The organism is Escherichia sp. KS167_9B (assembly GCF_030295215.1).
Taxonomy (GTDB): Bacteria; Pseudomonadota; Gammaproteobacteria; order Enterobacterales; family Enterobacteriaceae; genus Escherichia; species Escherichia coli_F.
Genome location: NZ_AP025754.1, coordinates 2,694,323 through 2,809,665 on the forward strand (window position 1 = coordinate 2,694,323; position 115,343 = coordinate 2,809,665).

The 115,343-nt window shown below is 51.3% G+C and carries 104 protein-coding genes and 6 pseudogenes (2 of these 110 running past the window's edge); 34 read left to right on the plus strand and 76 right to left on the minus strand.

All coding sequences use genetic code 11. The annotated features are described in order from the left end of the window. The 3 genes from nrdA to yfaE form a co-directional block, all read left to right on the plus strand. Window positions 1-1,124 carry the 3' end of a class 1a ribonucleoside-diphosphate reductase subunit alpha gene (gene nrdA, locus QUE34_RS13405; protein WP_001075170.1) on the plus strand. It extends 1,162 nt beyond the left edge of the window, so 1,124 of the gene's 2,286 nt are visible here — the last part of the coding sequence; its start codon lies off the left edge, out of view; it ends in the stop codon at window positions 1,122-1,124. A 146-nt stretch (window positions 1,125-1,270) separates the two neighbouring features. After that, on the plus strand, window positions 1,271-2,401 hold the full coding sequence (gene nrdB / locus QUE34_RS13415; protein WP_000332037.1) for a class Ia ribonucleoside-diphosphate reductase subunit beta: 1,131 nt from the start codon (window positions 1,271-1,273) through the stop codon (window positions 2,399-2,401). Then, on the plus strand, window positions 2,401-2,655 hold the full coding sequence (gene yfaE / locus QUE34_RS13420) for a ferredoxin-like diferric-tyrosyl radical cofactor maintenance protein YfaE (RefSeq protein WP_000135039.1): 255 nt from the start codon (window positions 2,401-2,403) through the stop codon (window positions 2,653-2,655). The genes nrdB and yfaE overlap by 1 nt, the downstream gene beginning before the upstream one ends. A 52-nt stretch (window positions 2,656-2,707) precedes the next feature. On the opposite strand, the gene inaA is transcribed toward yfaE, so the two are convergent. Then, window positions 2,708-3,358: a lipopolysaccharide kinase InaA gene (inaA, locus tag QUE34_RS13425; protein WP_000301053.1), complete on the minus strand. Its 651-nt coding sequence runs from the start codon at window positions 3,356-3,358 to the stop codon at window positions 2,708-2,710. A gap of 80 nt (window positions 3,359-3,438) precedes the next feature. After that, window positions 3,439-3,549, minus strand: a pseudogene (locus QUE34_RS13430) (hypothetical protein); the annotation flags it as partial. Here QUE34_RS13430 and QUE34_RS13435 point away from each other — a divergent pair. Next, window positions 3,532-3,780, plus strand: a pseudogene (locus tag QUE34_RS13435) (LysR substrate-binding domain-containing protein); the annotation flags it as partial. The pseudogenes QUE34_RS13430 and QUE34_RS13435 overlap by 18 nt on opposite strands. A gap of 465 nt (window positions 3,781-4,245) precedes the next feature. Next, a pseudogene (locus tag QUE34_RS13440) lies at window positions 4,246-5,316 on the plus strand (hypothetical protein). A 219-nt stretch (window positions 5,317-5,535) separates the two neighbouring features. Here the strand turns inward: QUE34_RS13440 and glpQ are convergent. Both glpQ and glpT read right to left on the minus strand, forming a co-directional pair. Then, complete coding sequence (gene glpQ / locus QUE34_RS13445) at window positions 5,536-6,612, minus strand: glycerophosphodiester phosphodiesterase (RefSeq protein WP_032303540.1); 1,077 nt, start codon at window positions 6,610-6,612, stop codon at window positions 5,536-5,538. 4 nt (window positions 6,613-6,616) lie between these two features. Further along, on the minus strand, window positions 6,617-7,975 hold the full coding sequence (glpT, locus tag QUE34_RS13450; RefSeq protein WP_000948724.1) for a glycerol-3-phosphate transporter: 1,359 nt from the start codon (window positions 7,973-7,975) through the stop codon (window positions 6,617-6,619). A 273-nt stretch (window positions 7,976-8,248) separates the two neighbouring features. Here glpT and glpA point away from each other — a divergent pair, with 273 nt between their 5' ends. From glpA to QUE34_RS13470, 4 genes are all read left to right on the plus strand, one after another. Beyond that, window positions 8,249-9,877 carry an anaerobic glycerol-3-phosphate dehydrogenase subunit A gene (glpA, locus tag QUE34_RS13455; RefSeq protein ID WP_105268392.1) on the plus strand — a complete coding sequence of 543 codons (1,629 nt, stop codon included), beginning with the start codon at window positions 8,249-8,251 and terminating at the stop codon, window positions 9,875-9,877. Then, window positions 9,867-11,126, plus strand: a complete 1,260-nt coding sequence (glpB, locus tag QUE34_RS13460; RefSeq protein WP_032303426.1) for a glycerol-3-phosphate dehydrogenase subunit GlpB — start codon at window positions 9,867-9,869, stop codon at window positions 11,124-11,126. Before glpA ends, glpB begins: the two co-directional genes overlap by 11 nt. Further along, a complete protein-coding gene (gene glpC / locus QUE34_RS13465; protein WP_032303427.1) occupies window positions 11,123-12,313 on the plus strand; it encodes an anaerobic glycerol-3-phosphate dehydrogenase subunit GlpC in 1,191 nt (396 codons plus the stop codon). Before glpB ends, glpC begins: the two co-directional genes overlap by 4 nt. A 193-nt stretch (window positions 12,314-12,506) precedes the next feature. Continuing rightward, window positions 12,507-13,409 carry an ISNCY family transposase gene (locus tag QUE34_RS13470; protein ID WP_032303428.1) on the plus strand — a complete coding sequence of 301 codons (903 nt, stop codon included), beginning with the start codon at window positions 12,507-12,509 and terminating at the stop codon, window positions 13,407-13,409. 40 nt (window positions 13,410-13,449) lie between these two features. Here the strand turns inward: QUE34_RS13470 and yfaU are convergent, their stop codons facing one another. The 6 genes from yfaU to QUE34_RS13500 form a co-directional block, all read right to left on the minus strand. After that, on the minus strand, window positions 13,450-14,253 hold the full coding sequence (yfaU, locus tag QUE34_RS13475; protein WP_000992985.1) for a 2-keto-3-deoxy-L-rhamnonate aldolase: 804 nt from the start codon (window positions 14,251-14,253) through the stop codon (window positions 13,450-13,452). 16 nt (window positions 14,254-14,269) lie between these two features. Then, on the minus strand, window positions 14,270-15,559 hold the full coding sequence (locus tag QUE34_RS13480; RefSeq protein ID WP_103253507.1) for an MFS transporter: 1,290 nt from the start codon (window positions 15,557-15,559) through the stop codon (window positions 14,270-14,272). A gap of 56 nt (window positions 15,560-15,615) precedes the next feature. Next, window positions 15,616-16,821, minus strand: a complete 1,206-nt coding sequence (gene rhmD, locus QUE34_RS13485) for an L-rhamnonate dehydratase (protein WP_001389850.1) — start codon at window positions 16,819-16,821, stop codon at window positions 15,616-15,618. A gap of 14 nt (window positions 16,822-16,835) precedes the next feature. Continuing rightward, window positions 16,836-17,618: an IclR family transcriptional regulator gene (locus tag QUE34_RS13490; RefSeq protein WP_000894180.1), complete on the minus strand. Its 783-nt coding sequence runs from the start codon at window positions 17,616-17,618 to the stop codon at window positions 16,836-16,838. Window positions 17,619-17,837: 219 nt separating this feature from the next. Beyond that, entirely contained in the window at window positions 17,838-19,040 is a 1,203-nt protein-coding gene (locus tag QUE34_RS13495) for a nicotinamide mononucleotide deamidase-related protein YfaY (protein ID WP_105268391.1), read from the minus strand. Window positions 19,041-19,139: 99 nt separating this feature from the next. Further along, window positions 19,140-19,682 carry a YfaZ family outer membrane protein gene (locus tag QUE34_RS13500; RefSeq protein ID WP_032303432.1) on the minus strand — a complete coding sequence of 181 codons (543 nt, stop codon included), beginning with the start codon at window positions 19,680-19,682 and terminating at the stop codon, window positions 19,140-19,142. Window positions 19,683-19,960: 278 nt separating this feature from the next. Between QUE34_RS13500 and nudI the strand changes: the two genes are divergently transcribed. Then, window positions 19,961-20,386, plus strand: coding sequence for a nucleoside triphosphatase NudI (gene nudI, locus QUE34_RS13505; protein ID WP_103253505.1), 426 nt, complete (start codon window positions 19,961-19,963; stop codon window positions 20,384-20,386). Window positions 20,387-20,424: 38 nt separating this feature from the next. Here nudI and ais read toward each other — a convergent pair whose 3' ends face one another. Continuing rightward, on the minus strand, window positions 20,425-21,027 hold the full coding sequence (gene ais, locus QUE34_RS13510; protein ID WP_001360820.1) for a lipopolysaccharide core heptose(II)-phosphate phosphatase Ais: 603 nt from the start codon (window positions 21,025-21,027) through the stop codon (window positions 20,425-20,427). A 307-nt stretch (window positions 21,028-21,334) separates the two neighbouring features. Between ais and arnB the strand changes: the two genes are divergently transcribed. Genes arnB through arnF form a run of 7 tightly spaced genes read left to right on the plus strand, consistent with a single transcriptional unit; the run spans window position 21,335 to window position 28,685 of the window. After that, the gene (gene arnB, locus QUE34_RS13515) at window positions 21,335-22,474 is read left to right on the plus strand and encodes a UDP-4-amino-4-deoxy-L-arabinose aminotransferase (protein WP_103253504.1); all 1,140 of its coding nucleotides are present in this window, start codon (window positions 21,335-21,337) and stop codon (window positions 22,472-22,474) included. Between the two features lie 3 nt (window positions 22,475-22,477). Continuing rightward, complete coding sequence (gene arnC / locus QUE34_RS13520) at window positions 22,478-23,446, plus strand: undecaprenyl-phosphate 4-deoxy-4-formamido-L-arabinose transferase (RefSeq protein ID WP_000461649.1); 969 nt, start codon at window positions 22,478-22,480, stop codon at window positions 23,444-23,446. Next, the gene (gene arnA / locus QUE34_RS13525; RefSeq protein WP_103253503.1) at window positions 23,446-25,428 is read left to right on the plus strand and encodes a bifunctional UDP-4-amino-4-deoxy-L-arabinose formyltransferase/UDP-glucuronic acid oxidase ArnA; all 1,983 of its coding nucleotides are present in this window, start codon (window positions 23,446-23,448) and stop codon (window positions 25,426-25,428) included. Before arnC ends, arnA begins: the two co-directional genes overlap by 1 nt. Continuing rightward, window positions 25,425-26,315 (plus strand): 4-deoxy-4-formamido-L-arabinose-phosphoundecaprenol deformylase, encoded by an 891-nt coding sequence (gene arnD, locus QUE34_RS13530; RefSeq protein ID WP_286338838.1) that lies wholly within the window; start codon window positions 25,425-25,427, stop codon window positions 26,313-26,315. The genes arnA and arnD overlap by 4 nt, the downstream gene beginning before the upstream one ends. After that, window positions 26,315-27,967, plus strand: a complete 1,653-nt coding sequence (arnT, locus tag QUE34_RS13535; protein WP_103253501.1) for a lipid IV(A) 4-amino-4-deoxy-L-arabinosyltransferase — start codon at window positions 26,315-26,317, stop codon at window positions 27,965-27,967. The genes arnD and arnT overlap by 1 nt, the downstream gene beginning before the upstream one ends. Then, window positions 27,964-28,299: a 4-amino-4-deoxy-L-arabinose-phosphoundecaprenol flippase subunit ArnE gene (gene arnE, locus QUE34_RS13540; protein WP_000638030.1), complete on the plus strand. Its 336-nt coding sequence runs from the start codon at window positions 27,964-27,966 to the stop codon at window positions 28,297-28,299. The genes arnT and arnE overlap by 4 nt, the downstream gene beginning before the upstream one ends. Beyond that, window positions 28,299-28,685, plus strand: a complete 387-nt coding sequence (arnF, locus tag QUE34_RS13545; RefSeq protein ID WP_000523867.1) for a 4-amino-4-deoxy-L-arabinose-phosphoundecaprenol flippase subunit ArnF — start codon at window positions 28,299-28,301, stop codon at window positions 28,683-28,685. The genes arnE and arnF overlap by 1 nt, the downstream gene beginning before the upstream one ends. On the opposite strand, the gene pmrD is transcribed toward arnF, so the two are convergent. The 9 genes from pmrD to QUE34_RS13590 all read right to left on the minus strand — a co-directional run bounded on the left by pmrD (window position 28,679) and on the right by QUE34_RS13590 (window position 36,950). Further along, a complete protein-coding gene (gene pmrD / locus QUE34_RS13550; protein WP_024212043.1) occupies window positions 28,679-28,945 on the minus strand; it encodes a signal transduction protein PmrD in 267 nt (88 codons plus the stop codon). The two genes, arnF and pmrD, sit on opposite strands and share 7 nt — an antisense overlap. Window positions 28,946-29,054: 109 nt before the next feature. Next, a complete protein-coding gene (gene menE, locus QUE34_RS13555) occupies window positions 29,055-30,410 on the minus strand; it encodes an o-succinylbenzoate--CoA ligase (protein ID WP_103253500.1) in 1,356 nt (451 codons plus the stop codon). After that, on the minus strand, window positions 30,407-31,369 hold the full coding sequence (gene menC, locus QUE34_RS13560) for an o-succinylbenzoate synthase (RefSeq protein ID WP_103253499.1): 963 nt from the start codon (window positions 31,367-31,369) through the stop codon (window positions 30,407-30,409). The genes menE and menC overlap by 4 nt, the downstream gene beginning before the upstream one ends. Further along, window positions 31,369-32,226 carry a 1,4-dihydroxy-2-naphthoyl-CoA synthase gene (menB, locus tag QUE34_RS13565; protein ID WP_000640000.1) on the minus strand — a complete coding sequence of 286 codons (858 nt, stop codon included), beginning with the start codon at window positions 32,224-32,226 and terminating at the stop codon, window positions 31,369-31,371. The genes menC and menB overlap by 1 nt, the downstream gene beginning before the upstream one ends. Window positions 32,227-32,240: 14 nt before the next feature. Next, complete coding sequence (gene menH, locus QUE34_RS13570) at window positions 32,241-32,999, minus strand: 2-succinyl-6-hydroxy-2,4-cyclohexadiene-1-carboxylate synthase (RefSeq protein WP_103253498.1); 759 nt, start codon at window positions 32,997-32,999, stop codon at window positions 32,241-32,243. Beyond that, window positions 32,996-34,666, minus strand: a complete 1,671-nt coding sequence (gene menD / locus QUE34_RS13575) for a 2-succinyl-5-enolpyruvyl-6-hydroxy-3-cyclohexene-1-carboxylic-acid synthase (protein WP_103253497.1) — start codon at window positions 34,664-34,666, stop codon at window positions 32,996-32,998. Before menD ends, menH begins: the two co-directional genes overlap by 4 nt. Window positions 34,667-34,754: 88 nt before the next feature. Continuing rightward, entirely contained in the window at window positions 34,755-36,050 is a 1,296-nt protein-coding gene (gene menF, locus QUE34_RS13580; protein WP_105268390.1) for an isochorismate synthase MenF, read from the minus strand. A gap of 78 nt (window positions 36,051-36,128) precedes the next feature. After that, a complete protein-coding gene (elaB, locus tag QUE34_RS13585) occupies window positions 36,129-36,434 on the minus strand; it encodes a stress response protein ElaB (RefSeq protein ID WP_000070621.1) in 306 nt (101 codons plus the stop codon). A gap of 54 nt (window positions 36,435-36,488) precedes the next feature. Then, the gene (locus QUE34_RS13590) at window positions 36,489-36,950 is read right to left on the minus strand and encodes a GNAT family N-acetyltransferase (RefSeq protein ID WP_000574094.1); all 462 of its coding nucleotides are present in this window, start codon (window positions 36,948-36,950) and stop codon (window positions 36,489-36,491) included. Window positions 36,951-37,014: 64 nt separating this feature from the next. Here QUE34_RS13590 and rbn point away from each other — a divergent pair, with 64 nt between their 5' ends. The 4 genes and pseudogenes from rbn to QUE34_RS13610 all read left to right on the plus strand — a co-directional run bounded on the left by rbn (window position 37,015) and on the right by QUE34_RS13610 (window position 41,300). Continuing rightward, window positions 37,015-37,932, plus strand: coding sequence for a ribonuclease BN (gene rbn / locus QUE34_RS13595; protein ID WP_032184809.1), 918 nt, complete (start codon window positions 37,015-37,017; stop codon window positions 37,930-37,932). Between the two features lie 187 nt (window positions 37,933-38,119). Next, window positions 38,120-39,333: pseudogene (locus tag QUE34_RS13600) on the plus strand (ElaD/SseL family deubiquitinase). Window positions 39,334-39,731: 398 nt separating this feature from the next. Beyond that, window positions 39,732-40,694, plus strand: a pseudogene (locus QUE34_RS13605) (M28 family metallopeptidase). A 102-nt stretch (window positions 40,695-40,796) separates the two neighbouring features. Then, the gene (locus QUE34_RS13610) at window positions 40,797-41,300 is read left to right on the plus strand and encodes a YfbM family protein (protein ID WP_000525377.1); all 504 of its coding nucleotides are present in this window, start codon (window positions 40,797-40,799) and stop codon (window positions 41,298-41,300) included. A 66-nt stretch (window positions 41,301-41,366) separates the two neighbouring features. Here the strand turns inward: QUE34_RS13610 and nuoN are convergent, their stop codons facing one another. From nuoN to lrhA, 14 genes are all read right to left on the minus strand, one after another. Continuing rightward, on the minus strand, window positions 41,367-42,824 hold the full coding sequence (gene nuoN / locus QUE34_RS13615; RefSeq protein ID WP_001548626.1) for an NADH-quinone oxidoreductase subunit NuoN: 1,458 nt from the start codon (window positions 42,822-42,824) through the stop codon (window positions 41,367-41,369). A 6-nt stretch (window positions 42,825-42,830) separates the two neighbouring features. Continuing rightward, window positions 42,831-44,360, minus strand: coding sequence for an NADH-quinone oxidoreductase subunit M (gene nuoM / locus QUE34_RS13620; protein ID WP_000926437.1), 1,530 nt, complete (start codon window positions 44,358-44,360; stop codon window positions 42,831-42,833). A gap of 165 nt (window positions 44,361-44,525) precedes the next feature. Beyond that, window positions 44,526-46,367 carry an NADH-quinone oxidoreductase subunit L gene (nuoL, locus tag QUE34_RS13625; protein ID WP_001056608.1) on the minus strand — a complete coding sequence of 614 codons (1,842 nt, stop codon included), beginning with the start codon at window positions 46,365-46,367 and terminating at the stop codon, window positions 44,526-44,528. Then, entirely contained in the window at window positions 46,364-46,666 is a 303-nt protein-coding gene (gene nuoK, locus QUE34_RS13630; protein WP_000612644.1) for an NADH-quinone oxidoreductase subunit NuoK, read from the minus strand. Before nuoK ends, nuoL begins: the two co-directional genes overlap by 4 nt. Beyond that, on the minus strand, window positions 46,663-47,217 hold the full coding sequence (nuoJ, locus tag QUE34_RS13635; RefSeq protein WP_000393511.1) for an NADH-quinone oxidoreductase subunit J: 555 nt from the start codon (window positions 47,215-47,217) through the stop codon (window positions 46,663-46,665). Before nuoJ ends, nuoK begins: the two co-directional genes overlap by 4 nt. An 11-nt stretch (window positions 47,218-47,228) precedes the next feature. Continuing rightward, window positions 47,229-47,771 carry an NADH-quinone oxidoreductase subunit NuoI gene (gene nuoI / locus QUE34_RS13640; protein WP_000172749.1) on the minus strand — a complete coding sequence of 181 codons (543 nt, stop codon included), beginning with the start codon at window positions 47,769-47,771 and terminating at the stop codon, window positions 47,229-47,231. 14 nt (window positions 47,772-47,785) lie between these two features. Then, the gene (gene nuoH / locus QUE34_RS13645) at window positions 47,786-48,763 is read right to left on the minus strand and encodes an NADH-quinone oxidoreductase subunit NuoH (RefSeq protein WP_000118503.1); all 978 of its coding nucleotides are present in this window, start codon (window positions 48,761-48,763) and stop codon (window positions 47,786-47,788) included. Further along, complete coding sequence (nuoG, locus tag QUE34_RS13650) at window positions 48,760-51,486, minus strand: NADH-quinone oxidoreductase subunit NuoG (protein ID WP_032303442.1); 2,727 nt, start codon at window positions 51,484-51,486, stop codon at window positions 48,760-48,762. The genes nuoH and nuoG overlap by 4 nt, the downstream gene beginning before the upstream one ends. Before the next feature lie 52 nt (window positions 51,487-51,538). Continuing rightward, entirely contained in the window at window positions 51,539-52,876 is a 1,338-nt protein-coding gene (gene nuoF, locus QUE34_RS13655; RefSeq protein WP_000789502.1) for an NADH-quinone oxidoreductase subunit NuoF, read from the minus strand. Beyond that, window positions 52,873-53,373, minus strand: coding sequence for an NADH-quinone oxidoreductase subunit NuoE (gene nuoE / locus QUE34_RS13660; protein WP_000545042.1), 501 nt, complete (start codon window positions 53,371-53,373; stop codon window positions 52,873-52,875). Before nuoE ends, nuoF begins: the two co-directional genes overlap by 4 nt. 2 nt (window positions 53,374-53,375) lie before the next feature. Beyond that, window positions 53,376-55,178 carry an NADH-quinone oxidoreductase subunit C/D gene (gene nuoC, locus QUE34_RS13665; protein ID WP_000247878.1) on the minus strand — a complete coding sequence of 601 codons (1,803 nt, stop codon included), beginning with the start codon at window positions 55,176-55,178 and terminating at the stop codon, window positions 53,376-53,378. Window positions 55,179-55,271: 93 nt separating this feature from the next. Next, complete coding sequence (nuoB, locus tag QUE34_RS13670) at window positions 55,272-55,934, minus strand: NADH-quinone oxidoreductase subunit NuoB (protein ID WP_000386733.1); 663 nt, start codon at window positions 55,932-55,934, stop codon at window positions 55,272-55,274. Between the two features lie 15 nt (window positions 55,935-55,949). Beyond that, entirely contained in the window at window positions 55,950-56,393 is a 444-nt protein-coding gene (gene nuoA / locus QUE34_RS13675; RefSeq protein WP_000062997.1) for an NADH-quinone oxidoreductase subunit NuoA, read from the minus strand. 629 nt (window positions 56,394-57,022) lie between these two features. Beyond that, the gene (lrhA, locus tag QUE34_RS13680; protein ID WP_000622290.1) at window positions 57,023-57,961 is read right to left on the minus strand and encodes a transcriptional regulator LrhA; all 939 of its coding nucleotides are present in this window, start codon (window positions 57,959-57,961) and stop codon (window positions 57,023-57,025) included. A 919-nt stretch (window positions 57,962-58,880) separates the two neighbouring features. On the opposite strand from lrhA, the gene alaA reads away from it, so the two are divergent. Together alaA and yfbR are read left to right on the plus strand one after the other, a co-directional pair. Beyond that, window positions 58,881-60,098, plus strand: a complete 1,218-nt coding sequence (gene alaA, locus QUE34_RS13685; RefSeq protein ID WP_000074527.1) for an alanine transaminase AlaA — start codon at window positions 58,881-58,883, stop codon at window positions 60,096-60,098. A gap of 83 nt (window positions 60,099-60,181) precedes the next feature. After that, entirely contained in the window at window positions 60,182-60,781 is a 600-nt protein-coding gene (gene yfbR, locus QUE34_RS13690) for a 5'-deoxynucleotidase (RefSeq protein WP_000813854.1), read from the plus strand. Window positions 60,782-60,839: 58 nt separating this feature from the next. On the opposite strand, the gene QUE34_RS13695 is transcribed toward yfbR, so the two are convergent. The 4 genes from QUE34_RS13695 to yfbV form a co-directional block, all read right to left on the minus strand. Then, complete coding sequence (locus QUE34_RS13695) at window positions 60,840-62,672, minus strand: SLC13 family permease (RefSeq protein WP_001012889.1); 1,833 nt, start codon at window positions 62,670-62,672, stop codon at window positions 60,840-60,842. Between the two features lie 86 nt (window positions 62,673-62,758). Then, on the minus strand, window positions 62,759-63,409 hold the full coding sequence (gene hxpA, locus QUE34_RS13700; RefSeq protein ID WP_103253494.1) for a hexitol phosphatase HxpA: 651 nt from the start codon (window positions 63,407-63,409) through the stop codon (window positions 62,759-62,761). A 10-nt stretch (window positions 63,410-63,419) separates the two neighbouring features. Then, the gene (locus QUE34_RS13705; protein WP_000426124.1) at window positions 63,420-63,914 is read right to left on the minus strand and encodes a YfbU family protein; all 495 of its coding nucleotides are present in this window, start codon (window positions 63,912-63,914) and stop codon (window positions 63,420-63,422) included. Window positions 63,915-63,996: 82 nt separating this feature from the next. Beyond that, window positions 63,997-64,452, minus strand: a complete 456-nt coding sequence (gene yfbV, locus QUE34_RS13710; protein WP_000106627.1) for a terminus macrodomain insulation protein YfbV — start codon at window positions 64,450-64,452, stop codon at window positions 63,997-63,999. A 337-nt stretch (window positions 64,453-64,789) separates the two neighbouring features. On the opposite strand from yfbV, the gene ackA reads away from it, so the two are divergent. From ackA to yfcC, 3 genes are all read left to right on the plus strand, one after another. Then, a complete protein-coding gene (ackA, locus tag QUE34_RS13715; protein ID WP_000095712.1) occupies window positions 64,790-65,992 on the plus strand; it encodes an acetate kinase in 1,203 nt (400 codons plus the stop codon). A gap of 74 nt (window positions 65,993-66,066) precedes the next feature. Next, the gene (gene pta / locus QUE34_RS13720) at window positions 66,067-68,211 is read left to right on the plus strand and encodes a phosphate acetyltransferase (RefSeq protein ID WP_000086716.1); all 2,145 of its coding nucleotides are present in this window, start codon (window positions 66,067-66,069) and stop codon (window positions 68,209-68,211) included. 189 nt (window positions 68,212-68,400) lie between these two features. Beyond that, entirely contained in the window at window positions 68,401-69,921 is a 1,521-nt protein-coding gene (yfcC, locus tag QUE34_RS13725; RefSeq protein WP_001274485.1) for a putative basic amino acid antiporter YfcC, read from the plus strand. A 32-nt stretch (window positions 69,922-69,953) separates the two neighbouring features. Here the strand turns inward: yfcC and yfcD are convergent, their stop codons facing one another. From yfcD to yfcF, 3 genes are read right to left on the minus strand one after another with little or no spacing between them, the layout of a single operon-like run. Then, window positions 69,954-70,496 (minus strand): NUDIX hydrolase YfcD, encoded by a 543-nt coding sequence (gene yfcD / locus QUE34_RS13730; protein ID WP_000437935.1) that lies wholly within the window; start codon window positions 70,494-70,496, stop codon window positions 69,954-69,956. 57 nt (window positions 70,497-70,553) lie between these two features. Beyond that, the gene (yfcE, locus tag QUE34_RS13735; protein WP_000772452.1) at window positions 70,554-71,105 is read right to left on the minus strand and encodes a phosphodiesterase; all 552 of its coding nucleotides are present in this window, start codon (window positions 71,103-71,105) and stop codon (window positions 70,554-70,556) included. A 55-nt stretch (window positions 71,106-71,160) separates the two neighbouring features. Further along, window positions 71,161-71,805, minus strand: a complete 645-nt coding sequence (gene yfcF / locus QUE34_RS13740; RefSeq protein ID WP_032303444.1) for a glutathione transferase — start codon at window positions 71,803-71,805, stop codon at window positions 71,161-71,163. A 138-nt stretch (window positions 71,806-71,943) separates the two neighbouring features. On the opposite strand from yfcF, the gene yfcG reads away from it, so the two are divergent. The 3 genes from yfcG to QUE34_RS13755 are packed head-to-tail and all read left to right on the plus strand — an operon-like array spanning window position 71,944 to window position 73,924. Beyond that, window positions 71,944-72,591 carry a GSH-dependent disulfide bond oxidoreductase gene (gene yfcG, locus QUE34_RS13745; RefSeq protein ID WP_032303445.1) on the plus strand — a complete coding sequence of 216 codons (648 nt, stop codon included), beginning with the start codon at window positions 71,944-71,946 and terminating at the stop codon, window positions 72,589-72,591. 56 nt (window positions 72,592-72,647) lie between these two features. Next, on the plus strand, window positions 72,648-73,010 hold the full coding sequence (gene folX, locus QUE34_RS13750; RefSeq protein ID WP_000068457.1) for a dihydroneopterin triphosphate 2'-epimerase: 363 nt from the start codon (window positions 72,648-72,650) through the stop codon (window positions 73,008-73,010). 20 nt (window positions 73,011-73,030) lie between these two features. Next, window positions 73,031-73,924: a TIGR01777 family oxidoreductase gene (locus QUE34_RS13755; RefSeq protein ID WP_032303446.1), complete on the plus strand. Its 894-nt coding sequence runs from the start codon at window positions 73,031-73,033 to the stop codon at window positions 73,922-73,924. A 47-nt stretch (window positions 73,925-73,971) separates the two neighbouring features. Here the strand turns inward: QUE34_RS13755 and rpnB are convergent, their stop codons facing one another. The 16 genes from rpnB to pdxB form a co-directional block, all read right to left on the minus strand. Next, window positions 73,972-74,862: a recombination-promoting nuclease RpnB gene (rpnB, locus tag QUE34_RS13760; RefSeq protein ID WP_000156134.1), complete on the minus strand. Its 891-nt coding sequence runs from the start codon at window positions 74,860-74,862 to the stop codon at window positions 73,972-73,974. Between the two features lie 195 nt (window positions 74,863-75,057). Next, window positions 75,058-75,831, minus strand: coding sequence for a histidine ABC transporter ATP-binding protein HisP (hisP, locus tag QUE34_RS13765; RefSeq protein ID WP_001293612.1), 774 nt, complete (start codon window positions 75,829-75,831; stop codon window positions 75,058-75,060). 7 nt (window positions 75,832-75,838) lie between these two features. Further along, complete coding sequence (locus tag QUE34_RS13770; protein ID WP_000569957.1) at window positions 75,839-76,555, minus strand: ABC transporter permease; 717 nt, start codon at window positions 76,553-76,555, stop codon at window positions 75,839-75,841. Then, window positions 76,552-77,238, minus strand: coding sequence for a histidine ABC transporter permease HisQ (hisQ, locus tag QUE34_RS13775; protein ID WP_000965518.1), 687 nt, complete (start codon window positions 77,236-77,238; stop codon window positions 76,552-76,554). Before hisQ ends, QUE34_RS13770 begins: the two co-directional genes overlap by 4 nt. Before the next feature lie 89 nt (window positions 77,239-77,327). After that, window positions 77,328-78,110, minus strand: a complete 783-nt coding sequence (gene hisJ / locus QUE34_RS13780) for a histidine ABC transporter substrate-binding protein HisJ (protein ID WP_000737621.1) — start codon at window positions 78,108-78,110, stop codon at window positions 77,328-77,330. 217 nt (window positions 78,111-78,327) lie between these two features. Beyond that, window positions 78,328-79,110, minus strand: coding sequence for a lysine/arginine/ornithine ABC transporter substrate-binding protein ArgT (gene argT, locus QUE34_RS13785; protein WP_000748235.1), 783 nt, complete (start codon window positions 79,108-79,110; stop codon window positions 78,328-78,330). A gap of 264 nt (window positions 79,111-79,374) precedes the next feature. Then, window positions 79,375-79,944: a flavin prenyltransferase UbiX gene (gene ubiX, locus QUE34_RS13790; RefSeq protein ID WP_000825690.1), complete on the minus strand. Its 570-nt coding sequence runs from the start codon at window positions 79,942-79,944 to the stop codon at window positions 79,375-79,377. A 94-nt stretch (window positions 79,945-80,038) separates the two neighbouring features. Beyond that, entirely contained in the window at window positions 80,039-81,556 is a 1,518-nt protein-coding gene (gene purF / locus QUE34_RS13795) for an amidophosphoribosyltransferase (RefSeq protein ID WP_000334213.1), read from the minus strand. A gap of 36 nt (window positions 81,557-81,592) precedes the next feature. Next, window positions 81,593-82,081: a colicin V production protein gene (gene cvpA, locus QUE34_RS13800; protein WP_032184707.1), complete on the minus strand. Its 489-nt coding sequence runs from the start codon at window positions 82,079-82,081 to the stop codon at window positions 81,593-81,595. A gap of 243 nt (window positions 82,082-82,324) precedes the next feature. Beyond that, entirely contained in the window at window positions 82,325-82,987 is a 663-nt protein-coding gene (gene dedD / locus QUE34_RS13805; RefSeq protein WP_000146990.1) for a cell division protein DedD, read from the minus strand. Next, the gene (gene folC / locus QUE34_RS13810) at window positions 82,977-84,245 is read right to left on the minus strand and encodes a bifunctional tetrahydrofolate synthase/dihydrofolate synthase (RefSeq protein WP_032303449.1); all 1,269 of its coding nucleotides are present in this window, start codon (window positions 84,243-84,245) and stop codon (window positions 82,977-82,979) included. The genes dedD and folC overlap by 11 nt, the downstream gene beginning before the upstream one ends. 69 nt (window positions 84,246-84,314) lie before the next feature. Beyond that, window positions 84,315-85,229: an acetyl-CoA carboxylase, carboxyltransferase subunit beta gene (gene accD, locus QUE34_RS13815; RefSeq protein WP_000118404.1), complete on the minus strand. Its 915-nt coding sequence runs from the start codon at window positions 85,227-85,229 to the stop codon at window positions 84,315-84,317. A 155-nt stretch (window positions 85,230-85,384) separates the two neighbouring features. Next, a complete protein-coding gene (locus tag QUE34_RS13820; RefSeq protein ID WP_000364335.1) occupies window positions 85,385-86,044 on the minus strand; it encodes a DedA family protein in 660 nt (219 codons plus the stop codon). Between the two features lie 82 nt (window positions 86,045-86,126). After that, window positions 86,127-86,939 (minus strand): tRNA pseudouridine(38-40) synthase TruA, encoded by an 813-nt coding sequence (gene truA, locus QUE34_RS13825; protein ID WP_001283592.1) that lies wholly within the window; start codon window positions 86,937-86,939, stop codon window positions 86,127-86,129. Then, the gene (locus tag QUE34_RS13830; protein ID WP_001289165.1) at window positions 86,939-87,952 is read right to left on the minus strand and encodes an aspartate-semialdehyde dehydrogenase; all 1,014 of its coding nucleotides are present in this window, start codon (window positions 87,950-87,952) and stop codon (window positions 86,939-86,941) included. Before QUE34_RS13830 ends, truA begins: the two co-directional genes overlap by 1 nt. A gap of 65 nt (window positions 87,953-88,017) precedes the next feature. Continuing rightward, window positions 88,018-89,154: a 4-phosphoerythronate dehydrogenase PdxB gene (pdxB, locus tag QUE34_RS13835; RefSeq protein ID WP_000699133.1), complete on the minus strand. Its 1,137-nt coding sequence runs from the start codon at window positions 89,152-89,154 to the stop codon at window positions 88,018-88,020. 98 nt (window positions 89,155-89,252) lie between these two features. Between pdxB and flk the strand changes: the two genes are divergently transcribed. Further along, a complete protein-coding gene (gene flk / locus QUE34_RS13840) occupies window positions 89,253-90,248 on the plus strand; it encodes a flagella biosynthesis regulator Flk (RefSeq protein WP_000615830.1) in 996 nt (331 codons plus the stop codon). On the opposite strand, the gene QUE34_RS13845 is transcribed toward flk, so the two are convergent. Continuing rightward, window positions 90,245-91,423, minus strand: a complete 1,179-nt coding sequence (locus QUE34_RS13845) for an arabinose transporter (protein ID WP_032184713.1) — start codon at window positions 91,421-91,423, stop codon at window positions 90,245-90,247. The two genes, flk and QUE34_RS13845, sit on opposite strands and share 4 nt — an antisense overlap. Window positions 91,424-91,689: 266 nt before the next feature. Further along, a complete protein-coding gene (gene fabB / locus QUE34_RS13850) occupies window positions 91,690-92,910 on the minus strand; it encodes a beta-ketoacyl-ACP synthase I (RefSeq protein WP_000817187.1) in 1,221 nt (406 codons plus the stop codon). Between the two features lie 158 nt (window positions 92,911-93,068). Between fabB and mnmC the strand changes: the two genes are divergently transcribed. Beyond that, a complete protein-coding gene (mnmC, locus tag QUE34_RS13855; protein WP_032303462.1) occupies window positions 93,069-95,075 on the plus strand; it encodes a bifunctional tRNA (5-methylaminomethyl-2-thiouridine)(34)-methyltransferase MnmC2/FAD-dependent 5-carboxymethylaminomethyl-2-thiouridine(34) oxidoreductase MnmC1 in 2,007 nt (668 codons plus the stop codon). Between the two features lie 309 nt (window positions 95,076-95,384). On the opposite strand, the gene QUE34_RS13860 is transcribed toward mnmC, so the two are convergent. From QUE34_RS13860 to prmB, 6 genes are read right to left on the minus strand one after another with little or no spacing between them, the layout of a single operon-like run. Continuing rightward, the gene (locus QUE34_RS13860) at window positions 95,385-95,663 is read right to left on the minus strand and encodes a YfcL family protein (RefSeq protein WP_000559764.1); all 279 of its coding nucleotides are present in this window, start codon (window positions 95,661-95,663) and stop codon (window positions 95,385-95,387) included. Between the two features lie 33 nt (window positions 95,664-95,696). After that, window positions 95,697-96,245, minus strand: a complete 549-nt coding sequence (gene epmC, locus QUE34_RS13865; RefSeq protein ID WP_032302179.1) for an elongation factor P hydroxylase — start codon at window positions 96,243-96,245, stop codon at window positions 95,697-95,699. After that, complete coding sequence (locus tag QUE34_RS13870) at window positions 96,245-97,054, minus strand: sulfite exporter TauE/SafE family protein (RefSeq protein ID WP_000447348.1); 810 nt, start codon at window positions 97,052-97,054, stop codon at window positions 96,245-96,247. The genes epmC and QUE34_RS13870 overlap by 1 nt, the downstream gene beginning before the upstream one ends. Continuing rightward, on the minus strand, window positions 97,054-97,878 hold the full coding sequence (gene mepA / locus QUE34_RS13875; protein ID WP_032303463.1) for a penicillin-insensitive murein endopeptidase: 825 nt from the start codon (window positions 97,876-97,878) through the stop codon (window positions 97,054-97,056). Before mepA ends, QUE34_RS13870 begins: the two co-directional genes overlap by 1 nt. Before the next feature lie 2 nt (window positions 97,879-97,880). Beyond that, on the minus strand, window positions 97,881-98,966 hold the full coding sequence (gene aroC / locus QUE34_RS13880) for a chorismate synthase (RefSeq protein WP_001353064.1): 1,086 nt from the start codon (window positions 98,964-98,966) through the stop codon (window positions 97,881-97,883). Window positions 98,967-99,000: 34 nt separating this feature from the next. Then, window positions 99,001-99,933 (minus strand): 50S ribosomal protein L3 N(5)-glutamine methyltransferase, encoded by a 933-nt coding sequence (gene prmB, locus QUE34_RS13885; protein WP_001298774.1) that lies wholly within the window; start codon window positions 99,931-99,933, stop codon window positions 99,001-99,003. Between the two features lie 164 nt (window positions 99,934-100,097). Between prmB and smrB the strand changes: the two genes are divergently transcribed. Continuing rightward, the gene (gene smrB, locus QUE34_RS13890; RefSeq protein ID WP_000730533.1) at window positions 100,098-100,649 is read left to right on the plus strand and encodes an endonuclease SmrB; all 552 of its coding nucleotides are present in this window, start codon (window positions 100,098-100,100) and stop codon (window positions 100,647-100,649) included. A gap of 54 nt (window positions 100,650-100,703) precedes the next feature. Here smrB and QUE34_RS13895 read toward each other — a convergent pair whose 3' ends face one another. The 11 genes and pseudogenes from QUE34_RS13895 to QUE34_RS13945 all read right to left on the minus strand — a co-directional run bounded on the left by QUE34_RS13895 (window position 100,704) and on the right by QUE34_RS13945 (window position 112,325). After that, a complete protein-coding gene (locus QUE34_RS13895) occupies window positions 100,704-101,564 on the minus strand; it encodes a StfH/YfcO family fimbrial adhesin (RefSeq protein ID WP_032303464.1) in 861 nt (286 codons plus the stop codon). Window position 101,565: 1 nt separating this feature from the next. Then, window positions 101,566-102,105: a fimbrial protein gene (locus QUE34_RS13900; protein ID WP_103253491.1), complete on the minus strand. Its 540-nt coding sequence runs from the start codon at window positions 102,103-102,105 to the stop codon at window positions 101,566-101,568. Then, window positions 102,102-102,590 (minus strand): fimbrial protein, encoded by a 489-nt coding sequence (locus QUE34_RS13905; protein ID WP_103253490.1) that lies wholly within the window; start codon window positions 102,588-102,590, stop codon window positions 102,102-102,104. Before QUE34_RS13905 ends, QUE34_RS13900 begins: the two co-directional genes overlap by 4 nt. Then, the gene (locus tag QUE34_RS13910; RefSeq protein WP_032303467.1) at window positions 102,587-103,102 is read right to left on the minus strand and encodes a fimbrial protein; all 516 of its coding nucleotides are present in this window, start codon (window positions 103,100-103,102) and stop codon (window positions 102,587-102,589) included. The genes QUE34_RS13905 and QUE34_RS13910 overlap by 4 nt, the downstream gene beginning before the upstream one ends. Window positions 103,103-103,117: 15 nt before the next feature. After that, window positions 103,118-103,870, minus strand: coding sequence for a fimbria/pilus periplasmic chaperone (locus QUE34_RS13915; protein WP_286338839.1), 753 nt, complete (start codon window positions 103,868-103,870; stop codon window positions 103,118-103,120). A 19-nt stretch (window positions 103,871-103,889) separates the two neighbouring features. Next, window positions 103,890-106,526: pseudogene (locus QUE34_RS13920) on the minus strand (fimbrial biogenesis outer membrane usher protein). An 84-nt stretch (window positions 106,527-106,610) separates the two neighbouring features. After that, window positions 106,611-107,171: a fimbrial protein gene (locus QUE34_RS13925; RefSeq protein ID WP_032184725.1), complete on the minus strand. Its 561-nt coding sequence runs from the start codon at window positions 107,169-107,171 to the stop codon at window positions 106,611-106,613. 545 nt (window positions 107,172-107,716) lie between these two features. Further along, window positions 107,717-108,202 carry a phosphohistidine phosphatase SixA gene (sixA, locus tag QUE34_RS13930; protein WP_001195813.1) on the minus strand — a complete coding sequence of 162 codons (486 nt, stop codon included), beginning with the start codon at window positions 108,200-108,202 and terminating at the stop codon, window positions 107,717-107,719. 202 nt (window positions 108,203-108,404) lie between these two features. Further along, on the minus strand, window positions 108,405-110,549 hold the full coding sequence (gene fadJ / locus QUE34_RS13935) for a fatty acid oxidation complex subunit alpha FadJ (protein WP_032303469.1): 2,145 nt from the start codon (window positions 110,547-110,549) through the stop codon (window positions 108,405-108,407). Then, entirely contained in the window at window positions 110,549-111,859 is a 1,311-nt protein-coding gene (gene fadI, locus QUE34_RS13940) for an acetyl-CoA C-acyltransferase FadI (protein ID WP_032303470.1), read from the minus strand. The genes fadJ and fadI overlap by 1 nt, the downstream gene beginning before the upstream one ends. 181 nt (window positions 111,860-112,040) lie before the next feature. Continuing rightward, window positions 112,041-112,325, minus strand: coding sequence for a YfcZ/YiiS family protein (locus QUE34_RS13945; RefSeq protein WP_001296261.1), 285 nt, complete (start codon window positions 112,323-112,325; stop codon window positions 112,041-112,043). Between the two features lie 371 nt (window positions 112,326-112,696). Between QUE34_RS13945 and fadL the strand changes: the two genes are divergently transcribed. Both fadL and QUE34_RS13955 read left to right on the plus strand, forming a co-directional pair. Beyond that, window positions 112,697-114,037: a long-chain fatty acid transporter FadL gene (fadL, locus tag QUE34_RS13950; protein WP_004017164.1), complete on the plus strand. Its 1,341-nt coding sequence runs from the start codon at window positions 112,697-112,699 to the stop codon at window positions 114,035-114,037. A 375-nt stretch (window positions 114,038-114,412) separates the two neighbouring features. Continuing rightward, window positions 114,413-115,343 carry the 5' portion of a hypothetical protein gene (locus QUE34_RS13955; protein ID WP_032303471.1) on the plus strand. Its footprint extends 269 nt past the window's final position, so the window shows 931 of its 1,200 coding nt (coding positions 1-931); it begins with the start codon at window positions 114,413-114,415; its stop codon lies off the right edge, out of view.

Genomic DNA, 115,343 nt, shown 5'->3' on the forward strand with positions numbered 1-115,343 from the left:
TCCGCAAACAGCGTGTGAAAGCCGTTGAGCTGTTCTCGCTGATGATGCAGGAACGTGCGTCTACCGGTCGTATCTATATTCAGAACGTAGACCACTGCAACACCCACAGCCCGTTTGATCCGGCTATTGCACCAGTGCGCCAGTCTAACCTATGCCTGGAAATCGCCCTGCCGACCAAACCACTGAACGACGTCAACGACGAGAACGGTGAAATCGCGCTGTGTACGCTTTCTGCTTTCAACCTGGGCGCAATTAATAGCCTGGATGAACTGGAAGAGCTGGCGATTCTGGCAGTACGCGCACTCGACGCGCTGCTGGATTATCAGGATTACCCGATCCCGGCCGCCAAACGTGGAGCGATGGGTCGTCGTACGCTGGGTATTGGTGTGATCAACTTCGCTTACTACCTGGCGAAGCACGGTAAACGCTACTCCGACGGCAGCGCCAACAACCTGACGCATAAAACCTTCGAAGCCATTCAGTATTACCTGCTGAAAGCGTCTAATGAGCTGGCGAAAGAGCAAGGCGCGTGCCCGTGGTTTAACGAAACCACTTACGCGAAAGGGATCCTGCCGATCGATACCTATAAGAAAGATCTGGATGCCATCGCTAATGAGCCGCTGCATTACGACTGGGAAGCACTGCGTGAGTCAATCAAAACGCACGGCCTGCGTAACTCCACGCTTTCTGCTCTGATGCCGTCAGAGACTTCTTCGCAGATCTCTAACGCCACTAACGGTATTGAACCGCCGCGTGGTTACGTCAGCATCAAAGCGTCGAAAGACGGTATTCTGCGCCAGGTGGTGCCGGACTACGAGCATCTGCACGACGCCTATGAGCTGCTGTGGGAAATGCCGGGTAACGATGGCTACCTGCAACTGGTGGGTATCATGCAGAAATTTATCGATCAGTCCATCTCTGCTAACACCAACTACGATCCGTCACGTTTCCCGTCAGGAAAAGTGCCGATGCAGCAACTGCTGAAAGACCTGCTCACCGCCTACAAATTCGGGGTCAAAACGCTGTATTATCAGAACACCCGTGACGGTGCTGAAGACGCACAAGACGATCTGGTGCCGTCAATCCAGGACGATGGCTGCGAAAGCGGCGCATGTAAGATCTGATATTGAGATGCCGGATGCGGCGTGAAGGCCTTATCCGGCCTACGGCTCGGTTTTGTAGGCCTGATAAGACGCGCCAGCGTCGCATCAGGCACAGGACGCGGCGTAAAATGCCTTATCCGGCATTAAACTCCCAACAGGACACATTCATGGCATATACCACCTTTTCACAGACGAAAAATGATCAGCTCAAAGAACCGATGTTCTTTGGTCAGCCGGTCAACGTGGCTCGCTACGATCAGCAAAAATATGACATCTTCGAAAAGCTGATCGAAAAGCAGCTCTCTTTCTTCTGGCGTCCGGAAGAAGTTGACGTTTCTCGTGACCGTATCGATTACCAGGCACTGCCTGAACACGAAAAACACATCTTTATCAGCAACCTGAAATATCAGACGCTGCTGGACTCCATTCAGGGTCGCAGCCCGAACGTGGCACTGCTGCCGCTGATCTCGATCCCGGAACTGGAGACCTGGGTAGAAACCTGGGCATTCTCAGAAACAATTCATTCCCGTTCCTATACTCATATCATTCGTAATATCGTTAACGATCCGTCTGTTGTGTTTGACGATATCGTCACCAACGAGCAGATCCAGAAACGTGCGGAAGGGATCTCCAGCTATTACGATGAACTGATCGAAATGACCAGCTACTGGCATCTGCTGGGCGAAGGCACCCACACCGTTAACGGTAAAACCGTAACCGTTAGCCTGCGCGAGCTGAAGAAAAAACTGTATCTCTGCCTGATGAGCGTTAACGCGCTGGAAGCGATCCGCTTCTACGTCAGCTTTGCTTGTTCCTTTGCCTTTGCAGAACGCGAACTGATGGAAGGTAACGCCAAGATTATTCGCCTGATTGCCCGCGATGAAGCCCTGCACCTGACCGGTACGCAGCATATGCTGAATCTGCTGCGCAGCGGCGCGGATGATCCGGAGATGGCGGAAATTGCCGAAGAATGTAAGCAGGAGTGCTATGACCTGTTCGTCCAGGCGGCACAGCAAGAGAAAGACTGGGCGGATTATCTGTTCCGTGACGGTTCGATGATTGGTCTGAATAAAGACATTCTCTGCCAGTACGTTGAATACATCACCAATATCCGCATGCAGGCAGTCGGTTTGGATCTGCCGTTCCAGACACGCTCCAACCCGATCCCGTGGATCAACACCTGGCTGGTGTCTGATAACGTACAGGTTGCTCCGCAGGAAGTGGAAGTCAGTTCTTATCTGGTCGGGCAGATTGACTCGGAAGTGGACACCGACGATTTGAGTAACTTCCAGCTCTGATGGCTCGCGTTACCCTGCGCATCACTGGCACACAACTGCTGTGCCAGGATGAACACCCTTCCCTTCTGGCGGCGCTGGAATCCCACAATGTGGCGGTTGAGTACCAGTGCCGCGAAGGTTACTGCGGTTCCTGTCGCACACGCCTTGTTGCAGGCCAGGTGGACTGGATTGCCGAACCGTTAGCCTTTATTCAGCCGGGGGAAATTTTGCCCTGTTGTTGCCGGGCAAAAGGCGATATTGAAATCGAGTTGTGATCGGGTACTTGTGCCAGATGCGACGCTTACGCGTCTTATCTGGCCTACGTGATTACATGGCGTAGTAATACGCTTTAACCTGCTCCCAGTCCGCTTTAGGGATCGGCTCCAGATATTTTTCCAGCTGGCGGAAATCATGATTAATCGCTTTATGCCGACGTAAGCGGCGACGACTTTTCTCCAGATCAAGAAAACCAGCTTCTACCATACCTTCTGTTTTCACATAGATGTGGCGAACGTAACAACAGCCATGCTGACGATTAACGCTATGCATTTTCTTAAACGCCATCGCCACAGCTTTCAACATGGCTTGCCGAACATCGTCAGAATAAGGTGTTACTGCATGCTGGGCATACCAGTCAGCAATACTTATGAACCCCGCCATATCTTCCGTCACCAGCAACGCGCGCCATTCACCCTCAATTTTCACCGCTTCACCAAAAACGATTTTCGGCACAATGACACCAGCCCGTTCCAGTTCTTTAATTACCGCAACCTCACGGACAATCGTCGGTCGACCGAACGGATAACGTACGGAATGAAACAGATGATGCGTCATGCGCTTCACATACAGCTTTTTGCCATTGCGCTCGACGCATTGCACCCCGCTCATCCCATTACGGCGATAGTTAGGCTCTTCAACCCAGTCGCCCTCTGTTGCCCACCAGTGATTAAATTCGTCGTACTTTGCTGAAACTGCCATACCCTATCGCCTGTCATTTTTTATTAACGACAATGACTATAGGTGGTTACCTGCGAAAAATCTTAATGAAACGTGTCGTATTAATGAATTTCTTTTGCCACTACTAGCGCGACACCGCTTTTACCCTTCATTTGCAGCGCATAGACTCCACCAGCCACTACCACTAATAGTGCACCCAGCAGATAAAATATGAATTTAATCACCCGGATACAGCGATCAGTTTTATTCGACAGGGATTAGGCATCGCCTTATTACCAGAGTTAACGCTGAAAACCATTGCAGGTGAATTGTGTTCCGTTCCTCTCGAACCAACCTTCTATCGACAGATTTCGTTGCTGGCTAAAGAAAAGTCGGTAGAAGGCAGTCCACTGTTTTTACTACAAACGTGTACGGAACAACTCGTGGTGAGTGGAAAAATTTGATGTAAGACATGAGATTGATGACAAATGCAAGACTGCCTGATTCGCCACACTTAGTTGTACTATAGCCTTTACCAGGCGTAATAATTCGTTTTCACCTGATTTTGGCCCACTTTGTGAATTGGCGATATATATTTATTCAGTTGGGAGAAGTGACAATGACTCCAGGTAGAAACCGGTATGAAGCGCCCGACTCACTGTCAAAACCGATTGTTGAGAGTAATGACACTCCGGCGAACAGTACACAGTTTACTCTGGAGCCATTCTCAATCTTCAAGTGGGATACCTAATAACTAGTCAGGGAAGTTATCAATATCTGTTTGTTACTTATTACCGTATTTATTAACAATAATGATACTTTCTAACATGCGTAAAGGTCTTCGTAATAAAATGAGCTAAATTTGATAGTGAATATATTCTGCAAAGATTAAATTGTATCTTGTTAACTCACAATACAAGGAATCATTTATGCCAAATACATCTATTCAATTATCTCGCTGTAATATTTTACAAAATAATAAATTGCAAACAGCAGAAATTTACAAAGAATCACAACAAACCGCGAAACTTGAGATTTTTTGCAATGAGTTTCTAAAAATATCTCAAAGTAGATTCGGGTTATCAACCTCAGCAGACAACATAGCTAATTTATTGGCTTTTTTCACGAAAGCCTCAGATGAAATTGATAGTGTCAAGACCAAAAAAATTGACGTTCACAGTTATGGTTTCGTACCAATAAGACATTTTGTCGAGCATGTCATAACGTATAAAAATGAATTTGCAGAAGATTATGAACCCTATATCCTTACCTTTACCCGAGGTGAAAACAACGAAGGTGTTTTGAGTATCGAAAGCAAAGAAGGGTTTCTTTCACAAAGAACAATAAATTTAAATGAATATGAAACTGCAATTAACATCATCAATGAGCATGTTGCAAAAGAAAATATCAATAACAAGATCCAAACATTGACAGACAAAGACACACCAAAAATAACCAACTCTGACAAAATTTATAAATTTATCCACGAGTTAAATATAAGAACTCAACTTTACAGCAAGCAAAAAGAATATACAGACCTGCTACAACATTCTGAGAAAAATACAGAATGGTACAAATACACATCCTCCGAGGAACGCTATGATGTATTTAAGAATTCTTCTAAAAAAATTGAAAATACCTACAAGCAAATTGTGCAAGCGCAGAAAAAATTGAAGCAAATGAAATACATCAATAAATTAAGTGGTGAGCTTATCGATATCGCCGACAAAAAGTTAGCACCATTAATAAATGATAGTTTCAGCTATACACGAGATTTCTTTGCTTACTCAAAACAGGAAAAAAATATCTTCACATATGATAATTCTAATTTTGTAGATCCAAAGGAAAAAGAAGGTTTAATGGTACAACACAGCAATGGACAACTGGTTATTACTGGTAAATATTGCCCTGAAGGTGTGCAAACAGCATTCACCCAAGAACAATATGATAAATTAATAAGATACATTAATATTTTCTTTACCTTTCCGAAATTCGAATAATACTTTACAGTATAAACTGCATTACAATTTATTATTGAGACCTATTCATACTGTTTAAAGAATAACAATGCCCAGTGTTAGCTTTTTTAACGAATGAGTTTTACGAAAATTATGTTGGCATCTTTTTACAGGATGCACCCGTTAATGAAAAGAATAACCGGTAGTAGCATTATTTCGCTTTAGCAGAGGATGGCGCATGAACGCCATCCTGCAGTAGCATTACTCTTTATTAAGGAATTTTACTGCCTTATCAGGGAAATCAGTAAACAGCCCATTTACACCCGCTTTGTTATACAGAGCATCATATAACTGATTCACATCAGTAGTGTATTCAGGCAGCTTATCTGACCGCACGGTATAAGGATGCACCACCAGCTTATTCTGCTGTGCATCTTTTACCATTCCGGTAAGCTTGATATTACCCGGCTGCGATGTCTCCTCAATCACCATATGGTAATCCGGACCAATGCCATCAGCATATTCCGCTACCTGTTTCATGGCGCCCGGCTTGAACATCCAGTCATAGCTGTAATTAACCCAGCTTCCGTCCGGCTGTTTCTGCTGCGTTTCGTTCCAGTCGGTATAGGCAATCAGCTGTACAAGATTGAGGTCCATGCCCATTTTCGGTTCCAGCTCATTTTTAATGCGTTTCAGCTCATCAGCATCAAAACATTGCAAATAAACTTTGTCGTCCTTACCGAGGTAACCATATTTCTTCAGCACTTCCAGCGTTTTTGCCGCAATATCCTTCCCTTCCTGATGGTGGAACCACGGCGCTTTAATTTCTGGATAGATACCAATATTTTTCCCGGTCGAATGGTTTAGCCCCTGAACAAATTCAATCTCTTCTTCAAAGGTGTGCACCCGGAAGTCAGATTTACCCATCGGGAAACGTCCGGGGAAAGTCTGCACTTTTTTACCGTTTTCAATATCGAAGCCTTCCGTAAATTTCAAAGACTTAATTTCATCCAGCGTAAAATCTATCGCGTAGTAACGGCCATCTTTACGCGCCCGATCCGGGAAACGATCGGCGACATCGGTTACCCGGTCAAGATAGTGGTCATGCAGAACGACCAGATGATCATCCTTCGTCATCACCAAATCCTGTTCCAGATAATCCGCTCCCTGCGCATAAGCCATCGCTTTTGCTGGCAGCGTATGCTCCGGTAAATATCCACTGGCACCGCGATGGGCGATGACTATTTTTTCGTTGCTATCCGCCGCCATTGCACTGCTTCCCATGATCATTCCACTCATCATGATCGCCATGCTAAGGTTTTTCAGCGTCAATTTCATGCCATTAGCCTCCATTGCGTTTTTGCAGTAATTCCTGATGGCGACGTTTTTCGCCAATCATCACAACTATCAACAGGATAACCGCCAGGATGCTGCCGCCAATCATTACCATAAAACCGCCATCCCAGCCGAAGAAGTCCACGGTGTAACCAACAATCGCGCTCGCCGCCACCGAACCGCCCAGGTAACCAAACAGACCAGTAAAGCCCGCTGCCGTACCTGCCGCTTTTTTCGGTGCCAGTTCCAGCGCATGCAGACCGATCAACATAACAGGACCGTAGATCAGGAAGCCGATAACAATCATACAAATCATATCTACGGTTGGGTTGCCTGCCGGGTTCATCCAGTAAACGATAGTTGCGATGGTCACCAGTGTCATAAAGAAGACTCCGGTGGCCCCACGGTTACCGCGGAAGACTTTGTCCGACATCCAGCCGCACAGCAGGGTGCCCGGAATGCCCGCATACTCATAGAAGAAGTAGGCCCAGGAGGATTTATCCAGCGCGAAATGCTTAACTTCTTTCAGGTAGGTCGGTGACCAGTCGAGGATGCCGTAACGCAGCAGATAAACGAACACGTTGGCGATGGCGATGTACCACAGCAGTTTGTTCGGCAGCACGTACTGCATGAAAATTTGCTTCGCGGTCAGCTCCTGCTCCGCTTTTTCGTTATAGTCGTCCGGATAATCGTTTTTGTACTCTTCGATCGGCGGCAAGCCACAGGATTGTGGGGTATCGCGCATCATCGCAAAGGCGAATAGTGCCACCAGAATGGCGCAGAAAGCGGGCATATAGAGGGCCGCGTGCCAGTCATTGAACCAGGCCATCCCCAGCAGGAACAGCAGCGGCGGAATACCACCACCGACGTTGTGCGCACAGTTCCACACCGACACAATGCCGCCACGTTCTTTCTGCGACCACCAGTGCACCATAGTACGACCACACGGCGGCCACCCCATCCCCTGGAACCAGCCGCAGAGGAACAACAGTACAAACATTACCGCAATGCTCGATGTCGCCCATGGCACAAAGCCCATAAACAGCATCACTGCCGCCGCCAGAATCAAACCTGCGGGGAGGAAAACGCGCGGATTCGAGCGATCCGACACCGAACCCATGATGAATTTCGAAAATCCATAGGCGATCGAGATCCCAGAAAGCGCGAAACCTAAATCACCGCGTGAGAATCCCTGCTCCACCAGGTAAGGCATCGCGAGAGCAAAGTTCTTACGAACCAAATAGTAAGCAGCATAGCCAAAGAATATCCCCAGGAAAATTTGCCAGCGCAATCGACGATAAGTCGGATCGATCTCCGCGGCAGGTAAGCGCGCTTTGTGTGGCGCCGGTTTAAAAATACTCAACATTGAAAGCCTCCGTGGCCCGTGGTCTTATTTATGATTAACAGCCTGATTCAGTGGGAGAACCTGCCGTTTCTTGAGTTGCCGCGATGTTAAGAAAACATTCAGAAATTAAATGTGAATTGCCGCACACATTATTAAATAACATTTACAGAATGTTCAAAATAACGCATGAAATCACGTTTCACTTTCGATTTATGAGCGAATATGCGCGAAATCAAACAATTCATGTTTTTACTATGGCTAAATGGTAAAAAAACGAACTTCAGAGGGATAACAATGAAAACTCGCGACTCGCAATCAAGTGACGTGATTATCATTGGCGGCGGCGCAACGGGAGTCGGGATTGCCCGCGACTGTGCCCTGCGCGGGCTGCGCGTGATTTTGGTTGAGCGCCACGACATCGCAACGGGAGCCACCGGGCGTAACCACGGTCTGCTGCACAGCGGCGCACGCTATGCGGTTACCGATGCGGAATCGGCCCGCGAATGTATTAGTGAAAACCAGTTTTTAAAACGCATTGCGCGTCACTGTGTCGAACCAACCAACGGCCTGTTTATCACCCTGCCGGAAGATGATCTCTCCTTCCAGGCGACTTTTATTCGTGCTTGCGAAGAGGCTGGAATCAGTGCTGAAGCCATTGATCCGCAGCAAGCACGCATTATCGAACCTTCCGTTAACCCGGCACTGATTGGCGCGGTAAAAGTTCCGGATGGCACTGTTGACCCATTTCGCCTGACCGCAGCGAACATGCTCGATGCGAAAGAACACGGTGCCATTATCCTCACCGCGCACGAAGTGACAGGTCTGATTCGTGAAGGCGCGACGGTGTGTGGCGTTCGTGTACGTAACCATCTCACTGGCGAAATTCAGGCACTTCATGCGCCTGTAGTGGTGAACGCCGCCGGGATCTGGGGGCAACATATTGCCGAATATGCCGATCTGCGCATTCGTATGTTCCCGGCCAAAGGATCACTGCTGATCATGGATCATCGCATTAACCAGCATGTGATCAACCGTTGCCGTAAACCTTCCGACGCCGATATCCTGGTGCCAGGCGATACCATTTCGCTGATTGGCACCACCTCTTTACGTATTGATTACAACGAGATTGACGATAATCGAGTGACGGCAGAAGAAGTGGATATTCTGCTGCGTGAAGGGGAAAAACTGGCCCCCGTGATGGCGAAAACGCGTATTTTACGGGCCTACTCTGGCGTGCGTCCGCTGGTTGCCAGCGATGATGACCCGAGCGGGCGTAACGTCAGTCGCGGTATCGTGCTGCTCGATCATGCTGAACGCGATGGTCTGGACGGATTTATCACCATCACCGGTGGCAAACTGATGACCTATCGGCTGATGGCGGAATGGGCTACCGACGCGGTATGTCGCAAGCTGGGCAATACGCGCCCCTGTACGACCGCCGATCTGGCACTTCCAGGTTCACAGGAACCCGCTGAAGTTACCTTGCGTAAAGTCATCTCCCTGCCTGCCCCGCTGCGCGGTTCTGCGGTTTATCGTCATGGCGATCGCACGCCTGCCTGGCTTAGCGAAGGCCGTCTGCACCGCAGCCTGGTATGTGAGTGCGAAGCGGTAACTGCGGGTGAAGTGCAGTACGCAGTAGAAAATTTAAACGTTAACAGCCTGTTGGATTTACGTCGTCGCACCCGTGTGGGGATGGGAACCTGCCAGGGCGAGCTCTGCGCCTGCCGCGCTGCCGGACTGCTACAGCGTTTTAACGTCACGACGTCCGCGCAATCTATCGAGCAACTTTCCACCTTCCTTAACGAACGCTGGAAAGGCGTGCAACCCATCGCCTGGGGAGATGCATTGCGCGAAAGCGAGTTTACCCGTTGGGTTTATCAGGGACTTTGTGGTCTGGAGAAGGAGCAGAAAGATGCGCTTTGATACTGTCATTATGGGCGGCGGGCTCGCCGGATTACTCTGCGGCCTGCAACTGCAAAAACACGGACTGCGCTGTGCCATTGTTACGCGTGGTCAAAGCGCGCTGCATTTTTCATCCGGATCGCTGGATTTGCTGAGCAATCTGCCTGACGGTCAGCCGGTGACAGACATTCGCAGTGGACTGGAATCTTTGTGTCATCAGGCACCTGCCCATCCATACTCTCTTCTCGGGCCACAACGCGTGCTCGATCTCGCTTGTCAGGCACAGACATTAATCGCTGAAAGCGGTGCGCAATTACAGGGCAGCGTAGAGCTGGCTCACCAGCGAGTTACGCCGCTCGGTACTCTGCGCTCTACCTGGCTAAGTTCGCCAGAAGTCCCCGTCTGGCCGCTGCCCGCGAAGAAAATTTGTGTAGTGGGAATTAGCGGCCTGATGGATTTTCAGGCGCATCTTGCGGCGGCTTCATTGCGCGAACTGGATCTTAATGTTGAAACCGCAGAAATAGAGCTGCCAGAACTGGATATCCTGCGCAATAACGCCACCGAGTTCCGCGCAGTGAATATCGCCCGTTTCCTTGATAACGAAGAAAACTGGCCGCTGTTAATTGATGCGCTTATTCCTGTCGCCAATACCAGCGAAATGATCCTGATGCCCGCCTGCTTCGGCCTGGCTGATGACAAACTCTGGCGGTGGCTGAACGAGCACTTGCCCTGTTCATTAATGTTACTGCCGACATTACCACCTTCAGTGCTGGGCATTCGTCTGCAAAACCAGTTACAGCGCCAGTTTGTGCGCCAGGGGGGCGTGTGGATGCCGGGCGATGAAGTGAAAAAAGTGACCTGTAAAAATGGCGTGGTGAATGAAATCTGGACCCGCAATCACGCCGATATCCCGCTGCGTCCACGCTTTGCCGTGCTCGCCAGCGGCAGTTTCTTTAGTGGCGGACTGGTAGCGGAACGTGAAGGCATTCGTGAACCAATTATTGGTCTTGATGTGCTACAAACCTCTACGCGGGGTGAATGGTATAAGGGAGATTTTTTTGCGCCGCAGCCGTGGCAGCAGTTCGGTGTCACCACTGATGAGGCGCTGCGCCCGTCGCAGGCGGGGAAAACCATTGAGAACCTATTTGCCATCGGTTCGGTGCTGGGCGGATTTGATCCCATTGCCCAGGGATGCGGCGGCGGTGTTTGTGCCGTCAGTGCTTTACATGCCGCTCAACAAATTGCCCAACGCGCAGGAGGCCAACAATGAACGACACCAGCTTCGAAAACTGCATTAAGTGCACCGTCTGCACCACCGCCTGCCCGGTGAGCCGGGTGAATCCCAGCTATCCGGGGCCAAAACAAGCCGGGCCGGATGGCGAGCGTCTGCGTTTAAAAGATGGTGCACTGTATGACGAGGCACTGAAATATTGTATTAACTGCAAACGTTGCGAAGTCGCCTGCCCGTCCGATGTGAAGATTGGCGATATCATCCAGCGCGCGCGGGCGAAATATGACACCACGCGCCCGTCGCTGCGCAATTTTGTGTTGAGTCATACCGACCTGATGGGTAGCGTTTCCACGCCGTTTGCTCCAATCGTCAACACCGCTACCTCGCTGAAACCAGTACGGCAGTTGCTTGATGCGGCGTTAAAAATCGATCATCGCCGCACGCTACCGAAATACTCCTTCGGTACGTTTCGTCGCTGGTATCGCAGCGTGGCGGCTCAGCAAGCGCAATATAAAGACCAGGTGGCTTTCTTTCACGGCTGCTTCGTTAACTACAACCATCCGCAGTTAGGTAAAGATTTAATTAAAGTGCTCAACGCGATGGACACCGGCGTACAACTGCTGAGCAAAGAAAAATGCTGCGGCGTGCCGCTCATCGCCAACGGTTTTACCGATAAAGCACGTAAACAAGCAATCACGAATGTAGAGTCGATCCGCGAAGCGGTAGGGGTAAAAGGCATTCCGGTGATTGCCACCTCCTCAACCTGTACATTTGCCCTGCGTGACGAATACCCGGAAGTGCTGAATGTCGACAACAAAGGCTTGCGCGATCATATCGAACTGGCGACCCGCTGGCTGTGGCGCAAGCTGGACGAAGGCAAAACGTTACCGCTGAAATCGCTGCCGCTGAAAGTGGTTTATCACACACCATGCCATATGGAAAAAATGGGCTGGACGCTCTACACCCTGGAGCTGTTGCGTAAAATCCCGGGGCTTGAGTTAACGGTGCTGGATTCCCAGTGCTGCGGTATTGCCGGAACTTACGGTTTCAAAAAAGAGAACTACCCCACCTCACAAGCCATCGGCGCACCACTGTTCCGCCAGATAGAAGAGAGCGGCGCAGATCTGGTGGTCACCGACTGCGAAACCTGCAAATGGCAGATTGAAATGTCTACAAGCCTTCGCTGCGAGCACCCGATTACGCTGCTGGCCCAGGCGCTGTCTTAATCTTCCTTGTGATGCCCGGTAAGCGCATTGCTTATCGGGCATTTCTGCGTACGTGATTCCGCATCCAGTGTATGCGTTGCATCGCTTTGAAAATTCTTCTGAAAACGTCTCGCAAAGGCAGAAACTGGCAGATGTCATTGTTCTGAGATCCCCGTAATGTCGCGTCATCATAAATATCAGGTGACGGACAACCATGACCGAATCAACAACCTCCTCCCCGCATGATGCGGTGTTTAAAACCTTTATGTTCTCGCCCGAAACCGCGCGGGATTTTCTCGAAATACATCTACCGGAGCCACTGCGTAAACTTTGCAACCTGCAAACCTTACGCCTGGAACCCACCAGCTTTATTGAAAAAAGTTTACGCGCTTACTACTCGGATGTTTTGTGGTCGGTGGAAACCAGCGATGGTGACGGCTATATCTACTGCGTGATTGAACATCAAAGTTCCGCAGAAAAGAATATGGCTTTTCGGCTAATGCGCTATGCCACCGCCGCCATGCAGCGTCACCTGGACAAAGGCTATGACAGAGTCCCGCTGGTGGTGCCGTTGCTGTTTTATCACGGCGAAACCTCGCCCTACCCATACTCACTTAACTGGCTGGATGAGTTTGATGATCCGCAACTTGCCCGGCAGTTGTACACCGAAGCTTTTCCGTTGGTGGATATCACCATCGTACCTGACGATGAGATCATGCAACATCGGCGTATAGCTCTGCTTGAACTGATTCAAAAGCATATTCGCGACCGCGATTTAATCGGTATGGTCGACAGGATCACCACGCTTTTGGTTAGAGGCTTCACTAATGACAGCCAGCTACAAACGCTGTTTAATTATCTGCTGCAATGCGGCGATACCTCCCGTTTCACCCGCTTTATTGAGGAGATTGCCGAACGTTCACCACTACAAAAGGAGAGATTGATGACTATTGCTGAACGGCTACGGCAGGAAGGGCATCAAATTGGCTGGCAGGAAGGCATGCATGAACAAGCCATTAAAATTGCCTTGCGCATGCTGGAACAGGGCATTGATCGTGACCTGGTGCTCGCTGCCACCCAGCTAAGCGAAGCCGATCTGGCAGCGAATAACCACTAATTAACACAGGCCCACAGCCGATCCCCGTGGGCCTTTGATATCAATAACTACCTTTTATGCGTGGCTCATTTTTGCCTGATTTAAACATCGCCAGTCGTTGATCCAGGGCATCGCTGTAGAGCATCGTGTCAACGCCAACAGCGACAAAGTTCGCTCCCCATGCCAGGCATTGCTGCGCCATATCAGGAGCCACAGCCAGAAAACCAGCCGCTTTACCCGCAGCACGGATCCGCCGAATACTGGTTTCAATAATTCGCTGCACTTCCGGGTGCCCGGCGTTATCCGGGTAACCCAACGAGGCAGAAAGATCCGCAGGTCCAATAAACACGCCGTCAATCCCTTCGACGTCGAGGATTTCGTCCAGGTTATCCAGTGCTGTTTTACTTTCCACCTGCACCAACAGACAAAGCGAATCGTTGACTTGCGCCATGTAATTCTCAATGCGTCCCCAGCGCGCAGCCCGTGCCACACTGGCCCCGACACCACGCTCACCGTAGGGAGGATAGCGCGTGGCAGACACCACCTGACGTGCCTGATCGGCAGTATCGACCATCGGGATCAGTAGAGTTTGCGCGCCAATATCCAGGACTTGTTTAATCAGTGACTTACTGGCTTCCACCGGACGGATCACGGGTTGGCTGGCATAGGGCGCTACCGCCTGTAGCTGGTGATAAAGATCCTGAATGGTGTTTGGCGCGTGCTCCCCGTCAATCAGCAACCAGTCATAACCGGAGGTGGCGGCAATTTCTGCCATATAAGAAGTAGTCGAGCTTAACCACAGACCAATTTGCACTTCGCCCTTGCGTAAACGTTCTTTAAAGGGATTGGTTAATAATGCGTTCATGGTGTTCCTTAACCTATTAATGATGTGCCACGTCGGTCTGCGCAACAGTGCGATTTACACGCAGAGTGAAAATAATCAGCGAACCGATGACCGCCACCGCTGCCAGCGTCAGTAATCCAGCCGCATCGCTGGCAAACAACGTTTCTGCTTTCACGCGCAGGATCGGGGCAATAAACCCGCCCACTGCACCAAACAGGTTTACAAAACCAATCCCCGCCGCCAGCGCCGTACCGGAAAGCAGTTGTGTCGGCATCGTCCAGAACACCGGCTGCACGGCAATAAACCCGATGGCTGCAACACACAGCGCTACGATCGCCAGTACTGGAGAAAGCAGCCCGGAGAGACCAATACCAATGCCCGCCGCCAGTAATGTCAGCGCCGCGACATTACGCCGTTCGCCGGTTTTATCGGAATAGCGCGGAATAAGCCAGGTCCCAAACAAGGCCGCGACCCACGGAATGGCGGTGACCACCGACGCCGTAAAGCCCACTTTTGTCCCCAACAATGCAGCAACCTGCGTCGGCAGGAAGAAAATTAATCCGTAAACCGCCACCTGAATGGTCAGGTAGATAATCGCCAGTTGCCAGACTCGCCCATTACGCAGCGCATCGCTCAGTCGAGAAGTCACTTTCTGTTGTTCTTCACTTTCCAGTTGGTTGATAAGCAACGTTTTTTCATCTTTACTCAGAAAACGAGCCTGCTCCGGCGTGTCATCAAGCCAAAAGAATGTGAATACACCAGCGCCGACTGCCAGCAATCCTTCAATCACAAACATCCAGAACCAGCCGGGATGCCCCATAAATCCATGCATCTCCAGCAGCGCGCCGGAAAGCGGTGATCCCAGTGTTAACGCCAACGGTGCGCCCATATAGAACAGCCCCATAATGCTGGCGCGATTACGCTGCGGAAACCATTGCGAGGTGAGATAAATCATACCAGGGAAGAACCCGGCCTCCGCAGCACCAAGCAGAGTGCGAACGATCAGAAATTTCGCTTCAGTATCGGCCCATGCCATGGCTGCCGAAAGAAATCCCCACAGCAGTGTTGTCGTACCAATCCAGGTTCTTGCCCCCAGTTTGCGCATCAAAAGATTCGCCGGAACACCCAGAAACGCATATACCACAAAAAAAATGCCTGCTCCCAGCGCATAAGCTTCATTACTCAGCCCGGTATCAATCTGGTAGGTCTGTTTGGCAAAACCGATATTCGAACGGTCGAGAAACGCCAGCACATACAGCGCCAACATAAACGGAATTAAACGCGCACGGTTTTTCTTCACCACGGCGTCAAGCAAAGCGGTGCTCATAAAAAGCTCCTTAAAATATGTGGGCGTTACCGTTGTCACAGCAACGCCCGGAATGATTAGTGGCTGTAGGGGCGTTTCAAATTGCAGTCACGATTGAGCTCGACGCCGAAACCGGGTTTATCAAGCACTGATTTATGAATACGACCATTCACTGGCACTGGCTCATTAAGCAGAATCGGATCAAATTGCGGACGCATCGTTGAACAATCCGGGCTGGTCATCAGGAATTCGCTGAATGGCGTATTGGTGAAGGTGATCACCGCATGGTGAGAGTAAACAGACGAACCGTGCGGCACCACCAGTTGCCCTCTGGATTTGGCGATTGCGGCAATTTCCACCAGCGTGGTTAAGCCACCGCACCAGCCAACATCCGGCTGCATAATGTCGATACCGGTTTCTGAAAGCGTACGGAAAGATTGCAGTGTGCCGTGATGCTCACCGCTGGTGACCATCATTCCGACTGGCGCGTTGCGTTTCAGTTCACGATAACCTTCATACTGCTGTGGCGGCAGGCACTCTTCGATCCATTTCAGGTTATAGGGCGCGCAAGCGTGGGCCAGTTTGGTGGCATAGTTCACGTCCTGACTCATCCAGCAGTCGAGCATTAACCAGAAATCCTCACCGCATTTTTCACGCATATCCGCGACCATAGCGGCATCTTTGCGGATCCCCGCATCGCCATCATGTGGCCCCCAGTGCGTCGGCATTTTGCCACCGATAAAGCCCATCTCTTTTGCCAGATCCGGACGCGCACCTGTGGCGTAGAACTGAATCTCATCACGAACTGCGCCGCCTAAAAGTTTATAAACCGGAAGCCCGACCACTTTGCCGAACAGATCCCACAGAGCCAGATCGACACAGGAAATCGTATTCATCACCAGGCCACCAGAGCCGGAGTAATACAGGGTGGCATTGAGCATTTGATCGTGGATCAGTTTGATATCACTGACACATTTACCCTCAATGAAACGGTTAAGGTGTTTTTCGACAATAAAACAGCCCATTTCACCGGCTGTCGAAACGGCGAATCCGGTCTGGCCGTTTTCTGCTTCGACTTCAACAATCAACGTGCCAAGAACGTTAATGCCAAATGACTGGCGTGACTGCTCGTAATCGCGGTATTTACTCATCGGGGTGGCAATATGATCGTCAATCCAGTGATTCGCCCCCTGGTCGTGATAATCACCGCCGCCAGCGCCTTTTTCTGCTGTCGCACCGCCAGTAAACCAGGCGCGAACCTGTTTGATTTTTGGTAGGGTCATGCTGTTCTCCATTGTTATGAGGCCTGTAAGTCAAAGGGACTTTTCCATCCCAACAGACGTGAAATATCCCTGGCGCAGGCAATGGCCTTGCCCGCCAGATAATCACGGTATTCTTCATTGATTTGTAAGCGGGTACCGACCACCGAGATCGCAGCGGTAAGCTCGTTATTGGCGTTAAACACCGGCGCAGCAACACAACGGACATCGGCGTAATCTTCGCCATTGTCATAGCTCCAGCCCTGACGGCGAATACGCGCCAGTTCTTCGTGAAGTTGCTGTGGATGAGTAATCGTTGTGGGTGTCACCTGCTCCCAGACCAGCCCTTCGATAATACTTTGCTGTACAGATGCAGGTTGCCAGGCTAGCAGGCATTTACCTATTCCGGAGCGATAAAGCGAAAGGCTTTTTCCTTCATGGGAACGCACGCTGATAGTGGCTGATGACTCCACTTTCAAAATGTAATAAGCGCTGCCGTTATCAATAATCCCCAGGTGACATAACAGCCCGGTGGTATCCATCAGTTGCGTCAAACGCGGTCGAGCCAGTTCCCGGAGATCCATCTTGCTTAACGCATGACCGGAAAGCTCCACCAGCTTGGTCCACAAACAAAAATTTTCCTGGTGATCAAGGCTAAGAAAACGCTGACGCCTGAGTTCATTAAGCAGCAAATAGGCCGTGCTTTTAGGGATCCCCAATGTGTCAATGATCGTCGCAGCACTACAGGGGCCAATGCGGGCAATCAAATTGAGAATATCAATAGCCCGTGTCAGGGCGGGAACTTTGCTTGATTCCAACATACTGGACTCCAGTCTTAGATACTGGAATCAGTCTCGTTGCTCAGGGGGAGTAAAATTGTGAAGCGCATCAAATCCCGCACCTCGTCCAGCGGACTGGAGAAATTACGCACAAATTTGTGAATCAGCGCACGGATTTTTTCTTATTGAGTACAACAGGTTGGACAAATTTTGCCGGAGGGGGAATGTGCCGGTGCAGTAAACCGGCACGGAGTGGCGGAATCAGACAGATAAAGCCATGGACTCAACAACCTCAATCCAGCCATGCTCACTGGCGATGTCCTGACCGTTTAACCAACGGCGCAGCATATTCAGTGCCATCATTGCGCACACTTCCTGACGGATAGCCAGGCTGTAGCGCGTAGTGCTGAAACGCACACGCAGAGCGAAAGTGCCGTCTGGCGAGGCTAGCGCAAAGTTGAGATGTTCGTTCTCGAAACCAGAAACAGCCAGTGCCAGCCCGGCAAAATGGTTGGCACGCCGTTCTGTAATCCAGTGCGCAGTTTGCGCCAGGGTTTCTTCCTGTGAAGGAACTACTTCACACGCCAGCAATGGAGCACCTGCGCGAGAAAGTTGCAAAGCCAATAAACCACCGGTGAATTGCTCGCTCAACGTCAGGCTGAACTGGCGGCTCTGCAATTCGCGACTGATCTGCGCGGGCAGTCCTTCGGTACCTTCGAAAATCACGCTCTGTCCGGCAACACGTTTAACGTCCAGCCACAGTTTTTCCATCGCCTGTTGCTCGCTTGCCGGTCCGGTCAGCTTAAGTTCAATTATCGGCATGGAAGAGCGATAGCCCATTGTTACGCCCGGCGGTAGTTGCAGGGAGTCCAGGCTTTGCGCCAGATCGCTTTCCGAACGACCAAAGGTAGTCAAACGCAGACAAACCGGCGGCTGCGGTAAAGAAAAACGCTCGCGCAGGCGCGGCAGGATTTCGTGCTCGACCATCACCTTAAATTCTGACGGTACGCCGGGGGTAAAGAACATCAGGCAACGATTAAGCTGCACGGCAAAACCACAGGCGGTGCCTACTGGGTTATTGATAAATTCTGCACTGGCAGGTAGCTCCGCTTGTTTACGGTTGCTCGGTGCCATCACCCGTCCACGTTCGCGAAAATAACGTTCCATCTCTTTGAGCCAGGCCTCATGCAGCACCAGGCCTTCTCCTTTTGCAGTCGCAGCGGCGAGTGCGCTTAAATCATCACTGGTCGGCCCCAGCCCGCCGTTCACAATCAGCACATCGGCGTGCTGACTACGTTCACGAAGAATGGTCACTAAGTCATCGAGGTTATCCCCCACCGTATTACGGCGAGATAATGGCAACCCCTGATGAAAGAAAAAATCGGCCAGCCAGGCAGCGTTAGTGTCAACGATTTGCCCGTGTAACACTTCATCCCCGGTGGATAACATTTCCACTGTTAACATGGTTATCTCCTGCTTTTGTTATCGAATCACTATAACGCAAAGGGAGATAAGGCGTAGTAAGAAACTGAATGGCGCGACAGAATGCCGCGCCGGAAGGCATCAGAAACTGGCGTTAACCCCAACATATGGACCGTCAGCCACGGCGTTGTCGCGGTTACCATCTTTACCCGACAGATTCAGATAGCGATAACCCGCCTCAATACTGACTGGACGCATAATGGTGTAACGCGCACCAGCATTCGCTTCCTCATAACTTTGAATACCGCTGGAGAGCGAATCTGGAGAGTAGTAATACTCGCCAAACAAACGGAAGCTGTTGCCAATTTTCCACTGCAAACCACCACCAACAGCAGCGGCATAGCCTTCATCACCATCATTCGGATTGGTATAAATACCTTTACCGCCAACGGTCGCCATTAACGGACCAAGAGGCAGATTCAACCCCAGCCCCACACCCGCGACGTCACCGTCGTCGTCGTTATGTGTCCAGTTACCGCTTAACGCCAGGCCCGTCGATTCCGTACCAAAACCGACACCAATATTGGTGTATTCTTTACCCGCCTGACCGCTGATACTCATTGCATTGACCGATGCAGAAACCAACAGCATTCCGGCCAGACCTGCTAGCGCAATTTTTTTCATTTTCCCCTCTCCCACAAGCAATAAATCAAAATTCCCAAAGCTGCGGGATTGTACTGCCTGGCACAGAGGATTCAATGAGCGAAAAAAGGGATCTAGTCACTTATTGTAACTAAATACTTCTTAAATAATTAAACGCCGAAAAAATAAACACACTTTACCGATACACACAAAAATAATAATAAGTACAGTTATCATCGCAAAAGAGATTACTGTCACTTTCACATATTTCTGAGTTGCCGTATTCTCATGGTTTCTTTTTATTTATAAGGAATACTCCTGTGCGACAACGGACTATTGTATGCCCTTTGATTGAAAATGATGGTGCTTATTTGCTGTGTAAAATGGCCGACGATCGCGGCGTTTTCCCCGGTCAATGGGCGCTTTCGGGTGGCGGCGTGGAGCCTGGTGAACGAATTGAAGAGGCACTACGCCGCGAAATTCGCGAAGAACTGGGAGAACAGCTGATTTTGACAGAAATCACGCCGTGGACCTTCAGCGATGATATTCGCACCAAGACGTATGCAGATGGCCGCAAGGAAGAGATTTATATGATTTACCTGATTTTTGACTGCGTTTCTGCCAACCGAGAAGTGAAAATAAACGAAGAGTTTCAGGACTACGCGTGGGTAAAACCTGAAGATCTGGTGCATTATGATTTGAATGTCGCCACCCGAAAAACGTTACGTTTGAAAGGTCTTCTGTAACAGTGATGGCAGCCATTACTGGCTGTCAGATTGAAAATTTAGTGGTTAACGAATTCCCCATCCAGATAAACTTTGCCTTTTTCTACATGCATGACTAAACCATCCAGATAATCAGGTTTAAATGTCGCATCACGCTTATCTTTAGCAATATATGTCAGGCAATGATTATGGGTAAAAATAACGATATTTTTATCAGGTGCTTTGCTTTGTAAGTCCTTAATTGCACTATAAATCTCATTACCGCATTGAAGAAGTCGTTTATCTACCGTCAGCTTTTTCCCCGCTGAAAACCAGGTCGCCGACTGAATGGTCCGGACGGTATTACTGGAATAAAGATCGAAATCAGGGATGTCAGCGCTAAAAGCGTTGCCCAGTTCACGGGCATCCTGGGTACCTTTGACCGTAATACCTGTTTTATCTGACAAGCATTGATTGGTTGAACGATCGCAACGTTCAGCATGGCGAAACAAAACGACAACCGTGTGCTGCTGTGCCAGTCTGGCCAGTGTTTTATTGTCGATACGTGGCAAACCATTACTACTCCAGGCGGCATGAGTACCCAGTCCGGCAATTGCAGCGAGCACCAGTAAAATGATGAAATATTTTTTTGACTTCAACGAAGAGCGGCAAAAAGCTAACACGTAAACTCCACCTATAGACAAGTGCAACCAGACAATTACCGTGAAATTGAGCGACATTTCTGGCGATAATTAGCAGTTGGTGTAATATTAAAAATCCTACGATGCCGGCAAAATGCCTCAAAATTTTGCCAAATGCAAAGCCTAAATAAGAAAAAATATAAAAATTTCAATATTTACGTCTAATATTAATTTCTTAAGGTTAAGTTAATATTCTATCCTTAGAATTTCGCTCCAAATGGCAAAATATACACAACACTCTTTATAGCAAATATAAGTGGACAGGTATTCAATGGCGGAAGGAAAAGCAATGTCAGAATTTTTGCCTTTTTCGCGACCAGCAATGGGCGTGGAGGAACTCGCAGCAGTTAAAGAGGTTCTCGAATCCGGTTGGATCACAACCGGTCCGAAGAATCAGGCGATTGAACAAGCCTTTTGCCAGTTGACGGGAAATCAGCATGCCATCGCGGTCAGTTCAGCCACCGCCGGAATGCATATCACGCTAATGGCGTTGGAAATTGGCAAGGGCGATGAAGTGATTACGCCTTCCCTGACCTGGGTTTCAACCCTCAATATGATCTCCTTGTTGGGTGCAACGCCGGTAATGGTGGATGTCGACCGCGATACGCTGATGGTCACGCCTGAAACGATCGAAGCAGTCATTACGCCACGCACTAAAGCCATCATTCCGGTGCATTATGCCGGTGCGCCAGCAGATATTGACGCCATTCGCGCCATTGGCGAACGTTACGGCATCGCAGTTATCGAAGATGCTGCCCATGCCGTCGGTACGTATTACAAAGGCCGACATATTGGCGCAAAAGGTACCGCTATTTTTTCGTTTCACGCCATCAAAAATATTACCTGTGCGGAAGGTGGGTTGATTGTTACCGATGATGAAAACCTCGCCTGCCAGCTACGGATGCTGAAATTTCACGGTCTGGGTGTCGATGCATATGACAGACAAACCTGGGGCCGTGCACCGCAAGCTGAAGTCTTAACGCCGGGCTATAAGTATAATCTGACCGATATTAACGCCGCGATTGCCCTGACCCAGTTAGCCAAATTAGAGCACCTCAACACCCGTCGGCGCGAAATTGCTCTGCAATATCAGCAAGCTCTGGCAGCTCTCCCCTTTGAGCCATTAAGCCTTCCCGCCTGGCCGCACGTTCACGCCTGGCATCTGTTTATTATTCGTGTCGATGAACAACGTTGTGGTATCGGTCGCGATGCGTTGATGGAAGCGTTAAAAGAAAGAGGCATTGGTACCGGGTTACATTTCCGCGCCGCTCACACGCAAAAATATTATCGCGAGCGTTTTCCCACGCTGTCGTTACCGAATACCGAATGGAATAGCGAACGCATCTGTTCGTTGCCGCTGTTCCCGGATATGACCACCGCCGATGCCGACCGCGTCATCACAGCCCTTCAGCAACTCGCAGGACAATAAGCCATGTTTGAAATCCACCCTGTTAAGAAAGTCTCGGTGGTTATTCCCGTTTATAACGAGCAGGAAAGCTTACCGGAATTGATCAGGCGCACCACCACAGCCTGTGAATCACTGGGGAAAGAGTATGAGATCCTGCTGATTGATGACGGCAGTAGCGATAATTCCGCGCATATGCTGGTCGAAGCTTCGCTAGTGGAGGGCAGCCATATTGTGTCTATTTTGCTTAACCGCAATTACGGACAACATTCAGCGATTATGGCGGGTTTCAGTCACGTTACCGGCGACTTAATTATTACCCTCGATGCCGATCTCCAGAATCCTCCAGAGGAGATCCCCCGCCTGGTGGCAAAAGCCGATGAAGGTTACGACGTAGTAGGAACTGTACGCCAGAACCGCCAGGACAGCTGGTTTCGTAAAACCGCTTCGAAGATGATCAACCGACTTATTCAGCGCACCACCGGCAAAGCAATGGGTGACTACGGTTGTATGCTGCGCGCCTATCGCCGTCATATTGTCGATGCGATGTTGCACTGCCATGAACGCAGTACCTTTATCCCGATTCTGGCGAATATCTTCGCCCGCCGCGCCATTGAAATTCCAGTGCATCATGCCGAGCGTGAGTTTGGTGAATCCAAATACAGCTTTATGCGCCTGATTAATTTGATGTACGACCTGGTGACCTGCCTTACCACTACGCCGCTACGTATGCTGAGTCTGCTTGGCAGCATTATTGCGATTGGAGGTTTTAGCATTGCGGTGCTGCTGGTGATTTTACGCCTGACCTTCGGACCACAATGGGCGGCAGAAGGCGTCTTTATGCTATTTGCCGTGCTGTTTACTTTTATTGGCGCTCAGTTTATCGGCATGGGATTGCTCGGTGAATATATCGGCAGGATCTACACCGATGTCCGCGCCCGCCCCCGCTATTTTGTTCAGCAAGTTATCCGTCCATCCAGCAAGGAAAATGAATAATGAAAACCGTCGTTTTTGCCTACCACGATATGGGATGCCTCGGTATTGAAGCCCTGCTGGATGCCGGTTACGAAATTAGCGCTATTTTTACTCATACTGATAATCCCGGTGAAAAAGCCTTTTATGGTTCGGTAGCTCGTCTGGCGGCGGAAAGAGGCATTCCGGTTTATGCGCCAGATAACGTTAATCATCCGCTGTGGGTGGAACGCATTGCCCAACTATCACCTGATGTGATTTTTTCTTTTTATTATCGCCATCTTATTTGCGACGAAATTTTGCAGCTCGCTCCCGCAGGTGCATTTAATCTGCATGGTTCGCTGTTACCAAAATATCGTGGTCGCGCGCCGCTGAACTGGGTGCTGGTGAACGGTGAAACGGAAACTGGCGTGACATTGCACCGAATGGTGAAACGTGCCGATGCTGGGCCCATTGTGGCCCAATTGCGCATTGCCATTGCGCCAGACGATATCGCCATTACGCTTCATCACAAGTTATGCCATGCCGCGCGCCAGCTACTGGAGCAGACATTACCTGCCATTAAACACGGTAATATTCTGGAAATCGCCCAGCGCGAAAACGAAGCCACCTGTTTTGGTCGCAGAACGCCAGAAGACAGCTTCCTCGAGTGGCATAAACCGGCAGCAGTATTGCATCACATGGTGCGTGCCGTCGCCGATCCGTGGCCGGGTGCCTTCAGCTATGTTGGTAATCAAAAATTTACCGTCTGGTCGTCACGCGTGCATTCTCATGCGCCCGCAGCACAACCGGGGTGCGTGATTTCTGTTGCGCCACTGCTGATTGCCTGTGGCGATGGCGCGCTGGAAATCGTCACCGGACAGGCGGGAGACGGCATTACTATGCAAGGCTCGCAGTTAGCGCAGTCGCTGGGTCTAGTGCAAGGTTCACGCTTGAATAGCCAGCCTGCCTGCACCGCCCGACGCCGTACTCGGGTACTCATCCTCGGGGTGAATGGCTTTATTGGCAACCATCTGACAGAACGCCTGCTGCGCGAAGATCATTATGAAGTTTACGGTCTGGATATTGGCAGCGATGCGATAAGCCGTTTTATGAATCATCCGCATTTTCACTTTGTCGAAGGCGATATCAGTATCCATTCCGAATGGATTGAATATCACGTCAAAAAATGTGATGTCGTCTTGCCTTTGGTGGCGATAGCCACGCCGATTGAATATACCCGCAACCCGCTGCGCGTCTTTGAACTCGATTTTGAAGAGAATCTACGCATTATCCGTTACTGCGTGAAGTACCGTAAGCGAATCATCTTCCCGTCGACTTCAGAAGTTTATGGGATGTGCAGCGATAAATACTTCGATGAAGACCATTCTAATTTAATCGTCGGCCCGGTGAATAAACCACGCTGGATTTATTCGGTGTCAAAACAATTACTTGATCGGGTGATCTGGGCCTATGGCGAAAAAGAGGGTTTACAGTTCACCCTCTTCCGCCCGTTTAACTGGATGGGACCACGACTGGATAACCTTAATGCAGCGCGAATTGGCAGCTCCCGCGCGATTACGCAACTCATTCTCAATCTGGTAGAAGGTTCACCAATTAAGCTAATTGATGGCGGAAAACAAAAACGCTGCTTTACTGATATCCGGGATGGTATCGAGGCGTTGTACCGCATTATCGAAAATGCGGGAAATCGCTGTGACGGCGAAATTATCAACATTGGCAATCCTGAGAACGAAGCGAGCATTGAGGAACTGGGCGAGATGCTGCTGGCGAGCTTCGAAAAACATCCGCTGCGCCATCACTTCCCACCGTTTGCGGGCTTTCGTGTTGTCGAAAGTAGCAGCTACTACGGCAAAGGATATCAGGACGTAGAGCATCGTAAACCGAGCATCCGCAATGCCCGCCGCTGCCTGGACTGGGAACCCCAATTTGATATGCAGGAAACCATCGACGAAACGCTGGATTTCTTCTTGCGCACCGTCGAGCTTACGGATAAACCATCATGACAAAAGTAGGCTTACGCATTGATGTCGATACCTTTCGTGGCACCCGTGAAGGCGTGCCGCGTCTGCTGGACATCTTGAGTAAGCATAATATTCAGGCCAGCATTTTTTTCAGCGTCGGCCCGGACAATATGGGCCGCCATCTCTGGCGACTGGTGAAGCCACAGTTTTTGTGGAAGATGCTGCGCTCAAACGCAGCATCGCTTTATGGCTGGGATATTTTGCTGGCGGGTACGGCATGGCCAGGAAAAGAGATTGGTCATGCCAATGCCGATATCATTCGAGAAGCGGCTAAACACCACGAAGTCGGCCTACACGCCTGGGATCATCACGCCTGGCAAGCCCATAGCGGTAACTGGGATCGGCAAACGATGGCCGACGATATTGCACGCGGCCTTCGCACCCTGGAAGAAATTATCGGCCAACCGGTAACCTGCTCCGCAGCCGCTGGCTGGCGTGCCGACCAGCAGGTGATCGAAGCAAAAGAAGCGTTCCATTTGCGCTACAACAGCGATTGTCGTGGGGCGATGCCGTTTCGTCCATTGCTCGAATCAGGAAAACCCGGTACTGCGCAAATTCCGGTGACCTTACCCACCTGGGATGAAGTGATTGGTCGGGATGTGAAAGCAGAAGATTTTAACGGTTGGCTACTCAACCGCATCCTGCGAGATAAAGGCACGCCGGTTTATACCATTCATGCAGAAGTTGAAGGCTGCGCTTATCAGCATAATTTTGTGGATCTCCTGAAACGCGCAACCCAGGAAGGCGTGACATTTTGCCCTTTAAGCGAACTGTTATCAGGGACGTTGCCGCTCGGACAAGTTGTTCGCGGAAATATTGCCGGACGTGAAGGCTGGCTGGGTTGCCAACAAATTGCGGGTAGTCGCTGATGAAATCGGTACGTTACCTTATCGGCCTCTTCGCGTTTATTGCCTGCTATTACCTGTTACCGATCAGCACGCGTCTGCTCTGGCAACCAGATGAAACGCGTTATGCGGAAATCAGTCGGGAAATGCTGGCATCCGGCGACTGGATTGTGCCCCATATGTTAGGGCTACGTTATTTCGAAAAACCCATTGCCGGATACTGGATTAACAGTATTGGGCAATGGCTATTTGGCGCAAATAACTTTGGTGTGCGGGCAGGCGTTATCTTTGCGACCCTGTTAACTGCCGCGCTGGTGACCTGGTTTACTCTGCGCTTATGGCGCGATAAACGTCTGGCTCTACTCGCCGCAGTGATTTATCTCTCACTGTTTATTGTCTATGCCATTGGCACTTATGCCGTGCTCGATCCGTTTATTGCATTCTGGCTGTTGGCGGGAATGTGCAGCTTCTGGCTGGCAATGCAGGCACAGACGTGGAAAGGCAAAAGCGCGGGATTTTTACTGCTGGGAATCACCTGCGGCATGGGGGTGATGACCAAAGGTTTTCTCGCCCTTGCCGTGCCGGTATTAAGCGTGCTGCCATGGGTTGCAACGCAAAAACGCTGGAAAGATCTCTTTATTTACGGCTGGCTGGCGGTTATCAGTTGCGTACTGACGGTTCTCCCCTGGGGACTGGCGATAGCGCAGCGGGAGCCTGACTTCTGGCACTATTTTTTCTGGGTTGAGCATATTCAACGCTTTGCAATGGATGATGCTCAGCATAGAGCTCCGTTCTGGTACTACTTGCCGGTCATCATTGCCGGTAGCCTGCCGTGGCTGGGATTACTCCCCGGAGTACTGTACACAGGCTGGAAAAACCGCAAGCATTCCGCAACCGTCTATTTATTGAGCTGGGCGGTAATGCCGCTGCTGTTTTTCTCCGTCGCCAAAGGCAAATTGCCCACCTATATTCTTTCCTGCTTTGCACCTCTGGCAATGCTGATGGCGCATTACGCTTTGCTGGCAGCAAAAAATAATCCTCTGGCGTTGCGGATTAATGGCTGGATTAACATCGCTTTTGGCGTCACTGGCATTATTGCTACGTTTGTGGTCTCCCCCTGGGGACCTATGAGCACGCCGGTGTGGCAAACCTTCGAGAGCTATAAAGTCTTCTGTGCATGGTCGATTTTTTCGCTATGGGCATTTTTCGGCTGGTACACCTTAACAAACGTCGAAAAGACCTGGTCTTTTGCCGCGCTTTGCCCGCTGGGGCTGGCGTTGCTGGTAGGATTTTCAATTCCTGACAGAGTCATGGAAGGAAAACATCCGCAATTTTTTGTCGAGATGACACAAGAATCACTGCAGCCAAGCCGCTATATTCTTACCGATAGCGTCGGCGTTGCTGCTGGTCTGGCATGGAGCCTGAGACGTGATGACATCATCATGTATCGCCAGACAGGGGAATTGAAATACGGCCTAAATTATCCGGATGCGAAAGGGAGATTTGTCAGCGGTGATGAGTTCGCAAACTGGCTTAATCAACATCGTCAGGAGGGGGTTATTACACTCGTGCTTTCGGTTGACCGCGATGAAGATATCAACAGTCTCGCCATTCCGCCCGCAGATGCCATCGATCGTCAGGAGCGTCTGGTGCTGATTCAGTATCGGCCCAAATGATCTGGCTAACATTAGTCTTTGCCAGCTTGCTTAGCGTTGCCGGGCAGTTGTGTCAGAAACAAGCAACCTGCTTTGTGGCGATAAACAAACGGCGCAAACATATCGTGCTGTGGCTGGGACTGGCGCTGGCTTGTCTTGGCCTTGCCATGGTGCTCTGGCTGCTGGTCTTGCAGAACGTACCGGTAGGCATTGCCTACCCGATGTTAAGTCTGAATTTTGTCTGGGTGACGCTGGCTGCAGTAAAACTGTGGCACGAGCCGGTATCACTGCGTCACTGGTGTGGGGTGGCGTTCATTATTGGCGGCATTGTGATCCTCGGGAGTACGGTGTAATGGGCCTGATGTGGGGATTATTCAGCGTCATTATTGCCTCAGCTGCGCAATTAAGCCTGGGTTATGCGGCGAGTCATCTGCCGCCGATGACGCACTTATGGGATTTTATCGCGGCGCTGTTAGCTTTTGGCCTGGATGCCCGGATACTGTTACTCGGGCTGCTGGGTTATCTGCTTTCCGTTTTTTGTTGGTATAAAACGCTACATAAACTTGCGTTAAGCAAAGCCTATGCCTTGCTCAGTATGAGCTATGTGCTGGTATGGATTGCATCAATGATACTTCCCGGCTGGGAAGGAACTTTTTCGCTGAAGGCACTACTGGGAGTTGCTTGTATTATGAGCGGGTTGATGTTGATTTTCCTGCCCACGACAAAACAACGTTACTGAGTGTTCCCTGCCGCTTTACACTGCCGTTCCCACTCATCGGGGCTGTAACTGCTTGCCGAGAGGACCTTCACCGTGTGCAGCTTTTCACGATTAATACAGTAAAGCGCATTCTGCAAAGGGGAGAGTAAATCGCCCACTTTCACGGCGAAGTCACTCTTCACTTCGGCGATCATTTTTATCGCGCCGCCAGCATCGCAGAGCATAAGTACATGTCTGTTATCTTGTTTATCGCAGCACGATTTTTTGACCAGCCATTCCATTGCATTATCCTGTTTGCTAAGAGTTTTCACATCAATTTACAGATTAACAGATAAACTCTTTATCAACGGCAATGGAATGGCAGAAATGAGAAGTGCAACGGATGGTTAATTATTGCTGGCGTTGCACCCACTCTTTTAGCGCCTGACGTGAAATTTTAATACCACCGTTTTTCAGTTCAGGTGGAAGCGTCAGCCAACGCACCGGTTGCTGAAAACGGGCCAGCTTATCTTTCACCCATTCGCCAAGATCAACGGTTTGCTGGTCATACTCCACCACCGCTACCGGTCGATGACCAAACTCCTTGTCAGCAACGGGAACGATAAACACCTGCAAAACCGCAGGATGTGCAGCAATAACGCGCTCGACTTCTTCTGGCTGAATGCCTTCGCCACCACTGAAGAACAGATTGTCTAAACGTCCGACAATGGTCAGCTTGCCATTATGCATCTCACCGCGATCGCGCGTAGCGTACCAGCCTTCGTCATTCACCAGCGCCACCAGTTGCCCGTTACGCCAGTAACCTTCAGCCGTGCTGGCAGCCCGCAACCACACTTCGTCGTTTACGATTTTCACTTCCCGACCCGGCAGCGGCGAACCGACATCTGCCAGACCGTCGGCTTCTTTCGCACACACCGTGGAGGCAAACTCGGTCAGACCATAGCCGCAAAAGCAACGAATCCCCTGCTCGCGCGCCTGTTCCGTCAACTCGACCGGGATAGCCGCGCCGCCAAGTAACACCGCTTTCAGGGAAACGGAACTGCGGTTAACCAGCAAACGCCAGAGCTGTGTTGGCACCAGTGAAGCGTGCGTACAGCCTGCCAGCATTTGCTCCAATGGCTGTTTATCACGCACCGTCATCCGCGCACCAGCGTATAACCAGCGCCACAGAATTCCCTGACCGGAGACGTGAAACAGCGGTAAAGAGAGCAACCAGTCATCGTGATCGCCAAACGGAATCAGCGATAACACCCCTTCGGCGCTGGCAAGATGGGCCTGATAAGTATGAACAGCGGCTTTCGGCAACCCGGTGGAGCCAGAAGTTAACGTCATTGAGCACAGACGCGTCGGCTGCCACGCAGCGGCATGTACGCCTTCAACCTGCTGAATATGCAGCGACGTTAACGCCGAAAATGTGTTTTCCCCTTCCGGCACCAGTGCAAATTGCAGCGTCAGATTGGGCAACAACTCCTCAAGCAACGGTTGCGGCAACTGTGGATTCACGGGCAGCACCCGCGCTCCGCATTGCAGTAGCGCCAGCCAGGAGAGCAGCGTTTGCGGCGTATTCCACGCCCGCAACATCACGCCGCTGCCCTCAACCACGCCCTGCGCCGCAAAGCCTGAGGCTAATTCATCGACGCGAGCACAAAGCTCGCGCCAGTTGAGTTGCTCATCATTGAGACGTAAGGCGATGGCTTCTCCCCTCACTTGCCGCCAGTGACGCCACGGCCAGTCAGAGAAGATCATAACAACCGCTCCAGTGCATCAACGTCGACAAAAGGCAGCGTGCTACCCGGCCAGCGACGAACCTGCTGCGCCTGCATCAGATCCAGCGTGTCCAGCCCCGGGATAGTGTCTGGCGTTAACCAGGCGGCAATCCGCGCCAGTTGCGTTAAGCCTAAGCTCGACTCAATAGATGAACTGATCACCGCCGTCAGCCCCAGCGCGTGCGCCGCCTGCACCTGCTCGCGCACTTTCTCCAGGCTGCCCGTGAGCGTGGGTTTGATCACCACCGCTCGCACGCCTTCTTCCGCCACAAAGGCAAAATCCGGCTCACGCAGGCTTTCATCCCAGGCAATGGCAATACCCGTTTCACGGGCAAAGGCGCGGGAATCCTCGCGGGTTTTGCACGGTTCTTCGAGAAACGCGATGCGGCCGCGATAATCCGGGTTAACGTATTTGGCAAACTGCTGGCCTTTCAGCGGCGTCCAGGCACGATTCGCATCAAGACGCAAATGCAGATCCGGAATGGCCTCCAGCAACAGATTAACCACCATGCCGTCGCGCACCGCTTCATATAATCCCACTTTGACCTTCGCCACTTTCTCACCTGGCATATCGGCAAGTTTGAGGATCAGATCGTCAGGATCACCATTACACAACGGTGCAGCACGGAAATTTGCCGCCTGTGGTAACGTGTCTGCCAGCTCAGCCAATGCACAGCTTACGCCAAAGGCGACGGAAGGCATTTGCGGTAATTCGCAATCGCCAGCCAGCCAGTTATTTACCCAGGTAAGCAGCACACTTTGCGCCTCTTCCCAGGTTTCCTGACTGAAGCCCGGCAGTGGGGAGATCTCCCCCCACCCTTCGCGCTCGCCCTCGCGCAGGCAAACGTATAGCCCGTCGCGGGTTTTTAACCGCCTGTCGCGCAGAACCACCCCCGCGTCCATGGGGATCTGCCAGCGGTATACCTGCGCGCTACGCATTACGGATTCCGTTTAAATTTGCTGAAGTCAGGCTGACGTTTCTGGTTGAAGGCGTTGCGACCTTCCTGACCTTCTTCTGTCATGTAGAACAGCATGGTGGCGTTGCCTGCCAGCTCCTGCAGACCCGCCTGACCGTCACAGTCAGCGTTCAGCGCAGCTTTCAGGCAACGCAGCGCCATCGGGCTGTTTTGCAGCATTTCGCGGCACCAACGCACGGTTTCTTTTTCCAGATCTGCCAGCGGCACCACGGTGTTCACAAGGCCCATATCCAGCGCTTGTTTCGCGTCGTACTGACGGCACAGGAACCAGATTTCACGCGCTTTTTTCTGCCCAACAATGCGCGCCATATAGGAAGCGCCCCAGCCGCCATCGAAGGAACCGACTTTCGGGCCAGTCTGACCGAAGATGGCGTTTTCCGCCGCGATGGTCAGGTCGCACATCATGTGCAGAACGTGACCGCCGCCGATGGAGTAACCCGCTACCATCGCGACAACCGGTTTCGGACAGGTACGGATCTGACGCTGGAAGTCCAGCACATTCAGATGATGTACGCCGGAATCATCTTTATAGCCGCCGTAATCGCCACGCACTTTCTGGTCGCCACCAGAGCAGAACGCTTTATCGCCTGCACCAGTCAGAATAATTACGCCGATGTTATCGTCATAACGCGCATCTGCCAGTGCCTGGATCATCTCTTTTACCGTCAGAGGACGAAAGGCATTGCGCACCTGCGGACGATTAATGGTGATTTTTGCGATACCGTCGGTGGATTTTTCATAACGAATGTCCTCGAAACCTTCGGAGCAGTCGTGCCATTCAACCGGTGCGTAAAGCATTGCTTCATCAGGATAAATCATATTGTGTCCTTTAGTCAGAAACGCAAGATCTGCGCCAGACTTGCGATTACGCCAGCGGGATTTTCCCGGTGCGCGTTATGTCCGGCGCGAGGAATGACATGGCAGTCGGCAGCCAGTTCCGCCGCCAGAGCGCGGAATTTGCTGTCACGTTCACCACATAAATAATAAAACGCAAATGTGCGGGCGCTAAGGTTAGCACGTAAATCAGGCTGGACGGCGAGAGAAGTGGCCTCCAGCATAGTAGCAAGCGTTACACCGTTATTGTGGCTACGCAGCGCCACCAGCTCCCGGCGTTGATCGTCATTGAGCGAGGCAAAGACAGGCTGTTGATACCAGTCGGCAAATACCGCCGTTAATGGTTCTGTGCGAAAACGCTGCGCCCATTGGCGATCGGAAAGCAGACGTTCCGTGCGTTGTTCAGCACTTTGCAATCCCGGATGCCCGCCTTCGATCATAACCCCACTCAGCCCCGTCATCCCCTGGCAAGCCGCCATCATCGCCACCCGTCCGCCGAGCGAGTACCCCACCAACCAGAAGTTAAGGATGTTGTAACTAACCAGGGTTTTACGCAGTACGTCGGTGACATCAGCAAATCCATCGACGCTAATTGCCGCCGAACCGCCGTGACCTGGGAGATCAACATACAACCGCGAGTAGTCGGCAAACGCCTCGCCCACTTCTTGCCATTCCTGGCAATCGCCGGAAAAACCGTGCAAAAACACCAGCCAGGGTAAACCTGGTTTGCCGTGTTTTGCCTGCGCGTGCAGGATCATAAATGGCTTACCTGCGCCAGCAGTTGCTGGAGGGTCTGCGCGCCATCGGTGTCGTTAACCACCATTTCAATTACCGTGGTGGTCGGCGTACGCCAGGCGTCGGCAAGTGCCGTTTCAAGTTCCTGCCAGTTTTGCGGACGATGATATTTCAGCTCGAACATCGCGGCGGCGTGCTCAAAATGGACGTTTTGCGGCATCAGATAGAAACGCTCACGCTCACTTTTCGGTGTCGGCAGCAGCGAGAAAATTTGCCCGCCGTTGTTGTTCACCACAATTAATACCAGCGGCGCGGAAACCTGGCGCAATAGCGCCAGCGCGTTGAGATCGTAAAGTGCTGAGAGATCGCCCACAATCGCCAGCGTCGGTTTGCCACTGGCCCGCTGAACGCCTGCGGCGGTCGAAAGCAGTCCGTCGATACCGCTGGCCCCACGGTTGCTGTACACCGGGTAACCTGCCGGAAGTTGCGAAAGCGCATCAATCAGACGTACCACCAGGCTGTTACCGACAAACAATTGCCCCTGTTCAGGCAGATAGTCGCTGATGCGATGCGCCAGTTGCGCTTCGCCAAACGCATCGCGACGGGCAATAACCGCCTGCATTGCCTGTTCCGCCAGGCGCGGGATTTCAACGCACCAGGGCTGGCGTTTTTCTGCCGGATGCAGCTCCAGCCAGTCGGCAATATTGGCAATTAAGCGGCGTCCGCGATGGTGTGCCGGATCAAGTCGACCTTCAATGTCATCAACAATCCAGTACTCTTCTGGTTCACAGCTTGCCTGCCATTGCAGGAGCCGTTTGCCCGTCAGGCTGCTGCCCAGTTGCACCACAATCTGCGCCTGTTGCAGTTCGCTGGTCGCTTTGGCATTGCCTAACCAGAGATCGGCACACGGCAGCGGCTGTCCGGTTTGCGACAGGACGTCGCCAATCAGCGGCCAGCCAAGAGTTTGCGCCCACAGAGCAACTTTTTTGCCCTCTTCCGCACTCATGCGACCAGCAACTACCACGCCGCGCTTTTGTCGCCAGAAGAACCAGTCACGCTGTTTTTCACTTTCCAGACGAGGCGCTTCACGCAGCCACGGTTTATCGTCCTGCCACCAGTCGCCAAGACGCTGTTGCCAACTAAGCCCGGTGTCGTCCATCTCGCCATATAGCGGTTCAGCAAACGGGCAGTTGATATGGACTCCTCCAGCATGAAGCGTACCAAGGGCGTGGTCGATAGTAGAGACCAGCCAACGGGCAGAAATATCCTGCGTCGGGCGCGGCAGTGAAATGCTATGCGTAGGATGAGAGGCGAACATTCCCGGTTGACGAATCGCCTGATTCGCACCGCAGTCAATGAGCTCCGGCGGGCGATCGGCAGTTAGCAGGATCAGTTTTTCTCCGGTTAACCCAGCTTCAATCAATGCCGGATAGAGATTCGCAACCGCCGTACCGGAGGTCACTATCACCGCCACCGGCTGCTTGCTGACTTTCGCCAGCCCCAGCGCCAGATGCCCCAGTCCACGCTCATCAAAATGGGTGTGGTGAATGAATGCGGAATTCTCCGCTGCCGCTAACGTTAACGGTGTAGAACGCGAGCCAGGGGCGAGACAAATGTGTCTGACGCCGTGACGCGTTAATGCTTCCAGAATGACCGCCGCCCAGCGTCGGTTAAATGCGCTTACTGACATGAGTTTGTCCGGTATCAATATTGCGGCTAAGTATAAGGAGCTACAAAAATAGATTATTGATATGAATCGGTAATGATGCGACTCATTACTATTCCATTTGTAATAAAGTACGCAGCCCTGCCGCTTTGTTGTCGATTTCCTGCCACTCTTGCTCGGGGTCGGAGCCACGGACAATGCCCGCGCCAGCATATAACCGCACGACATTGCCGCTAATTTTTGCTGAGCGCAGGGAAACGCAGAATTCGCTTTGTTGTAACGAAAGATAGCCCGCGGAACCGGCATACCATTCACGGGTGAACGGTTCGTGACGGGCGATAAACTGCCGCGCCAGGTCACGCGGTAAGCCCGCAACCGCGGCCGTTGGCTGCAACTGATGTAAACAGATCACATCATCCGCTTTGTTGAGTGAAGTCCAGATACAGCGGCGCAGATGCTGCACTTTACGCAGACGCAGTACCTGCGGTGGTAAAACATCCAGCGTCTGGGTATCGGCCTGCAATCGTTGGCAGATATCTTCCACCACCAGCATGTTCTCGCGCTGGTTTTTATCATCCGCCATCAGCCACTCACCTAACTGCTGCGCCTGCTTATCATCAGGATGATTTGCTACCGTTCCCGCCAGCGCTTCAGTACGCAGCGCTTTGGCACGCCGCCGCCATAGCCGTTCCGGTGAAGAGCCAAGAAAAGCATTGTCGCTATCAAAGGCCATGTAAAAATGGTAGCAGTTCAGATTGAGCCGACGACTGGCAGCCATCATTGCTGCCGCATTGACCGGACTTGCGAAATGCAGGTCAGTCGCCCGAGCAATAACCACTTTGTCGAGTTCACCTTCGGTGATGGTTTTCGTTGCCAGTTCGATTAATTGCGTCCAGCCCGTTTTGTCCGGCCAGTGTTGTTCTCGCGTGGTGGTTAAATGTAACCCTGGCAGGGGCTTGATACTCACCAGTGTAGCGATAAATTCTTTTGCCTTTATCGCATCGTGCTGAAGGGAGCTTTCGCTGAATAGAGTCAGCCGCAGCGTGGCTTTACCGCCACAACGTCGCCATTCCAGGCGTGGTAAAAGTAAATTGCCCTGCGACGGGTCAAACGCATTCAGCCCCCAGATGCGTAAGTCGGCGTGTTCCGGGTGCTGACGAAGAAAACGTTGTGCCTGGTCCAACGACGTAAAATGGGTAATCGCGCCCAGGACGGCAGCTTCTTCATCACCATTACGTTGTTGCCAGTAGAATTGCGGATACGTTTGCTGACTGGCCAGCCAGCTCAAGGCATCAAAAGCATCTTTGAGAGGGAAAGGAGTATCAATAACCCGAATGCCGGGTGTCGCTGGAATCTCTTGCGACAAAAGGCGCAGTAGATTTTCCAGCGCCGTAGTGAGTGATTGCACGCGGACCTCTCCCTGTTAAAAGCCTCACATTATACGGGGTACTACAAAAAAAATGCAGTACCCCGGTGTAGGGAGGTTTTAACGGCGTGCCAGCAACAGTCCTAATACCAGCCCAACGGCCGCGCCCACCCCAATTCCTTGCCAGGGTTTTTCGTGGACGTAGTCATCAGCACGATAAACAGCCTGCTTCGCCCGATAGTAATAACTGTCTGAAGCCTGGCTAACCCGTTTTTTCACATCATCCAGCGCTTTTTCTGCACGCGCTTTCAGCTCAACATATTTCTGATCGGCGGGATCGCCAGAGGAGCGGAGCACCTCTTCCAGTGTTTCACTAAGCAGCGTCAGGTCGTCATCGATACGTGTATCACCAAACTGATTAGACATTCTCGTTCTCCATTTGCGTAAAACCTGTCACTAACTATAGACAATGGTTATTGATTACGCCTGAATTACCTCGCGTGCCATCCCAATGTGTGGGATACCATCTTCTTCATAGACTTCCGTCACAGGGATAAAGCCAAAACTTTGGTAGAAGTTTTGCAGATGCGCCTGCGCCCCGAGGTAAACAGGTTTATCAGGCCAGTGACGCGTACATGTTTCGAGTGTTTTACTCATCAGCTGCTGCCCCACTTTTTCGCCACGCAACGCTTCACTGACAATCACCCGACCTATAACGACCGGCTCAAGATCATCATCACTTTTCAGAATCCTCGCATACGCCACCAGTTCATCATTTTTCCAACCGAGAATATGGCGATTATCCCCCGTCAAATCATCACCATCGATATCCTGATAAGGGCAATTCTGCTCGACAACAAACACCGCGCAACGCAGTTGTAATAAGGCATAAAGCTGGGAAACCGATAATTCAGAGTGATGCAGATCTTGCCATTCAATCATAATGCTCTCCTTTTAGATGTATGCCTTATACTAGCCGGAATATTTTTTGAAACGTGATGAACTCATGGAATTAATTTTTTTAGGTACTTCAGCCGGTGTGCCAACCCGTACGCGCAATGTCACGGCAATATTGCTTAACCTGCAACATCCGACCCGGAGCGGTCTTTGGTTGTTTGACTGCGGTGAAGGCACCCAGCATCAGCTACTGCATACCGCCTTTAACCCTGGAAAACTGGACAAGATTTTTATCAGTCACCTTCATGGCGATCATCTCTTTGGTTTACCCGGCTTGCTGTGCAGTCGTTCTATGTCTGGTATTGTCCAACCCTTAACGATTTATGGTCCGCAAGGTCTCCGTGAATTTGTGGAGACTGCGCTGCGGATTAGCGGCTCATGGACCGATTATCCGCTGGAAATTGTCGAAATTGGCGCTGGCGAAATTTTCGATGATGGCCTGCGCAAAGTAACCGCTTATCCGCTGGAACACCCACTGGAATGTTATGGCTATCGTATTGAAGAACATGATAAACCGGGTGCATTAAATGCCCAGGCATTAAAAGCTGCTGGCGTGCCGCCTGGCCCACTGTTTCAGGCATTAAAAGCGGGCAAAACAATCACGCTGGAAGATGGAAGGCAGATTAACGGCGCAGATTACTTAGCTGCTCCAGTGCCAGGTAAAGCGCTCGCTATTTTCGGCGATACCGGCCCCTGCGATGCCGCACTTGACCTGGCTAAAGGTGTCGATGTCATGGTGCACGAAGCGACGCTGGATATAACCATGGAAGCCAAAGCCAATAGTCGCGGTCATAGCTCTACACGCCAGGCTGCGACACTGGCCCGTGAGGCTGGAGTCGGTAAGCTAATCATTACCCACGTCAGCTCGCGCTATGATGACAAAGGTTGTCAGCACCTGTTACGTGAATGCAGGTCAATTTTCCCGGCGACTGAACTGGCGAATGATTTCACCGTGTTTAACGTTTAACTCTGCCTATTATTAAAAACAGGGCGAAACTTGCCCTGTTATCGTAACCCGCGCTACATATATCCACCCACACGGGCATATTGAGCGATTTTTGATATTTATTCATCTCCTTACGCACTATATTCAGAGCAATAAGTTGCCTCTTTTTATCTTCATTCAGCACAACCTTTGCAACTAAAAGGAGCCTATGATGGTTACAGTTGTCAGCAATTATTGTCAATTATCTCAAACCCAACTCAGTCAGACATTTGCAGAAAAATTTACTGTGACCGATGAATTACTGCAGTCTTTAAAAAAAACAGCGTTATCCGGAGATGAAGAAAGTATTGAGTTACTGCATAACATTGCGTTAGGTTATGATGAATTTGGAAAAAAAGCTGAAGATATTCTTTACCATATTGTTAGAAACCCAACAAATGATACCCTATCGATTATCAAGCTTATAAAAAATGCCTGTTTAAAATTATATAATTTGGCACATACCGCAACCAAACACCCCCTCAAATCACATGATTCAGATAATCTCCTGTTCAAAAAACTATTCTCCCCGTCAAAATTAATGACAATTATCGGTGAGGACATTCCTCTCATATCAGAAAAACAGTCGCTTTCAAAGGTACTTTTAAATGATAAGAATAATGAACTGAGCGATGGTACAAACTTCTGGGATAAAAATCGTCAATTAACCACGGATGAAATAGATTGCTATCTTCAGAAGATCGCCGCTAATGCAAAAAATACTCAAGTCAATTATCCTACTGGTCTCTACCTCCCCGATTCCAACAGCACTTACCTGGAAATCGCTCTCAATGATAATATTAAGAGCGATCCATCATGGCCGAAAGAAGTCCAGTTATTCCCCATAAATACTGGCGGACACTGGATATTAGTTTCGCTACAAAAAATAGTTAATGAAAAAAATAACACACAACAAATAAAATGCGTCATATTCAACTCATTACGTGCACTAGGCCATGATAAAGAAAATTCACTTAAGCGTGTCATTAATAGTTTCAATTCTAAATTCATGGGGGAAATGCCGAATAATAAGAATATAACAGATCATTTAACTGAACAAGAGATAACATTTTTACATGCCGATCTTCAGCAATACTTAAGCCAAAGTTGCGGTGCATTTGTGTGCATGGCAGCCAAAGAAGTGATTGAACAAAGGGAAAGCAATTCTGACAGCGCTCCCTATACGTTATTAAAAAACTATGCTGACAGATTTAAAAAATATTCAGCAGAAGAGCAGTACGAAATTGATTTTCAACATCGACTGACAAACAGAAATTGTTATTTAGATAAATATGGCGATGCAAATATCAATCATTATTATAAAGACTTAGAATAAAACACTCACAACCCAAAAATAGATCATCAGGAAAAAGAGTAAGTTAACATCATTGTTAGTCAATTCGACCAGTCAGCAAATATGCTGACTGATCGAACATAGTTTGCTAAAAAGTCATCACTGACCGATGTCAGTCACACCATCCGCCAGTTCAATCTACGGGTATTTCCAGCGTATCGCGGCACGCGATTGCTGGTCTGTTGATGTAGTGGATTGTAGTTGCTGACTTTTCTTACCCTCAGATTTCTGCCCCCTGTCAATTCAATCTACCAATAAATAACATAATTATTTTTTATTTCTCATATGAATTCCTTTTTAAAATAGCGAACCCACTGAAAAAATACTTTTTGTATATTACTACCAACCGTAATAAAATAAACGCTCATAACTCATTAAAATAATAATGAAATAACGCCCTTTATTGATAATTTACATATGAAAAAAAATAACACCTCTTTGTTTTATATCATTACTACTATCACTTCCTTTTATTATTTTTTATCAACCCTGGGTCAATGCATTACCGCCAACGCCCCGACACGCAAGTCCTGAGCAATTAGAAAAAACAGTTCGTTATCTTACACAAACTGTGCATCCACGTAGTGCCGACAATATTGATAATCTGAAAAGGTCCGCAGAGTATATAAAAGAGGTCTTTATCAGTAGCGGTGCCAGAGTTACCGCGCAGGACGTCCCCATTACGGATGGCCCCTACAAAAATATTGTAGCTGATTATGGTCTTGCCAATGGACCGCTGATTATTATTGGTGCGCACTATGACTCTGCCAGCAGTTTTGAAAACGATCAATTAACCTATACGCCTGGCGCGGATGATAACGCCAGCGGCGTAGCAGGATTACTTGAACTGGCACGTTTGTTACAGCAGCAAGCGCCGAAAACAGGCGTGCAGCTGGTCGCCTATGCGTCGGAAGAACCGCCCTTCTTTCGTAGCAATGAAATGGGGAGCGCGGTACATGCAGCTTCGCTTAATCGCCCAGTACAGTTAATGATTTCTCTGGAGATGATTGGCTATTACGACTCTGCGCCTGGAAGCCAGGATTATCCTTACCCGGCAATGTCCTAGCTTTATCCCGATCGGGGAGACTTTATTGCCGTGGTCGGCAGAATGCAGGATATCAACGCCGTTCGTCAGCTAAAAGCGGCATTGTTGTCATCTCAGGATTTATCTGTTTATTCTATGAATGCCCCAGGGTTTATTCCCGGTATTGATTTCTCTGATCACCTTAATTATTGGCAACACGATATTCCCGCCGTAATGATTACCGACACCGCTTTTTATCGTAATAAACAATACCACTTGCCCGGTGATACCGCAGACAGATTGAATTATCAGAAAATGGCTCAGGTAGTGGATGGGGTTATAACTTTGTTATACAACAGTAAATAATAAAAATTTCTCGAGGCGGGTCCAGAAAAAGCGACATGTACATTTTATTTTCCCTCGTCTGTTTTAAGATGCGAAACATGAAATTCAACGGAGGAAAATAAAATGGGAATGATTGGCTATTTTGCAGAAATTGACTCAGAAAAGATTAACCAACTTCTTGAGTCTACTCAAAAACCTTTGATGGATAATATACATGACACGCTTTCAGGATTACGCCGACTGGATATTGATAAACGCTGGGATTTTTTACACTTTGGGCTGACAGGCACCTCTGCTTTTGATCCCGCGAAGAATGATCCGCTGAGTCGTGCCGTGCTTGGTGAACACAGCCTCGAAGATGGCATAGATGGATTCCTGGGATTGACCTGGAATCAGGAGTTAGCCGCGACAATCGATCGCCTGGAATCACTGGATCGAAGTGAGCTGCGTAAACAGTTTTCCATTAAACGACTCAATGAAATGGAGATTTACCCTGGTGTGACTTTTTCAGAAGAGTTAGAGGGGCAACTCTTTGCTTCGATCATGCTGGATATGGAAAAGCTGATTAGTGCGTATCGACGTATGCTGCGACAGGGGAATCATGCGCTGACGGTTATTGTTGGGTGATGGGGTCAGGGCACCAAAAAAAACCGCCGAACATGTCGGCGGCTTTCTGACTTACGAACTGACAGCTTACATCAGCGGCATGGCTAACCGCACAATGCTAATCAGCGGTTGTGGCCATACACCCAGCACCAGTACCAACAGTGCAGAGATCAGCACCACGATACCGCCCGCGCTGTACTGCCAGTTTGATGGTGCATCGCGACCCGGTTGTTCCGGGGCGTGCAGGTATAAGCTCACCGCTACGCGCAGGTAGTAGTAGAGGCCGATTGCCGAACCGACAACCACCGCACCCACCAGCCACCACAAGTGTGCCTGGACACCGACCGCCAGCACATAGAACTTACCGATAAAGCCCAGCGTCATTGGGATACCCGCCAGTGACAGCATCATCACCGTCATCACTGCCGCGAGGATCGGACGATGCCAGAACAGACCGCGGTAAGAGAACAGGGAATCAGCATCCGGGCCACGGTACGGGCTGGACATCAGGCTGACTACGCCAAATGCGCCGAGGCTGCTGAACAAATAACCCGCCAGGTAAACCCCTACCGCTTCCATCGACATCTCGCCGGTTTGCAGCGCAATCAGCGCCACCAGCAGATAGCCGAGGTGAGAGATAGACGAGTAACCGAGCAGACGTTTGATGTTGGTCTGGCTCAGTGCCATCAGGTTACCGAAGATGATAGAGGCAAAGGCGATAATCGCCAGCACCACGCGAATCGCTTCGCTGTCACCCACTGGTGCGTAAAGGAACAGACGCATCACCACGCCGAAGATAGCGATTTTGCTCGCCGTCGCCAGGAAGGTAGAAACCGGCGCAGGCGCGCCCTGGTATACGTCTGGTGTCCACAGGTGGAACGGCACCAGAGAGAGCTTGAAGCCGAGGCCGACAATCATCAGGCCAAAACCTGCCAGCAACAGCGGCTCGTTGAGCATGCCGTCGCCAAGGTTTTTACCCAGTGCAACGAACGACAGGTCGCCAGACTGCGCGTACACCAGTGCCATACCAAACAGCAGGAAAGAAGACGCTGCAGCAGAAAGGATGGTGTATTTGATACTGGCTTCCAGCGAACGTTTCTGGCGGAAAGCGTAACCGACCAGGCCAAACAGCGGCAGAGAGATCAGTTCAATACCGAGGAACAGAGACGCCAGGTGATTGGCATTCGCCAGCAGGATCCCGCCCAGAGCGGCAATTAACACCAACAGGTAGAACTCGTCCTTGTTGTCGTTATAGCCTTCAAGCCACGGGTAGGCGAAAGTACAGGTGGCGAGGCTCGCCAACAATACAAGCCCAGTGTAAAGCATGGCGAAACCATCAACGCGTATCAGCGGCGTAACGTCCATAGCACCCGCCTGGCCGACAAACCAGAGCGAAACCAGCGCCGCGTTAAGCCCAATAACCGAGAGCGTAGCGTTGAGGAAATGATTGCGTCGCCACGCAATGGAGAGCATCACAACCACCACCGTCAAGCCGACGATCAGCAACGGTAGCAGTGCGATCAGGTTTTGTGGAGTTATTGTCATGGCGATTTACGGCCTTGTAGTAGTAACGGAATTAACAAACCACTGCTGGATATTGCCAATCGCGGAGTGCGAGGTATCCAGAATCGGCTGCGGATAGAAGCCCAGCAGTACCAGCAGCACCACCAGCAACAGGATCATAAACAGCTCACGCAGCGACATCCCTGGCAGTTCCTGGCTGGCAATCTGGCTTTTCGCTTTACCGAAGTAAGCGCGATGCAACATCGCCAGCGAATAAACAGATGCAAAGACTAGCCCAAAGGTAGAGATAACGGTAATCACCGGGACAACCTGGAAGCTGCCGAACAGAATCATAAATTCGCCGACGAAGTTACCGGTGCCCGGCATCCCAAGCGTTGCCACCGCAAAGAACAGTGACAGTGCTGGCAGCCATTTCATCTTGCTCCACAGACCGCCCATCATGCGCATGTCGCGGGTATGGATACGTTCATAAAGCTGACCGCAGAGAATAAACAGACCCGCTGCCGACAAGCCGTGCGCAATCATCTGGATTACCGCGCCCTGGTAGGCCAACTGGCTGCCGGTGTAGATAGCAATCAGCACAAAGCCCATGTGGGAAACCGAGGTGTAGGCGATCAGACGTTTGATATCGGTCTGGGCGAAGGCCATCCACGCACCGTAGAAGATGCCGATAACACCCAGCCACATAGCGATTGGTGCAAACTCTGCCGACGCGTTCGGGAACAGCGGCAGGGAGAAACGCAGCAAACCGTAAGCGGCAGTTTTCAGCAAGATCCCCGCGAGGTCAACGGAACCGGCAGTCGGTGCCTGAGAGTGCGCATCCGGCAGCCAGCCATGCAGCGGAACCACCGGCATTTTCACTGCGAAGGCGATGAAGAAGCCCAGCATCAGCAGGTATTCCACGCCGTTAGACATCGGCGTATTCAGCAGCTCTTCATAGTTGAAGGTCCAGACGCCAGTCGCATTGTAGTGAACAAAAACCAGCGCCAGGATGGCGATCAGCATCACCAGACCACTCGCCTGGGTGTAAATGAAGAACTTGGTTGCCGCCGTGATACGCGTTTTACCGTCAGAGGCTTTATGCCCCCACAGTGCGATCAGGAAGTACATCGGCACCAGCATCATTTCCCAGAAGAAGAAGAACAGGAACATGTCGATGGCAAGGAACACGCCGATAACGCCGCCCAGGATCCACATCAGGTTGAGGTGGAAGAAGCCCTGATATTTTTCGATCTCTTTCCACGAACAGAGTACCGCCAGCACACCGAGCAGACCGGTCAGCACGACCATCAGCAGCGATAGCCCGTCAATGGCGAGATGGATAGAGATACCAAAACGCGGGATCCACGGCATGTCGAATTCAGACTGCCACTGCGGAATTCCGGCGGATTGCGTCAGTGAATAACCGCCCTGCAACCACAGTTGCAGCGACAGCGCCAGCGTCAATCCCATGGTGATCAGCGCGATCCAGCGCGGCACCTTGACGCCAAAGCGTTCGGTCTGCCAGCACAGGAAGCCGCCGATAAAGGGAATTAATATTAGCCAGGGTAGTAACATGGCGATCTTTATTCCTTGTAAAAGTCCCGTCAGGACCGGATTTTCAACGAATTCTCACGACAGAAAATTCTCTTCGGATTGTGGTTGTAGTGTCGGATGCGCCGCGAAGGCGGCTTATCCGACCTACGTTCTTATATGCCCAGGGGCAAGCCCACAATCCTTAACTCAACGCAGTACCATCAACAGTGCCAGCACCACGACCGCACCGATGCTCATGGATGCCACATACCAGCGCAGATAACCGTTCTCGCTTAACAGCAGACCTTTACCTGCAAAGCGGGAAAGGACAGCCGGGATGTTCATCATTGAGTTCAGCGGATCGCGTTTCAGCAACCAGGCAATACCCAGGAACGGCTTGACGAACACTTTGTCGTACAGCCAGTCAAAGCCCCAGGCGTTGTACCACCAGGTACCCAGCAGACGGCCCGGCGCACTGTTGGCGATGGAGGTCACCAGAGTACGTTTACCCAGCCACAGCCAGGCTGCCAGCAGAATACCAACCACCGCGACCACGCCAGAGGTAATTTCCAGGGTCAACATGCTGCCGTGCGCCAGTTCCGTAGTTTGCGGAAGCACGCCCTGCAGCGGCGGTACAATCAGTGCGCCAACGAAGGTGGAAAGGATCAGCAGCACAATCAGCGGCAGGCTGTGAGTAATCCCTTTCACGGCGTGAGCGTGAATTTGTTCTTTCCCGTGGAAGACGATGAAAATCATACGGAAGGTGTAGAGCGAGGTCATAAACGCACCGACCAGACCTGCCACCATCAGATTGATATGACCATTCGCCATCGCACCCGCGAGGATCTCATCCTTACTGAAGAAGCCCGCAGTAACCAGCGGCAGTGCCGACAGTGCTGCACCACCCACCAGGAAGCAGAGATAAACCAGCGGAATAGATTTACGCAGACCGCCCATCTTGAAGATGTTCTGTTCGTGATGGCAGGCCAGAATGACGGAACCGGATGCCAGGAACAGCAGCGCTTTAAAGAACGCGTGGGTCATCAAGTGGAAAATCGCCGCATCCCATGCCTGTACGCCAAGCGCGAGGAACATGTAGCCAATCTGGCTCATGGTAGAGTAAGCGAGAACACGTTTGATATCGGTCTGTACCAGCGCGGCAAAACCGGCCAGCAGCAGCGTAACTGCCCCGACAATACCCACCAGATGCAGAACTTCTGGTGTCATCAGGAACAGGCCGTGGGTACGGGCGATCAGGTAGACACCCGCGGTTACCATTGTTGCAGCGTGGATCAGCGCGGAGACAGGCGTCGGGCCCGCCATCGCGTCGGCAAGCCATGTCTGCAACGGTAGCTGCGCAGATTTACCAACCGCACCGCCCAGCAGCATCAGCGTCGCCCACATCAGCATGTTATTGCCGTCAGCAAAGTGCGCGGGTGCCAGTTCCACCATTTCACGGAAGTTCAGGGTGCCCAGTTCGTTGTAGAGAATGAACAGCGCGAAAGCGAGGAACACGTCACCCACACGGGTCACGACAAACGCTTTCATTGCCGCTGCGCCATTCTTCGGATCGGTGTAATAGAAACCGATCAACAGATAGGAGCACAGGCCCACGCCTTCCCAGCCGAGGTACATCAGCAGCAGGTTGTCGGCAAGAACCAGAACCACCATGCTGGCGATGAACAGGTTGGTGTAGGCGAAGAAGCGAGAGTAGCCCTCTTCACCACGCATATACCAGGAGGCGTACATGTGAATAAGGAAACCGACACCGGTGACCACCGAGAGCATGGTCAGCGACAGGCCGTCCAGCACCAGATTGAAACCGATGTTAAAGTCGCCTACCGACATCCATGTCCACAGTGGCTGGCTGTATGCCTGCTCACCGTTAGCGAAGAAGTCAACGCCGATAAAGGCAGTTACCAGCGCCGCCAGGCCCACAGAGCCTACGCCCACGATCGCCGAGACGTTTTCAGACCAGCGCCCACGGGAGAACGCCAGCAGGACGAAGCCAATCAATGGCAAAATAATGGTTAAGGCAAGCATGTTCATCCGCGCATCTCACTTACTGAATCGATGTTCAGGTTCTGGCGACGACGGTGAAGTTGCAGCAGCAGCGCAAGGCCGATACTCGCTTCCGCCGCCGCGAGGCTGATGGCGAGAATGTACATCACCTGACCGTCGGTCTGGCCCCAGTAGCTTCCGGCGACCACAAAGGCCAGCGCAGAGGCGTTAATCATGATTTCCAGACCAATCAGCATAAAAAGCAGATTGCGACGGATAACCAGACCGGTTAAGCCAAGAACGAATAAGATTGCCGCGAGGATCAGTCCATGTTGTAAGGGGATCATGCGTGCTCCTCCGTTTTTCTTTTCGCGCTGTCGTCTTTACGATTGCTCAGCACTTCACCCGCACGCTCTTCACGACCGACGTGGAAGGCCACAACCAGACCAGCCAGCAGCAGCATAGAAGCCAGTTCCACCGCCAGTACGTAAGGCCCGAACAGCGTAATACCCACTGCTTTAGCACTGATTGGCGTACCGTCGATACCCTGATCGTTAACACCGAGAATGGCGTAAACAATCACCACCAGCATGATGGCTGACAAAATTGCCGGACCAATCCACACCTGCGGTTTCAGCCACTGGCGTTCCTGTTCGATTTCCGAACCGCCCAGGTTGAGCATCATCACCACGAACACGAACAGCACCATAATGGCACCCGCGTAGACGATAATTTCCAGCGCACCGGCGAAGTAAGCGCCCAATGAGAAGAACACCCCGGAAATCGCCAGCAGCGAAATAATCAGGTACAGCAATGCGTGTACCGGATTGGTATGGGTGATCACTCGCAAGGTCGCAAGTATGGCTATCAGGCCACAGATATAAAAAGCGAACTCCATTGCCCCTCTCCTTACGGTAACAGGCTCTTGACGTCGATAGGCTTGGCTTCGTTCTCTGCTTCGCCCTTATCTTTGCCGTCGATTGCCATACCTGCCATCCGGTAGAAGTTATATTCCGGGTATTTGCCCGGACCGGAGATCAGCAGATCCTCTTTCTCATAAACCAGATCCTGGCGCTTGTATTCCCCCATTTCGAAATCCGGGGTTAACTGAATCGCCGTAGTCGGACAGGCTTCTTCGCACAGACCACAGAAAATGCAGCGTGAGAAGTTGATGCGGAAAAATTCCGGATACCAGCGACCGTCTTTGGTTTCTGCTTTTTGCAGCGAGATACAGCCGACCGGGCAGGCTACCGCGCAGAGGTTACAGGCTACGCAACGCTCTTCGCCGTCCGGGTCGCGGGTCAGAACGATGCGACCACGATAACGGGGCGGCAGATAGACCGGCTCTTCCGGGTACATTCGCGTTTCGCGTTTGGCGAACGCGTGCAGGCCGATCATCCAGATACTACGAACCTGGGTGCCGAAACCTACTAACAATTCTTTTAAGGTCATGGTCTTAGTGCCCCTTATTGCGCCTGCCAGAGAATGACAGCCGCCGTTACCAGCAAGTTGATCAGCGTCAGCGGCAGGCAGATTTTCCAGCCGAAGGACATTACCTGGTCATAACGCGGACGCGGTAACGACGCACGAATCAAAATGAACATCATCATAAAGAACGCGGTTTTCAGCGCGAACCAGATGAATGGCGGTAAGAACGGGCCTTGCCAGCCACCGAAGAACAGCGTCACCATCAATGCGGAGATGGTCACAATCCCGATGTATTCGCCCACGAAGAACAGACCGAACTTCATGCCGGAATACTCAATGTGGTAACCATCCGCCAGTTCCTGCTCGGCTTCCGGCTGGTCAAACGGGTGACGGTGACACACCGCCACGCCCGCGATGGCAAAGGTAATAAAACCAAAGAATTGCGGGATGACGTTCCACACGTGCGCCTGGCTGTTAACGATGTCGGTCATGTTGAATGAACCGGCCTGCGCCACCACGCCCATCAGGGAAAGCCCGAGGAACACTTCGTAGCTCAGGGTCTGCGCAGAAGCACGCATCGCACCCAGCAGCGAGTATTTGTTGTTACTTGACCAGCCCGCAAACAGCACCGCGTAAACCGCCAGACCTGCCATCATCAGGAAGAACAAAATCCCGATGTTCAGGTCGGCAACCACCCAACCCGGACTGACTGGCACAATCGCAAAGGCCAGCAGCAGCGAGGTAAAGGCAATCATCGGTGCCAGAGTAAAGATGACGCGATCCGAGAATTTCGGGATCCAGTCTTCTTTAAAGAACATTTTGATCATGTCCGCGACCAGCTGGAGCGAACCGCCCCAGCCAACACGGTTAGGTCCGTAACGGTTCTGGAACAGACCCAGCAGGCGACGTTCGCCAAAGCTCATGAATGCCCCGCAGGTGACAACCACCAGCAGGATCACCACCGCTTTGAGGATGGTCAGCAGGATCTCAATCAGTTCCGGTGATATCCAACTCATTGTTGTGCCTCCTTGAGATCCTCAAGATGCGCGCCAGCCAGCACCGGAGCAATGCCGGACATGCCCATCGGCAAGCCCACCTGCCCTGCCGTCAGTCCTTCGGCGATTTCAACCGGCAGCGTGACCGTGTTGCCATCGTAACTAAAGGAGACGCGTGTACCCCCGTTCACCCCCAACTTCGCGGCATCCGCGGGGTTGAGTTTGATGTACGGCTGCGGCATACGGCTCTGGAAGACCGGAGCACGCTGTGACAATTCATCGCTGCCAAACAGGTGGTAGTACGGCGCGATACGCCATTTCCCGTCCTGCGGTTGGAAGCGTGCCGGTACGCTGGTGAAGTAATCCAGACCGTTTTCGCTGGTTTCAAACAGACGCACGCCCGGATCGCCAAAGCGCAGTTTGCCGCCCACTTCGTCCTGGAATTTGTTCCACGCCTGCGGGGAGTTCCAGCCCGGCGCCCAGGCAAACGGCACTTGCGAACGGTGCGCGGTCGGCTGGTTGTTACCTTCCATCGAGAAGGTGAACATGGTGTCAATATCCTGCGGCTGACGCGGCTCATGAACGCTGATGTTGGCGCGCATGGCGGTACGACCGCTGTAACGGTGCGGCTCACGGGCCAGTTTCTGCCCACGAATACGGAATGTCGCATCCGGCGCAGCATCTTTGATACCTGCCAGTTCCGGGATTTTCGCCACAACAGCGTCAATCACATGGTCGAGCTGCGTCCAGTCCACTTCACGGCTCAGCAGGGTGCTGTGCAGCGAGTGCAGCCAGCGCCAGCTTTCCAGCATCACAGTTTTGCTGTCGTAATAAGCCGGATCGTAAACCTGGAAGAAACGTTGGGCGCGGCCTTCGTTGTTGATCACCGTACCGTCGCTTTCAGCAAAGCTGGCGGCGGAAAGCACCAGATGGGCGTTTTCCATGATCGCCGTACGTTGATGGTCAACCACCATCACCAGCGGCGCTTTCGCCAGCGCAGCATTCACGCGGGTAGCGGAAGCGTGACGATGCAGATCGTTCTCCAGCACCACCACCGCGTCGGCGCGTCCTGTTTCCAGTTCGGTCAACGCTTCTTCAAGCGAACCGCCGCCCATAATGCCCAACCCCATGCTGTTGACAGAGCGGGCAATCATGGTGATACCGACGTCAGCGCCGCGACCTTTCAGGGCTTTCGCGACGTTAGCCGCAGCCTGAATCACTTCAGCGCTACCAGCGTTCGTCCCGGAGATAATTAACGGTTTCTTCGCACCAGCCAGTGCCTGCACGATGACGTCGATTTTGCTTTGCAGCTCAGGTTCGATACCGTCAACCGCTGGTGCAGAGTTATCCAGCGCATGGGCGATGGCAAAACCTAAACGCGCCTGATCTTCAACCGGTGCGCGGTAAGTCCACGCCGCGATATCATCCAGACGGGTGTCATCAACGTTAGTCACAAACAGCGGATGCTTCGCACGTTGACCGATGTTGAGGATTGCCGCAATCTGCCAGTCAGCCACTTTCTGTGCTGCTGCCATTTCGCGCGCTTTACCTTTCACCGCCTGACGCACTGCCAGCGCGACGCGCGCGCCGGTCTGGGTAACGTCTTCGCCCAGCACCAGTACCGCATCGTAAGATTCGATTTCGCGCAGAGCCGGAGTATAAATGCCGCCTTCACGCAGTACTTTCAGCGCCAGTTGCAGACGTTCCTGCTCACCGTGAGCGATACCGGTGTAGAAGTTTTCTTCGCCCACCAGCTCACGCAGCGCAAAGTTGCTTTCCACGCTGGCACGCGGAGAACCGATGCCGATGACTTTCTTCGACTGACGCAGAATATCTGCCGCGCCCTGCATTGCCTGTTCGGCGTTGAGGGTAATGAAATCATCGCCACGACGCTGTACTGGCTGACGCGGACGATCTTTCAGGTTGACGTAACCGTAACCGAAACGACCTCGGTCGCAGAGGAAGTAGTGGTTTACCGTACCGTTGTAACGGTTTTCGATACGACGCAGTTCGCCATAACGCTCGCCGGGGCTGATGTTACAGCCGATGGAACATTGCTGGCAGATGCTCGGCGCAAACTGCATATCCCATTTACGGTTATAACGCTCGGAGTGGGTTTTGTCGGTGAATACGCCGGTCGGGCAAATTTCGACCAGGTTACCGGAGAATTCGCTTTCCAGGGTGCCGTCTTCCGGGCGACCGAAGTAGACGTTGTCATGTGCACCGTAAACGCCCAGATCTGTACCGTCAGCGTAATCTTTGTAGTAACGCACGCAGCGGTAGCAGGCGATGCAACGGTTCATTTCGTGAGAGATGAACGGCCCCAGATCCTGATTGCGGTGGGTACGTTTGGTGAAACGGTAGCGACGGAAGCTGTGTCCGGTCATCACGGTCATATCCTGAAGATGGCAGTTACCGCCCTCTTCACATACCGGACAGTCGTGCGGGTGGTTGGTCATCAACCACTCGACCACGCTTTCACGGAACTGTTTCGCTTCTTCGTCGTCAATGGAAATAAAGGTGCCATCGGAAGCCGGTGTCATACAGGACATCACCAGGCGACCACGCGTGTCTTCCGCGTTTTGGTATTGCTTCACCGCACACTGGCGGCAAGCACCGACGCTTCCCAGCGCCGGATGCCAGCAAAAGTAAGGAATATCAAGGCCCAGAGACAGACAAGCTTCCAGCAGGTTGTCCGCTCCGTTAACCTCGTATTCTTTGCCGTCTACATGAATTGTAGCCATTAGCATGCTTCCAGTTTTCTCAGTCAGAGACTGAGCGTTAATCGAAATTCGGTTACCAGCGCTCTTTCAGCAGGTTCGGCTGAATCCCATTAATCAAATGGGTATTGCTGAACGGCTGTTTGATTCCCGCCTCAAATTCTTCGCGGAAATATTTGATGGCGCTCTGTAACGGCTCCACTGCACCAGGTGCGTGGGCACAGAAAGTTTTACCCGGACCCAAGAATCGACACAGTTGCTCAAGTGTTTCGATATCGCCCGGCTGACCTTCGCCACGCTCCAGCGCGCGCAGAATTTTCACGCTCCACGGCAAACCGTCGCGGCACGGCGTACACCAGCCGCAGGACTCACGGGCGAAAAATTCTTCCAGGTTTCGTACCAGCGACACCATGTTGATCTCGTGATCAACCGCCATCGCCAGCGCCGTACCCAGACGGCTGCCCGCTTTACCGATACTTTCGAATTCCATCGGCAGGTCAAGGTGCGCTTCGGTCAGGAAGTCGGTCCCCGCGCCGCCTGGCTGCCAGGCTTTGAATTTCAGGCCGTCACGCATACCACCGGCGTAATCTTCGAGGATCTCGCGTGCGGTGGTGCCAAACGGCAGTTCCCACAGACCCGGATTTTTCACCCGACCTGAGAAGCCCATCAGCTTGGTGCCAGCATCTTTGCTTTTCGAGATGTTCTGATACCACTCCACGCCGTTAGCGAGTATCGCCGGAACGTTACACAGGGTTTCGACGTTGTTGACACAGGTCGGTTTGCCCCAAACGCCAGAGGTTGCCGGGAAAGGGGGCTTCGAGCGTGGGTTAGCGCGACGCCCTTCCAGGGAGTTGATTAACGCTGTTTCTTCCCCGCAGATGTAGCGCCCTGCCCCGGTATGGACGAACAGTTCGAAATCGAAACCTGTTCCCATAATGTTTTTGCCGAGCAGCCCTGCTTCGGTGGCTTCGGCAATGGCACGGCGCAGATTCACTGCCGCCTCGATATATTCGCCACGCAAGAAGATGTAGCCACGGTAAGCTTTCAGCGCAAATGCGGAGATGAGCATACCTTCCACCAGCAGGTGCGGTAGTTGCTCCATCAGCAGGCGGTCTTTATAAGTGCCCGGCTCCATTTCATCGGCGTTACACAGCAGGTAACGGATGTTCATGGATTCGTCTTTCGGCATCAGGCTCCATTTCAGGCCAGTCGAGAAGCCCGCACCGCCGCGCCCTTTCAGGCCAGCGTCTTTAACCTGATTGACGATCTCGTCCGGAGACAGCCCGGTCAGCGCTTTACGCGCTCCTTCGTAACCGTTTTTGCTGCGATATTCGTCCAGCCACACTGGCTGTTTGTCATCACGCAGACGCCAGGTCAGCGGATGCGTTTCGGGAGTACGGATAATGTTTTTCATTTATACCGCTCCAGCAGTTCAGGAATCGCTTCTGGGGTCAGATGCGCATGAGTGTCCTCATCGATCATCATGTTTGGCCCTTTGTCGCAGTTCCCCAGGCAGCAAGTTGGCAGCAGCGTAAAGCGACCGTCAAACGTCGTTTGCCCTGGTTTGATGTTCAGTTTTTTCTCCAGTGCCGCCTGAATGCCCTGGTAACCGTTAATGTGACAGACCACGCTGTCGCAATAACGGATCACATGGCGACCAACCGGCTGGCGGAAGATCTGGCTGTAGAAAGTAGCCACGCCTTCGACATCACTTGCGGGAATACCCAGAACGTCAGCGATCGCGTGGATCGCGCCGTCTGGCACCCATCCACGCTGTTTCTGAACGATTTTCAGCGCTTCAATGGACGCCGCACGCGGGTCTTCGTAGTGGTGCATCTCGTGCTCAATCGCTTCACGCTCAGCCGCACTCAGCTCAAAAGCCTCGGTTTGTGGTTGTTGATTCTCGTGCATAATTAGCGGTCCACATCTGACATAACAAAATCGATACTGCCCAGATAAACAATCAGGTCAGACACCAGGCTGCCGCGGATCGCCGCCGGAATTTGCTGCAAATGCGCATAACTCGGCGTACGGATACGGGTGCGATAACTCATGGTGCTGCCGTCGCTGGTCAGGTAGTAACTGTTGATCCCTTTGGTCGCCTCAATCATCTGGAAAGATTCATTGGCAGGCATCACCGGCCCCCACGACACTTGAAGGAAGTGGGTGATCAGGGTTTCGATATGTTGCAGCGTGCGCTCTTTCGGCGGCGGCGTGGTCAGCGGGTGATCCGCTTTGAACGGGCCTTCCGGCATGTTGTTGAGGCACTGCTCAAGAATGCGCAGACTCTGACGCAGTTCTTCCACTTTCAGCATTACGCGGGTGTAGCAGTCAGAAACACCACCACCAACCGGGATTTCAAAGTCGAAGTTTTCATAGCCAGAATAAGGGCGCGCCTTACGCACATCGAAGTCGATCCCGGTAGCACGCAGGCCCGCGCCAGTGGTGCCCCACTCCAGCGCCTCTTTCGCGCCGTAGGCGGCTACGCCCTGGGAACGGCCTTTCAAAATGGTGTTTTGCAGCGCCGCTTTCTCATAAGACGCCAGACGTTTCGGCATCCAGTCGAGGAACTCACGCAGCAGGCGATCCCAGCCACGCGGCAGGTCGTGCGCTACGCCGCCAATACGGAACCACGCCGGGTGCATACGAAAACCAGTGATCGCTTCCACCAGATCGTAGATTTTCTGACGATCGGTAAAAGCGAAGAACACTGGCGTCATCGCACCGACGTCCTGAATAAAGGTCGAGATGTACAGCAGATGGCTGTTAATGCGGAACAGTTCGGAGAGCATTACGCGGATCACGTTAACGCGATCTGGTACGGTGATCCCGGCCAGTTTCTCTACCGCCAGTACATACGGCATCTCGTTAACACAGCCACCGAGATATTCGATACGGTCGGTATACGGAATGTAGCTGTGCCATGACTGGCGCTCGCCCATTTTCTCCGCACCACGATGGTGGTAACCGATGTCTGGTACGCAGTCGACAATCTCTTCGCCATCGAGTTGCAAAACGATACGGAAAGCACCGTGCGCCGACGGGTGGTTCGGACCGAGGTTGAGGAACATGAAGTCTTCATTTTCGGTGCCGCGCTTCATCCCCCACTCTTCCGGTTTGAAGGTCAGGGCTTCCATCTCCAGATCCTGTTTGGCTTTGGTCAGCTCAAACGGCGAGAATTCGGTAGCGCGCGCCGGGTAATCTTTACGCAGCGGGTGACCTTTCCAGGTTTGCGGCATCATGATGCGGCGCAAATTGGGGTGACCGTCGAAAGTAATGCCAAACAGATCCCAGGTTTCACGCTCATACCAGTTAGCGTTCGGGAACAGCTTGGTGAAGGTCGGTACGTGCAGGTCGTTTTCTGCCAGCGCCACCTTCAGCATGATGTCGCGGTTACGATCAATAGAAATCAGATGGTAGAAAACGGAAAAATCCGCGGCAGGTAACCCTTCGCGGTGTGTGCGCAGACGTTCGTCCATGCCGTGTAAGTCAAACAGCATGACGTAAGGTTTCGGCAGTTTCTTTAAGAAATCACCCACTTCCAGTAATTGTTCACGCTTGATCCACACAACGGGAACCCCGGTGCGAGTCGCCTGAACAGTAAAGGCATCCGGCCCAAAACGGTTGCGCAGTTCGCCAATCACCGGATCATCAAGATGATCGCGGGTCTGCCAGGCGGGTTCTTGCGCGGTTAAGTCGGTCATATTGTTCACCATTGCAAATGGTCCGTGGTGACTGTCGGCGCAGTAAGCTTCGCGAAATAGATTTAGGAATAAGCGAAGAAAAATCCCTTTGCCGACAGGCGCAAATTAAATCTCGTCAGGTGTACGCAGGTTGGTAACGGCAATGCGTTCACCGCGCTTGCGTTCGCGCTCTGATTGCATATTGGCGCGATAAACGCCCTGATCGCCAACCACCCAGGAGAGCGGACGACGTTCTTTACCGATAGATTCCTGCAACAGCATCAGTGCCTGCATGTACGCTTCAGGACGTGGCGGGCAGCCCGGGATATACACATCAACCGGGATGAATTTATCAACGCCCTGCACAACGGAATAAATATCGTACATACCGCCAGAGTTGGCACAGGCACCCATTGAGATAACCCATTTTGGCTCCAGCATCTGGTCATACAGACGCTGAATAACCGGTGCCATTTTGGTAAAGCAGGTTCCTGCAACCACCATCAGGTCAGCCTGACGCGGCGAAGCACGCAATACTTCTGCGCCAAAACGTGCCACGTCATGCACCGCGGTAAACGAAGTCACCATCTCAACGTAACAGCAGGAAAGACCGAAGTTATACGGCCAAATTGAGTTTTTACGACCCCAGTTAACCATGTCATTGAGCTTGCCCATAAACACGTTTTTGTTAACTTCTTGCTCCAGAGGGTCGGTTACGATCTCCTGCTTTTGCAGGGGGTAACGGTCGTTCTCACCGTTGGGATCTATGCGGGTGAGCGTATAATCCATCTTAATGCCTCGCGGTTAGCGTTGACGATTAGCGATACTGTTCGTTTCCGGGTTCATACGCTCGCGGCGTGAACGCGCGGGCGTCCAGTCCAGCGCGCCAATACGCACCAGATAAACCAGACCTGCCAGTAACACAAAAATAAAAATTGCAGCTTCCACAAAGCCTACCCAGCCGCTTTCGCGGATAGAGGTTGACCATGCGAACAGATACAGCGCTTCAACGTCGAAGATAACGAAGAACATGGCCACCAGATAAAACTTGGCGGACAGGCGTAAGCGGGCGGAGCCGACCGAGTCGATACCGGATTCAAACGGAACGTTTTTCGACCTCGCGCGTGCGCGACCGCCTAAAAACCAACCGCCTACCAGCATCAGGCAACACAGGCCAATGGCAACGATAAGAAAGATAGCGAATGCCCAGTGATGAGCGATGACTTCAGTGGATGTTGACATACTCATTGCTTACTCATCAAAAGTAGCGCCAGATTCACTGCTCTTCACGGCAGATGGACGCCACATCGATTCATGGGGAGGAATAAAAAAAACCTTACAATCACTGTAGAAACTCTTTTATACAGCTAATTGATGTGGTCTTTTACTCCTTTCTATAACCTTTTGTCAACTTTAACAAAAGTTTCTTCACATTAGTTTACATAATATCAACACCATTAGCATTTAATGCCCTTTCACCCCAGATCCTTGACGACTCCAGGATAATTAGATGTTGTTGAATCGTGTCCGTTGTGAAGCAATGGAAAAAATACGGGTCTATTTTGACAGGAATTTGTGTCGATTCCTCCCCCCAAAAGAGAGTATTTTCTTGATCTGTGACACGCTTTTGTCATTCCATAACAAAAACGCAGCAACAAATTTACGTATTTTTTAACATCATTGTAGCAGGTGATTTTTTTCAGGCGATTATTTGTGCGTTCGGGACGTGAATCTCTGTTGATTGAAAAATGAACAGTTTTGTGCGTTCTGCACGATACGAGGAAGGCTTTTTACTAAAAAAAAGCCGCTGGGGTTTAAAACACCCCCAGCGGCTCGTTTTTACACTATTGTCCCAGGAATTATCTATGGTCCGTCGATTACTCGATATCCCTTTCAATTAACAATGAGTCATCGCCTTCCGGAGCAGACATTGGGCTGTATTGCCACGGATTATGGTAGCTCTCCATCGCCTGATAAATCACCTGAGCCAGCTCATTATTACTGGACGGGTCATAGCACAACAAATATTCGGTATCGGGTAGCGGCGGTAAGCCATCTACCCCACTCAGCACACGCAGATCAGGACTCATCATCTCGACCGGCCTTGCTGTCACACCAAGACCGGCTTTCACTGCCGCACGAACGGCCGGAAGCGTCGAGGCGACATAAGCCAGTCGCCATGGAATATCTGCTTTATTAAGCGTCGCCAGCACCATATCGCGAAACGGGCTAGGATCATCCAGCAATACAAGAGGGATCGGCTCGCCTTTTTGCAATACGTATTCCGCTGCGCAGTACCAGTGTGTTGGCGAGGTACGCAGGTTCAATGCCTTAAACGTTGAAGGACGATGGGTGGTTACCATCAAATCCACTTCCTGGGATTCCAGCATTTCTGCCATATAGGCATTACGTTTAACGCGGACATCCAGCGCTAGTTTCGGATAAACCGAACTCACGCGATTTAACAGGAAAGGTAAGATCGTATCGGCAGATTCATCTGAAGCACCGATAGTTAACACGCCCTGAAGATTGCTGAACATTAATGATGAGCAGGCCTCATCATTAAAACGCAGGATTTTCCTGGCGTAACCAAGAAGTTGAATGCCATGTTCAGTTAACAGTTTGTTGCGACCGTGACGAGCGAACAGTTCTTTCCCAACGAGTTGTTCCAGACGCTGCATTTGCTGACTTACGGCGGACTGAGTACGACACACAGCGGCAGCTGCGGCAGCAAAAGTGTTCAGATCGGCAACAGCAACAAATGTTCTCAGCAGATCGAGGTCGAGGTTAATTATCGGACGATTTGCACTTATCATATATTATCACTTACTGGCGGCTCGTACTGAGCTGGTTAATGCTGTGCACACACAAACAAGCAATTCCATTTGTAATGTGCCTCCCTGGCAGTTTCATCCGGAACCCGGACGAAAGTAAAAATGCATATGAGTTGCACTAAAAAAGCGACTCACATTGTTCCGTTATAATGCCTGAAGTAGATCACAGAATATATCTTCAGGAATCGCATATCTATTAAGTTACTCACTCTTTTGTATTTATGACATGCGCGTGTTTGTATAAATGTAAATGTGAGTCCTTGTTCCACTCTCGTGCAGCATCGCTGGTCATACGCGAACACGTACAAACAGCAATGGTGAGGCGGCATCAAGAGCAGGGATCCGTTATTTATGCGAGCATTTTACCCCAAAAACCTTTTATTTATAAGGGTCATTGCGAATTATCTGATGCAAAGTTATGTTATGTTAGGCAAAGTAATCTTCTATTATTAATAAGCACAACAAAACCTTTTTGAATATTAAATAATAATTAATTAGCATCATCCTCATTCATTAATCCCGCTTAACAATAGTTTCACACCTTGCACCCATTACGACACCTCGGAAATCATCACGCTGTTAAACTCTCCGTAATGCGGAAATATCATCATCACGATTCATTAGTGAATTCTTAAACGAGGCATTTTCAAACAATTATCTTACAGATAAAAAAACCACACTCACAATTAAGAATCAGAACAATTCACTACATAACATTAATTGCTAAGCATATACACCTCATTATTTTGCCATTATTAAGTTATTAACAGCACAATCGAGTCTTCCCCTCTGGCAAAATCTTATTCTGCAGACCTTCAAAACGCCGTCCTGGGGGAGTACATTGTTCTAAGCTGACTTCCACGGCAGGGAGTGGCGATAACAGCAAAAAAGGTCAAGATTCATGTCCCCCATTGAAAAATCCAGCAAATTAGAGAATGTCTGTTACGACATCCGTGGTCCGGTGCTGAAAGAAGCAAAACGCCTGGAAGAAGAAGGTAACAAGGTACTGAAACTGAACATCGGCAATCCTGCCCCGTTCGGTTTTGACGCGCCAGATGAAATCCTCGTTGACGTGATTCGCAACCTGCCTACCGCTCAAGGGTATTGCGATTCCAAAGGGCTTTACTCCGCGCGTAAAGCCATCATGCAGCACTACCAGGCTCGTGGCATGCGTGATGTTACCGTGGAAGATATTTACATCGGCAATGGTGTATCGGAGCTTATCGTTCAGGCAATGCAGGCATTGCTGAACAGCGGGGACGAAATGTTAGTTCCTGCGCCTGATTACCCTCTTTGGACTGCGGCGGTTTCGCTCTCCAGCGGTAAAGCGGTGCATTATCTTTGCGATGAATCCTCTGACTGGTTCCCGGACCTTGATGATATTCGCGCTAAAATTACGCCTCGTACGCGTGGAATCGTTATTATCAACCCAAATAACCCAACCGGCGCAGTTTATTCCAAAGAGCTTTTAATGGAGATAGTGGAGATTGCACGTCAGCATAATCTCATTATCTTCGCCGATGAAATTTATGACAAAATTCTCTACGATGACGCTGAGCATCACTCAATTGCGCCGCTGGCACCTGATCTGCTGACCATTACCTTTAACGGATTGTCGAAAACGTACCGCGTTGCAGGCTTCCGTCAGGGGTGGATGGTGCTGAACGGGCCGAAAAAACACGCTAAAGGTTACATCGAAGGTCTGGAAATGCTGGCTTCGATGCGCCTGTGTGCTAACGTTCCTGCGCAACACGCCATTCAGACCGCACTAGGCGGTTATCAGAGCATCAGTGAATTTATTACTCCCGGCGGGCGTCTTTATGAGCAGCGTAACCGCGCGTGGGAATTGATCAACGACATTCCGGGCGTTTCCTGCGTGAAACCGCGCGGTGCGCTGTATATGTTCCCGAAAATCGACGCTAAACGCTTTAACATTCACGACGACCAGAAAATGGTGCTGGATTTCCTGTTGCAGGAAAAAGTCCTGCTGGTTCAAGGGACAGCATTCAACTGGCCGTGGCCGGATCACTTCCGCATTGTCACACTACCACGTGTTGATGATATCGAGCTGTCTTTGAGTAAGTTCGCGCGTTTCCTTTCTGGTTATCATCAGCTGTAATCTTAATTTCACTGCCGGAGATTGCATCCGGCAGTGTTATCCCGCCACAATGACCTGATGATGTCATCATACGTAAGGTCACTATGAAACAGAGCCATTTTTTTGCCCATCTCTCCCGCCTGAAACTCATTAACCGCTGGCCGCTAATGCGCAACGTGCGGACGGAAAATGTGTCCGAACACAGTTTGCAGGTAGCGATGGTCGCCCATGCGCTGGCAGCTATCAAAAATCGTAAATTTGGCGGTAATGTCAACGCCGAACGTATCGCTTTACTGGCGATGTACCACGATGCCTCAGAAGTGCTTACCGGCGATCTCCCTACCCCGGTGAAATACTTCAATTCGCAAATCGCTCAGGAATACAAGGCTATTGAAAAAATCGCTCAGCAAAAACTGGTCGATATGGTTCCGGAAGAGCTGCAGGATATTTTTGCGCCGTTAATTGACGAGCATGCATACAGCGATGAAGAGAAATCTCTGGTGAAACAGGCAGATGCACTGTGTGCATATCTGAAATGTCTGGAAGAACTCGCGGCGGGAAATAATGAATTCTTGCTGGCAAAAACGCGACTGGAAGCGACGCTTGAAGCGCGCCGCAGCCAGGAGATGGACTACTTCATGGAAGTCTTTGTTCCCAGCTTCCATCTTTCGCTCGATGAGATTAGCCAGGATTCACCGCTGTAAGCAGCCGGAGTCTGCGTCGCATCAGGCAATAAGCGCCGGATGCGACATCAGGCTCTTGTCAAAACGGAAACAGCATCGGGATCATCACCACACAAACCGCCATCACGATAATGGTGAACGGTACCCCCAACTTCACAAAGTCACTGAAGCTGTAATTTCCCGGGCCTAAAACCAGTGTGTTAACAGGTGAAGAAACCGGTGTCATAAAGGCGGCGGATGCTGCCATCGCCACGACCATCGCAAATGGATAAGGCGACACACCCATCGTTTTGGCAGCAGCCAGCGCAATCGGAGCCATCAACACCGCCGTTGCGGTATTAGAGATAAATAGCCCAATAACCGCCGACAAGACAAACAAACAACCCAGCATCATATGTGGCCCGTAACCGCCGCCAATGTCCATCAGCCCTTTCACCGCCAGCGCGACACCTCCCGTTTTCTGTAATGCCACAGCAAACGGCATCATCCCAACGATCAAAATAATGCTCGGCCAGTGAATGGATTTATAGGCGCTTTCAGCATCGATACAACGGAATTTCCCCATCAGCAGGCAGGCGATGATAGCGGCAACAGGATTAGGGATTTCATCGGTAAGCATTAACGCTACCATCAACACCAGGCAAAAAATGGCATGAGGTGCCTGACTGTGTGCTGGCGATGCTTCACTTACCTCTTCGGGTAAGTTCAGCGCCACAAAGTCACGCCCCTGTTTTGCCAGCATACCGATCAGTTTCCAGTTACCCACAACCAGGATGATATCGCCCAGCAGCAGAGGCTCATCCGCCAGCGAACCTTCCATCGCCTCGCCATTGCGCTTTAGCCCCACCACATTCAGTCCGTAGCGGGTACGAAAACCAATTTCGCGCACCGATTTACCAATAAGTTCTGACTCAGGAATTAATGAAATCTCTGCCATGCCCACATCAAGTGCCTGGTCAGAAAAATACTCGCCGCGTAGTACCATCGGCTCCAGCAATTGCTCACTACAGAATTGCCGGAGATCGACATCAGCCGCAGACATATCAATAAGCAAAACGTCACGCGCGCGAAATTCAGAAACCCCGTTAACATTCACGATAACGCGACGAAAACGCCGCCAGCGTTCAACACCGATGACGTTAGCACCATAACGCTCACGTAATTTGAGATCGTCCAGCCGTTGACCAATCATAGGCGAACCGGGGCGAATAGCCAGACGACGCGCACGCCCGGTCAGTCGATATTCACGAATAAGATCGCGAAAAGTTCGACGCGTCCAGCCTTCGCGCTGTGGGGTCTGGGTATCCCCTTTCAGCATGAAACGCATCACTAACATATACAAAATACCCAGCACCAGCACGACCAGGCCAATAGGTGTTACGCTAAAGAAACTAAAACCATGATAGCCTTCACGCAGCAATTCACTGTTGACTACCAGGTTCGGCGGCGTCGCCACCAGCGTCATCATGCCGCTTATCAGCCCGGCAAAACTTAACGGCATCATCAGGCGCGACGGCGACGTTTGCATACGCATGGCAACGCTTAACACCACGGGAATAAAGATAGCGACAACGCCGGTTGAACTCATAAACGCGCCAAGCCCCGCGACGGTCAGCATCAACAAAACCAACATTTTGATTTCACTGTTGCCTGCCACTTTGACCAGCCATGTCCCCATTACGGTGGCAACACCGGTACGGACCAAACCATCGCCAATAATGAACAAGGCGGCAATCAGGACAACGTTAGGATCGGAAAAGCCGGAAAATACTTCGGGGACCGTCAGCGTTCCGCTTAATGCAAACGCGACAATAACAAACAAAGCGACCGCATCCATACGCACTCTGCCCGTCGCAAACAAGACGATGGCAACGGCCAGTAATGAAAGAACCCAAATCAATTCACCGTTCACAACTTATCCTTGTTAATTGAGGGGGATGACTTGATTCTGCCATAAAAAAGCCCCGACGAGACGGGGCTAAATCATGATCAGGTGTTTCACTGAATAATAACATCGCCATTTGGCTGTTTGGTCACAGTAATTTGCTCCAGACTGTGGAGGACTAAATCGACCTCATTCAGGCGCGGGGTATCTGCCGGAGCGTTAACTGCAATCACATGGCAACCCGCCGCCAGGCCTGAAAGCACGCCAGCGAGAGCATCTTCCACCACCACACACTCCTGCGGCGCAAGCCCCAGCAGCTGCGCGCCTAACAGATACGCATCAGGTTCTGGTTTTCCGCGCTTCACTCGCTCAGCGGTTACAAACACCTCTGGCGCGGGAAGTCCGGCTATTTTGTGGCGCGCTCGCGCTACGGGCATGGAGCCAGACGTCACAATGGCCCATGGAATCCCCACTTTATTCAGATGATTGAGTAAAGCGACTGCCCCCGGAAGTGCGGTAATACCTTCGGTTTCCGTGGCCTCGATTTGCTCCAGACGCGTAAATTCGGCAGCAATGTCTGCCTCGGATTTGCCCACCATAAAATGGCGCAAAGAGGTGATGGCCTGTTTACCGTGAATGAAAGCCAGCACCTCTTCCGGCGCTAACCCATGACGTCTGGCCCAGTTGCTCCACGCCCGTTCTACCGCAGGCAGGGAGTCCACCAGCGTTCCATCAAGATCAAACAGAAAACCTTTGCACCGCACATGGGCCTCCTCAGGCGTTGATAATTTGATTAATTTCGTTGGCACTCAGATGGTACTGACGCGGGCAGGCATGCCACACATTAAGCATACGCTGATATTTTTCCCACATTGGCGTCTGGGCGTTAAAACCGTGAGTTCCGGCGTCAAAATGGGTATAGCGCCCCTCCACGTTAACCATAAAGCGCACATAACCGAGATAACGAGCTTCGGTGGCGGCGTCAAAGCCGAGGAAGGTAACACGGCGTTCATCGATGGACTGCTGGTCCTGCAAATTAGACCAGGACACATGCAGTGCGTGATACATCTCCATAATGTCGATGATAGTGCGGCAGGTTTCTTCTTTCAGCTCGCCAAACTCGCGATCCAGTTCACGCATCTGTAATCCATAACCACGCTCAATGATTGTTTGCAGGCGACGGTAACGTTCAGCATTTGCCGGATCAAGCATAGTCATCATTTTGTACTGGTTAGACAAAATAAGACGTTGCGCGTTGGTCATTTCCATTGTTGACTCCTGTATCACTCTACTACGGTGAAAAAAAAGAAGGCTGAGTATGCCTTCTTTTATATGCGTAATCAGGGGTCAATTACAAATCATCAAGGAAAGTTTTATCCAGTTGTTTGAAGGCACGCTTAAGCGTGTCAGCTAATGCCTGGTAATCAGGCTTACCTTCAACGGGTGCCAACACCTGTCCAGACTCTTGCAATTTACCGCGAACTTCATAAAACCAGTTAAGGATTGCAGGAGGTAATGGCGTTACAGAACGCTTGCCCAGCCACCATAGTCCTTGCATGGGTAAACTTAAGGCGAACAGCGCAGTGGCAACTGCCGGGCCCAGCTGACCGCCCAGGGCAATCTGCCAGCAGAGAGTAAATACGGCGATTGGCGGCATAAAACGGATCGCATAGCGCGTCATCTTGATAACGCGATTTTCGACAAAGACCGGGGCAAGGCGTTTTTCCAACGGCCACGTCTTTGAGTAATGCTGTCCCCGGCGAAACAAGCTAAAAAAATTAACAGAACGATTATCCGGCGTTGACATGCTTCACCTCAACTTCACATATAAAGATTCAAAAATTTGTGCAAATTCACAACTCAGCGGGACAACGTTCAAAACATTTTGTCTTCCATACCCACTATCAGGTATCCTTTAGCAGCCTGAAGGCCTAAGTAGTACATATTCATTGAGTCGTCAAATTCATATACATTATGCCATTGGCTGAAAATTACGCAAAATGGCATAGACTCAAGATATTTCTTCCATCATGCAAAAAAAATTTGCAGTGCATGATGTTAATCATAAATGTCAGTGTCATCATGCGCTACGCTCTATGGCTCCCTGACGTTTTTTTAGCCACGTATCAATTATAGGTACTTCCATGTCGAGTAAGTTAGTACTGGTTCTGAACTGCGGTAGTTCTTCACTGAAATTTGCAATCATCGATGCAGTAAATGGTGAAGAGTACCTTTCTGGTTTAGCCGAATGTTTCCACCTGCCCGAAGCACGTATCAAATGGAAAATGGACGGCAATAAACAGGAAGCGGCTTTAGGTGCAGGCGCCGCTCACAGCGAAGCGCTCAACTTTATCGTTAATACTATTCTGGCACAAAAACCAGAACTGTCTGCGCAGCTGACCGCTATCGGTCACCGTATCGTACACGGCGGCGAAAAGTATACCAGCTCCGTAGTGATCGATGAGTCTGTTATTCAGGGTATCAAAGATGCAGCTTCTTTTGCACCGCTGCACAACCCGGCTCACCTGATCGGTATCGAAGAAGCACTGAAATCTTTCCCTCAGCTGAAAGACAAAAACGTTGCTGTATTTGACACCGCGTTCCACCAGACTATGCCGGAAGAGTCTTACCTCTACGCCCTGCCGTACAACCTGTACAAAGAGCACGGCATCCGTCGTTACGGCGCGCACGGCACCAGCCACTTCTATGTAACCCAGGAAGCGGCAAAAATGCTGAACAAACCGGTAGAAGAGCTGAACATCATCACCTGCCACCTGGGTAACGGTGGTTCCGTTTCTGCTATCCGCAACGGTAAATGCGTTGACACCTCTATGGGTCTGACCCCGCTGGAAGGTCTGGTAATGGGTACTCGCTCTGGCGATATCGATCCTGCGATCATCTTCCACCTGCACGACACTCTGGGCATGAGCGTTGACGCAATCAACAAAATGCTGACCAAAGAGTCTGGCCTGCTGGGTCTGACCGAAGTCACCAGCGACTGCCGTTATGTTGAAGACAACTACGCGACAAAAGAAGACGCGAAGCGCGCAATGGACGTTTACTGCCACCGTCTGGCGAAATACATCGGTGCCTACACCGCGCTGATGGATGGTCGTCTGGACGCTGTTGTATTCACCGGTGGTATCGGTGAAAATGCCGCGATGGTTCGTGAACTGTCTCTGGGCAAACTGGGCGTGCTGGGCTTTGAAGTTGATCATGAGCGCAACCTGGCTGCACGTTTCGGCAAATCTGGTTTCATCAACAAAGAAGGCACCCGCCCTGCTGTTGTGATTCCGACCAACGAAGAGCTGGTTATCGCGCAAGACGCCTGCCGCTTGACCGCCTGATTCCACACCGCCAGCTCAGCTGGCGGTGCTGTTTTGTAACCCGCCAAACCGGCGGTAACGAAAGAGGATAAACCGTGTCCCGTATTATTATGCTGATCCCTACCGGAACCAGCGTCGGTCTGACCAGCGTCAGCCTTGGCGTGATCCGTGCAATGGAACGCAAAGGCGTTCGTCTGAGCGTTTTCAAACCTATCGCTCAGCCGCGTACCGGTGGCGATGCGCCCGATCAGACCACGACTATCGTGCGTGCGAACTCTTCCACCACGACAGCCGCTGAACCGCTGAAAATGAGCTACGTTGAAGGTCTGCTTTCCAGCAATCAGAAAGATGTGCTGATGGAAGAGATCGTCGCGAACTACCACGCTAACACCAAAGACGCTGAAGTCGTTCTGGTTGAAGGTCTGGTCCCGACACGTAAGCATCAGTTTGCCCAGTCTCTGAACTACGAAATCGCTAAAACGCTGAACGCGGAAATCGTCTTCGTTATGTCTCAGGGCACTGACACCCCGGAACAGCTGAAAGAGCGTATCGAACTGACTCGCAACAGCTTCGGTGGTGCAAAAAACACCAACATCACTGGCGTTATCGTTAACAAACTGAACGCACCGGTTGATGAACAGGGTCGTACTCGCCCGGATCTGTCCGAGATTTTCGACGACTCTTCCAAAGCAAAAGTAAACAATGTTGATCCGGCGAAGCTGCAAGAATCCAGCCCGCTGCCGGTTCTCGGCGCGGTGCCGTGGAGCTTTGATCTGATCGCGACCCGTGCGATCGATATGGCTCGCCACCTGAACGCCACCATCATCAACGAAGGCGATATCAACACTCGTCGCGTGAAATCTGTCACTTTCTGCGCACGCAGCATTCCGCACATGCTGGAGCACTTCCGTGCCGGTTCTCTGCTGGTAACTTCCGCAGACCGTCCTGACGTACTGGTTGCAGCTTGCCTGGCTGCCATGAACGGCGTAGAAATCGGTGCCCTGCTGCTGACTGGCGGCTACGAAATGGACGCGCGCATTTCCAAACTGTGCGAGCGCGCTTTCGCTACCGGCCTGCCGGTATTTATGGTGAACACTAACACCTGGCAGACTTCTCTGAGCCTGCAGAGCTTCAACCTCGAAGTTCCGGTTGACGATCACGAGCGTATCGAGAAAGTTCAGGAATACGTTGCTAACTACATCAACGCTGACTGGATTGACTCTCTGACTGCCACCTCTGAGCGCAGCCGTCGTCTGTCTCCGCCAGCCTTCCGTTATCAGCTGACCGAACTGGCGCGCAAAGCGGGCAAACGTATCGTGCTGCCGGAAGGCGACGAACCGCGTACCGTTAAAGCAGCCGCTATCTGTGCTGAACGTGGTATCGCAACTTGCGTACTGCTGGGTAACCCGGCTGAGATCAACCGCGTTGCAGCATCTCAGGGCGTAGAACTGGGTGCTGGCATTGAAATTGTCGATCCAGAAGTGGTTCGCGAAAGCTATGTTGGCCGCCTGGTTGAACTGCGTAAGAACAAAGGCATGACCGAAACCGTTGCCCGCGAACAGCTGGAAGACAACGTGGTTCTCGGTACGCTGATGCTGGAACAGGATGAAGTTGACGGTCTGGTTTCCGGTGCTGTTCACACCACCGCAAACACCATTCGTCCGCCGCTGCAGCTGATCAAAACTGCACCGGGTAGCTCCCTGGTATCTTCCGTGTTCTTCATGCTGCTGCCGGAACAGGTTTACGTTTACGGTGACTGTGCGATCAACCCGGATCCGACCGCAGAACAGCTGGCAGAAATCGCGATTCAGTCCGCTGATTCCGCCGCGGCCTTCGGTATCGAACCGCGCGTTGCAATGCTCTCCTACTCCACCGGTACTTCTGGTGCAGGTAGCGACGTAGAGAAAGTTCGCGAAGCAACTCGTCTGGCGCAGGAAAAACGTCCTGACCTGATGATCGACGGTCCGCTGCAGTACGACGCTGCGGTAATGGCTGACGTTGCGAAATCCAAAGCGCCGAATTCTCCGGTTGCTGGTCGCGCTACCGTGTTCATCTTCCCGGATCTGAACACCGGTAACACCACTTACAAAGCGGTACAACGTTCTGCCGATCTGATCTCCATCGGGCCGATGCTGCAGGGTATGCGCAAGCCGGTTAACGATCTGTCCCGTGGCGCACTGGTTGACGATATCGTCTACACCATCGCGCTGACTGCGATTCAGTCTGCACAGCAGCAGTAATCTCGTCATCATCCGCAGCTTTGCGCTGCGGATACCTGAACCGGAAATAGTCACTATTTCCGGTTTTTTATTCTCTTAATTTGCATTAATCCTTTCTGATTATCTTGCTTAACTGCGCTGCATCAATGAATTGCGCCATCTCACTTTGCATACTTACCACTTTGTTTTGTGCAAGGGAATATCTGCGCTATGTCCGCAATCACTGAATCCAAACCAACCAGAAGATGGGCAATGCCCGATACGCTGGTGATTATCTTTTTTGTTGCTATTTTAACCAGCCTTGCCACCTGGGTAGTTCCGGTGGGGATGTTTGACAGTCAGGAAGTGCAGTATCAGGTTGATGGTCAAACAAAAACACGCAAAGTCGTAGATCCGCACTCATTTCGCATTCTGACTAACGAGGCGGGCGAACCTGAGTATCACCGCGTGCAACTGTTCTCGACGGGCGATGAACGCCCGGGCCTGATGAATTTCCCGTTTGAAGGATTAACCTCAGGATCGAAATACGGGACAGCCGTTGGCATCATCATGTTTATGCTGGTGATTGGCGGCGCGTTTGGCATCGTGATGCGTACAGGAACCATTGATAACGGCATCCTGGCACTTATTCGGCATACACGCGGGAATGAAATTCTCTTTATCCCTGCCTTGTTTATTCTCTTTTCACTTGGCGGCGCGGTATTTGGTATGGGGGAAGAGGCCGTCGCCTTTGCCATTATCATCGCACCGCTAATGGTCCGGCTGGGCTATGACAGTATTACCACCGTCCTGGTGACTTATATCGCCACGCAAATCGGTTTTGCCAGTTCGTGGATGAACCCGTTTTGTGTGGTTGTTGCTCAGGGGATCGCTGGTGTTCCGGTGCTTTCTGGCTCCGGTTTGCGCATCGTGGTATGGGTAATCTCTACTCTGATTGGTCTGGTCTTCACTATGGTGTACGCCTCGCGGGTGAAAAAGAATCCGCTGTTGTCACGCGTTCATGAGTCCGATCGTTTCTTCCGCGAAAAACAGGCGGATGTAGAACAGCGTCCATTTACCTTTGGTGACTGGCTGGTATTGATTGTTTTAACCGCCGTCATGATCTGGGTAATTTGGGGCGTTATCGTCAATGCCTGGTTTATTCCAGAAATAGCCAGCCAGTTCTTCACGATGGGGCTAGTAATTGGCATCATCGGCGTTGTTTTCCGCCTAAACGGTATGACGGTTAATACCATGGCTTCATCCTTCACCGAAGGGGCGCGAATGATGATCGCCCCTGCCCTACTGGTGGGTTTCGCCAAAGGGATTTTGTTGCTGGTCGGTAACGGTGAAGCGGGTGATGCCAGTGTGTTAAATACCATTCTAAACAGCATTGCCAATGCCATTAGCGGTCTGGATAACGCAGTTGCAGCCTGGTTTATGTTGCTCTTCCAGGCGGTATTTAATTTCTTCGTGACATCCGGTTCTGGTCAGGCGGCGTTAACCATGCCGTTACTGGCACCGCTTGGCGATCTGGTCGGTGTTAACCGTCAGGTTACCGTGCTGGCGTTCCAGTTTGGTGATGGCTTCAGTCACATCATTTACCCGACCTCAGCTTCGTTAATGGCAACGCTCGGTGTTTGTCGGGTGGACTTCCGTAACTGGCTGAAGGTGGGCGCGACACTGCTTGGACTGCTGTTTATTATGTCCAGCGTCGTGGTTATCGGCGCTCAGTTGATGGGCTACCACTAAAAATGTTAAGAGCCGCAATTGCGGCTCTTTTTTCATTCTGCCGTTTCAGTCTCTACGGCTTCATTTTTGGCATTGCGCTTCATCCACAACGCCAGCGCTTTCAGCGAGTCTGGAGTGAACTCATCGCAGCGTGCGGTGATTTCTTCCGGCGTCAGCCAGCAAACTTCACTGACTTCATCTTCCTGTAGGGCGAAGGGACCGTGCGAGACACAACTGAACAACGCGCCCCAGACACGGCAATTTTTATCTTCGAAATAGAACTGCCCGTGCTCGGCAAAGGGGACACCGGCAATGCCCAACTCTTCTTCCGCTTCGCGACGCGCTGACTCCAGCAGTTGCTCATCGGCCTGGACCACACCGCCTGCGGTCGCATCTAACATGCCGGGTAAAAAGTCTTTTGTCTCGGTACGACGCTGGACCAGAATTTTGCCCATGCCATCATGCACGACGATGTAAGTTGCACGATGACGCAGACACTGTGCCCGCATTTGTTCCCGGCTGGCTTGTGCAATGACTTCATTCTCTTCATTGACAATATCCACCCATTCAGTACTTGCCAAACGACGCTGTTCCATTATCAGGAAACCTTCTTTTTCTGGCGCTCTTACGGCGCATTTTGAGTTGTGGGTAAATTACGGATTAATCGCGACCTGCGCAATGATACTTTGATCATTGAGTGCGATTACACTCAGTACGTCATTATCCAGCATGCCATAACTCGCCGGATTACCGCCTTTCGGAATACTCACCGAGCCGGGGTTGAAGTGGAATATCTCCCCCCGCTGTTCTGCCACTGGCAGATGGGTATGACCGTACACCAGCACATCGTTCTGGTTTAAAGCGGGCAGATTTTCCGGACCAAATAGATGACCATGCGTCAAAAACAGACGTTGTTTTTCCAGTAATACCTGTTGCCACGGCGCGGTTATCGGGAAATGCAGCAGCATTTGGTCCACTTCGCTGTCGCAGTTGCCGCGCACAGCGATAACTTTATGTGCCACTTCATTAAGCCGTTCAGCGACTTTGGCTGGCGCGTAACCCTCCGGTAAAGCATTACGCGGGCCGTGATTCAACACGTCGCCAAGGATCACCAGCCACTGGGCACCGCTTTGGGCAAACAACTCCAGAACACGTTCCGTCGCCGGTAACGACCCATGAATGTCCGATGCAAACATCAGTTTCATCACTCACTCCTCGTCGAAAAAACGTAAGCTATGATACTGGATTCTGCCATTGCTATCAGCCAGATTGCTTCGCCGAAAGTGCAATAAAACGCTGGACAGACGCTCGCTGCCACTGGAATGTTGCATAATCCACCAGGCGTTCTGGCACCTCATCGCCATGTAGTACCAGGCGGTTAATCATTAGCGCCAGATCAGTATCAGCAATGCACCATTCACCAAATAAATTCGGCTGACCCAGTGCTAACAAATGTTCTGCCATCGCGAACAGTTTCTCTGCACTGGCTTTTCCCTGCGCCGTCAGTGGCGCTTTTTTCGCACCCGCAAAGACAACGTCCGTAGGGCGCTCTTCGCGGATGGGCATCAGATCGCTGCGCAGCCAGGCCTGAATCTGTCGTGCACGCGCACGATTTTCTAAATCAAGCGGATAAATGCGTTCCCAGGTCGGTGGCGCAAATCGATCTTCCAGATACTCCGCAATGGCAGAAGATTCACTCAACTCAAAATCATCGATTTGTAATAACGGCACACGGCGTGTCTGACCGTAACCTTGCCACGTCGGCTGCAAATGTTCACCGCTGTCGAGGTCGATGGTCTTGATATGAAACGACAGGCCTTTTTCCTGCAACGCCACCCAGGCGGATAACACATAAGGGGAGAAAAAATGGGCATCTGACCAAAGCGTGATAGCGGGTTTACTCATTATGTCCTCGGCAATAAAGGGGGGGGCTAACTATCAAACTATAGAGCCTTTTTGTCACTGTCACGTGACGAATACTCACGCAAGTCGCCGCGCTTTCTATACTTGTGGTGTTCAGATGATTAGACAACCGGAGCTGCAATGATCGATCTCTATTTCGCCCCGACGCCAAATGGTCACAAAATTACGTTGTTTCTCGAAGAAGCAGGACTGGATTATCGCTTGATTAAGGTAGACCTGGGGAAAGGTGGCCAGTTTCGCCCGGAATTTTTGCGCATTTCGCCTAACAACAAAATTCCGGCAATTGTTGATCATTCCCCAGCCGATGGCGGCGAACCGTTAAGCCTCTTTGAGTCCGGGGCCATATTGTTGTATCTGGCGGAGAAAACGGGACTCTTTTTGAGTCATGAAATGCGTGAACGCGCCACCACATTACAGTGGCTATTCTGGCAGGTAGGCGGGCTGGGGCCGATGCTTGGGCAAAATCATCATTTTAATCACGCTGCACCACAAACCATTCCTTACGCTATTGAACGTTATCAGGTTGAAACTCAGCGTCTGTATCACGTGCTGAACAAGCGGCTGGAAAACTCGCCCTGGTTGGGCGGAGAAAACTACAGCATTGCGGATATTGCCTGCTGGCCGTGGGTTAATGCCTGGACTCGCCAGCGCATTGACCTCGCAATGTATCCTGCAGTTAAGAACTGGCATGAGCGGATCCGTTCGCGCCCTGCCACCGTGCAGGCACTGCTAAAATCACAACTCGGTGATGAGTGTTCGGATAGTTAACAGAAACAGGTTCTCGTGTATTATTTAATCCTAAGTAAAACAACGGAGAACCTGCAATGGCACAACCTGCCGCTATTATTCGTATAAAGAACCTTCGTTTACGTACGTTTATCGGAATTAAGGAAGAAGAAATTAACAACCGTCAGGATATAGTTATCAACGTGACGATCCACTACCCCGCCGATAAAGCGCGCACCAGCGAAGATATCAACGATGCGCTGAATTATCGCACCGTAACGAAAAACATTATTCAGCACGTAGAGAATAACCGTTTCTCTTTGCTGGAGAAATTAACTCAGGATGTGCTCGATATCGCACGTGAACATCACTGGGTAACGTATGCTGAAGTAGAGATCGATAAACTGCACGCGCTGCGCTACGCTGATTCGGTATCCATGACCTTAAGCTGGCAGCGTTAACCGCCATATCGGGAGGCTGCATGAACATAGTGATCACCGGAGGGACGGGATTAATTGGTCGCCATTTGATTCCGCGTTTGCTGGAGCTGGGCCATCAAATCACGGTAGTGACGCGTAACCCGCAGAAAGCCAGCTCCGTTATCGGCCCCCGGGTGACACTATGGCAAGGGCTTGCCGATCAAAGTAACCTCAACGGCGTTGATGCGGTAATCAACCTGGCCGGAGAACCGATTGCTGATAAACGCTGGACTCACGAGCAAAAAGAGCGTCTCTGCCAAAGCCGCTGGAATATTACGCAAAAACTGGTCGATTTGATTAATGCCAGCGACACGCCGCCGTCGGTACTCATTTCCGGTTCGGCAACGGGCTATTATGGCGACTTAGGTGAAGTGGTGGTTACTGAAGAGGAACCGCCGCATAACGAATTTACCCACAAACTCTGCGCTCGTTGGGAAGAGATTGCCTGTCGGGCGCAAAGCGACAAAACACGTGTGTGCCTGCTGCGTACCGGCGTGGTGCTTGCACCGGACGGCGGGATCCTCGGTAAAATGCTGCCGCCGTTTCGTCTTGGCCTGGGCGGGCCGATTGGCTTTGGTCGGCAGTATCTGGCCTGGATTCATATCGATGATATGGTCAACGGTATTCTCTGGCTGCTGGATAACGAGCTACGCGGGTCGTTTAATATGGTTTCGCCCTACCCGGTACGCAATGAACAATTTGCCCATGCGCTCGGTCATGCACTGCATCGTCCGGCCATTTTGCGCGTCCCCGCGACCGCCATTCGGCTGTTAATGGGCGAATCTTCAGTACTGGTATTAGGTGGACAACGGGCTTTGCCCAAAAGGCTGGAAGAAGCGGGTTTTGCGTTTCGCTGGTACGATTTAGAAGAGGCGCTGGCGGATGTTGTTCACTGATGTGGTGTACTGCAAACATCCGCCAGTTAATTCCCGGTGTTACAGGATTAGTGGCTTTGCGCGATAAGATCGTCTGCCGAAAGTCGGGTCACCATCAGAACTAATTCTCTGTCTAAACCTCTCTCCAGCATCTCCTGAGCAATACGCAGAGCTTCTTCGTGTTTGCCCTGCATTGCGCCTTCTTCACGTAATCTGTCAGCAATGGTCATCAGTTTCTCCTTTTCTTGTGGTGCGCGTTCTGTTATCTCACCAATAAATGCACGGAAACGCTGGGCATCTCCCGTTTGTAATACGTAATTAAACAGGGCTTTTAGCTGTCTGTCATTAGTGTTCCCTGTAACTAGCAGCGAAACAATTTGGTCGACTAATCCCAACAGATCGCGCTGACGAATATGTTTCTGAATTAACTCCAACAGCGCCATTTTGCGATGTTGCATAATCTCGTCATCCGGCACCACGGTAATATCCACCAGCGGAAAAGCCGATGAATATATTGTGCGGGCTATCGCAGGCTCGGCAAATTCATCAAGCCAGCAGAGTGAATAAGGATAAGGACTTCTGCAACCATGATAAAACAGCATTGGGATCACCAATGGAAGCTCTTTATAGCCTGCATCCAGATGGTTTTGCATCGCCGCGATGGAATAGCGCATCATGCGAAAAGCCATTAATTCCTCCGGCTTACTTTGGTGCTCTATCACCACATAAATATAACCCGCTCCCTCCTGCGTTTTCACAGACCACAAGAGGTCGGAATAATATTGCCGCAGATCTTCATCAATAAAACTGTTTGGTTCCAGTTTGAGCGTCGTTAAATCACACAGTTTGCGCAGCGGCGCGGGAAGATGAATATCAATAAAATCCCGCGCGGTGTCTGGATGGCGTAAAAAAGATTTAAATACCGCATCATGCGGCGTGGAAGTTGTCGATATTGTCATGGCGTTCCGTCACCCCTCAAATTTAAGATGACGCGACAATAACCACGATTTACACCCAATGCAGCAGGCAGTTTTTATCTTTGGACAGCGAATTCAGAAGTATTTTTAGCGGACTGCAACTTTTACATTTCAGCGGAAGCGGACTCGCAAATTCCCCATGAAATACTCCGGCAGCGTTAGCCACCGGAGAGGGAATTATTTCAGCGAACCTTTAAGGAACTGTTGCAGACGAGGACTTTGCGGGTTACCGAATAACTGTTCTGGCGCGCCCTCTTCCTCTATTTTCCCCTGATGGAGAAAAATGACGTGAGTAGAAACATGGCGAGCAAAGCCCATTTCGTGAGTCACCACCACCATGGTTTTTCCCTCTTCTGCCAGTTGCTGCATAATACGCAGCACTTCGCCTACCAGTTCAGGATCGAGCGCCGAGGTAGGTTCATCAAACAGTAAAACTTCCGGTTCCATCGCCAGCGCCCGCGCGATGGAAACACGCTGTTGCTGACCACCGGACAGATGCACCGGGTATTTCCCCTGCGCACGTTCGTCTATCCCGACTTTCGCCAGATACTTCACCGCCCGCTCGCGCGCTTCCTGCTTGCTCAGGCCTAACACCTGAATCGGCGCTTCCATGACGTTTTCCAGCACCGTCATATGGCTCCAGAGATTGAAGTGCTGGAATACCATCGTCAGGCGTGTGCGCAGTAAGCGCAGCTGATTTTTATCGGCGACTTTGAGTTGACCGTCTTTATCGCGCACCAGATTGATCGTCTGGCCGTTAACGACGATCGATCCTTCGCTCGGTTTTTCGAGGAAGTTAATGCAGCGCAGAAAGGTACTTTTCCCCGATCCCGACGAACCGATGATACTTATGACATCACCGGCATTCGCTTGCAGTGAGACCCCTTTCAGCACTTCGTGTTCGCCGTAGCGTTTGTGCAAATCGATAACGTTTAATTTATTCTCGGACATCGTATTCTCAGTGCGTTGAAGAAGGTTTCACATGCTGCAACCAGCGTTTTTCCGCTTTGCGGAACAGACTGATCAGGACATAAGAGATGATTAAATAGAGCACCGCGGCGATACCGAAAGCGGTAAAAGGTTGATACGTGGCGGCGTTAATATCACGGGCTATTTTCAGCAGATCCGGCACCGTGGCCGTAAACGCCAGCGCAGTAGAGTGCAGCATCAGGATTACTTCATTACTGTAGGCCGGTAACGCAATACGCAGCGCTGAAGGCAAAATAATGCAGCGATACATTTTAAAGGTCGAAAAGCCATAGGCTCTGGCGGCTTCAATTTCTCCGTGCGGTACCGAACGGATTGCTCCGGCAAAAATCTCGGTGGTGTAAGCACAGGTGTTAAGCGTCAGCGCCAGCACAGTACAATTCAGGCCACTGCGGAAAAAGGCGTTAAGGAACTCGGTACCCTTAACAATCTCCAGCGTGTACATGCCGGAATAGAACACCAGCAATTGAACATACAGCGGTGTACCGCGAAAAATATAAGTAAATAACCAGATTGGAAACTGGATGTATTTATTGCTGGAGACGCGACCAATCGCCAGAAACAGCGCCAGAACTCCACCTATCACAACCGACAAAATCAGCAACCAAAGGGTAATCGCCACACCGGTAAAGCGATAACCGTCGGTCCACAACAGCGGTTTCCAGTATTCATGTAAGATTTCGATCACAGGTCAGCCCTCTTCACACCCACGGAGTAGCGGCGCTCAAGGAACAGCAGCACACCATTGGAAACGGTGGTGAAAACCAGATAAATCACGCCACAGACGATGGCGAAATAGAACGGTTCCCAGGTACTTTTGCCTGCCAGTTGCGTGGCTTTGACCACATCTTCCAGGCCGAGTAACGAAACCAAAGCGGTAGATTTGAGAATCACCTGCCAGTTGTTGCCAATGCCTGGCAGGGCGTAACGCATCATCGCCGGAAACATGATCCGCCGAAACACTTGCCCACGAGTAAAACCGAACGCCGTCGCCGCCTCTATATGCCCTTTCGGCACAGCCATAAACGCGCCACGGAACGTTTCGGTAAAATAAGCACCGTAGATAAAACCGAGAGTAATAATACCAGCGACCATCGGATCGATATCAATCTGCCCGACGCCCATCGCCTCCGTCACCGTGTTTAGTGCAATCTGCAAACCGTAGAAAATCAGCAGCATCAACACCAAGTCCGGCACGCCACGAATCAGCGTGGTGTAGCCTTCGAAAATAAGGCCCGAAAGCCGATTTTGCGAGAGCTTACCGCCAGCGCCAATTAAACCGATGATTACAGCGAGCACTACAGAGCTGATAGCCAGCTCCAGCGTGACGAGCGCACCCTGTAAAATAACACCTGAAAACCCATACAACATGCTGCCTGTCCTGTCGTGTGTGGTGAATTACCGCCTCTTGTCTCCCTCCGGTTACCCGAAGGGAGCGGGCTTTCTTTCACCGATGGCGATTAACCACCATAAACATCAAAATCGAAGTACTTTTTCGCTAATTTCTCGTAAGTACCGTCAGCGCGCATTTCGGCAAAGGCTTTGTTCAGTGCCTCGCGCAATTCGTTATCTTCTTTACGCAGACCCATGCCGGTCCCTACGCCAAACAGTTTTTCATCTTTAACAGACGGGCCACCGAATTTGTAATCTTTACCAACGGGTTGTTTGAGGAAACCTTCGCTGGCGGCGACCTCATCCTGGAATGCGGCATCAATACGTCCGGCAGTCAGGTCAGAATAAATGTTGTCCTGCCCCTGATAAGAGACGATTTCAATGCCTTTTGGTGCCCAGTGTTCGTTACCGAACGTCTCCTGGGTGGTGCCCTGCAATACGCCTACGCGCTTGCCTTTCAGCGACTCGACTGTCGGCTGAATATCGGAATTTTTCGCCACTACCAGACGAGAGTCGGCAGCGTACAGTTTGTCGGTGAAGGCAATTTCCTGCTGACGTTTTTCCGTAATGGAAAGCGATGACATGATGGCGTCAATCTTCTTCGCTTTTAAGGACGGGATTAACGCATCCAGCGGGTTTTCGACAAACGTACATTGCGTATTGATGCGTTTGCACAATTCCTTCGCCAGATCGATATCGAAGCCAACCAGTTCACCTTGTGAATTTTTTGATTCAAATGGCGCATAGGTCGGATCGGTACCGATGCGGATGTTTTGCGGAATCGCAGCAAACGCCGCCGTTGCGCTGGAGAAGGCCAGAACCAGAGAGAGCGATAGCACCAGTTTTTTCATAATGTCCTCAACTGACAGTCTTTTTATAGGGAATATTTACAGGTTTGTTACACTTATCGTGCCATAAAATTGACCATCAAGGCAAAATATCCCGCCCCGTTAGACGTATTATTTTTCATTAAAAATGCTTAAGTATGCATTTTAATGCACCACGATAGTGCAACAAACCTGGCGTGCACCATGATCATTCCATCAGGTACAGCTTCCCTGCGACGTATCAGTCACCGTAGACATTAAAGTCGAAATACTTTTTCGCCATCTTGTCGTAGGTGCCGTCCTGACGCAGCTCGCCAAGCGCCTTATTAAACGCAGCCGTCAGTTCAGCATCATCTTTACGTAGCCCGACACCGGTGCCGTCACCGAAGTATTTTTTGTCTTTCACTGAAGGGCCTGCAAAAGCGAAATCTTTACCGGCAGGTTGCTTGAGGAAACCTTCGCTGGCAGCAACCTCATCTTGCAGAGCGGCATCCAGGCGTCCTGCAGCCAGATCGGAATAGACCAAATCCTGGTTAGCATAGGCCACCACATCGACACCCTTACTGCGCCAGTTATCATTGGCATACGCTTCCTGGGTTGATCCCTGCAGCACACCCACATGTTTACCTTTCAGTGAATCCAGCGTTGGCTGAATCGGTGAACCTTTGGCAGCAATCAGACGAGAGTCTGCGGCGTACAGTTTGTCGGAGAAGGCAATCTCCTGCTGACGTTTATCGGTAATGGAAAGCGACGAAATAATGGCGTCGATCTTTTTCGCTTTCAGTGAGGGGATCAGCGCGTCAAAGTCACTGGCAACCCAGGTACATTTCACCTGCATCCGTTTGCACATCTCGTTACCGAGATCGATATCAAAGCCAACAAAGTCACCTTTGGCATCTTTCGATGAGAACGGTGCATAGGTGGTATCCGTTCCGATACGTACCGTCTCCGGCAGCGCCGCGTAGCTGGAAGCTGCTGCGGAAATCCCGACTAACAAAGACAGAGCGAGAATCGACTTCTTCATACATAACCCTCAAGTGAAATGGCTTTTTTATGTTGTGTATTGTGTTGTGTGTTTGCAGGCTCGTTCATGCAGGTCTTATGCCATCTTGACGACAACAGTAACATTCAACGTTAAATATGTTAACAAGACGTTGCATTATTGTCCTGAAGTTGAAGATAGCAGGTATAGCGGTTGAATCGCAGCGTTTCGATTGAATGGCAGAAACAAAATGTTGAGGATTTGATCGCGGTTGCAAAATTGCCCTGAAACAGGGCAACAGTGGAGTTATGCGCCCTGCCAGCGGGCAAAGAGATCTTCGGGTAGATTTATCGCAAACTGGTCAAGAACACGGTTAACCGTCTGATTTATAACATCATCAAGGGATTGCGGGCGATGATAAAATGCCGGAACGGGAGGCATAATTACCGCACCGATTTCCGCCGCCTGAGTCATTAAACGCAGGTGGCCTAAGTGCAGCGGTGTTTCACGCACGCAGAGCACCAGCGGGCGACGCTCTTTCAGCACCACATCTGCCGCACGGGTCAGTAAGCCATCCGTATAGCTATGCACAATGCCGGACAGGGTTTTGATTGAACAGGGTAAAATCACCATCCCCAACGTCTGGAAAGAACCAGAAGAGATGCTGGCGGCAATATCGCGCGCATCGTGCGTGACATCGGCTAATGCCTGCACATCACGCAGGGAGAAATCCGTTTCAAGGGATAAGGTCTGGCGCGCCGCCTGGCTCATTACCAGATGCGTTTCAACATCTGCGACATCACGCAGAACCTGTAATAAACGCACGCCATAAATCGCGCCGCTGGCACCGCTGATGCCTACAATGAGTCGTTTCATAAATAGTTGCCCTGTCAGACTTGCAGGCAGACTTTGCAGGATTTCGGCGGGAGTTGCAAGTCAGGGTGCCAGACCGGCACCCTGAGCGAAGGCATCATCCTTCGTTATGCATTTCGAGATTTTCCACTTCGTTCTGACGTTGCACTGCTTTGGCGTCGTCATTACGTAAAGTATCGAGAAAATCGAGGTAGCCCTGATCAACATCTTTGGTGACGTAGACGCCGTTGAACACCGAGCATTCAAACTGCTGGATATCCGGGTTTTCAGCGCGAACGGCTTCGATCAAATCGTTGAGGTCCTGGAAAATCAACCCGTCAGCACCGATGATCTGGCGAATTTCATCTACTTCGCGACCGTGAGCGATCAGTTCCGTGGCGCTCGGCATATCGATACCGTAAACGTTCGGGAAGCGAATTTCCGGTGCCGCTGAGGCGAGATACACTTTCTTCGCTCCGGCTTCGCGTGCCATCTCGATAATCTGCTCAGAAGTGGTGCCACGGACGATGGAGTCATCGACCAGCAGGACGTTTTTATCACGGAATTCAGCGCGGTTGGCGTTCAGTTTACGGCGCACGGACTTACGACGCAGCTGCTGACCCGGCATGATAAACGTGCGACCAACGTAGCGGTTTTTCACAAAGCCCTGACGATACGGTTTACCCAGAATACGGGCGATTTCCAGCGCGATATCACACGAGGTTTCCGGAATGGGGATCACCACGTCGATATCCAGATCTTCCCATTCACGAGCAATTTTCTCGCCCAGCTTGGTGCCCATATTCACACGTGCGCTGTAAACGGAAATTTTGTCGATGAACGAGTCCGGACGGGCAAAGTAAACATACTCGAACAGGCACGGATTGCTGACCGGGTTGTCAGCGCACTGACGGGTAAACAGCTGCCCTTCTTCAGTGATGTAAATCGCCTCGCCTGGGGCGACATCACGCAGGAACTCAAAGCCCAGGGTATCGAGCGCAACGCTTTCGGAAGCGACCATATATTCTGTGCGATTGTCGTCGATATCACGTTTCCCCAGTACCAGCGGACGAATACCGTTAGGATCGCGGAAAGCCACCATACCGTGGCCGATAATCATCGCCACACAGGCATACGCGCCGCGGATTAAGCGGTTTGTAGCGGCGATGGCGGCGAAGATGTTGTCGGCTTCCAGCGGGTAGTGGCGGAAGTTGTCCAGCTCGCTGGCGAAGATATTAAGCAGAATTTCCGAGTCGGAAGTGGTGTTGATGTGGCGGCGTTTTTCTTCAAACAGTTTTTTACGCAACTCATGAGCGTTGGTCAGATTGCCGTTGTGGGCAAGCGTGATGCCATACGGGGAGTTAACGTAAAACGGCTGCGCTTCAGAGGCGCTGGAGCTACCAGCCGTGGGGTAACGCACATGACCAATGCCCATATTGCCCTGCAAACGCTGCATATGGCGAGCTTCGAAGACATCGCTCACCAGCCCGTTCGCTTTACGCAAACGGAAGCAGTTATTGGCATCAATGGTGATGATGCCGGCGGCATCCTGACCGCGATGCTGAAGCACCGTTAAGGCATCATAAATCGACTGGTTAACCGGCATAACACCGGCGATACCGACAATACCGCACATACGTCTTTTTCCTCGTTAAGCCACATCTCAGAGCACTTACGCTCTGGGCAAGAAACTTGACGAGCTTTGCAGATAATCAAAAAACCATCTGATGATAAAACTGAACTGCGGGATCAGCTGTGATTTGCTCCAGTCTTCGCTTTTCGACACCCCGGTAAAGGAGTCGAGAAAGAAGAGAATGGCAGCAACAATCAACACACCGCGCAACGCACCGAAACAGACGCCCAGCACCCGGTCGGTGCCCGTCAGGTGGGTTTTCTCAACCAACTGACCTATCACGAAGTTCACGATAGCGCCAACGATCAGTGTCGCGATAAACAGTACCGCGATGGCAATCCCATTTCGAACCAGTTCGTCTTCAAAGCCCGTAAACCAGACTGACAGGTAAGTGTAGTAATGACTGGCGACAAAGAAAGCACAACCCCATGTCACCAGCGATAACGTTTCACGAACAAAGCCGCGGATCAGGCTAACCAGAGAGGAAAAAGCAATCACCGCGATTATGGCGTAATCAATCCAGACCATATGTGTCCCACGATTTTACGCCCTGTCATCCTGTTCGGGGCGCATTCTAACAGAAAAAGAAAACGTTTGCGTAGGGATTTCCTTCCCGCGCATCAATAAAAATGGCGCTGAAAATATATTCAACGCCATCGACTTTTCATGCCTTTGCGGCATCGGGCAATCATTGTCGGATGCGGCGTGAACGCCTTATCCGACCTACGGTTCTACTCCTGCACAGACCTCGTCGCATCAGGCAAAACCGTATTAATTCGGTGTATAGCCCATCACCACGCCACTTAAGCCAGAAAGCTGCTTGAGTTCACCCAGCGAACCTTTCAGCTTATCTTTCGAGGCATCTGGCCCAACCAGAATACGGGTAATTTTACCCTGCACCGGCGTGGATGGCGACGTATAAACCCGATAACCGGCACCGCGCAGCTTACCGACAATCTCATTCACTTTATCGGCATTTTTCAGCGCGCCCAGCTGGACGACATACGCTTTACCCGTCGGGGCGGCTTTTTCTTCCACGACCGGCTTCGGTTCTGGCTTCGGCGCAGGTGCTGCTTCAACCTTCGGTTTAGGCGGTTCCACCGGTTTCGGCTTCGGTGGAGCGACCGGTGCAGGTTCCGGTTCAAACTCGGTGTTATTGGCTGCAATAGTGGCCGGATCGAGCGACGGCGCGGCGGCATCACCTGCCCGCACCTCTTCCGCTGCGCCTTCCGGCGGCTGCGTCGGCAGCGCCTGGGTGGCGGCTGGCATCATATCAGGCTCATCGCGATCGCCCGCTTTTGGCACCAGCGGGATAGCCGCGAACTCATCCTGATAATGTTTTTTCTGCCCGTCCAGCAACCCTGGAAGTACAATCACCCCCAGCGCCACCAGCACGATCGTACCCACTAACCGATTCTGAAACTTACTTGCCACCGCTTCTCCTCGCGTCAATCACTTCCATGACATGTGCGACCGTGTGGAACGAACCACACACCAGCACGGTATCTTCCGCTTTAGCGTCCGCCATTGCGGCATCCCATGCCTGCGCCACGCTATCAAATGATTTGCCGTTACCCAAATGCTCAAGCAGTTGTTCTGCCGTGGCACCGCGCGGCCCTTCCAGTGGCGCACAATACCAGTCATCAACCACGCTTTTCAACCAGGCCAGAGTTCCGGCAATATCTTTATCATGTAGCATACCGATAACCGCCAGCACGCGCCCGTTTTTCGGTAGCGCTTTCATACGCCCGGTGAGATATTCCGCCGCATGTGGATTATGCGCGACATCAAAAATAACGCGTGGCGACTCGCTCACAATCTGGAAACGTCCCGGCAAAATTGCGCTGGCAATCCCGTCGCGAATGGCATTTTCACTGACCTCCAGCCCGCTGGCACGCAGTGCCGCCAGCGCCGTTGCGGCATTCGGTTGCGGGACAAGCGGCAACGGCAGATTTTCCAGCGTGCCGTGAGCATCGCTAAACGTCCAGTCATGATCGCTGACGGAATAGTTCCACTCAACGCCCCGACGTTGTAACAGTGCACCTTTTTCCTGCGCCACATCAGCAATGGTAGAAGGCATTTCCGGCTCTCCGACAATTGCCGGTTTTTCATTGCGGAAAATCCCTGCTTTCTCACGACCAATGCTTTCGCGATCTGGCCCCAACCAGTCGGTATGATCCAGCGCAATGCTGGTCACCACCGCAACATCAGCATCGACAATATTGGTTGCATCCAGACGTCCGCCCAGCCCTACTTCCAGAATCACCACGTCAAGTTGTGCCTGTTTGAACAGCCACAACGCCGACAGCGTACCGTACTCGAAATAGGTCAGGGAAATATCACCGCGTGCCGATTCAATCTCCGCAAAAGAGGCTGTGTGGGCCGATTCCGGCAATTCCTGGCCCTGCACACGTACGCGCTCGGTATAACGCACCAGATGCGGCGAACTGTAGACGCCCACTCTGTACCCTGCCGCCATCAGAATCGACTCCAGCGTACGGCAGGTGGTGCCTTTGCCATTCGTACCCGCAACGGTAAACACAAATGGCGCTGGTTTCAGAACGCCAAGACGTGCCGCGACCTGGCTTACGCGCTCAAGGCCAAGATCGATAGTTTTACTGTGCAGGTTTTCCAGATAAGAAAGCCACGAAGCCAGAGGCGACGCGGCTTGAGGAGTGCGTTTGATAATCATGGTATCCGCTGATTCGTTACGGTGAGAATAGCAAAAGGGCAGAGCCAGTGGCCCTGCCCTTATCAGTTATCAGGCCTCAGGTTCCTGATCCGGTACCGGTGGCACCACTACGCCTTCACGCGGCGCTTCAGGATTCGGCGCTGGCAAATTCATCAACTTCGCCAGAATACTCGCCAGTTTCAGGCGCATTTCCGGACGACGGACGATCATGTCAATCGCACCTTTCTCGATCAGGAATTCACTGCGCTGGAATCCTGGCGGCAGTTTTTCGCGAACGGTCTGTTCGATAACACGCGGACCGGCAAAGCCGATTAACGCTTTCGGTTCAGCAATATTGAGATCGCCCAGCATGGCGAAACTTGCAGAAACACCGCCCATGGTCGGGTCGGTCAGCACGGAGATGTACGGCAAGCCGCGCTCCTGCATTTTTGCCAGTGCCGCAGAGGTTTTCGCCATCTGCATCAGCGACATCAGTGCTTCCTGCATACGTGCGCCACCAGAGGCGGAGAAGCAGATCAGCGGGCAGTTATCTTCCAGCGCCTGCTCAACGGCACGTACGAAACGTGCACCTACCACAGACCCCATGGAACCGCCCATAAAGGCGAACTCGAATGCCGCAGCGACAACCGGCATTCCATACAGGGTGCCTTTCATCACCACCAGCGCATCTTTTTCGCCGGTTTCTTTCTGCGCAGATGCCAGACGGTCTTTATACTTCTTGGAGTCACGAAACTTCAGCACATCTTTCGGCTCAAGCTCGCTACCCAGCTCCACAAGGCTTCCTTCATCTAACAGGCTATGCAGGCGATTACGCGCTGTCATACGCATGTGATGGTCACACTTCGGACAGACCTCAAGATTACGTTCCAGCTCAGCGCGGTATAATACCTGACCGCAGCTATCACACTTAGTCCACACACCTTCAGGAATGCTCGCCTTGCGGGTGGGAGTAATGTTGCTTTTAATTCGTTCAATCCAGCTCATTAGGGACCTTTCTGTCTGAACCTGGTTCGATGCCAGTTTTATCTTTGGGGACGCATAATGCCATTTTTGCCCCCAACAGACCATGAATGTTGCACATTAAAACATAACAGCCCGAAACTTTGGATAAAAAAGTGGTCGAACCGCGGAGTTACTTTTTATTTTGCGGCGCGTGCCGCAGCGCGTTTGTGACGGATAATTTCGATAACGCCCGGCAAAATGGAAACCACAATAATCCCGACGATCAGCAGCTTAAGGTTATCCTGAACCATCGGAATTGTACCGAAGAAATAGCCTGCGTAGGTAAAAAGCAGTACCCACAACAGTGCGCCGATCACGTTATAGGCAGCGAAATGACGGTACGACATGTGGCCCATCCCTGCGACAAAGGGGGCAAACGTTCTGACGATTGGCACAAAACGGGCGAGAATAATGGTTTTGCCGCCGTGTTTTTCATAAAACTGATGAGTTTTGTCGAGATAGCTACGACGAAAAATTTTCGAGTTCGGATTACTGAATAATTTCTCACCGAACAACCGTCCTATGGTGTAGTTGACCGCATCACCAACAATCGCGGCAATTAACATCAGTACCACCATCATATGAACATTGAGATCGTTGGTTTCAAGCGAGGCCAGTGCCCCTGCAACAAACAGCAGCGAATCTCCCGGTAAGAACGGCGTTACCACCAGACCGGTTTCACAGAACAAAATCAAAAACAGGATGGCATAAACCCAGACGCCGTACTCTGCGACCAGTTCTGCCAGATGCACGTCAATGTGCAGGATAAAATCGATGAGGAAATAAATCAGGTCCATATTTGCCTATGCCTTGTACTCGTTATCTCTCAGGCCGTAACTACGTTGGCTACAGCCTGAAATTTTCCGAGCTTTATTCTCGTTAGTCCGCCAGAAATAGCGGGCCCATTGGCGGTTTTGGAAGATCAAACCGGTCAGGGTAATCCACCGCAACCAGATACAGCCCTTCCGCTTTTGCCGTTGCTGCCGCCAGCGTTCTGTCCTTTGCTGCCAGCAGTTCTGCTATCCAGCTCTCCGGCTGGTTGTTGGCACCGACTTCCATCAGGCTGCCGACAATATTCCTCACCATATGATGTACAAAGGCATTTGCTTTGATATCTACCACCACATAAGGACCGTGACGCGTGACGTTAATATGCATAACATTGCGCCACGGGGTTCGGGACTGGCACTGCACCGCACGGAACGAGGTGAAATCATTCTCGCCCAGCAGGCATTGCGCGGCCCGATGCATCCGTTCAGCGTCCAGCGGTTCGTAAAAATGGGTTACCCCTTTACTCAGCACTGCCGGACGCAGCCGATGATTGTAGATGATGTAGCGATAACGGCGAGCCGTGGCGCTAAATCGGGCATGAAAATCATCAGGTACAGCTTTAACCCAACGCACGGCGATGTCACCAGGTAAATTCGCATTTACGCCCAACGTCCACGCAGCGTCTTTACGCTGCGCGGTAGTTTCGAAATGCACAACCTGCCCTGTACCGTGTACGCCTGCGTCGGTACGCCCGGCACAAAAGACGGTGATCGGTTCGTTCGCCACCTGAGAGAGTGCCTTTTCCAGTTTCTCCTGCACACTGCGTACTTCGTTCTGCCGTTGCCAGCCGTAATACTTACTGCCGTCGTACTCAATGCCCAGCGCAATTTTGTAAACTGGCGGTTGTTGCTGGTCGGACATTAGTACAGATACTCCTGCACCAGTTTCTCGGCGATTTTTACTGCCATCAGCGCGCCGCCAAAGCGAACATTATCGGCCACTGACCAGAACTGGACTTGCTCCGGCATACCGTAGTCATTGCGTACGCAGCCAACGGAAAGATGCGGCGTACCAGAAGCATCCCCCACCTGCGTCGGGAATTCGTTCTCTTCAGAGAGCACAATATCTTCGCCCTGGGCAAACGCATCACGCGCTTCTTCTGCCGCCAGCGGACGCAGAGCTTCAAAGTTGACCATCTGAGCATGACCGTAAAATACCGGTGCCTGAACAACACTTGCCGAAATCATCAGCCCTTCGTCTTGCAGAATTTTGCGTACTTCGTCAACGATACGACGTTCTTCACGCACGCTACCTTCGCTATCCGGCAGTAACGGCAGCATATTGAACGCCAGCTGACGACCGAAGAAATCTTCTTCGTCAATCGGAATACCGTTCAGCAGTTTCGCGCTCTGCCCTGCTAACGCATCGACCGCTTTTTTACCCTGGGCGGAGGCAGAAATCAGGCTGGTGACGCTGATACGTGACAAACCGCCCTGATCGATTAACGGTTTCAGTGCTGCCAACAGCTGGCTGGTCAGGCTGTCCGGTACGGCGATGACATTTCGGTTGCGGTAATCGGTCAGTACAAACGGGTTAACTTCCGGCACCACCAGCGGTACGTCAGGTTCGAGAGCAAACAATCCGCTGCTGTCGATCACCAGGCAACCTGAGTTGGTCGCTTCTTCAACCCAGGCAGCGGTAGCTTCTTTGCCTGCGACAAAAAACGCCAGTTGCGCCTGCGTCCAGTCGAATTCAGCGGCATCCTGCACGGTGATTGTCTTACCACCAAAGCGCAGTTGTTCGCCTGCGCTTTCGTTACGTGCCAGTGCATAAATTTCCCCAACCGGGAACTGACGTTCAGCCAGCGTTTCAAGCAGGGCTTCGCCCACAGCGCCAGTTGCGCCCAGGACGGCAATGTTCCAGCCTTCAGACATGGTGGTTTACTCCAGAAATAGCAAAGCTCTCTGCCAATGTTACAGCAGAGAGCATGAAGAAGAGATTAACGTGCCGGATGATGAACGGCGTTAAAACCCAGTTTACACAGCAATGATGCCGCACTGGCGTCATCACAAATCACATACAGAGATGACCATTCACGGCGCTCAAGATAGTTTTTGCGCAGTTTATCGAACTCACCCGGTATCCCGGCGACTTTACGCAGCGGTGCGTCATCGCGGCGCACATCATACACCAAATGCACCAGCCTTTTCAGCGTCGGTTGATCGAGCGGACCATGCAGTGTAATACGGCCAAACTCTGGCGCGGGTAGCAACGTATCAAGCGCAACGTGTTGCTCACGCCCAATAAACTTGCTATACGCTTCAAACACTTGCGTCGTGCCACGGGCTTTACCTTCGAGGGTGTAGCCCGCAATATGCGGCGTGCCGATATCCACTTTTTTCAGCAATTCTACGTTGAGTTCCGGTTCGCCTTCCCAGACATCCAGCACTACGCTTAACTTCTGACCTTCATTCAGACAGGTCAACAGGGCAGTATTATCGACGACTGCGCCACGGCAGGCGTTAATCAAGATCGCTCCCGGCTTCAGGTTACGAATCAGTTTTTCGTCCGCCAGATGCAGCGTTTTGTACGGTCCGTCTTTAAAGAGTGGCGTATGGAATGTCAGGATATCCGCATGCTGGACTAATTCATCCAGCGAACGGAAATCGCCCTCATCCCCACGATCGGCACGCGGCGGATCGCAAAGCAAGGTTTTGATCCCCAGCGCTTCCAGTCGCGCCTGTAAACGCCGACCAACGTTACCAACGCCCACGATCCCCACGGTACGCTCATGCAGTGAAAATCCATCGCGTTCAGCAAGCATCAGCAGTGAGGAGAAAACATATTCCACCACCGCAATCGCATTACAGCCAGGTGCTGCGGAAAAACCAATTCCCGCCTGCTTTAACCATGCTTCATCGACATGGTCGGTTCCCGCTGTGGCTGTGCCAACAAATTTAATGGGTTTTCCTGCCAGCAAAGATTCATTCACTTTCGTGACCGAACGCACCATCAGCGCATCCGCGTCTGCCAGTTGAGCTACTGGGATTGGACGCCCCGGAACCGCAGTCACCTCACCCAAACGGCTAAATAAGTCGCGGGCATAAGGCATATTTTCATCAACAAGGATTTTCACGTTTGTGTTACCTGTATGAGACGAGAGTTAACCGGACAAGTGTGCCATAATCTCGCGGCCAGGCATACTTGCGATGATTTCAGGTATAAGGATACGTAATGATACAACCTATTTCCGGCCCTCCTCCTGGGCAACCACCAGGTCAGGGAGATAACCTGCCGTCTGGCGCGGGCAATCAGCCTTTATCCAGTCAGCAACGTACTTCGCTGGAAAGCTTAATGACGAAAGTGACTTCGCTGACGCAACAGCAAAGAGCAGAACTGTGGGCGGGTATCAGGCATGATATTGGCCTGTCGGGAGATTCGCCGCTGCTTTCGCGTCACTTTCCCGCCGCAGAGCATAATCTGGCGCAACGTTTGCTGACCGCGCAAAAAAGCCATTCTGCCCGCCAGCTTTTAGCCCAATTGGGTGAGTATTTACGTCTGGGGAATAATCGTCAGGCGGTCACGGATTATATTCGTCATAACTTTGGTCAGACGCCACTGAATCAGCTCTCACCGGAGCAATTAAAAACCATTCTCACCCTGTTGCAGGAAGGGAAGATGGTTATCCCGCAACCGCAGCAGCGCGAGGCGACCGACCGTCCGTTATTACCGGCGGAGCACAATACGCTCAAACAGCTGGTTACCAAACTTGCGGCGGCAACGGGAGAACCCAGCAAGCAGATCTGGCAATCGATGCTGGAACTTTCCGGGGTGAAAGATGGTGAGTTAATTCCAGCGAAACTGTTTAACCATCTGGTGACCTGGCTGCAGGCGCGTCAGACGCTAAGCCAGCAAAATACGCCGACGCTGGAATCACTACAGATGGCGCTGAAACAACCTTTAGATGCCAGTGAACTGGCGGCGTTATCGGCATATATCCAGCAAAAATATGGCCTTTCTGCACAATCATCGCTTTCTTCAGCCCAGGCTGAGGATATCCTTAATCAGCTTTATCAACGGCGGGTTAAAGGGATTGATCCGCGTGATATGCAACCGCTGCTTAATCCTTTTCCACCGATGATGGACACGTTGCAAAACATGGCAACGCGTCCCGCGCTGTGGATACTATTAGTCGCGATTATCCTGATGCTGGTCTGGCTGGTTCGTTAACCCCGACGAAACGACAGTATCGTGACAATAATTCCCAGCACCGCAGAGATCGCCCCGGCAAGAAATACCGAAGAGTAACCAAACGTGGTCGCCAGCATTCCCGCCAGCGGCCCGGAGACGCCGAGGGCGATATCCTGAAACGCGGCGTAACCGCCCAGTGCGGTGCCGCGAACTTGTGAGGGGACGCGTTTAACCACCTCCACGCCCAGCGCAGGAAAGATAAGCGAACATCCAGCTCCGGTTAACGCCGCGCCCGCTAATGCGACCCACGCCCCTGGGGCTTGCCAGAGCAGCAACAAGCCCACAGTTTCTACAAGCAGAGAAACAATCGCCACTTTCACACCGCCAAAACGGTCCGGCATCCAGCCAAACATTACGCGCATCACGACAAATGCCCCGCCAAACGCGGTAAGAGTAAAGCCCGCCATCGCCCATCCTTTGCTGGCAAAGTAGAGCGAAACGAAAGTTCCGATAACCGCAAAACCCACGCCTTGTAGCGCCAGACCTAACCCTGGTTTCCAGATAAGCCCGACAACGCTCCACAGCGATGGACGTTCTCCCGCCAGGGCCGGTACTTTGCGCACTGTGCCGTTACAGGCCCACGCCAGTATGGGTAATGCCATTGTGGTGAGCGCCAGTGCAGCAAAACCGTAATGGCTATGAATCAACAGGCCAAGCGGTGCACCAACAGCGAGGGCACCGTAAATAGCCATTCCGTTCCATGACATCACTTTGCCGGAATGTTTTGGCCCAACGATGCCCAATCCCCAGGTCAGAGCCCCCGTCAGTAACTGGCTTTCACCAAAGCCAAGAATCAAACGTCCGACGACCAACAGAGCAAATTTGAACGGTGCGGAGACGGGCAAAATCGCCGCCAACAGCAGTGCGCCCCCCGCCAGACCACAAGCTAACATCCCCTGAAGCGCCGAACGTTTTGCACCATATTGATCGGCCAGTCGCCCGGCATAGCCACGCGTCAGCACCGTAGCCAAAAACTGAATGCCGACGGCAATCCCGACCATGGTGTTGCCATAGCCCAGCTCATGATGAACAAACAGCGGGATAACCGGCAATGGTAACCCTACGGTCATGTAGGTGAGAAAAACCGCAAAAGCGATGCGGAAAAGCGAAAAATTGGCAGAAGATCGTGTTTCGGTTTGGCTTACAGCAGTCATGCATTACTCCAGAATGCAGCGCAAGGCGAGGAATTTCCCCGTCTCATCTCTCTGGTTTCAGGGTTACGGTACGCGTTGGCAGGATTTAACGCGTACGTCTTTTCAGAAGGAAATCGACAAAGCGGGAAGTTTGCCTGGAACAGGCGGCGATTGTCAATGATGTGAAAAAGGGAACCATCGGGTTCCCTTTTTCTTTAGTGCCGGAGGCGGCACTGGCGCGTATCGTCGGATGCGACGCTGACGCGTCTTATCCGACCTACTCCGAATTAATCTTTCAGCTTACGCATTACCAGCGTGGCGTTGGTGCCACCGAAGCCGAAGCTGTTAGACATAACGGTAGTCAGTTCGCGATCGGTCGTTTCGGTCACAATGTTCAGACCCGCAGCCTGCTCGTCCAGCTCTTCAATGTTGATGCTCGGTGCGATAAAGCCGTGTTCCAGCATCAGCAGAGAGTAGATAGCTTCCTGCACACCCGCAGCGCCCAGAGAGTGACCGGTCATTGCTTTGGTTGCAGAAATCGCCGGGCTCTTATCACCGAATACTTCACGGATAGCCGCCAGCTCTTTCACGTCGCCAACCGGAGTTGAAGTACCGTGAGAGTTCAGGTAGTCGATTGGCGTATCAACACCGTGCATCGCCATCTGCATGCAGCGAACTGCGCCTTCGCCAGACGGAGCAACCATGTCTGCACCATCAGACGTTGCGCCGTAACCAACGATTTCAGCATAGATGTGAGCCCCACGCGCCAGCGCGTGTTCCAGCTCTTCAACCACCACCATACCGCCGCCGCCAGCGATAACGAAACCGTCGCGGTGAGCGTCGTAAGTACGGGAGGCTTTTTCTGGGGTGTCGTTGTATTTAGTAGACAGCGCGCCCATCGCGTCGAATTCGCAAGCCATTTCCCAGCACAGCTCTTCGCCGCCGCCAGCAAACACAATGTCCTGTTTGCCCAGTTGGATCTGCTCTACTGCGTTACCGATACAGTGTGCGGAAGTCGCACACGCGGAGCTGATGGAGTAGTTAACGCCGTGAATTTTAAACGGCGTGGCGAGGCAGGCAGAAACGCCAGATGCCATCGCTTTGGTGACCACATACGGGCCAACCGCTTTCAGGCCGCGCGGGCTACGCATAGCGTCAGCGCCGAACACCTGGAAACGCGGGGAACCGCCGCCAGAACCTGCAATCAGGCCAACGCGCGGGTTATTCTGATAAGCTTCCGGGGAGAGGCCAGCATCTGCAATTGCCTGCTCCATAGAAAGGAATGCATAAATGGATGCGTCGCTCATAAAGCGCACAACTTTGCGGTCAATGAGGCCAGTGGTATCCAGTTTTACGTTGCCCCAGACGTGGCTACGCATGCCGGAATCCTTCAGCTCCTGAGAGAAAGTGATCCCTGAACGTCCTTCACGCAGAGATGCCAGGACTTCCTGCTGGTTATTACCGATGCTGGAAACAATGCCCAGGCCAGTAATCACTGCACGTTTCATTCAATACCTCTGTAAGTCGCACATAGAGTAAGTTTCGAATGCACAATAGCGTACACTTGTACGCCGAACAAGTCCGATCAGCCAATTAATAGAGAAATTTGCGCAGCCTGACACACATCGCTAAGATCGAGCCACCGCCTGTAAGACGAGTAACTTACGTGAAACACTACGCCATACAACCTGCCAACCTCGAATTTAATGCTGAGGGTACACCTGTTTCCCGAGATTTTGACGATGTCTATTTTTCCAACGATAACGGACTGGAAGAGACACGCTATGTTTTTCTTGGGGGTAACCAATTAGAGGCACGCTTTCCTGAACATCCGCATCCTCTGTTTGTGGTAGCAGAGAGCGGCTTCGGCACCGGATTAAACTTCCTGACGCTATGGCAGGCATTTGATCAGTTTCGCGAAGCTCATCCGCAAGCGCAATTACAACGCTTACATTTCATTAGTTTTGAGAAATTTCCCCTCACTCGTGCGGATTTAGGATTAGCGCATCAACACTGGCCAGAACTGGCACCGTGGGCAGAAAAACTTCAGGCGCAGTGGCCTTTGCCCTTGCCCGGTTGCCATCGTTTATTGCTCGATGAAGGCCGCGTGACGCTGGATTTATGGTTTGGCGATATTAACGAACTGACTAGCCAACTGGACGATTCGCTAAATCAAAAAGTAGACGCCTGGTTTCTGGACGGCTTTGCACCAGCGAAGAACCCGGATATGTGGACGCAAAATCTGTTTAACGCCATGGCAAGGCTGGCGCGTCCGGGTGGCACTCTGGCGACATTTACGTCTGCCGGTTTTGTCCGCCGGGGTTTGCAGGAAGCCGGATTCACCATGCAAAAGCGCAAAGGGTTTGGGCGTAAACGGGAGATGCTTTGTGGGGTGATGGAGCAAGCATTACCCCTCCCCTGCTCCACGCCGTGGTTTAATCGTACGGGCAGCAGCAAACGGGAAGTAGCGATTATCGGCGGTGGTATTGCCAGCGCGTTGTTGTCGCTGGCGTTATTACGGCGCGGCTGGCAGGTAACGCTTTATTGCGCGGATGAAGCCCCCGCGCTCGGTGCTTCCGGCAATCGCCAGGGGGCGCTGTATCCGCTCTTAAGTAAACACGATGAGGCGTTGAACCGCTTTTTCTCCAATGCGTTTACTTTTGCTCGTCGGCTTTACGATTTATTGCCTGTTAAATTTGATCATGACTGGTGCGGCGTCACGCAGTTAGGCTGGGATGAGAAAAGTCAGCACAAAATCGCACAAATGCTGTCGATGGATTTACCCGCAGAACTGGCTGTAGCCGTTGATGCTAAGGCGGTTGAACAAATTACGGGCGTTGCGACAAATTGCAGCGGTATTACTTATCCGCAAGGTGGTTGGCTGTGTCCGGCAGAGCTGACCCGTAATGTGCTGGAACTGGCGCAACAGCAGGGTTTGCAGATTTGTTATCAACATCAGTTAAAGGATTTATCCCGTCAGGATGACTGTTGGTTGTTGAATTTTGCAGGAGATCAGCAAGCAACACACAGTGTAGTGGTACTGGCGAACGGGCATCAAATCAGCGGTTTCAGCCAAACGTCGTCTCTGCCGATGTATTCCGTTGCCGGTCAAGTCAGCTATATTCCAACAACGCCGGAACTGGCGAAGCTGAAGCAGGTGCTGTGCTATGACGGTTACCTCACGCCACAAAATCCGACGAATCAACATCATTGTATTGGTGCCAGTTATCATCGCGGCAGCGAAGATACGGCGTACAGTGATGAAGATCAGCAGCAGAATCGCCAGCGGTTGATTGATTGTTTCCCGCAGGCGCAGTGGGCAAAAGAGGTTGATGTCAGTAAGAAAGAAGCGCGCTGCGGTGTGCGTTGTGCCACCCGAGATCATCTGCCAATGGTAGGCAATGTCCCCGATTATGAGGCAACGCTCGCGGAATATGCCTCTCTGGCGGAACAGAAAGACAACGCGGTAAGCGCACCGGTTTATGACGATCTCTTTATGCTTGCGGCTTTAGGTTCGCGTGGTTTGTGCTCTGCCCCGCTGTGTGCCGAGATTCTGGCAGCGCAGATGAGCGACGAACCGATTCCGATGGATAGCAATACGCTGGCGGCGTTAAATCCAAATCGGTTATGGGTGCGGAAGTTGTTGAAAGGGAAAGCGGTTAAGGCAGGGTAATCTGCTTTGGCAGCGTTTGTCGGATGCGGCGTGAACGCCTTATCCGACCTACGTGAAATCTGTAGGCCTGATAAGACGCGGTAAGCGTCGCATCAGGCATTATGCACTCAATGTCGGATGCGGCGTGAACGCCTTATCCGACCTACGTGAAACCTGTAGGCCTGATAAGACGCGGTAAGCGTCGCATCAGGCATTATGCACTCAATGTCGGATGCGGCGTGAACACCTTATCCGACCTACGTAAAACCTGTAGGCCTGATAAGACGCGATAAGCGTCGCATCAGGCATGACGCTCCAGACGCCAACAACTTACTGCTGTGACGCCTGTTGAAACAGATTTTCCCACATATCGGTCACCAGCGCCTGGTCTCGCGGCGACAATTCACCGGCACCAATGGCTTTTTCCAGACTCTGGCTAACGGTCGTATGTACCGCCTGGGCGGAGTGGTCATCACCACTTTCCAGTTCTGCGATGGCTAATGTCAGGTGGCCACGCAAATACCCACTGGCAAACAACTCATCATCACTGGCATGGTCAACCATACCGTCGATTAATGCCAGAATGCGTGATTCAAACTCCGCGATCATCTTCTTTCCTCATTGTAAAACGTGGCGCAGGCTTCAGTTGAGCGCTTCCGGCCACGGGAACTGTTCCGCCGTAAGTTTCGGCGTGTGATAATAATTTTGTAGTGCTTTAATGAAGCGTGCCGGACGCTCGGGAATACCGTTTGCCAGATAATCCATCACCTGTGCATGTACCCGCCGTTGAAATACCACGCGGTCCGGTTCGAAATCCCCTTCCAGATTGTCGCAACTGACATTAAACGGATATCCCGCCGCCACACAGAACAACCAGTCCAGCGCCTGCGGCTTCACTTCAACATCTTCAAACTGGCCTTGCGTTTGGGCATCGCGTCCATCGGGACAATACCAGTAGCCGAAATCAACCAGCTCACGGCGCGCTTTCCCGGCAATACACCAGTGCGAAATCTCATGAATTGCGCTGGCATAAAAGCCGTGAGCAAAGACGATTCGGTTATACGGTACTTCCGCATCAGCAGGAAGATAGATCGGTTCGTCGTCGCCTTTAATCAGACGGGTATTAAATTCATCGGCAAAGCAGCTATTAAAAATTTCAATCAACTGCTCATAGTGGTGTGTACTATTCATTAGTTCATCCCCAACCAGTGGAGGATCTCCTGTCCGTGGCTATCATAAAGTAATTTGGCACTCATCACCGCCGAGACGATAACAATCATCGGGCGAATCAGCTTTTGCCCTTTGCTCAACACCAGTCTTGACCCCATGCGCGCGCCGAGGAACTGCCCCACCAGCATCACAAATCCTGTCGCCCAAATCACTTTGCCGCCGAGAATAAACAGCAGCAAACCGCCGATATTAGACGTTGCGTTGAGTAATTTGGCGTGGGCCGTGGCTTTGGCGAGGTTAAAGCCGCACAGCGTAACGAAGGCTAACGCGTAAAACGATCCGGCAGCCGGGCCAAAGAATCCATCGTAAAAACCAACGCAGCCCCCTGCTACCAGCGCAAATGGCAGTCCATACATCCGACGCTGGCGATCTTCTTCTCCCAGTTTGGGCATCAGTAAGAAATAAAGACCAATACAAATCACCAGAATGGGCAAAATCTGCCGCAAGACATCAGCCTGAACGTACTGCACCAGCAAAGCGCCGCTCATTGAGCCAATAAAGGTCATGGCGATATTGAGTTTCTGATCGCTTAAGCTAACCACTTTGCGGCGAATAAAGTAGATAGTGGCAGAAATAGAGCCACCGCAGGCTTGCAGTTTATTGGTTGCCAGCGCGTTAGCCGGAGACATCCCCGCCGCCATTAATGCCGGAATGGTGAGTAGCCCACCGCCCCCGGCAATAGAGTCGATAAATCCCGCCAGTATGGCGACAAAAAAGAGGAGTCCCAGCAACAGCGGGGAAACCATAAACAGGCTATTAAACGTTTCCATTAGATCACGTGCTCATCCAGTAGCGCCTGGCAGGAAGGCGGCAACGGAGGCGGTGTCTTCTTCTCAGGCTTTGTTGTTCCCGGTTTTGGAGGTTCAAACCAGCTTTGCAGTTCTGCCCCGCAACCATCGCCCGGTGGCGGTAAAGGTTGATCTTCACACTCCAGACTATCGGCAGGACAACGTAATCGTACATGCATATGGGCGCGATGCTGGAACCAGGGTCGCACTTTGCGCAACCAGTCGCGATCGGTGCCCGCATCAAGGCAAAGTTGTTGTTTAATCGCCGGATTAACAAAAATGCGCGTGACGTCTTTGTCCTGCGCGGCGAGTTTAATCAAGCTGAAAATTTCGGGCTTCCACAGCGTGGGGACAACGTGTTTACCGTCGCGGGAAACCAAATCTAATGCTTGCGGGCGCAAGAGTTGCGCGGAGGTCCAGCGTTTTTTCGGCAGTTGCAGGAAGATGTCCACATCCAGTCCGGTCTGGTGGCTGGCGTGACCGCCGTTGAAACGACCACCAGCAGGCATCCCCATATCGCCAATCAGCACTGTACCCATGCCCAGATTGCTCACCTGGCGACTCAGACGCTGGATAAACATCACCAGGTCCGGGTGCCCGAAATAGCGACGCTGATCGGTACGCATGACCTGATAATGTTCGGACTGTATCGGCAGCGTATCAGCACCGACGATACAGCCATTAGAAAAACTGCCTATCGATTGTGCGCTACCCGGCACAGGTTGGGTTATTTTTTGCCACGGCGTCGCTGCCAGGCTGGCGCTACTGGCAAGCAGGGCCAGCAGCGCAATCGCAGTTTTGTTCATTTTTACCAGCGTGGAATATCAGTCTTCACATCAGCATTTTGCGCCCGTTGCCGTAACAGGTGATCCATTAAAACGATCGCCAGCATCGCTTCCGCGATCGGCACCGCGCGGATCCCAACACAAGGATCGTGACGGCCTTTGGTGATCATCTCAACTTCTTCGCCAAAGCGGTTAATGGTGCGTCCAGGCACAGTAATGCTGGAGGTTGGTTTCAGCGCCATATGGGCGATAATTTGCTGCCCGCTGCTGATGCCACCAAGAATGCCGCCCGCATGGTTGCTCTGGAAACCGTCTTTGGTGATTTCGTCGCGGTTCTGGCTGCCGCGCAGCGCCACCACGTCAAAGCCGTCGCCAATTTCCACGCCTTTCACCGCGTTGATGCTCATCAGCGCGTGGGCGATGTCGGCATCCAGGCGATCAAAGACCGGCTCGCCAAGTCCGGCAGGGACGCCACTGGCCACCACGGTGACTTTCGCGCCAATAGAGTCGCCCTCTTTTTTCAGCGCGCGCATCAGTTCATCTAAGGCTTCGATTTTGTCCGGATCCGGGCAGAAGAATGGATTTTGCTCGACCTGAGACCAGTCTTTGATTTCCAGCGGAATGTCGCCCATTTGGGTCAGGCAGCCGCGAATTTCAATACCAAATTTCTCAGCGAGATATTTTTTGGCAATCGCCCCTGCTGCAACGCGCATGGCGGTTTCGCGAGCGGAAGAACGACCGCCGCCGCGATAATCGCGCAGGCCATATTTTTGTTCGTAGGTGTAATCGGCATGGCCTGGACGGAAAACGTCTTTAATTGCGCTGTAATCCTGAGAACGCTGGTCAGTGTTTTCGATCAACAAACCAATGCTGGTGCCGGTAGTAACGCCTTCAAAAACACCGGAGAGAATTTTGACCTGATCCGGCTCACGACGCTGGGTGGTATAGCGCGATGTCCCAGGGCGACGACGGTCGAGATCGTGTTGCAGGTCCGCTTCCGTCAGCGGAATACCTGGCGGAACACCATCGACGATGCAGCCGAGCGCCAGCCCGTGCGATTCGCCGAAGGTGGTTACGCGAAAGAGTTGTCCAATTGTGTTTCCAGCCATCACGGCTCCGTTATTGTTGTGTTTGCGTGTTTACTTAATCTTTATAAATCGCGAAATGTTCTCGTGCAGCAATAAGCTGCTCTTTGGTGAGCATAAACACACCATCACCGCCGTTATCAAACTCCAGCCAGGTGAACGGAACATCTGGATATTGTTCCATAAGATGTACCATGCTGTTGCCGACTTCACAAATCAGCACACCATCATCAGCAAGGTAATCTGCCGCATTACCGAGAATACGACGCGTCAGTTTCAGGCCGTCAGTACCAGATGCCAGACCCAGTTCCGGCTCGTGACGGTATTCATTTGGCAGGTCGGACATATCTTCCGCATCAACGTACGGCGGGTTAGTGACGATCAGGTCGTACTGCACTTTCGGCAAGTCCCGGAACAGATCGGAACGAATCGGAATGACGTTGTGGATCAGACCATGTTCTTCGATGTTCTGTTCAGCAACCGCCAGCGCGTCAGGAGAGATGTCTACCGCGTCGACTTCCGCTTCCGGGAAGGCATAAGCACAGGCAATCGCAATACAGCCGCTTCCAGTGCACATATCTAAAATGTGCTGCGGTTGCTTGCTGATGAGTCCGGCAAATTTATTGTTGATCAGTTCACCAATTGGCGAGCGCGGCACCAGCACACGTTCATCGACGTAAAATTCATGGCCGCAGAACCAGGCTTTGTTGGTCAGGTAGGCCACCGGAATGCGTTCGTTGACGCGGCGGATCACGCGTTCAACAATACGGTGTTTTTCGCTGGAAGTCAGACGCGCGGTGCGCATATCTTCCGGAATATCCAGCGGCAGGTAGAGCGATGGCAGCACCAGTTGTACGGCTTCATCCCACGGGTTATCGGTGCCGTGGCCGTACCAGATATTTGCCGCGCTGAAGCGGCTCACCGACCAGCGCAACATGTCCTGAATGGTTTGCAGCTCATTTACTGCTTCATCAACGAAAATTTTATCCACGTATTCCTCCAGGGCATGGTCGCATTAATTTCGGCGGCTAGTTTGCCATGAAGATGACGATAAATCAGCATTCACGCGCGGTGAGTGAGGAAAAATACGTTTAAAACGATCGATTAGACGACGAGTCGGGTAAACTGTAGGAAAATTAGAAATGAGAGATGTAAATGAAAAAGAAATCATCACTTAGCGAGGAGGACCAGGCGCTGTTCCGCCAGTTGATGGCGGGGACCCGCCAGATAAAGCAGGACACCATCGTCCATCGGCCGCTGCGTAAAAAAATTAGCGAAGTACCGGTCAAGCGGTTAATTCAGGAACAGGCCGATGCCAGCCATTATTTCTCCGATGAGTTTCAACCGTTATTGAATACCGAAGGTCCAGTGAAATATGTCCGTCCGGATGTCAGCCATTTTGAAGCGAAGAAACTGCGCCGCGGCGATTATTCGCCGGAGTTGTTTTTGGATTTACACGGTTTGACGCAATTGCAAGCTAAGCAGGAACTTGGGGCTCTGATTGCCGCCTGCCGTCGTGAACATGTGTTTTGCGCCTGCGTGATGCATGGTCATGGTAAGCATATTTTGAAGCAGCAAACGCCGCTGTGGCTGGCGCAACATCCCCATGTGATGGCGTTTCACCAGGCACCGAAAGAGTACGGCGGTGATGCAGCTTTATTAGTGTTGATTGAAGTGGAAGAGTGGTTGCCGCCTGAGTTGCCCTGACATCATTATCAACATGTACTTTCACCGACCAGCTAACTGGTCGGTGAAATAATGCTACAACATATTCAATACATACTGAAAGCGACACGTGGAGTCTATTGCCTGCCTGTTACTGGTATCAACACGCACTAACATATCGTGCAGTTGCCGATCGGTAATAGGGTGCTGCGTTGGCGCGACTGTTACTCTGGCGTCATCGCACCCTTCAGCCGTAAACGTGATTTGCTGACTGACAAAGCGGCAATACGCACCGCGCTCATCTATTTTACTGCCATCACAAAGCTGACCATCTTTCATCAGGTAGGTAGATAAGTTTTTTTCAATAACTGAACCTGTCGATTGCAGATTCAAAAGTTGACTGTGTTCAACCCGGCTGTCACTCCAGGAGATATCATAGTTTGTTAATGGTTCACCCGGACACGTTGTTGTATAGCTTGTCGGCCCCCTATAGTATTCCACCTTATGTGAAAGAACTAAATTTACAGAACTGTTAGCCGTAAAACCCACCAACCACGGACATGTCTCTGCCGAGCCATCAACCTCTATGGATAATCTTAAATATGAACAACTCCAGTCGACATTTGGATCAATGTTGAGAACCCCTGGGCACTTATAGGCATCAGTATAAGTGCCGTCAAGGACGGTGATTTTGGGCGCGGGTATGTTTCCAGGTCCGCTCCATGACTGATTAGGGAGATCCCCTGTCACAACGGCAGCTGATCGATTCTGATAATACTCCCCATGATACACCCCATTGGTCGTCAACAAATCAAGGAAGAAGTCAATCTTTGCGGTAGCCTTAACAGTCCCATAATAGATGTACACGTTATTATAGGTTGTCCCCAGTTTCGCCAGGGCTCCCTGGCTAAAGCACAGCGCCAGCATGACGTAAAACAGAAATCGTATTTTTTTCATATTAGATATACTCGAAGGTCGCCGTCAGGTTGGCGGTAAAATCGCCCATCGTCACTTCCCGACCGCTTTTCGCCTGTAACCAGGCCCTGAAATTAATGTCATTACTGCCATCGCTAAGCGTGAATTTCGCCCCGGTTGGGTCGTTAATCGCCACCCGTACACCGTCCGTCGTTTCCATCCCAATCCCGACGCCCTGCGCGGTTGATGTGGTATCCAGCGCCAGGAAACCGGGCTGTTCACTGTCTTCCGTACCGGTAAGGGTCACCTGGACCTGATAACTCGCAGGCCCCTTACAATCTTTCAGCTTAAACACCACCGGAACGTGCGCAGACTCCCCCGCAGCCATAAGATCCCGACGACTGATAGTTGGAAAATGGACTTCTGCCAGATTTCCGCTTTCAACCACCAGCGTACAAGAGCGGCTAATTAAATTGCCGTAAAAATGCAGGTTGTTGTCCACGGCCAGGGCACGCGTGCTGCCGATCAACAACAGGCCCGCTAACAGCCCATAGCCGAGCGAATAAATACGTTCTGTCTTCATTGATAATCCACCCGCAATGTTGCATAGGCTGAAAACGTGGTATCACTCAGCACCGCATCGGCTGACTTCACTGGCACGGCTTCCAGCTTCGGCTTTTGGGTAAAATCGGTGGCGTTAATAGTAAGCGGAGTATTCAGCTTAAAAGGCTGACCATCGTGCTGAAGTTCAATACCAAAGCCGGGAACGTCTGTTTCGATAGCCGAGTCATTGTAGGCGGTCTGCGTACCCGTCCAGGTGAGTGTCATATTCCACTCGGGATCGCGCGTGTCAGAGTCACAGCTCAGGCCATATACCACTTCCTTGCGGCCATAGTCTCCGTTGATACTGTCGATGATGAGATCGCGAAATTCCACTTCGAGGGTCTTTCCATCGCTGATAGCACAGGCAGGCGGTGCAACCAGCGTACCGTGGAAGGTGATGTCATCCCCAGCCGCCAGCGCAACGCCACCGCAGGTGCAGAGTAAAAGTAACAAGCGTTTTTTCATTGGTAATCCACCACCATCGTCATACTGGCGTTAAATTCCGCTGGAGTAAGCTGCGCTCCGCTCTGTTTTACCGGCACCGCTTTGAGATTGGGCAACTGGTTAACATTGAAATCAGACCAGTTACCTTCACCCACTCTGAACAGGGAGTTATCGGCACCGTTTTCGATGCGAATGCCCAGGCCGGGTATTTCCGTCGCAATGACAGTTTCCCCGTTAATCACGGTAGTGGTGCCTTTAAGCTGCATCCGCAGATCATCAACACCTGAAGCCCTGCTACTACAGTTCAGGGTATAAAGCGGCTGCGTGGTGCGGTAATTCGTGCCATTGATTTTGCTAATGTACACATTTTCAAATTCAACACTGCTCCCCTTTACGGAACAGGGCGGCGGCCCATCCACCAAAACGTGCAACGTCAATAACACCGGTTTACTTTCCGCTGCCACGGCAAGGTTCCCCATCAGCCAGCCGCTCAGGAGAAAAATGCCCGTTCCCACCAGAAACGTGTATTTCATAAGACTCTCCCGGCATCAGCCTTTGCGGCTTTGCTCTGCATCCACCTGGCAATTATTGCCAGTGCATTTAAAGTTCAGCGACATTCGCGCGCCGTAGTCGTTGACGTAAGTCAGCACCGGCACAGTGTCCATCTTCACATTCAACGGTGCGGACGATTTCGGCGGCATGACCAGCGGCGTAAACCCGGCTGCCGGATTACCATTTTTCTGTGTGCTGGCATTGCTGATAATCACGTAATAGGGCGTGGGGTTATTGACGGTGAACGCCTGGCCATTGCGGGTTAACGTCACCTTGTGCTGCCACGGGTCTCTCATGTTAATTTTTGCCAGTGCCTTGGGTCGCCAGAACAATTTGATACGCGTTTGCAGGGCAATTTGCAGCGTATTAGGTTTGTTCGATTTTGGCGGGATTTCACGCACGTTAAAGTAGAACATGCTCTCACGATCGGCGGGTAACTTGTTGATATCCGGCATTCCCTGGACTTTTACCTGACCATTCATCATCGCATCAATACGCTGTACCGGCGGCAGTACCATAAGTGGCGAGCTGATTTTGTTGCCCTTTTCGTCCTCCATCCAGCTTTGTGCCAGGTAGGGCTGCTTCGGGTCGTTATTGCGCAACGTGACGCTGATAGATTTGTCGCCTTCATTGAAGACCAGGCGTGTACGGTCGGGCGTCACCGATGCGTGGGTTGTAAAACTGGCGGCCGCCGCCAGCAACGTCAGCGCCGGGGCAACTCTTTTTGCAGAGCGAGTCAATGTAAACATGGATCAATCCTTAATCACGTTATTGGTTTGCTGTAATAGCCATGGGTTCCGCGCCAGGAGTGACCTGCTGCGTTTGTTCCTGAATCATCGGTTTAATCTCTGCCGGAGCCGCAGGCATCACCGCGCCTTGTTGCTTGCACGGCAGTAACAGGCCATTGAACAGGTCGGCGGGTAGCGGGTCTGGCAGAGAAATCTCACAGTGGGGTTCGCCATTCCATGAGACACGCATGTGTTCGCCCGCTTTTACCCCGGCCAGATAGACGTTGCCGTCATCATCAACCAGGCCGACCTGCTGGTCATGTTCGTTTCTCACTTCCGCACCAAATGGCGGGTAACTGCCATCACTCATGCGCAGGACAGCCATCGCCTTTTGCCCACTGATGACCGCAAATTGACGATAGCCAATGGCGCCTTCGGTAAGCGTCGCCTGCACCACTGACTGCGTGGCTTCGGCGTTTTCTGGCAGTCTGGTCAGGTCAATCGTGGCCTGGTTACGGTAGTAGTTATTGACGTCGGCAACGACGGCTTTACCAAACATATTGGTGTAAACCGCTGCACCATTTCCTTCGACCGGTACGTCCGCGACACCGTCAGCGTCAATCAGTAATCGCGTACCGCCCATATTTTGAGTACGGTGCAACGCGCCACCGTGAGCCGTGAGCGTAGCGCCGCCCTGTAGCGACAACCCGGCAGAGGTGTACTGCCCTTCATGGTAGTTGGCATTGAGATCCACATGGGCCATTGAGCCGTCACGGCTGTAATAACCATCCACGCTGGAGTGATTTTCACTGTTGCCCACGTTTATCTGATAATGACTGGCGTCATCGATACGACTGAAATACCCTACCTGGCTGCTGTCTGAACCGCTGCCGTAGTTGCCGTTGTAACTCACAACGCTGCTATCGCCCCATGGCATACTTAAGGAGATGTAGACGCCTTTGTCAGCACTGTCGTCATACTCGTAGCGATAACCAGTCAGAGAGATACTCATGTTACGAATGCCCCCCATATTGAAATAGTGGGAGAGCATGACGTTGTAGTTGGTCTGTTCATCACGATCCCAGTAGGTGTGGCGCGTATAGTTCAGGTAAACAGAAACACCGGCATCCCTGAAGTTCTGGTTATAAGTGGCGGTGTACATCTCTTTATCATTGCCTGAGCGAACCATTGCGCTGTCATTCGCGTCCAGATATTCGCTCATGGTCATATAGTTCTCTTCCGAGAAGCGGTATCCGGCGAAGGTGACGCGGCTGTTGAGTTCATCAAAGTCTTTGGAGTAACTGACTCTGAAAGAGTTACCGTCGAGCGTGCTTTTTCCGTAAGCGGTCGAATCGTCAAGTCGGGTATGCGAGTGGGTGATATCAAAGGCCATCGCACCGAAAACGGAAAGATCGCGACCAATCCCAAGCGCGGCTGACTGGTAATTTTCATCGCCAAGCGCCCCGCCATACAGTGACCAGCCGTTTGCTATCCCCCAGGACGCTTCGCCACCGGAAAAGAACCCGCCTTGCACATGGTGCCCCCACTCCTATGGTCGCCCCATCATAATTTTGTAGCGCACCTGGCCCGGGCGAGTCAGGAACGGCATGGAGGCAGTGCTGATGTCATACTCCTGCACCTGACCGTTCACCTCTTCAATGCGCACATGCAGCGTACCAGAGCTAAAATCGGCGAGATCCTGGATACGGAATGGCCCGGCTGGCACCTGGGTTTCATAGATTACGCGCCCGGCCTGGCTAACGGTGACTTTCGCCGCCGTATGGGCCACGCCGGAAATATCCGGGGCATAGCCGCGCAGGTTCGGCGGCAGCATTTGATCGTCAGTACTTATACTACCGCCGATGTAGTTAAAGCCATCGAAAATATCGGAATCGAGGTAATCTTCACCGAGTGCCAGTTTGGCTTTCAGGCTCGGTAACGCGCGCCAGGCATAGTAACGGCTCCAGTCCCAGTTTCTTTCGGTGCTGTCTTCCGTCTCTTCATCATTACTGCGGGTATGCTGATAATCGCTCTGCCAGTCGGCTCGCAAGCGCCACGGCCCGAGGTTAACGCCAACCGTACCGTTGCCACTGATATCGTTGCTGTCATCACCGCCATTTTCTTCGTGTCGGGTTTGGGCATTGATGCTGTAATCGGCAATTAAACCTGAGATGCCATCATCCCAGCGCGAGGGAGGGTCCCAGTCGACATCGCTGTATTCAAGATAAGCCTGCGGCAAACTGATAAGGAGTGCGGACTGGCTTAAGTCAGCGCGCATTTCCAGACCGTCAAATTGGCCTGGCTTGAGGCATTTACCGTCGTGAACCCATTGCAAATTTTTCGCAATGTCTTCTTTGAAACCAAGCAGTGCCACCAGGTCTGGCGACAGGCAGGCGTAAGTCTTATTGGCATCATTTTCTGTTGCATACCAGTAAATATCATATTCACCGGGTAATGGCTGTTTATTCACCTCAACCTGTAAACTGTATTTACCCGGTTCAACATAACCCTGGCTTGAAAAGCGTTTTAAATCGATTTTCGTGTCGCCTTTTAATTCCAGAAAACGGGAATCAAACTGAATATCTTCATCAGCCCAGGCATTGATATGGCATCCAGAGATGGCCACGGCAACGCACCAGGGAAGCGCCCGTAAGCGGAAAAGGGAATGGTCAGGCATACACGTATTCATCCGTGATTATTATAATAAGTCCAAAAACTCGCCAAAATCCCCCATAGCGAGATGCTATGGGGGTGAATTACCTTAGAGATAGGTAATCTGGAAAGTGGTATTCGCTTCAAAACCACCCAGGTCAGGCGTACCCGTCGCACCGACTAACCAGGCTTTGAAGTTCAGAGTCTGTTTAGGTTTGCCTTTATTGGTTGCTGAGTCATTTACGATCGCCTGTTTAATGCCAGCACCGCTTTTATAGGAAGTACCTTGCTTATCACCAATCGCCAGGCTTACATTGTTAAACGCAGCACCTGTATCGGTATTAAAAATGGTGTAGTAATTCTCGTTTCCCGTAGAAACGTTACCGGTGAACGTCGTTTCCATGTTCGTTTGGGTATCAAATACGCAGTCCTGCAAACGAATCTGAAAATCTTTCGGCGTGGTGGTCCCGTTGTTTTTCAGTACTTCGGCACCGATGTTACCTAAATCCACTTCCAGTTTGTGATCGTCTGGAACGATAGAGCACGGGGAGTCTTCAATGGTGCCGTAGAAACGTGCAGTACCGTTGTTGCCTGCAGCAAATGCTGACGCGGAGACAACTGCGCCCATCACCATTGCGGCAGCAATGGCTGTTTTGGCAAACTTACTCATTATTTGTCCTTAAATCATTAAAATGTATAATACAAGCAACTGACATAATATTATTGTATATATTATGTCTGACGCTTTTAGTTAACCATTGAACATCATATGTCCCAAATAATCATAGAATGTAAACAGATATTCTCTGGTGTGTCGTTATGTTGGTCTTATCTTTAAGAACAATCAATGTAGTAATGCTTAAACACTTATGTAGATTTAATTAATCAATACACAACCAGAATATCCCTCTCGATTTTCAATAAAAATACATGCGCGCCATCAAAAAAAAGAAAAATTTCATAACTAATATGAATGAATTGGATATAAAAACCACTAAAAGAATTTATAATGATTTTGCATTTATTTATTGCTAAGATTCATTCTTGATTAAATTAATTAATTTATATTCAAGATACAAAACCATTATTCCACTGTGTTATTACAATATTCAATAACAAGAAAGATAATAAAATTCGTGATATGTAAAATATATTCACAATTAGGACAGAAAAAATTTGCCCGGTATACGCGTACGCAACCGGGCATATGAGCTTTTAAATTGCTTTTGCCATCTTCAGATTACACGGGCTCATCTGCCAGTTGAATTGGCCGTTTCCACTTTCATCAAGTGTTACGCTGGCAATCGCTGAAGTGGTAAACATAGGCGGCGTTTCGCCCGGACATAACTCGGCAACCAGATACCCGACTAATGGTAAGTGGGAGATAACCAGTACCGATTCGACACCTTCGTTGGTCAGTGCCTGGAGATACGCACTGACCAGACCAACATCGCCACAGGGCGTTAGCTCAGGCAGAACTTCTACGCTGGAAGGCAGGTCCATACAATCCGCCACTTCTTCCAGTGTTTGCTCGGCTCGCAGGAACGGGCTCACCAGAACACGTTCGATTTCCACTTTTTGACCTTTCAGCCAGTTCGCCATCAGGCGAGATTCGTCACAACCATTAGTGGTCAGAGGACGAACCGAATCACTGGCGGCATCGAGGGCTGCGTCGCCGTGACGCATGATAAAAACTTGCATATTGCACCGCTTTTGTTAACCAGATTCGCCCGTCGTGTTTCATCTGAAACCAGAGAAACACGACGGTGGCCGGCATTGTGCCTTATCCATTCACCGAATGAAACGCTGTTTTTTACCTCAATGGCGTAAGTATAGTCAATATGCGTTTACATTTTGACCAACGCTCCGCCATTCAGCGCGGATTCATATAACTTTGACCTTCTTATTGCAGGTCAGTTGCAGTTGTTTTCCAAAAACTTTCCCCACGTTCGCTCATCTCAACTAAACGATCGCAAGGGGTAAAACGAGAACCGTACCGCGCGGTCAGACGTTGCATTATTGCAACCACTTCTGCCGCACCGAGAGCGTCGATATAGCGAAATGGGCCACCGAGAAACGGCGGAAACCCAATTCCAAATACCGCGCCGATATCCCCGTCACGCACGCTACGGATAACCTGCTCGTCCAGACAACGTACAGCTTCATTCAGCATCATCATCACACACCGTTCAGCAACCTGCGGTGCGGAGAGTCGCCCCTGCCCTTGCGCGCCAATCAGCGGATAAATAGCAGGATCGACCTGTTTTTTGCTTTTACGCCCTTTCGGCCCATAAAGATAGAAACCCCGACCATTTTTTCTGCCTTTGCGATCATCATTCAAAATTGAAGAAACAACATTTGCAGGCGCGCTAAAACGTTCTCCATAAGCGGCTTCCAGTACAGGAATAATTTTAGTCCCGGTGTCGATTCCTACCTCATCCAAAAGTTGGATTGGTCCCACCGGAAAACCAAACTTGACCAGTGCGGCATCGATATGCTCAACCCGTTCACCTTCAGTCAACATGCGGATAGCTTCATTGATGTAAGGCGCTAAAATGCGATTGACATAAAACCCGGCTTTGTCACGCACAACAATTGGTGTTTTTCCCTGTTTTTTCGCCAGTTTTACCGTTGTAGCGATGGTTTGCGCCGAGGTCCCCGTATGAGGAATGATCTCCACCAGCGGCATTTTTTCTACCGGGCTGAAGAAATGAAGACCGATAACCAGCTCCGGTCGCGAGGCGTGAGCGGCAATATCACTAATTGGTAAAGATGACGTATTCGAAGCGAAGATGGTATGAGTGGCGCAATTTTCCTCTACTTCCGCCACCATCTTTTGTTTTAATTCGAGATTTTCAAACACCGCTTCAATAATTAAGTCACGATGGGCAAAGCCGCGATAATCCGTTGTTCCCGAAATTAATGCCAGCTGTTTGTCACGTTCGCTGGCTTTGAGATGTCGGCGGCGCACTTTGCCCTCCAACTGATCCCAGCTGTACTTCAATGCATGATTTATGCCCTGCGGGTTGATATCTTTAATTCTGACCGGCAAGCCCGCTTTACAAGCAGTAACATAAGCAATACCGCCCCCCATCAAGCCACCACCTAAAATCCCTACGCTATTTAACGGCGCGGGCGGAGCATCACTGCCCGGATCTTTCTTCACTTCGGTACTGGCAAAAAAGATACTACGCAGAGCCTGCGATTGTGGTGTCATCGCCAGTTCACCAAAGGCACGGGCTTCCGCGTCATAGCCGCTACTGGTGCCTTGCGCTAATCCGGTTTCGATGACTTCAAGAATGCGTTTTGTCGCCGGATAGTTCCCCTGAGTTTTCTGCTCTGTTTTCTTGCCGACCATTTTGAACAACAGTGCACGACCTAGCGGCCCCGCCAGAATGCGCTCGCGTACAGGTAGCGGGCGGGAAGATAGTCGATCCTGCTTTGCCAACTCAACGGCGGATTCCAGTAAAATAGAGTGCGGAACGACATCATCCACCAGCCCCAGTTTTAAAGCCTGCTTTGCCCGTAGTTGCTTGCCTGTGAGGATCATCTCCAGCGCGGTGCTGACGCCAATGAGGCGCGGCAAACGCTGAGTACCGCCTGAACCTGGCAATAATCCAAGCTGAACTTCCGGCAAGCCAAGCACCGTTTTAGGATCGTCACTGCAGACGCGGTCATGACACGCCAGTGCCAGTTCCAGCCCGCCCCCCAGGCAAGCGCCATGAATAGCCGCGATAACCGGAACAGGCAGAGCATGAATCTCCGCCATTAACTGTTGCCCCTGCCGCGCCAGCTCTTCCGCTTCTTGCGCCGTTTTGCAGTTGCCGATCATGTTGATGTCTGCTCCGGCGATAAAGTTGTCCGGTTTCGCTGAGATAAATACAACTCCACGTAATTCTTTGTTTTCGCGAAGTTGCTTAATAATGGTGCGCACCTGCGAGGCAAACTCCGCCTTCAGGGTATTCATTTTCTCACCGGGAACGTCGATGGTGATGACTGCAATGTTGTCCAGACGAACATTAAGAGTAAAAGCTGATGCCATTTCCATTATTCCGCCTCCAGAACCATTGCCGCACCAAGCCCACCCGCAGCACAGGCGGTCACTAAACCAAATCCACCGCCGCGACGGCGAAGCTCATGCAATGTCTGGGTAATCATCCGCGCTCCAGTCGCTGCGAAGGGATGCCCGTACGCAATGGAACCACCAAGCACGTTAAACTTACTATCGTCCACTTCACCAGTAGCATGGGAACGCCCCAGTACGTCGCGCGCAAAACGTTCGCTGCCAAGCAACTGAATATTAGCCAGCGTCTGGGCGGCAAAGGCTTCGTGCATGTCAATCAATGTCAGATCGGCCATCGTCAATCCAGCGCGTTCCAGCGCCAGCGGCGTTGACCAGGCCGGGCCGAGCAACATGTCCTGCCAGACATCAATAGCGGTAAATGCGTAGCTACGCAGATATCCCAGCGGCACCAGGCCCAATTCTTTCGCCCGTGATTCAGTCATCAGGATCACCGCCGCTGCGCCATCGGTCAGCGGCGTACTGTTTGCTGCCGTTACCGTCCCGTGTTTGCGATCAAACGCCGGACGCAGCTTTGCGTAATCAGCAAGCGTGGAATTGCCGCGAATATTGTTGTCTTCCGCGAGCGGTTGTTTATAAGGAGGAACGTAGGCGGTCATTACCTCTTCTTTGAGTTTACCTTCTGACCATGCCTGAGCAGCACGCTGATGTGAACGGTGCGCCAGCGCATCTTGCTGTTCGCGAGTAATACCGTAGGTTTTCGCCATTTGTTCGGCGGTGTCGCCCATCCGCAAGCCTGTGGAATACTCCGCCACCGCAGGCGGTACGGGCATTAAGTCACGCAAACGCAGGCGAGAAAAAAGTTTCAGTCGTTGGCTCATCGTGCGGGCTTTGTTGACATCCACCAACACGCGCGCCAGTTTTTTACTAACACCAATGGGCAATACGGAAGAGGAATCTGCCCCGCCGGCAATCCCCGCACGAATAGTTCCCGCCATCAGGCTTTCGGCGACGTTTGCAACCGCCTGAAAACTGGTAGCACAAGCGCGGCTGACGCTGTAAGCATCGGTATGGACATTCATTCCGGTGCCAAGAACAATTTCACGCGCAATGTTGGGGGCTTCAGGCATTTGTACGACCTGACCAAAAACCAGTTGTTCAATCACTTCGGCGGGGATCTCGCTGCGTGCCAGCAATTCGCCTACGACCATCTTCCCCAAATCAACAGCGGGAATGCCATGAAAAGCCGTCGCCTGACGGGCAAAAGGCGTACGTAAGCCGCTAACAATGGCGATACGATCGCCCTGGCGGGTAATCAGCGGTAAAACCTGACCCATAACACTCCCCTGTAAAAAAATAAATAAAGTGGTCTGACCTGATCATAGTCTTAACCATTTTTTTACATTTAGCCAAGTGGAGAAAAAGGAAAGTGGGAGCTATGACACAGAGAGAAAAGAGGAAGAGAAAATAAAAACGCCCCCGCCAGGAACTGACAGGGGCGTATATACCCGAGAGGAATTAACGCAGACCCAGCTGGAAGATCAACATTTCAGCTTCGCAGGCAAAAGTGAAATCGATATCCAGGCGCACACCGTCAGACTCTTCAGTGAAAGTCGGGGTGATTTTGCAAGGTTCGGATTCCACGCTACGGGCTTTTTCAGTCAGCGCCGCCAGCGTTTGTTCTGCTTCTGCGCGGTTTGCAAACACGCGGCTGTAAGACGCGGTGCAGTCGGAGTTGTCCATAATGGTGCCAACATCCATACAGCAGCAAACCGGGGTTTCATCAGCACTACATTTACTCATCGTTGATTTCCTCTGTATGTGCACCTAAGGTGCCAGATAAACGTTGGGGATATTTTACGCTTCCGGAAAGTACTGCTCCAGTTGTTAATTCTGCAAAATCGGATAAGTGACCGAAATCACACTTAAAAATGATCTAAAACAAAATTCACCCGAATCCATGAGTGCGCCACCTCCAAATTTTGCCAGCTGGATCGCGTTTCTTAGATCATATTTGAAAAAATATAGAAACATACTTGCAACATTCCATCTGGTCCGACCTATACTCTCGCCACTGGTCTGATTTCTAAGATGTACCTCAGACCCTACACTTCGCGCTCCTGTTACAGTACGTAACATAGTTTGTATAAAAATAAATCATTGAGGTTATGGTCATGAGCCAGAAAACCCTGTTTACAAAGTCTGCTATCGCAGTCGCAGTGGCACTTATCTCCACCCAGGCCTGGTCGGCAGGCTTTCAGTTAAACGAATTTTCTTCCTCTGGCCTGGGCCGGGCTTATTCAGGGGAAGGCGCTATTGCCGATGATGCAGGTAACGTCAGCCGTAACCCCGCGTTGATTACCATGTTTGACCGCCCGACATTTTCTGCGGGTGCGGTTTATATAGATCCGGACGTAAATATCAGCGGAACGTCTCCGTCTGGTCGTAGCCTGAAAGCCGATAATATCGCGCCTACGGCATGGGTTCCGAACATGCACTTTGTTGCACCGATTAACGACCAATTTGGTTGGGGGGCTTCTATTACCTCTAACTATGGCCTGGCAACAGAGTTTAACGATACTTATGCAGGCGGTTCTGTCGGTGGTACCACCGACCTTGAAACCATGAACCTGAACTTAAGCGGTGCGTATCGCTTAAATAATGCATGGAGCTTTGGTCTCGGTTTCAACGCCGTCTACGCTCGTGCGAAAATTGAACGTTTTGCAGGCGATCTGGGGCAACTGGTGGCTGGTCAGATTAAGCAATCTCCTGCTTGGCAGACTCCTCAGGGGCAAGCATTAGCAGCTACCGCCAACGGCATCGACAGTAATACCAAAATCGCTCACCTGAACGGTAACCAGTGGGGCTTTGGCTGGAACGCCGGGATCCTGTACGAACTGGATAAAAACAACCGCTACGCATTGACCTACCGCTCTGAAGTGAAAATTGACTTCAAGGGTAACTACAGCAGCGATCTTAACCCGGCTTTTAATAACTACGGTTTGCCAATTCCTACCGCGACAGGTGGCGCAACGCAGTCGGGTTATCTGACGCTGAACCTGCCTGAAATGTGGGAAGTGTCGGGTTATAACCGTGTTGATCCGCAGTGGGCAATTCACTATAGCCTGGCTTACACCAGCTGGAGTCAGTTCCAGCAACTGAAAGCGACATCAACGAGTGGCGACACGCTGTTCCAGAAACATGAAGGCTTTAAAGATGCTTACCGCATCGCGTTGGGTACCACTTATTACTACGATGATAACTGGACCTTCCGTACCGGTATCGCCTTCGATGACAGCCCAGTTCCGGCACAGAATCGTTCTATCTCCATTCCGGACCAGGACCGTTTCTGGCTGAGTGCAGGTACGACTTACGCATTTAATAAAGATGCTTCAGTCGACGTTGGTGTTTCTTATATGCACGGCCAGAGCGTGAAAATTAACGAAGGGCCATATCAGTTCGAGTCTGAAGGTAAAGCCTGGCTGTTCGGGACGAACTTTAACTACGCATTCTGATAACGCGTTTACCGGGTTAAAGTCACCTGCATAGCAGGTGGCTTTAACTCCCTCTCTTCACCGAAAGTTGTTTCCTCATTGCTTGCCTCCTGAGATAAGACAATTTTGCAAACAGCCTGATGTCAGCTTGCCCTTGCAAATCTGTAAGCGTTATCCACAAACAGGCCTGAAGGGAAAGACAGATTATCAGGCATTCTGCTCGTCCTTCTCAATGAGTTTACTTTTCTGAATTTCCAGGATACTCAAACCACCCTGGCTATTATGCGCTCATACACTCAAATTAAAGATAGGTTCTAAATAAATGAGCGTTTTTTGATAGTCTATTTTATTAGGTAATATATATTTGCAACAAATCAATCAACGTGGAATAAAATCATGCTACCAGCTGTTTCAATCAACAATACCTGCCCTACTTACACAGAATCCACCAATGAAAATAACAATAATGAAGTTAATGGATTAGTACAAGAGTTCAAAAACCTTTTTAATGGCAAGGAAGGAATAAGTACCTGTATTAAACATCTACTTGAGCTTATAAAAAATGCCATACGAGGAACCGGTGAACTTGATAGAATAATTATCAATAATTCCTCAGTTACTTATATTGATATTGGCTCCAATGATACAGACTATATTACTATTGGTATCAACAACCAAGAACCAATAAAATTATCTGCGAACTATAAAGACAAAGAACTCGTCCGTACTATCATTAATGACAACATAGTTGAGAAGACTCATGATGATATAAATAATGCTGAATATACTGATGATGGTATTATTGGTATTCATAATCAAGAACCAACAAAATCACCTGCGAACGATGAAAACAAAAAAGTCGGTCAAACCATCATCAGTAAAAATGTAGTAGAGAATACTCATGATATCCATAACAAGGAAATGATCTTCAGCGCAATAAAAGAAATATATGATGGAAATCCTGGTTTTATCTTCGATAAAATATCGCACAAACTCAGACATACGGTAACGAAATTTGATGAGAGCGGGAAAAGCGAACCAACGGACTTATTTACCTGGTACGGTAAAGATAAAAAAGGCGACTCTCTCGCTATTGTAATTAAAAATAAAAACGGAAATGATTACTTATCTCTCGGTTACTACGATCAGGACGACTACCACATTCAAAGAGGAATTCGTATTAATGGTGATAGTCTCACCCAATATTGTAGTGAAAACGCCAGGAAAGCTTCAGCGTGGTTTGAAAGCAGTAAAGCTATCATGGCAGAGTCATTTGCAACAGGTTCCGATCATCAGGTTGTAAACGAGCTCAACGGGGAAAGACTGA

Excerpts from the sequence above, each read along its gene's own strand:
- nrdB (WP_000332037.1), top strand. The coding sequence starts at position 1,271 with ATGGCATATACCACCTTTTCACAGACGAAAAATGATCAGCTCAAAGAA.
- yfaE (WP_000135039.1), top strand. The coding sequence starts at position 2,401 with ATGGCTCGCGTTACCCTGCGCATCACTGGCACACAACTGCTGTGCCAG.
- inaA (WP_000301053.1), bottom strand. The coding sequence starts at position 3,358 with ATGGCAGTTTCAGCAAAGTACGACGAATTTAATCACTGGTGGGCAACA.
- glpQ (WP_032303540.1), bottom strand. The coding sequence starts at position 6,612 with ATGAAATTGACGCTGAAAAACCTTAGCATGGCGATCATGATGAGTGGA.
- glpT (WP_000948724.1), bottom strand. The coding sequence starts at position 7,975 with ATGTTGAGTATTTTTAAACCGGCGCCACACAAAGCGCGCTTACCTGCC.
- glpA (WP_105268392.1), top strand. The coding sequence starts at position 8,249 with ATGAAAACTCGCGACTCGCAATCAAGTGACGTGATTATCATTGGCGGC.
- glpB (WP_032303426.1), top strand. The coding sequence starts at position 9,867 with ATGCGCTTTGATACTGTCATTATGGGCGGCGGGCTCGCCGGATTACTC.
- glpC (WP_032303427.1), top strand. The coding sequence starts at position 11,123 with ATGAACGACACCAGCTTCGAAAACTGCATTAAGTGCACCGTCTGCACC.
- QUE34_RS13470 (WP_032303428.1), top strand. The coding sequence starts at position 12,507 with ATGACCGAATCAACAACCTCCTCCCCGCATGATGCGGTGTTTAAAACC.
- yfaU (WP_000992985.1), bottom strand. The coding sequence starts at position 14,253 with ATGAACGCATTATTAACCAATCCCTTTAAAGAACGTTTACGCAAGGGC.
- QUE34_RS13480 (WP_103253507.1), bottom strand. The coding sequence starts at position 15,559 with ATGAGCACCGCTTTGCTTGACGCCGTGGTGAAGAAAAACCGTGCGCGT.
- rhmD (WP_001389850.1), bottom strand. The coding sequence starts at position 16,821 with ATGACCCTACCAAAAATCAAACAGGTTCGCGCCTGGTTTACTGGCGGT.
- QUE34_RS13490 (WP_000894180.1), bottom strand. The coding sequence starts at position 17,618 with ATGTTGGAATCAAGCAAAGTTCCCGCCCTGACACGGGCTATTGATATT.
- QUE34_RS13495 (WP_105268391.1), bottom strand. The coding sequence starts at position 19,040 with ATGTTAACAGTGGAAATGTTATCCACCGGGGATGAAGTGTTACACGGG.
- QUE34_RS13500 (WP_032303432.1), bottom strand. The coding sequence starts at position 19,682 with ATGAAAAAAATTGCGCTAGCAGGTCTGGCCGGAATGCTGTTGGTTTCT.
- arnB (WP_103253504.1), top strand. The coding sequence starts at position 21,335 with ATGTCAGAATTTTTGCCTTTTTCGCGACCAGCAATGGGCGTGGAGGAA.
- arnC (WP_000461649.1), top strand. The coding sequence starts at position 22,478 with ATGTTTGAAATCCACCCTGTTAAGAAAGTCTCGGTGGTTATTCCCGTT.
- arnA (WP_103253503.1), top strand. The coding sequence starts at position 23,446 with ATGAAAACCGTCGTTTTTGCCTACCACGATATGGGATGCCTCGGTATT.
- arnD (WP_286338838.1), top strand. The coding sequence starts at position 25,425 with ATGACAAAAGTAGGCTTACGCATTGATGTCGATACCTTTCGTGGCACC.
- arnT (WP_103253501.1), top strand. The coding sequence starts at position 26,315 with ATGAAATCGGTACGTTACCTTATCGGCCTCTTCGCGTTTATTGCCTGC.
- arnE (WP_000638030.1), top strand. The coding sequence starts at position 27,964 with ATGATCTGGCTAACATTAGTCTTTGCCAGCTTGCTTAGCGTTGCCGGG.
- arnF (WP_000523867.1), top strand. The coding sequence starts at position 28,299 with ATGGGCCTGATGTGGGGATTATTCAGCGTCATTATTGCCTCAGCTGCG.
- pmrD (WP_024212043.1), bottom strand. The coding sequence starts at position 28,945 with ATGGAATGGCTGGTCAAAAAATCGTGCTGCGATAAACAAGATAACAGA.
- menE (WP_103253500.1), bottom strand. The coding sequence starts at position 30,410 with ATGATCTTCTCTGACTGGCCGTGGCGTCACTGGCGGCAAGTGAGGGGA.
- menC (WP_103253499.1), bottom strand. The coding sequence starts at position 31,369 with ATGCGTAGCGCGCAGGTATACCGCTGGCAGATCCCCATGGACGCGGGG.
- menB (WP_000640000.1), bottom strand. The coding sequence starts at position 32,226 with ATGATTTATCCTGATGAAGCAATGCTTTACGCACCGGTTGAATGGCAC.
- menH (WP_103253498.1), bottom strand. The coding sequence starts at position 32,999 with ATGATCCTGCACGCGCAGGCAAAACACGGCAAACCAGGTTTACCCTGG.
- menD (WP_103253497.1), bottom strand. The coding sequence starts at position 34,666 with ATGTCAGTAAGCGCATTTAACCGACGCTGGGCGGCGGTCATTCTGGAA.
- elaB (WP_000070621.1), bottom strand. The coding sequence starts at position 36,434 with ATGTCTAATCAGTTTGGTGATACACGTATCGATGACGACCTGACGCTG.
- QUE34_RS13590 (WP_000574094.1), bottom strand. The coding sequence starts at position 36,950 with ATGATTGAATGGCAAGATCTGCATCACTCTGAATTATCGGTTTCCCAG.
- rbn (WP_032184809.1), top strand. The coding sequence starts at position 37,015 with ATGGAATTAATTTTTTTAGGTACTTCAGCCGGTGTGCCAACCCGTACG.
- QUE34_RS13610 (WP_000525377.1), top strand. The coding sequence starts at position 40,797 with ATGGGAATGATTGGCTATTTTGCAGAAATTGACTCAGAAAAGATTAAC.
- nuoN (WP_001548626.1), bottom strand. The coding sequence starts at position 42,824 with ATGACAATAACTCCACAAAACCTGATCGCACTGCTACCGTTGCTGATC.
- nuoM (WP_000926437.1), bottom strand. The coding sequence starts at position 44,360 with ATGTTACTACCCTGGCTAATATTAATTCCCTTTATCGGCGGCTTCCTG.
- nuoL (WP_001056608.1), bottom strand. The coding sequence starts at position 46,367 with ATGAACATGCTTGCCTTAACCATTATTTTGCCATTGATTGGCTTCGTC.
- nuoK (WP_000612644.1), bottom strand. The coding sequence starts at position 46,666 with ATGATCCCCTTACAACATGGACTGATCCTCGCGGCAATCTTATTCGTT.
- nuoJ (WP_000393511.1), bottom strand. The coding sequence starts at position 47,217 with ATGGAGTTCGCTTTTTATATCTGTGGCCTGATAGCCATACTTGCGACC.
- nuoI (WP_000172749.1), bottom strand. The coding sequence starts at position 47,771 with ATGACCTTAAAAGAATTGTTAGTAGGTTTCGGCACCCAGGTTCGTAGT.
- nuoH (WP_000118503.1), bottom strand. The coding sequence starts at position 48,763 with ATGAGTTGGATATCACCGGAACTGATTGAGATCCTGCTGACCATCCTC.
- nuoG (WP_032303442.1), bottom strand. The coding sequence starts at position 51,486 with ATGGCTACAATTCATGTAGACGGCAAAGAATACGAGGTTAACGGAGCG.
- nuoF (WP_000789502.1), bottom strand. The coding sequence starts at position 52,876 with ATGAAAAACATTATCCGTACTCCCGAAACGCATCCGCTGACCTGGCGT.
- nuoE (WP_000545042.1), bottom strand. The coding sequence starts at position 53,373 with ATGCACGAGAATCAACAACCACAAACCGAGGCTTTTGAGCTGAGTGCG.
- nuoC (WP_000247878.1), bottom strand. The coding sequence starts at position 55,178 with ATGGTGAACAATATGACCGACTTAACCGCGCAAGAACCCGCCTGGCAG.
- nuoB (WP_000386733.1), bottom strand. The coding sequence starts at position 55,934 with ATGGATTATACGCTCACCCGCATAGATCCCAACGGTGAGAACGACCGT.
- nuoA (WP_000062997.1), bottom strand. The coding sequence starts at position 56,393 with ATGAGTATGTCAACATCCACTGAAGTCATCGCTCATCACTGGGCATTC.
- lrhA (WP_000622290.1), bottom strand. The coding sequence starts at position 57,961 with ATGATAAGTGCAAATCGTCCGATAATTAACCTCGACCTCGATCTGCTG.
- alaA (WP_000074527.1), top strand. The coding sequence starts at position 58,881 with ATGTCCCCCATTGAAAAATCCAGCAAATTAGAGAATGTCTGTTACGAC.
- yfbR (WP_000813854.1), top strand. The coding sequence starts at position 60,182 with ATGAAACAGAGCCATTTTTTTGCCCATCTCTCCCGCCTGAAACTCATT.
- QUE34_RS13705 (WP_000426124.1), bottom strand. The coding sequence starts at position 63,914 with ATGGAAATGACCAACGCGCAACGTCTTATTTTGTCTAACCAGTACAAA.
- yfbV (WP_000106627.1), bottom strand. The coding sequence starts at position 64,452 with ATGTCAACGCCGGATAATCGTTCTGTTAATTTTTTTAGCTTGTTTCGC.
- ackA (WP_000095712.1), top strand. The coding sequence starts at position 64,790 with ATGTCGAGTAAGTTAGTACTGGTTCTGAACTGCGGTAGTTCTTCACTG.
- yfcC (WP_001274485.1), top strand. The coding sequence starts at position 68,401 with ATGTCCGCAATCACTGAATCCAAACCAACCAGAAGATGGGCAATGCCC.
- yfcD (WP_000437935.1), bottom strand. The coding sequence starts at position 70,496 with ATGGAACAGCGTCGTTTGGCAAGTACTGAATGGGTGGATATTGTCAAT.
- yfcE (WP_000772452.1), bottom strand. The coding sequence starts at position 71,105 with ATGAAACTGATGTTTGCATCGGACATTCATGGGTCGTTACCGGCGACG.
- yfcF (WP_032303444.1), bottom strand. The coding sequence starts at position 71,805 with ATGAGTAAACCCGCTATCACGCTTTGGTCAGATGCCCATTTTTTCTCC.
- yfcG (WP_032303445.1), top strand. The coding sequence starts at position 71,944 with ATGATCGATCTCTATTTCGCCCCGACGCCAAATGGTCACAAAATTACG.
- folX (WP_000068457.1), top strand. The coding sequence starts at position 72,648 with ATGGCACAACCTGCCGCTATTATTCGTATAAAGAACCTTCGTTTACGT.
- QUE34_RS13755 (WP_032303446.1), top strand. The coding sequence starts at position 73,031 with ATGAACATAGTGATCACCGGAGGGACGGGATTAATTGGTCGCCATTTG.
- rpnB (WP_000156134.1), bottom strand. The coding sequence starts at position 74,862 with ATGACAATATCGACAACTTCCACGCCGCATGATGCGGTATTTAAATCT.
- hisP (WP_001293612.1), bottom strand. The coding sequence starts at position 75,831 with ATGTCCGAGAATAAATTAAACGTTATCGATTTGCACAAACGCTACGGC.
- hisQ (WP_000965518.1), bottom strand. The coding sequence starts at position 77,238 with ATGTTGTATGGGTTTTCAGGTGTTATTTTACAGGGTGCGCTCGTCACG.
- hisJ (WP_000737621.1), bottom strand. The coding sequence starts at position 78,110 with ATGAAAAAACTGGTGCTATCGCTCTCTCTGGTTCTGGCCTTCTCCAGC.
- argT (WP_000748235.1), bottom strand. The coding sequence starts at position 79,110 with ATGAAGAAGTCGATTCTCGCTCTGTCTTTGTTAGTCGGGATTTCCGCA.
- ubiX (WP_000825690.1), bottom strand. The coding sequence starts at position 79,944 with ATGAAACGACTCATTGTAGGCATCAGCGGTGCCAGCGGCGCGATTTAT.
- purF (WP_000334213.1), bottom strand. The coding sequence starts at position 81,556 with ATGTGCGGTATTGTCGGTATCGCCGGTGTTATGCCGGTTAACCAGTCG.
- cvpA (WP_032184707.1), bottom strand. The coding sequence starts at position 82,081 with ATGGTCTGGATTGATTACGCCATAATCGCGGTGATTGCTTTTTCCTCT.
- folC (WP_032303449.1), bottom strand. The coding sequence starts at position 84,245 with ATGATTATCAAACGCACTCCTCAAGCCGCGTCGCCTCTGGCTTCGTGG.
- accD (WP_000118404.1), bottom strand. The coding sequence starts at position 85,229 with ATGAGCTGGATTGAACGAATTAAAAGCAACATTACTCCCACCCGCAAG.
- QUE34_RS13820 (WP_000364335.1), bottom strand. The coding sequence starts at position 86,044 with ATGGACCTGATTTATTTCCTCATCGATTTTATCCTGCACATTGACGTG.
- truA (WP_001283592.1), bottom strand. The coding sequence starts at position 86,939 with ATGTCCGACCAGCAACAACCGCCAGTTTACAAAATTGCGCTGGGCATT.
- QUE34_RS13830 (WP_001289165.1), bottom strand. The coding sequence starts at position 87,952 with ATGTCTGAAGGCTGGAACATTGCCGTCCTGGGCGCAACTGGCGCTGTG.
- flk (WP_000615830.1), top strand. The coding sequence starts at position 89,253 with ATGATACAACCTATTTCCGGCCCTCCTCCTGGGCAACCACCAGGTCAG.
- QUE34_RS13845 (WP_032184713.1), bottom strand. The coding sequence starts at position 91,423 with ATGACTGCTGTAAGCCAAACCGAAACACGATCTTCTGCCAATTTTTCG.
- fabB (WP_000817187.1), bottom strand. The coding sequence starts at position 92,910 with ATGAAACGTGCAGTGATTACTGGCCTGGGCATTGTTTCCAGCATCGGT.
- QUE34_RS13860 (WP_000559764.1), bottom strand. The coding sequence starts at position 95,663 with ATGATCGCGGAGTTTGAATCACGCATTCTGGCATTAATCGACGGTATG.
- epmC (WP_032302179.1), bottom strand. The coding sequence starts at position 96,245 with ATGAATAGTACACACCACTATGAGCAGTTGATTGAAATTTTTAATAGC.
- QUE34_RS13870 (WP_000447348.1), bottom strand. The coding sequence starts at position 97,054 with ATGGAAACGTTTAATAGCCTGTTTATGGTTTCCCCGCTGTTGCTGGGA.
- mepA (WP_032303463.1), bottom strand. The coding sequence starts at position 97,878 with ATGAACAAAACTGCGATTGCGCTGCTGGCCCTGCTTGCCAGTAGCGCC.
- aroC (WP_001353064.1), bottom strand. The coding sequence starts at position 98,966 with ATGGCTGGAAACACAATTGGACAACTCTTTCGCGTAACCACCTTCGGC.
- smrB (WP_000730533.1), top strand. The coding sequence starts at position 100,098 with ATGAAAAAGAAATCATCACTTAGCGAGGAGGACCAGGCGCTGTTCCGC.
- QUE34_RS13895 (WP_032303464.1), bottom strand. The coding sequence starts at position 101,564 with ATGAAAAAAATACGATTTCTGTTTTACGTCATGCTGGCGCTGTGCTTT.
- QUE34_RS13900 (WP_103253491.1), bottom strand. The coding sequence starts at position 102,105 with ATGAAGACAGAACGTATTTATTCGCTCGGCTATGGGCTGTTAGCGGGC.
- QUE34_RS13905 (WP_103253490.1), bottom strand. The coding sequence starts at position 102,590 with ATGAAAAAACGCTTGTTACTTTTACTCTGCACCTGCGGTGGCGTTGCG.
- QUE34_RS13910 (WP_032303467.1), bottom strand. The coding sequence starts at position 103,102 with ATGAAATACACGTTTCTGGTGGGAACGGGCATTTTTCTCCTGAGCGGC.
- QUE34_RS13915 (WP_286338839.1), bottom strand. The coding sequence starts at position 103,870 with ATGTTTACATTGACTCGCTCTGCAAAAAGAGTTGCCCCGGCGCTGACG.
- QUE34_RS13925 (WP_032184725.1), bottom strand. The coding sequence starts at position 107,171 with ATGAGTAAGTTTGCCAAAACAGCCATTGCTGCCGCAATGGTGATGGGC.
- sixA (WP_001195813.1), bottom strand. The coding sequence starts at position 108,202 with ATGCAAGTTTTTATCATGCGTCACGGCGACGCAGCCCTCGATGCCGCC.
- fadJ (WP_032303469.1), bottom strand. The coding sequence starts at position 110,549 with ATGGAAATGGCATCAGCTTTTACTCTTAATGTTCGTCTGGACAACATT.
- fadI (WP_032303470.1), bottom strand. The coding sequence starts at position 111,859 with ATGGGTCAGGTTTTACCGCTGATTACCCGCCAGGGCGATCGTATCGCC.
- QUE34_RS13945 (WP_001296261.1), bottom strand. The coding sequence starts at position 112,325 with ATGAGTAAATGTAGTGCTGATGAAACCCCGGTTTGCTGCTGTATGGAT.
- fadL (WP_004017164.1), top strand. The coding sequence starts at position 112,697 with ATGAGCCAGAAAACCCTGTTTACAAAGTCTGCTATCGCAGTCGCAGTG.